This is a genomic window from uncultured Psychrobacter sp. (assembly GCF_947488565.1).
GTDB classification, from domain to species: domain Bacteria; phylum Pseudomonadota; class Gammaproteobacteria; order Pseudomonadales; family Moraxellaceae; genus Psychrobacter; species Psychrobacter saeujeotis.
Genome location: NZ_CANKZC010000006.1, coordinates 56,492 through 142,468 on the forward strand (window position 1 = coordinate 56,492; position 85,977 = coordinate 142,468).

Below are 85,977 nucleotides of genomic sequence, written 5' to 3' on the forward strand. Positions count from 1 at the left end.
GTCTTACCTTTAACATTCAAAGTGTTCACTTTAGTAACTTCAACACCTTCAAACATCAACTCAACTGCTTTTTTGACTTCAAGCTTAGTAGCATTAGAGTCAACTTTAAATACCTGTACACCAAGTGAGTCACCAAGCATTTGAGATTTTTCTGAGAAGACAGGCCCTCTTAAGACCTGATAAAGTCTTGCGTTATTCATGCTAGTGCTTCCTCAAATTGTTTCGCAGCTTCAACTGACATGATCACTTTATCAAAAGCAATCAAACTCACTGGATCCACTTCAGATGTACCAAGTACATTGACATGTGGGATATTGCGAGCAGCTAAGTATAAGTTTTCGTCAACTTCTTTAGTAACGATAAGTGCACGAGGTGCATTTAAATCACTTAACTTTGCGATCAGCTCTTTGGTCTTAGGTGCAGACAAAGTCAACTCTTCAACCAAAATCAGACGCTCTTGACGTACCAATTCGGCTAGGATGCACTGCATAGCCCCGCGATACATTTTGCGGTTGACTTTCTGTGACCAGTCTTGTGGTTTTGCCGCGAATGCACGACCACCAGAACGCCAGATTGGGCTACGAATAGAACCTGCACGAGCGCGACCAGTACCTTTTTGGCGCCATGGCTTAATACCACCGCCAGAAACTTCGGCACGGGTCTTTTGCGCACGTGTACCTTGACGAGCACCTGCAAGATATGCAGTGACGACTTGATGCACTAATGCTTCGTTGAATTCACGACCAAAAGCCGTATCAGAAAGCTCAACCGCCGCACCTGTAACTGTTTTTAAATCCACGTTAATCCCCTTGCTTAGGCTTTGATTGACGGACGTACGATAACGTCGCCACCGGTGGCACCTGGGATAGCACCCTTGATGACAAGTAACCCTTTTTCGGCATCAACCGAAACCACTTCTAGGCCTTGAACGGTGACACGTTTATTACCCATCTGACCTGGCATCTTTTTGCCTTTGAATACTTTACCTGGTGACTGGTTCTGACCAGTTGAACCAAGGGCACGATGAGATACTGAGTTACCATGAGTGGCATCTTGCATGCTAAAGTTGTGACGCTTTACGCCGCCTTGAAAGCCTTTACCTTTACTCTGTCCTGTGACATCAACCATCTGACCTTGTTCGAACAAGTCAGCTAGGATCTCACCACCAATCTCACGACCTTCAAGATCGCTATCATTGGCACGAAATTCCCAAACACCACGACCAGCTTTTACGCCAGCTTTTGCGAAGTGACCTTTCTGTGCGGCTGTTACGCGGCTGTCACGACGAGTACCTGTGGTGATTTGAATGGCTTGATAGCCATCTACATCAGTATTTTTTAATTGAGTAATGCGGTTTGCACTAACCTCAATCACTGTTACAGGGATAGAGGCACCTGTTTCAGTGAAGATACGGGTCATGCCGCATTTTTTACCGACTAAACCGATCGCCATTTTAGACCTCTTTATATCTTATATTAATGAGTTGGGCGTTTAATATGCATTAACCCAAAGCAATTTGAACGTCAACGCCCGCCGCTAAGTCTAACTTCATTAACGCGTCCACAGTTTTGTCAGTAGGCTGAACAATGTCAACCATACGCTTATGAGTACGGATTTCGTACTGATCACGTGCGTCTTTATTGACGTGTGGCGAAGTTAGAACGTTGAAGCGCTCAATGCGAGTCGGCAACGGTACAGGACCACAAACTTGCGCACCGGTGCGCTTTGCAGTATCAACGATCTCTTGTGCAGATTGATCAATCAAACGATGATCAAAAGACTTAAGACGGATACGGATTCTCTGGTTAGCCATGCCAGCAAGCTCCTAATATGTGCTCTTGTCATTCTTGCTTTGCAAGTAAATGAGCAAAAGCCGTTTGGTTAAATATTCACTTAAAGCGGCCTTCTGTTCTTAACCAGAATGAGTTCTTTAGCGGAACTTATAGCGTGCTAAAAGTAAAATAGTTTAAAGCCCCGCCAACCCTCCTATTCATATAGAGGTCAGCAAAGGCATAATGAAATAGTGCTAGAAACGATGCTCTAGCTGTCATAGCGCTGGCTGTTTTATTAGCTGCGCGTATATAATTCAGTGGTGTGTATTATACAGAGTATTTATCTGATTGCAAGTCTCTTGTAAAAAGGCCTCTTAAGAAAGCATCGTTTTCAAATTATGGGAAAATGAAGTCTTACTTTAAACCATATTCAATCTAAAACAATATCATATTGTTCTTGGGTATATAGGTTTTCTACTTCAAATGTAATCACTCGTCCTAGCAAATACTCAAGATCTGCAACGGTATCTGCTTCTGAGGTTAGTAATAAATCAATAACTGCAGCATGAGCCACGACGGTAAACTTCTTTGGTGAATTATAAGTACGAGCACAGCGCATCATTTCACGAAATATCTCAAAACAAACCGTTTCAGCTGTTTTGACAAACCCACGACCTTGACAAGTTGAACAAGGCTCACACAGTTGCTGGCCTAAAGACTCACGCGTACGCTTACGTGTCATCTCAACCAACCCAAGCTCACTCACTTGAGTGATATTGGTTTTAGCATAGTCTTGTGCCAGTTGTTCTTGCAGACTTGTTAATACATCATTTTTATGTTCTTGTTCTAACATATCAATGAAGTCTAGTATGATAATACCACCTAAATTACGCAGACGCAGTTGGCGAGCAATGGCATGCGTGGCTTCAAGGTTAGTCTTGTAGACAGTATCTTCTAGTGAGCGCCCGCCAACGAAAGAGCCGGTGTTGACATCGATGGTGGTCATTGCCTCTGTCTGATCAATGATAAGATAACCACCAGATTTTAGATCGACACGGCGTTTTAAGGCATCGCGTAGGTCGTCCTCGACACGGTGCACGTCGAACAACGCTGGCTCGGCGGTATAATGTACAATTCGCTCATAGACAAAAGGCACAAACTCTTTGGCAAAATATCGTACTTGCTCATAAACTTGCGCATTATCGATAATAACTTTTTCAGTATCAGCATGAACCAAGTCACGTATCGAGCGCAGTGGTAACGATAACTCTTGATAAATAAGCTCAGAGCTTTGATGGTGATTTATCTCTTGACGACGCGCACAAATGGTTCGCCACAGCTGGACAAGGTAATAAATATCTTCTTCAAGTTTGTTCACAGGTACGCGCTCAGCAGCGGTACGAGCGATCAAACCACCTTTTAAGCTGACTGTCTGCATCAAACTTGTCAGCTCAGTCTTTAAGCGAGTACGCTCATCTTCACTATCAATACGTTGAGAGATGCCAACATGATCGCTTGATGGCAAATACACAAGATACCGTGATGGTAATGAGATATTGGTAGTCAAGCGTGCGCCTTTACTCCCTAGCTGATCTTTGGTTACTTGTACAAGGATACGTTGACCTTCGTGCAGACGATGCTGGATAAGTGTTTTAGTGACAGGAATCACCTCTGTACTGCGCGTTCTGACTACAGGTGGCGTGACGGCCAGGCCTTCCATAGTATTTACAACTGGACTAGCCCCCGTAGCGGCAGTTTGTTTATGGTTATCATCGTCAACTATGGTATTTTTATTTTCGACGACTGGGCGCGGCTCACGTTGCATATCATTAACATGTAAAAATGCGGTTCGTGATTGACCGATATCAACAAACGCCGCCTGCATACCAGGCAACACGCGGACAACCGTTCCCAGATAAATATTACCAACCAATCCCAATTTATGATGGCGCTCTATATAAATCTCACCGAGCACGCCATTATCTAGAACAGCCACGCGGCATTCCATTGGACTGACATTCATTAGCAGCTCTTCAGACATATTTTTTCTCTTATTTATTACTTATGGTACTTATTAATATTGAAATCACAGTCTAACAAATGTCCCATCATGCTGCCCACTACCCTGCCGTGTCATTATGTGACTGCTTACTTTCACATCTACTTTATAAACAGTCTTTATGTTTGTTTATTCTTAGATTTTTGGACCTTAGCTGCTTCATCGATTAATGCTAACGTTTGCGCCAATGGTAAGCCCACGACATTGGTATAACTGCCATTGATACGCGTCACCCAAGCAGCCGCTAAACCTTGAATAGCATACCCCCCTGCCTTGTCAGCGGGCTCGCCACTGTCCCAATAATTACGCATCATATTTTGTGTTAAAGGAACAAAGGTGACATCTGTCGATTCAATAATTTGTTTTTGCCAGACAGCTTTTAATGGTCTGTCGTTTAGCTCTTTTACTTCGTCAGTGAATGATACTAAGGTTGCTTGTACGGCAGTCCATACTTGATGAGAGCTATCAGACATTTGCTGCCACATGCGGTAGGCATAAGCGCGATCTGCGGGCTTGACAAGAACTGTGTGACCATCAGGTAATACACCGATAGTATCAGCTGTTAGAACAATAAATGATGTGGCAAGTTTGCATGATTTGAAAGAGTCATGATGATAATTTGTCTTTAGTTGCATGATAGCTGCGTCAGCCTTGGCCGCAATCATGCGTTGAATATACTCTTTTGGAGACTCATTGTCGTTGGGAGTCTCATCAATATCAACGCTCATGACATCAAGCTCGAGCTTGGCATTGCTCAGAAGCTTACGACGACGGGGCGAACCAGACGCCAATATAATAGTCATTAATACCCTCTTATTATTGTCAGGACTTATTATTCTTAAATTAAATGCTGTGCAAAAACTGACGTATGAATCATCTAACGCGTAAATCCACGCAATATTAACAGTATGAGAGGCCAGCTTAAGATGCTCATCAACAAAGACAATCCTGACTGTGCAATGAATAAACTTTGGGTCATCAATTGTAATATCCATAGAGTAAGCTGAAAAACAATCAACCCAATAGCTGCTAAAAACCAGGCGCTAAATGTATTTAACTGCTTGACTTGAAGACTGCAAACCCTAAGTGCCAATACCATGACGACTGCTGCAAATGCTTGCTGTCCAAGATGAGTATCCATCAACAAGTCAGCAATAATACCAACCATAAAAGCGGTAAAGACTCCAACATATCGCGGCTGAAACAACAACCAAAATATCAATACCATCATTAAGATCATGGGACGTAAAGCTGCCATGCTTGGGCTTAGTGGATAGACACTAGGTGATGAGGCAACCACAAAACTCAATATGATTGCGATAAGCATCTTACTAGATGAATGCTCAGAGTTTGAAAGTGCCATGAATGCTTGCCTTAACGATTTATTAACGACTGGCAGGTAGTGGTAATTCGGTGTCAGTATACGTCACCTTATCTTGTAAGATAAGCACATAAGCATTATCAACAAAGTTGGCAGCAGGTGATACCTCAATCGTTCTAAAATTGTCGGCTTGAGTGTCTGTGATGCGGGTAATACGGCCGACACGATAGCCCGCTGGAATACGGCCGCCTAAACCGGAAGATACTAGCTCGTCGCCAATACGTACATCCGAGGTTTTGAATACGTAATTAAGGCTCAATGAGGTTGGAATACCTGCACCTGTGACAATGGCACGTTGACCAGTACGCTTGATGGTTACGGCAACTGATTGCTGCTCGTCTGTGATGAGTAACAAGCGGCTGGTATTGGGATAGACATTGATAATTTGCCCCAAAATACCGTTTTCATCAATCACCGTTTGGCCAACTTGAACACCGTCTTTGGCGCCTTTATTAAGCACTACGATCTGTTTGAGTAAATTGGTATCGGTGCCAATCACTTGTGCTAAATTTAAATCAAACAAATCAGGCTTGGTCGTTGATAAGATACCTTGTAAGCGGGCATTTTGCGCCAAGATATAATCTTGCTGCTGAAGCTTTGCTTTTGCATGAATCAGTTGTGATTTTAATTGTACGTTTTGGCGGCGTAAAGCTTCTTTTGATTGTATGCTACCGCGTGCCCAGTGTTCAGCATAGCTTGGTAATAAAGAAAATTCATAGATAGGCTGCATGGCAGCATGACTAATACTACGGACAGGTTTAAACAACTCCGGATTTTTGCTATCAAACCACATGATAATTAACGCCACTATTAATACAATAGCAGTCCTACGAAGTGCGAGTGGCTGACGAGCAAAAATACTTGGGATCATAGGGCATCTAATTTGATCGGTACCCAGCGCGGGGTATAAAGCTATTATGCGCGAACATAACGGCGTATGCTAGTTGTTGATACAACAAAGGCAGCCATATTGACCGCCTTTGTTCAGTTATTCATTTTAGCCTAGGTTTATTATCTACAAGTGACCAGAATCACTATTGCAAGTAACCAAAGCGCTTATAAAAGCTTTATACAAAAATCATATTTAAGCTTTTGTTATTAATAAAATCAAGCGCAATACCGCCACCACGACTGACACAAGTAAGTGGGTCTTCTGCAACAGTAACTGGTAGACCAGTCTCTTTTGAAATAAGCTTATCCAAATCACGTAATAATGCACCACCCCCAGTTAGGACAATACCGCGCTCGGCGATATCTGATGACAACTCAGGCGGGGTTTGTTCAAGTGCAGCTTTTACTGCACTGACGATACCACTTAGCGGATCGCTTAATGCTTTTTGGATTTCTTCTGAATTGATGATAAACGTCTTAGGTACGCCTTCTGCCATACTACGGCCACGGACTTCTACCTCTAAGTTGCTCTCTTCGTTAAGCGCCGAGCCCACTTCTTGTTTGATACGTTCGGCGGTTGTCTCACCAATCACACAACCATGGGTACGGCGTACATGAGTAATAATCGCGTCATCAAACATATCACCACCAATACGAATCGATTCGGCATACACACAGCCAGACAGTGCGATAACAGCAATCTCAGTGGTACCACCACCGATATCGACGACCATTGAACCACTGGCCTCATGAACCGGCATTCCTGCACCGATAGCTGCGGCCATCGGCTCTTCTAATAGCAGTACTTTGTTAGCGCCCGCTGATGACACTGCTTCACGAATAGCCTTTCGCTCAACCAGAGTCGACTTACAAGGTACGCAAACCACGACATTGGGCTGTGCCATAAAACGTTTGGCTTTTACTTTGGCAATAAAATGCTTTAGCATCTTTTGGGTGACTTCAAAGTCAGCGATGACCCCGTCTTTTAATGGACGAATGGCAGTAATATTGGCAGGAGTACGTCCAAGCATTTGCTTGGCATCAAGACCAACAGCAGCGACGGTCGGGTTTTGCGTACGGTTGCTACGTAAGGCGACCACCGTAGGCTCATCGAGCACTACCCCTTTATTAGGAATAAAAATTAAGGTGTTCGCGGTACCAAGGTCGATAGCGATATTATTCGATAAAAATCCAAACGGGTTCATTAATATATCCAGCGGCTTACAAATGAGATGACTGAGGCGATGCTTATTAGTATCAAGTAGAGAGCGGTTAAAGACTCAAACAAACAAAAACGTATCTTTGCGATAGGTTTGAATCATGCAATACTGACTAGAAACTAAAAGTGAGATAAATTATACCGATTTAGTCTCAAAAAAACATCGTTATTTACACTGTAAAGTAAGTATTATTTAATCAAAAAATAGACCTTAATAAATCGATTAAGTGATTTTTCAATAGCGTTTATCGCTATATCGTACTTTCGCCAAACAATGTGCGGCTACTTTACCGTATTTAGCAAGTTAATTGTTAGGCAATTGAAAATAAATCAATAACTGTATCGTCACAGTACCAGTTGTTTGTGATTATGCAGCAATCTAACACAGCGCTCTGTAAACTTAGGCCAGATGCTTTATAATAAACTCACTCTATATACGATATTATTTTAGTAGTCATATACCTACTCTAACAAAAACTGTCTTTAACTGGAGAAATTATGTCACAGCAACCTGCAACGTCCGACAGCAATGTTAGTCGTGAAGAAATTTTAGAAGTTGCCAATTTGGCCCGTTTAGGTGTCGATGCAAGTACGGCGAGCAGTTACGCTGACGATATCAGTAAGGTGCTAACCCTTATGCAAACCCTTGGAAACGTCGATACAGATGGTGTCAAACCTCTATCAAATATTCATGAGGCTTGCCAAGAGTTGCGCACTGACGTGGCAAAACACGATATCAATCGTGCACGTAATCAGTCAGTTGCGCCCGCTGTAGAAGATGGACTATATCTGGTACCGCAGGTCATTGAATAGTCCGCTGTACTGATATTTACGTTTATTTTCTTACATTTTATGCTATTAACATTTTGACGGACGACACCTTATGTCTGAACTTCATCTATTGAGTACCCAGCAGCTTGTCACAGGCTTACAAGACAAACAATTTAGCAGCCTTGAGCTGACTGACCATTATATCAAGCGCATTGACGCGCTAGATGGCAAGATTAATAGTTTTATCACACGAACCTCTGAGACGGCACGCGCCCAAGCACAGGCAGCTGATGAGATGCGAGCACAAGGCGATAAAAGACGTCTGCTCGGGGTGCCAATGGCGCATAAAGACATCTTTTGTACCCAAGGCGTACTGACCACTTGTGGTTCTAAAATGCTTCATAACTTTGTCTCACCTTATAACGCCACTATCGTCTCCAATATCGACAAAGCGGGCATGATTAGCTTAGGTAAGCTCAATATGGACGAGTTTGCCATGGGCTCAGACAACAGTAGCTCATACTATGGGACCGTACAAAATCCCTGGAACCTAGAGCGTGTCCCTGGCGGCTCATCTGGTGGTAGTGCTGCCGCTGTCGCCGCAGGTTTTGTGCCAGTGGCAACAGGTAGTGATACTGGAGGCTCTATTCGTCAGCCTGCATCGTTTTGCGGCTTGACAGGTATCAAGCCCACTTATGGCCGTGTATCGCGCTTCGGTATGATCGCCTATGCCTCAAGTCTTGACCAAGCCGGTAGCATGGGTCGTAGCGCCAAAGACTGCGCGTATCTACTACAGCCGATGATCGGTCATGATCCGCGTGATGCAACCTCTATCAAATATGATATGCCTGATTACGTACAAGACCTTAATGATGCAGAGGCAGCCGCCGGTGACAAGCCCTTTGATGGTCTACGTATCGGTGTCGCAAAAGAATACTTCAGTGAAGGGCTTGATAGCGAGGTCGAACAAGCGGTTCGTGCGGCTCTCAAACAGTATGAAGATCTGGGCGCAACCATTGTAGAGGTGAACATTACTGATCCTGAGATCACCCTTGCCACCTACTACATGCTAGCGCCTGCTGAAGCATCATCTAACCTCTCGCGCTTCGATGGCGTACGCTTTGGCTATCGCTGTGAAAACCCAACTGATCTAGTCGATCTATATACACGCTCACGCTCTGAAGGTTTTGGTCCTGAAGTACAACGTCGTATCTTGACAGGTACCTATGCATTGTCTGCAGGTTATTTTGATGCTTATTATACAAAAGCTCAAAGAATACGCCGCTTAATCGTACAAGATTTCGATGAAGCATTTGCCGATTGTGATGTGATTGCCAGCCCAACTTCCCCAACGGCAGCTTACAAACTTAGTGAAGACCTTGATCCTGCAACGATGTACTTAGGTGATGTCTACACCATCGCGGTTAACTTGGCCGGTCTACCTGCACTCAGTCAGCCAGTTGGTTTGACCTCAGAAGGCTTGCCTATTGGCTTGCAATTGATTGGTCAATATTGGCAAGAAAGTAAGCTGTTGGCCACCGCTCATTTATTTCAGCAGCATACAGATCACCATTTGCAATCTTCTGCTATCGCCGAGAAGGCGGTTTAATACTCCGTTATAGTCAAATAACTTACCGTATAATATGCGCAAAAATTTGACTCCATTTTTAGCTTCACTGGAGATATACAATGAGTTTTCTTAACATGATGAAGCAAGACTATCACTTAGATGATAATCAAGCTCTAACTTTAAAGACAGATCTTAAAAACTTAGAAACCTTTTTTGATGAAAACTTTGAGGACACGCCAAGTTTTTTTCAGACGTTTTACGATAAGTTTGAAAAGATTATTGCCCCTTATGGCTTTATTGAGGGGGATGCTAAACAAGCTGAACCTTTGGTAAGTAGCTTGTACAGTCAAGGTAAGTTTAGAATTTTGATGAGCTATGTTATTTCTGCTTTTTATCAAAGTGGCGGGAGTAGTGAGATATTTGCAGATACCTATACGCAGATGCAAAACCATCACTAAAGCTTGCTATTTAAGCAGTTACAGTCTGGTTTTCGCACACTATTATAGCCATCATAAAAAAGACGGAAATGCTGGTGAGAACTGTAAAGTGTTCCCTACGCTTCCTAAAGATGAATGGCTTGATTTACGAGCGCTAATTATTGGCACTAGAAAATAGTGAAGTCTGCCATGACAAGATCGTTTAGCCTCGATTGAGGAAAAGCGAAGCATTGTTTTGTTCGAGCTTAAGGGGTTTTGTATTATCGTAAATTTCGTAGCAAAGAGTAGCGAAAAGCAGGATAAACTACGAAAAATTTATTGCAGATAATGATAGTAAGTCACGACTATAACTTTATAGCTTAACGATTATTTATTTTAATTTTTGATAGGATTTTATAATGGAAATGACAGAATTTGCAGTTCGCAAAGAATTGCTCGTCGATGGTTACGAGGTGGTGATCGGGATTGAGATTCATTGTCAGCTAAATACCGAAAGCAAGTTATTCTCGAGCGCACCGACCGACTTCGGTCATGAGCCAAATAGCCAGGCCAGCATCGTCGATTTGGGTCTGCCTGGTGTTTTGCCAGTTTTAAATGCTGGTGTGGTCGATCGTGCCCTAAAATTTGGCATTGGTGTCAATGCTGAGCTGGGGTTATTCAACACTTTTGATCGCAAAAACTATTTTTACCCTGATTTACCTAAAGGCTACCAGATTACCCAGATGGTCCACCCTATCGTTGGCAAAGGTTATATCGATGTAGTGGTGAATGAAGGCGAGAAAAACGAGTACCCAAAACGCATGGATATCACACGCGCGCATTTAGAAGAAGACGCTGGTAAATCCGTACATGATGCTGTCGATGGCATGACGGGCGTCGATCTGAACCGTGCAGGTACGCCGCTGGTCGAAATTGTCTCTGAGCCAGACATGCGTTCTGCTCACGAAGCACTTGCTTATATAAAAGCCATTCATCAGCTGGTTACGTGGCTTGGCATCTCAGATGCGGTCATGGCAGAAGGCTCATTTCGCTGTGACTGTAACGTCTCTGTACGTAAACCAGGCGGCGAGCTTGGCACACGAACTGAGCTGAAAAACCTAAACTCGTTCCGCTTTATCGAGCGCGCCATCAATCGCGAAATCGAGCGTCAAATCGACATCATCGAAGATGGCGGTCAAGTCGTGCAAGCAACGATGCTCTATGATCCAGAGCGTGATGAAACGCGTACCATGCGTACCAAAGAGGACGCCAACGACTATCGCTACTTCCCTGACCCTGACTTACTGCCAGTACGTATTGAGCAGCATACGATTGATGAGATTAAAGCGGCAATGCCTGAGCTACCTGTTGCTCGACGTGCGCGCTTTGAAGAGGCGCTCGGTCTGTCAGAGTACGATGCTCGTATCCTAACTGGTAGCCGTCAGCTTGCCGATTATTTCGAAGATGTAGTCGCAGAGATCGGACAGTCAGATGCGAAAATGGCTGGCAACTGGGTCATGGGCGAGCTGCTGGGTGCATTGAATAAAGACGATAAAGACATCGTTGACTCCCCTATCAGCGCTAAGCAATTGGCTGGTATGCTGGAGCGTATCAAAGACGATACTCTATCTGGCAAATTGGCTAAGAAAGTTTTTAGTGCCTTATATGAACGCGAAGGTGGCAACGATGATGACGCAGCAGATAAAATCATCAAAGAAAAAGGACTCAAGCAAGAAACCGATACGGGCGCCATTAAGGCCATGGTTGAAGACGTCATTGCAAACAATCAAACGATGGTAGATGAGTATAAAGGCGGTAAGCAAAAAGCCTTTAATGGTCTGGTCGGCCAAGTCATGAAAGCCAGTCGCGGTAGTGCCAACCCACAGCAAGTCAATCAGATTTTAAAGGAGCTGCTGGATTAAGACGAATGGCAAATCTGTCATACTAACTATAGTACGTAGAAATGTGTTGTAAATTTTAAGCAAAACAAATAGCTCTTGCAATATGCCTAATTTTGCGTAAAATAGTCAGGCATTCGGGGCGTAGCGCAGTCTGGTAGCGCACCACACTGGGGGTGTGGTGGTCGCAGGTTCAAATCCTGCCGTTCCGACCAAACACAATATTAGGGCATACCGTCATAGACCGTATGCCCTTTATTTTGGGCGTTTTTTGGGTTTTCACTGTCTTATAGGTGTATGGCGTTCCATATAGAATGTTGGTATTATTGTTGGTATCGAGCAATACCAACATGGATAATACCAACAAAGGATAGACCCATGCCCCTAACCCATACCAGTATCAACAAGCTAGCCCCTAGCCCCACCTCTATTGATACAAAGCGACCTGATAAACATAGTGATGGTAACGGGCTTCAATTATGGGTTCGTTATACGGGCGTGAAGTCATGGATTAGTGCCTACCGCTGGCAGGGTAAGCAGCAGACCCTCACTATTGGCACTTATCCAGTCATGAGCCTTCAAGATGCACGTAAGCGCAATATTGAGATCAAAAGACTCATAGCTGATGGTATCAACCCAAAAGACGATAAGAAAAAGACACAAGCCGACAATGACGGATCAAGGACGTTCGATACCATAGCCCAGCGTTGGCACGATGACCGCAAAGCACACATAGCCCCTACCACCTATAGCCGTGATTATTCACAGTACCAGCGCGATATTAAGCCCGTCATTGGTCACATGAACATAGAGGACATAACCGCGCCTGATGTTTTGGCTATCGGTAAAGCTATCGAAGCGAGGGGCGCAGCTGATATGGCAAGGCGTGCAATGCGCCAAACGGGGCAGATATTCAAACAAGCCATACGTGAGGGCTTAACCAATCTCAACCCAGCCACCGACCTAACCGAAGCACTAAAACCGCATAAGGTAAAGCACCATAGCCGTGTGACCAGCCAGCAACTACCTAAACTACTTCAAGACATTAACGCCTACGAGGGTGATCTACTGGTGAAGCTAGGTTTATGGTTTATGTGCTATACGTTTGTAAGAACGCAAGAATTACGCTTTATGGAATGGAGCGAGATAGACTACAAAGCTAAGGTATGGCGCATACCAGCCGACAAAATGAAAATGGATAGACCGCACCTAGTACCACTTGCACCGCAAACAATGGCAATCTTAGAACAAATCAAGGCGCTGGGGTTTTCGGATCAGTACGTTTTCTTTAATACCTCAACCCGTAAGCCATACAGTACCAATGCTTTTATTACTGCCCTATGGCGCATGGGTTATAAAGGACGTATGACGGGGCACGGCTTCCGTGGACTTGCCAGCACTACCCTACACGAACAGGAATACATGCACGAAGCGATAGAGCTACAGCTGGCACATGAGAAAGAAAACAAGATCAGCAAGGCATACAACGGAGCGCAGCATTTACCATATAGAACCAAGATGATGAATGAGTGGGCAAACTTCATTGATAATGCTTATGCTGGCAAGATAGATAACGTGATCCGTGCAGACTTCAAACAACAAACACAAAAGCATGGCTAATATCATGCTGTAACGACTATGCAAGGCTAGGACTAATTACCCGAACGACAGCTATTTACACACCCTTATGCTGTCACTGCCTTGCACCTACTTTGATTTAAGGGTGTAGGGGTGTAAGTGTGAGTAATAACGATTTCTTTGGCACTATTGCAGATGAGTTTATGAATGGTTTATCTGATGCAGATTTATATAAACTTATGGATGTTATAAGCGTTGAGGATGCAGCTGCATTGATTGCTGGTGTAAGTCCAAACAAGGTTTATCACGATTACTATGCTGATGACGAATATGTGTCAATAAACACTAAACAAGGTGATCCACACAACGCAGTAGATGTTTTTTCAATCAGTTTAAAAACGCTAGGGCACGCTATTAAATCAGGCAGGTTAAATGCTCACATAGTTGTTACTCCAAAAACTGACAGCCTTATTCAAAATGACTTGAACAAAGATTGGATAGCTATATCAGATATTAATACAGCTAAAACGACAATAGATAGAAATGATCTAAAAGAATGGTTATCAGATAGAGGCGTTTATCCTCATTTACTATTCCCAAACGGTAAGAAAGATGACTATATGAACCAAAAACATATAAATTATTCTGCTAAGTTAGCTTTATGTGTTAGAGCATGGGAAGTAGCTCAAACGGCTAATCTTGATGGTAAAAGAGTAAAAGGCTTTATTGAGGATTGGATGAAAGATAACGCCAAAGCCTTTGGTGTGACTAATACAGGTGACAAATTTTTCAATGATCTTGCTGCTATTCCAAATTGGGATATTACAGGGGGTAGAGCAAAAGCCAAACCTACCCCCCTAAAAGCAAGTAAAAAAGTAGATAAACAAATAGCTAGTGAAGTACAAAAAAAACTTACTGTTAATTTACCTGAAAAACTACCTAAAACAGATGACCCTTTTGATATACCTTTTTAATACCCCTATATTTTCAACCCTTTATTTTATTGACCTAAACAACAAAAACGCTTATTTTTTATGATAAAAATTAAGTTTTAGGGGGGTAGCAATAGCATTACCTTTCCGTCTATTCTACCCCCCTTGATACCCCCTAAACTATCCATATCGCAGAACAACGCAGCGATACAAATCATACGATATGGAGCAGTTAAGATGACACACCCCACTCAAAACACCCCAGTAATTCCTTTTACTGATAACACCTCTCACGATACCGAACCAACCACCGCAAACACTCCAGCTATTCAACTGCCTACTACAGGCATGGGCAGGGCTAAAGATATCCTGCCCTTCCTACCCTTTAGCAAAACCACCTTGTTTGAATGGTCAAAAGATGGGCGCTTCCCAGCTGGCAGAAAGCTAAGTCCTACCATGACAGCATGGAGCTATGCAGACGTTCACGAATGGCTGAATTCTCACACCTCAATCACTAGCGAGGTGTAGATCATGCTTACTATTTTACACAACACCATACACATGATAGATGGCTTGTACTCTCTCAACGACCTACATAGGGTCAGTGGCAGCAATAAAAAGCATAAGCCTACAAACTTCATGCGATTAGAAAATACCAAGGACTTAATAGCAGAAATAGAGCGATGCTCAGATGTGAGCATCGAAGCAAAATCAAATGCTTACAAAGTCATTAAAGGGGGCGACTCACAGCAAGGCACATTTGTATGCCGTGAGCTAGTGTATAGCTACGCAATGTGGATCAGTCCACGTTTTCAATTATTAGTGATACGCGCTTTCGACTCAATGACGAGCCAGCAAAATGCACTTAGTCACCAACTCGATGAGTTATGCAGAGAGTACAATACAGTAAATAACAACCTGAGTTGTGCAGGACGCTTCCTAAGCATTGGTGGTAAACAGATTAAGCCAAAAATAAAGCAAGACATTGATAGCACGTTAAAACAGATGCAACCTAGCCTTGAACTTGTAGGAGGTGCGGACAGTGAAAAATGATAGTGAAGTTCTAGAACCGCGCCTAGTGGCAGTGGATAGCTACCACCTATCTTTTATTAATGACATGGTGCAAACGCTATCAAGCAATAGCGAGCGCCTATCAATGGCGCTTAATACAATCATTGCAGACAATGACGCTAGCAAAGGCGTTATAACTGCAATACAAGGTGCTTTATTCCACGATAGCCAATCAGCTAGCGATATTAGCGAGATGCTAGATCAGCTTATTGTGATGCCACCATTGGAGGTAACAAGCTATGAGTAGTAATGACACCAAAACCAATCCAAAAGCCGACCACGGGCAGCACAACGACAAGCAGACAGACGAGCGCAGCTTACTACTAAGTTTGCTTATCTTTATATCATGGGTAATGATTATCGGTTTATTACTGTCACTGGTAGCTTACACACAAGCAAGCCCTAAACAGATTGCAACTGATGATAGCAGCGGTTACTATATAGACCTCTCAAGAAAACACGCAAGCGGTAAGCCAGACCGTTATTCATTGGCTTTTTTTGTGCCTGATAATAGCGCAGCCTCTCAAGCTGTCCCTATCCATTCAAGCATAGCCCCACAAGCGCACACATGCGCCACAAGGGGGCAAACCATCATATCTATAGCAAATCACTTGCTAACCGACTATGACGGGTTGACGCTGCAAAATAAAACAGCCGAAAGGCGAATATGCGGGGCGGTTGCTTGCGTGACCGAGAGTAAGACCCGTCACCCTATACTTTTACCGTATAGCGTGGCACATACTCAAAAAACAACGCAAGGAGGGCATCATAATGCCTAATTCAATCCGTACGACCTCAAACACCCAAACCACTACCAACAGCACACCAGCGCATCAAGCCATTAAAGGCTCGCATGATGACGACTTGTCTATTGTCCTAAACAAACAATGCAAGGTCATCGACTTAACCAGTCCTAATGATGACGAAGTAATATTGATACCGTCACGCATACTATCGGATATTGCTTGTGACATTAACGGGGCTGCTACTGCCTTGTATGATATTGGTCAATTACTGGCACTCATTCACTATGACAAGATAGAAGCGCATACAGTGCCAGCACTGGCACGCCTCGCACATGATGCCACCGACACATGGGCAAGCCTACTATATGAGCAATTAGAGAGTATTAATAACACCCTAGCAATGACAGGTTACGGCAAGGAGGGCAGCCAATGAAACGCTACCCACCAAAGCAAAGCCGTAAGCACGCTAAGCGCAAAAGCTACTACAAAAAGTATAGAGAGCAGCGTAAGCCGAACCACACGCAGGCAAGGGGGAACAGATGACCACCACACTACAAACAAACACCCATGAAAAAGCCCGCGCATTGAGCGCAGGCTTAGACATGATAGGTCGTTTTAATGCAGCCACACGGCAAGGGCTGGCAGATGACAATATATTGCTTAATCTTTATAACCTATGTGAGCAGTTAGGCATACAAGACAGGCTATTGCACCTTGATAGCGATATTACCATAACCACGGGCTTCGATACAGGTAAGAGAGAGCTGACAGAGAACACGATAGGGCTAGTATTAAACAACAATCAAGATCAACCCGTCACGCTTGCCAGTGTCACACCTAACAGCACTCAAAAGCCGATTATCATTGACCGTATGCAGCCGTCAGCTTTCATCATTGGTACGTTAGACAGTAGCAAAGAGATTATAGCGATTGATAACTTAAATGATGCTGTCACGCTTGCTTATTATCTTATGGCGGATAATGTCACGCTACTGATGAGCCTTGATAAGCTGCTATTTAATGGCATGGTCAGCCATTTTGCCGAAGCCTACCCCGTGACTATCTTTACTACCTTAGATCAAAAAGACACAGTTTGTAAGCCGTTCAAAGGTGCAAACGTCAAAGGGGTTATTACTGGCGCTAGAACTCTCTTAGAGCATTTAGAATATGGCGAGCTTAGCTATAGAGAGATATTAACCCTTGATGATACAACCATACTCGATCTACAAGCTGAGATATGGGGCGAACCTGAACCATTAGCCAATAATCCAAACACGCCCACGCCCTACCCTATAGATGCGTTCACAGGCTTACTACAGCACGTTGTTAAGGCAGTAGCACACTACACGCAAGCACCGACTGCAATCGCAGGACAATGCGTTTTAGGAGCATTGGCACACATGGGGCAGCGGTTTATTGATGCACCAATGGGACACGGTCACATGCCAACCAGTCTAATATTAATCACTGAGGGCGAAAGCGGATCAGGTAAAAGCCAAGCTATGGGTTTAACTCATTTCAAAATACGTGAGTATGAGAAGCAGCTATATGCTGATTATCTTATTGAGCTGTCATCATGGGAGAATGACAAGGCAAGTCTAAAAGGTAAAGAGCTAGCCGACTTCTTAGAGTCTAACCCAAAGCCTCAAAATCCTAAGACCATGTTTAAAGAAGCGACCATCGAGCCTATACTCGATAAATTTATTGATGGTAGTATCAGTAATGCGTCATGGACAACAGACGAAGCAGCCCAATTCTTTAATGGTCATACCATGAAAGGTGATACCGCAGGCAATGCCCTATCATCATTGACGACCCTTTATAGTGATGGTGAGGTGTCCCGTTTACGCTCGCAAAAGTCTGCCTATGCTACACCACATACAGACGCTTACAACGTGCGTATGACGCTATTACTACAAGGACAGCGCGTTATATTAGAGCCAGCACTAGCCGACCCCGTGATGAATGGACAGGGGTTTTTAGCCCGTGCCTTGATTGCTTGCCCTGAGGACTTACGCGGTCAAAGAGTATGGAACGATGAGCAGCGCAATAACGACAGCCCGTATGATAACCCTTACTTAATAGACTACTGGTCACGCTGTCAGAGCTTACTTGATCCATTACCAGCCAGCCTACCCAATGACAGCACAGGCACACCGAAGCGCATTAAGATGCAATGGGCAGACAAGCAGACTAGGCAAGTCTTTACTGACTTCAAACAGGCAATAGAGAACAGACAAGCGCAGGGGCAGCCGTTGGAGTATCTAAAAGCGTATGCGTCACGTATGGCAGAAAATGCGAGCCGTATAGCATCATTAATGGCGTTCTTTGATGGACGTAAGGCAATCACCACTGATGATATTAAACGGGCGTTTATGCTTGTGGAATACTCTACCAGTGAACGCTTGCGCTACCTTGATGCAACGCCTACAGGTGAACAGAACGACAGTGAGAAGCTAAGCAGCTGGCTAGGGGATAAAGCGAGGGGTAAAAATCCGCCTATCTTGAATAAGTCGTTTGTGTCACAGAACGCACCTAACACCCTAAGAGGTAAGAAACTTAATAGCTTACTTGATGATCTTGAAAGTATGGGGCACGTTCGGTTAGAAAGTGAGGGGCGCAGGCGTTTAGTGTGTATTAATCCAAAGCTAATTAATGAATAGCTAACCTTAGCTATAACTTAGCTACCCCTAAAAAGCTGCTAAACTTGCTAAACTTTATCTAGCCCTTGCCAGTCAAGGGCTTAACTTTAGGTAGTGCGCTGCTAAGCATTGCTAAACTTGCTAAACTTTAGCTAAGAATGGCTAACTTTAGCGGAACTTTAGCAACTTTAGCAGGACGTTAGCAGCTGCTAACTAAGCTACAGGCTATAGCTGATAAGGCTTACGGGAACTTTAGCAACTTTAGCGACTTTTTCTAGGTATAAAACTATATTGGCAGGCGTTTAGCGTCTGCCTTTTTTCATGGGCTGCAAAAACCTAAGGGAAACCTAAGGGTAGGCGCTCAATACTCACTTGAAAATCACGGGTAGCATGTTGTCATTTGTTTACATTCAAACCAGTTTGCCGACTGCCAGCATGTTAATAAATGTTAAGGTTTAAAAGCAGGATTACCTTTACTTAGCGATACGGATTGCATAACCCCCAATGGGGTAAGTTAAGCCTAAAGCATGACCATCATTAGCCTACAGCGTGGCAGCCTCACTAAAACAACATAGAGCCGTCAAAGTAAAGTAGATGCGCTCAAATCTGAGCCTATCACTTAATGAAGTGCGACTTTTCGGACATGTTAGGCGATCACTGCCAAACCCTTTTTATAGTGTAAAGAAACTAAGGTTTTCGGACACGTTAGAACCTAATAAAACTTAACATTCAAAACCGATTAATACAGCCGCCGACTTGTCAAAACTTGTTATTCAAAATCAATTTGCACGCAAGGCAAGCACCAACTATAGGAGTTTTTGAGCAATATAAAAAGGAGTTTTTGGAGTCCATAAAAGGGGTAGTTTTTCGGACTGTTTTAAAAGGACTGGGGTAGTTTTTGGAGTCCATAAAAAGGGACTTTATGCACAGGTATTGTAAGGGACTTTTCGGACATCTTAAGCAGGGGCTAAAAATGTATTGTTGGACACGTTAGAGGGTAGTTTATGGAACAGTACGCGCATGGGGCATATTCTGCCCGTGATTGGTAGTTTCAAGACAAGTAACACGAGGCAGCATAAGCGACTTTTCGGACAGGTAAACGCCTTTTTATAATGCGTAAAAACCTATTGAGCATATAACCACCACTGGTGGTAATTAGCAAACGCACAGAAACGCATTAAAAACGCACGCATTTAAGTGCTATTACCGAGCGTGTGCAGTCATTAGCAATTCAACCCCATGCAAACAAAAAGCAACCCATAAACTTTTAATTTCGCGGTCGTAAAAATGTTACTTAACAGGCTATGTCCACTCACACAGCCATGAACAATTACACCGCCCTACCGTGTCGAGAAATGTTGAAACGGCAAACAGTGAAAATAATTACAAAATAATATTGAGTGAAGCAGCAAACAGCCAAAAAAGGGCGTTATTAAAAACGATTGTTGGTATTATTGTTGGTATCGTTGATACAAAAAATAATCAAACCTATATAAAACAAGGCATACAGACTATACTTTACTTCCTGCCGTTCCGACCAAACATAGTAATAGAGAAAAGCCAATCATTGTGTTCAATGGTTGGCTTTTTTTATGCTAAATTTGGCTATGGATTGTATGATGTAGTTAAGGAATAACAAATAAAAATCTGGGCAAGGCATGACAGTAATCAAAAGCCAACCGTTCACACGCCTTTAGGCTGGCACTACCTTGTACCTATTTTGATTAAAGGGTGTAGGGGTGTGAATTGTGGGATTATTAGATAAAGCGAAAGAAGAAACGAATAAATATATTTCGCCTGAAGATTTCTTATGTTTTCTATCTTATAGATTAGATGAACCACTTAAAGATGTAGTTTCTTTTCTACTGTACAATCGTTTTGATGAATTAGTTTGTGAGTACTACATAGATGACCATTATCGTATCTATGATTACAAAAATATTGGTCGTAAATATAAGACTAGCATGCTATTCAATGAGATTGCTAAAGATGGCTTTCTTGATTATATGTTGTTTTACCATCGATTTTATGATGAAGACCTAGGCAATGATGAACTAGACCTAGACTATTACGAACCTATAAGGATGGACTTCTACTATAGCTTAGAACAATTACAGAAGCTGGTGTTTATAAAAGAACTTAATCTGCCTTTAGAAGAAAGCAATACGCTAGATTATACTATAGATGACGATCATGACAATGTGATAGCGAAAGAGTCCAAAGATAATATAAGATCCATTGTATTCATAGACAATTCTATAAGTGAAGCTGAAAGAGCGAAACTAGAACAGGACGTAATAAATAAATATGGCGAGAGCTCACAAGCTCATAACTTTCATAAGCTTATTACAATGGCATCAAGAGGAGAGCTTCCACAGCAAAAAACAGGATTTAAGAGTGACAAACAAATTATTAATGAACTTCAAGAGCAAGTAGCGCAGCTTACTACTTATCATAACAAAGCACAGGACAAAGTAGCCGAACTTGAAAACCAACTAGCACAATCTAAAGCTGAATTAGCAGACAACTCAGTTGATGACGAGCCAACACACCATAAAAGCGTAGGTTCTATGCAAGCGTTAGTGACCACACTTATTAAAATGGCAGAATATGACAAAGAAGACCTAGCCGATCCTTATGGAGAGCTTAATAAACTTATTCAAGCAAAAGCCGAAGTATTAGGATTATCGGTTAAAAAAGACTTTATTGCAAAATGGTTAAAAAAAGCTAATGACGTTCTATAGAACTTTGACGTTTTCTATATAGAACTATCGAACGACCTTACTTCATAAAATAGCAACCATAAGCCGTAGCATTCAAGTCGCGGTAAATATGGAGCTATCACATGGCACACTTAAAAACATCTAAAGTCTCAACCAGCACAAAATCACCAACTCAAAAACCATTCAACAAACTATCTAAATGGTCATTCGCTATTCTAAAATTTCTAATCATTATCCTAGTACCTTTATTATCAAATGCACCAGATATTCAGCTTAACTTTTATATGATTAACATCATGTTCTAAGCATAGAAGACGCAACAAAAAAGCCAGCCTCTTAAATCCAAGCGCTGGCTTTCTTTATACTAACTACTGTCGATTCATTACTAAAAAGACGCTTTCGTAATTTTACTCAGCGCTTCATTAATTTTGAAAGTTTTCGATTTGATGTCAGTGAAGCCAAACGACTCTAAACGCTCAGTATGTTTAGCAAGGTATCGATTGGCATCATCTAAATTATCAAACACATAAATACCGCCCGCTTCTTGCGTCTCTTCGTTTTCTGTCCATAGCTTATAGACCAGCCCGTTCTCGTCTGCGATGTCTTTAGCAAGCTCTTGCATAGATTCAAAAAACTTATCGCCAAAAGGGCCACTATAAGGGAAGTCGATTTGCAAAAGATATTTCATAGTTTAATCCTCATTATTATTTGATCTTTCATTTCATGATCGACGAATCTATGCTGCCAGATACGTTCAATCTTAACATAGTACGATTGACTATAGACTTTTCCCAAGCGAGCAGTTAGGGTAAATGCTCTACAACTTACTTCGGTTTATTCTATGTCCGAGCCTATTGCTCATTCATTGTCCATACTTACAAATCACGCGCCTTGGGAAGCGTACCAGCGACCTTATGTGCGTGATTTGGCTTATGTGCTGGCATGCCCCAATGTATTGACAGGATGGCTGGATTTTGCACCCTATCAAAACACACATACGGTATCGGTACACAGTGCCAGCTTTTGGCAACAGCAGTTTGACGCATATCAGCAGCGTTTAGAAGAGCTTGATACCACCAATGCTTACCAGGAGTTGACGCGCTATCTACTGACACGACCCAGTCCCAATCGTTTGGGTTTTCACTTTGAGGGGTTATTGTCTTTTTGGTTAGCAGATGGTTTTGCACGCCAGTTGCATCCATATGAGACACTCGCTAGTAATGTACAGCTATTTAATGGCAAGCAAACCTCTGGCGAGCTTGACTTGATTTTATACAACCATAAAGAGTCAGTCACTGAACATTGGGAGCTGGCCATTAAGTTTTTTATGGGATCAGCGCCTTTTGCGCCTGAAAACTGGGTTGGGATTAACTCAAACGACAATCTACAGCGCAAAATGACCCATATGCAGACCAAACAATTCCGTACTATATGGGTAGATACTAAGGATCATGGGCAAGTCAAAATTGATAAGCGTTATGGTGTTATAAAAGGACGGTTCTTTTTACCCATCAATACGACTGATTTTATTTATCCCGCTTGGCTTTCACCAAGCTTTCCTATGCATGAATGGTGCGACAAATGGGATAAATATAATCTAACGACAATTGATATGACGAGCCTTCGACGCGCAAATTATATCGAATGGTTTACGAAACGCAGCTTTTATGACAGCTACGGTGGACATAAAACACAGATAGTTTGGCCGGACGATACGCTACCCAGAACAGGGCTATACTTTGAAGGTGATAAGCCGATAGTCATTTATCCTAAGCGGCGTGATCCTAAAATAGATAACACTTAATCGTTATTAACATATTAATGCAAGCTTTACCTTTTAACTATCAACTATCAATCATCTAGCTTAATGATAGCCTACCATGAGTAACGTCCATATAAGCTAACCTCACTGCGCTGGGCTTTTTCTGAGTCAAGACTGTCCGTGAGTAGCTTGATGCCGCCATACTGACTGTCTACCGCAAGCCCCAATGCTTGTGTTTGTGGCTCTATCAAGCCAGTGATAGTGAGTGGATAGTAATCTTCATTGGTTTGATAGCCTGCTGACAACTGATATAAGTCTTGGATATCATTCACTTGACCATGGACACCGAGCTGCCATTGAGGGTTCAGCTGATGTATCAGACTGCCTTCAACGCGCCATGGTAATGTTTGCGTAATGTTATCAGTATCGAGTTGACCTTCGGTCATATCAACAGGTCGTCTATTGGCATCATAATCTAATACATATTGCGTACTGGGCGTGTCTTTCCAATGCATACGTCCCAGAAGATCGTAACCACGTATAGATAACTGCGTACGATCGGTTAATGCGCCTGTCAAATTTATATCTAACGAATAACCATATCCCGTTGGCTTTTTAGGATACCAATTGAGGTTCTCTTCTCCAAGTGCTGGCTCATCGTAATAGTAATCTACATAAGTCTTTGTGCTGCTGAGACGATCTATATTTCTAACTGTTTCGCCATCAAGATATGCTTGCGATGTAATACTGCCCCTAGCTTCACCATCAAGCAGATGTAATCCCTTCCAAATGTTGGCATAAGTCGTTAGCTGCCAATTGGACGTTAATTGCTGAGCAAACCCTACGTTTGCGCCGATACGTTCATTATGCTGAGCGTCTAACTCTACAGCATAAGTCTGATTTTGATTGGGGAGTTGCTTGTTTTGATACTGCCAATACAAGTCTGCAGTTTCTTGATTAAAGGTCATTATATAATCATAACGCCACGCCAGACCATAGCTTATCAGACTGTCAGCTGGACGCACATTAAGTGACGCGCGCCCCTGTGCGTAGGCATGGGTGCCAGACTCTAATGGCGCATCCCAATCTTTGATAAAAGCTGCAATAGGCTGCGCTGGACTATGAGCACTCGCCATCACTGTCCAATCAATTTGTGTGTCTGGCTTCTTAGAAGCTATCAATGGCGTAGACACTAAAGATGGCATTAGGTTTTTCTCTAAAATAAAGTCATCACCAGTAAGTTGATAAGTCACTGACGGCTCTTGCGCGATAGCAGAGATTGAAACACCTATACTTATAATAACCAATATATTGCGTATGATAGTGACCATTTGATCGTGTACCTGAGAAGACTTGATAGATTGAGGTGAAAGAAAGCTTTGTATAAATGGCATATGAATGAATGGGCGCAAAAAAAGCACAATCTTCTTCCATAAATTAAAAGGCACAAAAAAGAGACAGGGCTAGCTGTCTCTTTTTTTCCATGATCAATATCTCAAATACATATCATCACTGACCTAGAGGAATAAAGCTGTTGTCTTTAAATTTGGCGCTTACTGTACCGTTGTTCTGTAATAGCTCACCAAAGACTTTACCATTGACCTTGATATCAGCAAATTTACCCGTTTTGGGGTCTTGTATGATGAATTTATTATCGACATCGAATTTTAGCTTAATGGCGGCATTATTTTGGGTAATATCAAGTTGTGTACACTTGCAACTGATATTATATTGAGTGTCCAAGATGGTTTTACCTGTCACGTACAGACTTTTACCGTCTACGCTTGCTTTTAAACCTTGCAGTTCTACCACATCACGCGCTGTACGTTTTAGGTTCGCTTGAATATCTAAAGGTATAATCGCAGTCGAAGTCGCAGTCTCTTTTGTCACGTTACCCTTAAGAGACATAACAATCTCTACTCCAACGAACTTACCAGCAGCCTCTTCAATATTACCTTCTTGGGTTACTTTGATAACGTTTTTGATATCGGTTTCATTAGCAACCGCGTTTAGCGAAATGGCGACATCTGTTGCAGGCTTTTCTTTGAGTAATTCACCCGTCAGCTTAATAGCGGTTGGCAAAGTTCTGACCACCAAGGTGCCATCAGCAAGCTTGCGACTCATATCTAAAAACCCTAGCTCAACGTCACGGGCTTCAATGATACTATCGTTGGCTTTAAGTTTTACATTATCCAGTTTTATGACCGCTTTTTCTAAAGTAATGCCGGCTCTATTGACGTCATTTATATCAAACTCATCATTAACCAAGACTTTATCACTAAATTGCGCATTAACCGTTGCGCCTTGTGAAGTTGAGCTCAAAACGACCGCGTCCGCTTTTGAACCGATGTCAAGACGATTGAAACCATAACGGCCTGTAAAATTATCAGTACTGCTATTAGAAGCCAATGAGTTTTCAAATTTATCGTAGGTTATCTTAAAAGAATCTTTGGTGACTGTTGTATCTGTAACATTGGTTAGCGGATTATAGTTATGTTCCAAACGTTCACTATTCACAAGCGTAGTGCCAGACAGTTTGAATTTACCATTGGTATCAAGCGTTGCAAGAAAATCATCGCTTGGCTGTAGCTTATCGTTATAGAATCTGTCCCAATAAAAATCGCTGTCCAATCCTTTATCTATTACTTCTTGCAGATCACCCTGATCTCTTAATAAAGCGACATCTGCTGCATCCAGTTTTGCTATTGAATTCTCTTTCATGTATCCATGTAAACCTTCAGCAATCTCAAAGGTTAGGTTGACTCGGGCTTGCTGCTGTTCGGTCAAAATCTCACTAGCGTCTTCATAAGCATCTTCGATTGCTTTGTTATCTAAAATAAACTGCTTCGCAGTATTGATGATGCTTTTAGCTTGCTCAAGCTCAGACAGTGTATTGTTTACAGGAGGCTTAGAAGGTACAGCTGAGCCATTATTGTTAGAGGCCGTAGTGCTAGTATTGTCACTATCGCTACCGCACCCTGCTAATGCTAAAGTGCTGGCGAATGCTAGCGCAGTCAGTTTGAAAAACTTCATAAAACAATCCTTTATTGGTAAGACCTAGTTGAGGTAATGACAGTAAATGTGATTTGAATAGATGATTGTCTGACCTAACACTAACAAAACTTTTGTCAAAACTTATGTTCACTAATCAATAATGGAATAGTATAATCATTTACTGCCTAAGTCCATACAATAATCCGTTATATTGTAAAAGATATTCAAACGTTGGCACAGAAGTCTATGGGTTTCATCATAAAAAGAAGCTAGATACAAGCAGTACCTGACTTTGATGAACTGACAGTCGCTGAATGAGCAATAGTATTACGCTTCATAAGTTTCAATAACCTGCATCAGCTCGTATCTCAGTATATCGACACTTGGTATGCGCTCAGCATGAAACCTGACAATCGGGATCCCTGCACTTGCTAGCGCTTTGTCCTTTTTGTCATCAGCCTTTTGTCTTGATTTACTAGTGTGCGTCCAGTCGTCAAGCTCGATGGCAACCAATGTCGTCTGCGCATCGATATCAGTAATAACATAATCGACACTTTGACGGCAGATACGGTTGAACCAAAAGCTACGCTCAGAGGCTTCTTCACTATCAGCATTGATGATACGAGAAAGTTGCACTTGTACAAATATATGATATTCAGGCAAGGCGTTTTTGAGTTTTTGAAAAAATATGACTTCAGTATCTGTCATGATAGGCATCGGTGCAAACGGCCAAATAGCCAAATCATCACCGCGTACAGGGGCTGGATTAGGTTCAATATTTTTATGAGCTTGATATCTTGATAATAATTTCGGTAAGACAACGAACCCCAAAAAACTTAAGGCTAATACTAAAAACACAATGCCAAATGACATAATCATACCTTATAAAGTTTTAAAACGATTAACTTTAGAGTTTTCTAAATAGTCAATCGCAACGTAGTAACCATTATTGGCTAACACGTTCTACAGAGAAAAGTAAATGAGCCATAAATAGGGCTTATATTATCTAAGCAATACTATCTGAGCTAATAATTAGCTACAATTTATAAATTAAAAAACACGACATCAGGTGTCGTGTTTTGGATGTTATGCAAGTAAAAGTATTATCAAAATCTAGTATATTAACCAGCTTTTATATTCAATAAAATCTATCGACCATTTAACGCCAATACAGTACCCACGCTCCTGAGGTATCAACTTGAGAGTCTGTATTAATCTTGTCCTTTAGTGCCAGTGCCGCAACTTTTCCGCGCTCAGGACCGACGATGACGCGTACACCGCGACTAGTAACACTGGTTTTGACTTGATAGCCGGCAGCTTTAAACTTTTTGGCTACTTCATCAGCTGAAGACTGATTGCTTGCCAAAGCGACTTGTACCCCGAAGCTGCCTTTCGCATCAGTTTCTCGAACTTCTTTACGCGCTTCGCGTAGCTTTTGTTGAGCTTCTCGTTTGGCATCAGCGGACTTTTTGGCGGCAGCTGCTTCACGCTCTAAGCGCTCAACCTGCTTACGTGATGGAATAGTGAGCTCTTGTCCGACTTGTAATGAAGTAGATGAGGATATATCGTTGGCTTGAGCCAGAGCTTCAACTGGCACATTATACTGGCGTGCTAGTTTGATTAAACCATCGCCTCTTTTGACAGTATAATCTGTAGGGGCTGTCGGTGCAGCTGTTTTGCTGGCTTGCTCTTCAGCCTGCTTCTGCTGTTTGGCTGCTGCTTGTGCTTCTGCCTTTTTCTTAGCATCAGCTTTTTTCTTAGCTTCTGCTTCTGCTTCTGCTTCTTTTTTAGCCTGAGCTTCAGCTTGCTCTTTTGCGTCAGCTCGCTTTTTGTTATCTGCTAATTTTTTTGCTTCGGCCTGTTGAGCAGCTTTTTTGGCTTCTTCTTTCTCAGCCGCTTGAGCTTTTTGTTTTTCGTCATTGGTTGTGTTTGTTGTGGCATCAGTACGCGCTTGCACAGTTGGTGTTGTAACTGTTGAGCTATTTTCTACTTTCGTATCTTCATCCTTTGCTGGCATAGCGTTGGCAACATACTGCTGGTTTTCTGCGCGAGATTTTGCCAGTGCCTTTGCTTCTGCACTCTCCTGCTCTGCCAAAAACTGCTGAGCGCGCTTCTCTTGTTCTGCAACACGAGCCGCACGTTCTTTTTGCTTTTGTGCCAAGATACGTTTTTCAGTTTCGATATCTGTGGTTAATGGTTCTACAGTTGTTTGTTCAGTTGATGATTTTTCGACGATAGCAGCGGGCGTTGCTGGCTTATCATTAGTACCGATTTGTTGCACCATGGCGTATAGCATGACGCTACCGCCTATAATCATCCCGATGCCCAATAAGGCTTGTCTCGAAAAATTCATCCGTTTACGTCTCTTAGTTGGTTGATAAGGTTGATGGCTAGGCATGACCAGTCTATATCGTCATCTTACTTTACTGCAGAAATTACTGCAAAAATTGTGTCATGTTTATAAAACGCTTTGATTATAAAACATATTTTTCATGCTGTCTGCTATCAGGCATCTGTTAATGCAATTTTTGGACGTCAATCAGCTCTAGGAGATTATAATTATTCGTTTACATCGAGGGTAGTAAGCGCTTCACCGATGGTATGAAAAGAGCCACATACTACAATTAAGTCTTGCGCTCCACTGTCTTCGATTACCGCTTGCGTGGCCTGTTGTAAATCAGTATAAACATGTATAGCAGTATCTTCTACGTATGCAGCCAATGCCGTTTGCAGCTCCTCCATACTCGCTGCACGAGGATGATCAATCTCTGCAATATACCAATCCGTAATGGGTAATTTGGCTTGCGTTAAATGCTCGACCACCATCTCAATATCTTTATCTGCAAGCATAGAAAACAGCAGCTTAATAGAAGCCATTTGTCCATCATTTAAGACCGCTAGATGCTGTTGCCATAATGGCTTAAGCTGATTTAATAAAAACGTCACGCCCTGCTCATTGTGCGCCACATCAAATAGCCACTGGCGATCAACCATTTGACGATAATCAAAGCGTCCGGCAAGCTTGACTGTCTGTAGTGCGGTTTTAATAGCGTCAATACCGATATCAAGTGGACTTGCCAGCACCGCGGATAGCGCATTGGCAGTATTTACCAATGATAGCTTGGGTCGTGGCAGCTGCAAAGTTATAGCAGCATTGCTATATTGCCACGTGGCAGCGCTAGTGATTATATTCGTTTCTATATCTGGCACGCGATAGCTAAAATCGCGTCCCGCTTGGTAACAGACAACATTATGATCATCGATTTTTTGTTGCACGCTGGCAGGCATGTCAGTTGCACCAAAAATTAATGGAATACCATCACGTAGAATGCCCGCCTTTTCAAAGCCTATAGCATCAACATTATCGCCAAGCCAATCTACATGATCGATGCCGATATTGGTAATCACGGCTAAATCTGCATCAATGATGTTGGTTACATCCAAGCGGCCACCTAATCCCACTTCTAACACCCACACATCACAATCAGCTTCAGCAAAAATCAAAAGCGCTGCCAAAGTCGTTATCTCAAAAAACGATAACGTTAAACCACAAGCAAGCCGTGCCTGCTCAACCTTCTCGAAAGCAGCAATCAAGGTCTGATCGCTTGCCATCTGACCATCGATACGCACGCGCTCATTAAAATCAACCAGATGCGGCGATTGATATAACGCGGTTTTGTAACCAGCTGCGCGGCACATATCGCTGATAACGGCAGTCGTTGAGCCTTTACCATTGGTGCCTGCGACAGTGAAGACAAAGGCATCGTCTTTTGCTGATTGCACCACACCCAAATAATTAGCCACTGGCAATACACGTGATAATCCCATATCAATAGCAGAAACATGAATCTGCTGCATATAATCCAGCCATGTAGTCAAGCTTGATTGCGCCGTTGGACTGGTCACGGTAGTAGCGTGATTCGATGAGGACATAAGAACACCTTAAAGTAAAAAGCAGCCAAGATATACAGCTGCCAAAAGCGTCATTATACAATGCTTATAACCATATAATGAGTTCAGTATAAAAATGATACGGCAGGACTGATATCTAATGTATTCGCCTTATTTGAAATCGACCATATTCAAACCCCAAAAATTAAAAATAGCATTTATCATCAATGACGATAAATGCTATTTAAAGGGTAAGCCAATCATGCAACATGCAACATGCAAAAACTTAAGCACTCACACAATTTAGGCGTCTACATTATCCGTATGCGTAAGCTTAGCTAGCAGACGATAAATAGTATCAATCATCTGATGACGATGTACCACTTCATCAACCACGCCATGCTCTAACAAAAACTCAGCACGCTGAAACGGCTCTTCTAACGTCTCGCGCACCGTTTGCTCGATCACGCGCTTACCTGCAAAGCCAATCATCGCTTTTGGCTCTGCCAGATGAACATCACCAAGCATAGCAAGAGAAGCGGTCACCCCGCCATAAACTGGATTGGTCAGTACTACGATATATGGAATACCAGCGATTCTCAGACGCTCAACAGCAGCTGCGGTACGTGCCATCTGCATTAAGGACAGTAATCCCTCTTGCATACGCGCGCCACCTGAAGCTGCAAAACATACCAAAGGCTTTTTGTCTTTGAGCGCTTTTTCAGCAGCTTGTACAAACCGATCGCCAACGACCGAGCCCATAGAACCACCCATAAAGCGAAAATCAAAGGCGCAAGCAACCACATCAAGGTTACGTAGCTTACCGTGCAAAACAATTAGAGCTTCTGTCTCGCCAGTCTTAGTCTTAGCCTCAGTCATACGCTGGGGGTACGGTTTGCTATCAATGAACCCCAGAGGATCTTTGGCACTAAATTCTTGTCCAAGTTCTCCATCTACTTGGTCCAAAAACCATTGTAGACGTTCACGAGCGGTCATTGGTAGATGATGATCACAGTGCGGGCAGACATAACAGTTAAAGATCAGTGCCGTATTGGTAATCATTGAATGACAATTGGTACATTCTGTAGACGGCTCGGTTTCAACTGCAGTCAGCGTAGCAGTTAGTTGCTGCTTGATACCCGGTACTGGGCGATTAAACCATGATTGACCAGCTTGAGAGTTATCTGTAGCAGGGCTAGCATCATCACTTTGAGTTTCGAGTTTTTTTATAGTATCAGTCATATTATTCGCCATTGTTGAAGGCTTATCGGCAAGCTTGCTCATTTACTTGTCCTTAAGAGTTTAATTGTTGTCTATTCTAAGAAGCAAATACAGTCATAACATGAGCAGTTATGACTAACACGGTAGCTTATTCGCATTACTATTATCTATGTCATGATAAACAATAAGCTGAATAAATCGAGTAATTGTAACAAATTATACATCATGTTAGTTTACACACGTAAACTAAATATAGCAAAGTGATTTACTGCTATTATCATCATTACTTAGGCACTCAAACTGTCTAATGCACCGCGTAGCTCATCCATTTTTGCCATGATTTTTTGCTGAGCTGTCGCCACAGAGGTGGCATCATTGGCATCGATATCAGCAAAGTTCTGTACCAATGCACTACCGACGATGACGCCATCTGCATGAGTACCGATCGCTTTTGCAGATGCACCATCACGGATACCAAAACCGACGCATACTGGCAAATCGGTCTCTGCTTTAATCGCTTGAACTTGAGTCGCTACATCGTCAGTATCTAGTGTGGCTGAGCCCGTCACGCCTTTTAGTGATACATAATAAATATAGCCGCCACAATGAGTCAAGACTTGCTCACGGCGCTCAGGCAAAGTGGTTGGCGATAGCAAGAAAATCTCATTCATCGCATGCTCAGTCAAATGCTGAGTGAAGCTGCCCGCCTCTGCTGGTGGCAAATCTACCATCAATAAGCCATCAACGCCTGACTGCTCGCATAGCGCCACAAAGTTGTCATAGCCGATGATTTCAACAGGGTTAAGATAGCCCATCAGTATAACTGGTGTCTGCGTATCTGTTTGACGGAACTCTGCAACCATTTTTAATGCATCACGCGTACTCGTCCCAGCTGCTAACGCGCGCTCGCCCGCCAATGCCACGGTTGGACCATCTGCCATAGGGTCAGAAAATGGTAAGCCAACTTCGATCATATCAGCGCCGTGCTTGACTAAGTCATGTAGTAAGCCGACAAAGCTATCAGGTGTTGGATCGCCTGCCATTACATAAGGAATCAGGGCTTTTTTATTCTGTGATTTTAAGTTTTTAAAAGTACTTTCAATTCTGGTCATAATGGTCTCTTAATTATTATAAACTGGCTTACTTAACCCTTTATCTAACAATCTATATTAATCAAAGGGTACTAAGCAATTTTCTTACGAGGGAGAGTTTTGCAATTTATAAAATTGATAATTTGCAAAGATACTCGTTACTACATCTCGATCCCTTCTGCCTTCATCACTGAATGCAAATCTTTGTCACCGCGACCTGACATATTGACGATAATCGTTTGATCAGGGGACATGGTTTTGGCCAGTTTCAATGCATAAGCAACGGCATGGGCAGTCTCAAGCGCAGGAATGATACCTTCTTTACGCGTGGTTTCATGGAAGCCTTCTAGCGCTTCTTTATCGGTACAGCCAACATACTCAACGCGCTTCATGTCTTTTAGGAAGCTATGCTCTGGACCGACGCCAGGATAATCAAGACCCGCTGAGATAGAATGCGTCTCTTGAATCTGACCATCATCATCGGCCATCAGGTAAGTACGGTTACCATGTAATACGCCGATACGACCGGCAGCCAATGGCGCTGAATGACGACCTGACTCGATGCCATCGCCTGTTGCCTCGACGCCATACATTTTGACGTCAGTGTCGTTCAAGAAGTCAAAGAATAAACCAATAGCGTTTGAGCCACCACCGACACAGGCAACCAACGCATCCGGTAATTTGCCTGTTTTTTCCAAATGCTGAATACGCGCTTCTTTACCAATAATTGCCTGAAAATCACGCACCAATAGCGGATAAGGATGTGGGCCTGCAACCGTACCAATGATGTAATACGTGCTATCGACATTGGTCACCCAGTCGCGCATCGCTTCATTCATCGCGTCTTTGAGCGTACGTGAGCCAGAAGTGACTGGCACAACTGTTGTGCCAAGCAGGCGCATACGGTAAACATTCATCTTTTGACGCTCGACATCGTCAGCCCCCATATAGACGATACACTCTAGCCCCAAGCGTGCGGCAATCGTCGCCGTTGCCACGCCGTGCTGTCCTGCACCAGTCTCAGCGATGATACGTTTTTTGCCACACATTTTGGCAAGCAGCGCCTGACCAATGGTGTTATTCACTTTATGCGCGCCTGTATGGTTTAGATCTTCACGTTTGAAGTAAATTTGCGCACCGCCAATCTCGTCACTCAAACGCTTAGCATGATACAGCGGCGTTGGACGACCGACATAATTCACCAAATCATTGTGATACTCTTCCCAGAACGCTGGATCTGCTTTGACTTTGGTATAAAGCGTTTCTAGCTCTTCTAATGCAGCCATTAGCGTCTCAGAGACAAAACGCCCTCCATGTACACCGAAATGACCGCGTGCATCAGGATACTGGTTAAAATCCTGCACGTTTTCAGGATTGGTAAATGTATTGACAGATTGTGCACTAGCAGATAAATCTTTGTTCGCGACATGACTCATGATAATTCCTACTGTAATAAGTGGTATTTTTTAGTTGACTATAGAGAAATAATAAAAAGGATAACAATCTACTAAGATGTAAGCAGATAAACCGGAATAACGATCAACTAAGCAGAGTATGTATGGCAAATAACTTGATACAAACGCACTTAGATGGCGCCAGTGACCGTAGCGTTTTGCCATCGATCGCGCTTGACCGCTTTCATAAAGGCACGCATTTTGGCAGCGTCTTTTTTACCTTTATCGATCTCGATACCACCACTCACATCGACGCCATAAATCGGCAAACCTAATGTAGCGGCAACATTATCGGCATCGAGTCCACCGGCCAACACAATCGGCAGTGCACTGTCATGCGGAATGAGACTCCAGTCAAAACGTGCGCCTGTACCGCCATACTTACGCTGATGGTAGGCATCTAATAAGATGCTACTCGCCCCTGCACTAGCAAACTGTGCGATCTGAGCACGAACACTATCAAGGGTGTCTGTTTCTGCATTGATACGTAGCGCCTTGATCCAGCGCTTATTGACGGCACTTGCCAGCTGCTCGCACTGTTCAGGCGTTTCATCACCATGGAACTGGATAATATCAAAAGAGACGTCATTTGCTAAATTGATCAGCTTATCTTTGGACATATTGACTACCAATGCCACCACGCTGATAAAAGCAGGTACAGCAGCGCTCAGAATTTGCGCTTGCTCTATCGTGACCGCACGGGGACTTGGTGGATAAAACACCAAACCTACTGCATCTGCACTTAGTTGTGCCGCAGTCTGTATATCACTAAGCTGAGTAAACCCGCAAAACTTAACGTGCATTTTGTGACCTTGCGTTTCATAGTACTAAATATGACACCGATTATAGCGGTATCAGACAGGTTCAGGCTAAAGTTAAATCGTTAGATGTGATGAGGTTTTGTTAACCAAACGGCAAAGCCATTGCATCCAAAAACTTATCCTAGCATACTTTTATCCTTAGTTTCGTTTATGATTGCGATTGATTAATATAGGGATACCTTGATGTCTAAGACTGCACAGACAGTGGCGAATAATACTGATACTGATACTGATACTGACGACAATGCTACTAGCAAAAATCCACTGCATTACTTGATGTGGTTTCGTCGTGACCTTCGTATCCATGACAATACTGCTCTAGCAGCGCTGTGTGAACGTGCAAAGGAAAAAAACGCCTCGGTGTCTGCCGTATTCTTTTTGACGCCTGGACAGTGGCAAGAACATGATACGTCCCTTGTGCAAGTCGACCATATTGCCCGCACGCTACCTATTCTAACAAAGGACTTGCAGTCGCAACTGAACATTACTTTAACCGTGCAAATCTGTCCAAGCTTTACTGACTGTATAGAAGCGCTCACAACCTTATGTAAAGACAATGAAATCAGCTGCATCATGGCCAATTACGAGTACGAAGGCAATGAGATTGATCGTGACGAGCAATTGAGTAAACAACTTACAAAAGACGATATCGAGTTCGTCCGCTGGCATGACCAGTGCATCTTTCCACCGCAAAGTATCACGACTAACGATGGCGATAGTATGTATAAAGTCTTTACGCCATTTTATAAGAAATGGCGACATACGTTAGACGTTAGTACCATTCAAATGCATGAAGCACCCGCAGTGGATAGCGACTATAAAATCAAACTACAATCATCGCAAGCGTTTGCCAATACAGTCGATGATATCGAAGCACTAAGTAAAGAAATGCTCAGTGACTACCAGCAAACACTAGAAAAGAACAAGTCATTACAACATATTGATATGACAGCCCAAATTGACCAAGCAAGAGACGCTTATCCTGCTGGTGAAGATGCTGCTTGTCAGCGTTTAAAAGAGTTTATCGCTGATGATATAAATAACTATGATGTCAGCCGTGATGTCCCCCATTTACATGCAACCAGTCAGCTATCGGCTTATCTTACTATAGGGTCTATCAGTCCTAGATTTTGCTATCTACAAGCAAGTAAAGCACAAGAAAAGCTACACGGTAATGATGGCGATAACGAAGACATCAATCGCTGGATAAGCGAGCTTGCATGGCGAGATTTTTATCGTCATGTACTAGTGGACAAACCAGCACTTATCCGTCACAAGGCTTATAAAGAAGAAACAGATAACAAGATCAATTGGTCATACGATAGCGATGATTTTGAGACATGGTGCACTGGTAAAACAGGCATACCATTAGTCGATGCAGCGATGCGCTGCTTAAATGCGACGGGGTTTATGCACAATCGACTGCGCATGGTCACCGCCATGTTTTTGACCAAAGACTTGCTGATTGATTGGCGCTTGGGTGAGCGCTACTTTATGCAGCAGCTCATTGACGGAGATTTTGCGTCCAATAACGGCGGCTGGCAGTGGAGCGCGTCGACAGGCACCGACTCAGCGCCCTACTTTCGTATTATGAACCCCTTTAGCCAAGCCAATACGCATGACTCTAAAGCTCTGTTTATTAAAACTTGGCTACCAGAGTTAAAAGATATTCCCACTAGCATCTTGCATAGCGAAGACAAGATGCGTAAAGAATTGGCAAAAGGTGGCAAGTTTGCCGATGTTGACTACCCTGCGCCGATGGTCGAGCATAAATCGGCACGCAAGCTGGCTATTGCCGAATTCAAAAAAGAATAAATATTAGCTTAGCTATTGGTAGTGACTGGCAATCGGCAAGCCCCTGCTCCTTGTGTGTTCACAGACACCACTGCGCCAGTCATCGCAAACAATTGCTGCAGCTGCGTTTGGGCATTTTTTAGCGCCATATTCATCACATCACCTCGGCACGCCCGCTCCAGCACTTCTTTTTTTGCCATTGTCTGTGCTTGCGCGAGTATCTTAGGATCAACCTGCATCAAACCAAAAGCACCTGTTTGCCAGTCATAGATCTCCAAGTCGTCTAGATACACTGAAAATATCTCTGATGGCGGTAAGGTAATATTGATCTGCGGCATCATCGCGGTATTATTGTCGCTCGCCGTCTTTGCTTTATCTTCACCTACGTTAGACTCTTCAAGCTGTACGACTTGTACCATCTCAGGCGTCAACGCGCTCAAATCTATGCCCGCATCTACTCGACCACGAGCAATAAACAAGCCTTTTTGCTCATCTTGCCAAAGTTTCATCCAGCTGCCCTGTCGCTCACTGGTAATCACTGTATCCACGCTAAAAGCCACGGTCTGCAACCGATTCAATTGTTGAATCTGCGTCACCACACCTTCACGAGTGACGGTTTCAATCGGTTCCTCTACCGTCCGATCATTTATAGTATAAACAGCAAAAGCTAAGGCCGTAAAACTAATAATTAACAATATCCATGTCGCTATTCCAGTAGGTTGTTTTGGTTTAGGGCGCTTACTAATATTGTCGCGAGCATTGTTAGGTGTACGATTATCAGAAGTTGTCATATGCGCTACCTTTTATATTGTTAACGGCACTTAAAAGACGTTATTTACAAATGCTAAATTATGCACAGCTCTATAGCATAAATAACGTTTTTTAAAATGACTTCAAGTATTGGCTACTAATCTTCTACACAATTGCTTAGTCCAAAATTTTACAAACTCAAGCGCTTTTAGACTTACTACAACTCTTACCGTCGACGAATACTAAAACTATCAGATATTTGCTTCATTTTTTGTCCTATACTGAAGTTTGTATAGCGTTCTATTGTAAAAGACAAAAAGTCATTGCGTATGAGGCAAACTTTACCTAACATAGTCTGATTGCATCGATGAAATGTCAACGTATATAGACTAACTGACATTAGCCTACTTTTAGATAGGTTTTGAACAAAAATCTTGATTATAAATTGCTAATTTATACACTGTCACGTCGATCAAATCATTAGTTATATCAGGTTATATATTAAAGGCAAGCTTGTAGCAGCTATCCAACGCTCAGCGCCTTATTTATTATTTATTTTATCGTTGATAAGGTTCCGCTTTATTTATGAAAGCCAGTCAATTCTTGTTCGCCACTCTAAAAGAGACCCCAAGTGACGCCGATATCGCTTCAAGCCAATTGATGGTGCGTGCCGGCCTTATTCGTAAAATTGCTTCTGGATTATATATCTGGCTGCCTATGGGGCTACGCATTTTACAAAAAGTTGAGCGTATCGTCCGTGAAGAGATGCAAAATATTGGGGCTCAAGAGGTTCTTATGCCCATGACCCAGCCAGCTGAGTTATGGGAAACTACGGGTCGCTTCGACGACTATGGACCAGAGCTATTACGTTTTAAAGACCGTCATGATCGCGACTTTGTATTGGGTCCTACTCACGAAGAGGTCATCACCAACCTTGCACAAGGTGAACTGCGTAGTTACAAACAGCTGCCGATCACCTTTTTTCAGATTCAAGGCAAGTTCCGTGATGAGATTCGTCCCCGTTTTGGCGTAATGCGCGCGCGTGAATTTACAATGAAAGATGCGTATTCATTTCATGTCGACCAAGCATCACTCGCCAAAACCTATCATGATATGTTCCATGCTTATACGCGTATCTTTACTCGCTTGGGTTTAGACTTTCGTGCGGTACAAGCAGATACTGGCTCTATCGGTGGTTTTGCTTCACACGAGTTTCATGTATTAGCTGATAGTGGTGAAGATGATATTGCATTTTCAGACTCCTCTGATTATGCAGCTAATATAGAACTGGCAGAATCTGTCAATACCGCTGAGCGTCAACCCCCTAAAATGCAGCGTGAGGACGTGCTAACAGAGGGGATGACCACTTGTAAAATGGTGGCTGAGCACTTGGACATTCCTTTAGCTACCACGGTTAAAACCTTGATTGTACATGGTCATACAGAAGACGATGAGCCTCAGTTAATCGCAATTGTATTACGCGGTGATCATCAGCTAAATACCATTAAAGCTGAAAAAATAGAAGAAGCTAACGTGCCGTTAACGATGGCTTCTGATGAAGAGCTAAAAGCTGCTGGCCTACATAAAGGCTATATCGGTGTTGATTTAGATATGCCTGTGTTCGTCGATCGTTCGGCTGCATCGTTATCAGATTTTGTGACTGGCGCTAATGAGGTGAACAAACATGCCATCGGTATGAACTGGGCACGCGATGCTCGTATCACCCGCATCGTCGATATACGCAACGTACAAGAGGGTGACCCTTCTCCAGACGGTAAAGGCACGCTAAAAATTAAGCGCGGCATCGAAGTCGGTCATATTTTCCAGTTGGGTGACAAATACTCCCAAGCGATGAATGCCACCGTATCTGGTGAAGATGGTAAGCCTGTTACCTTAATGATGGGTTGCTATGGTATTGGCGTCAGTCGTATCATCGCCGCTGCTATCGAGCAAAACAATGACGAATATGGCATTATGTGGCCAAAGACACCAGCGGTTGATGACTCGATTGCACCTTTTGAAGTGGCCATCATTCCGATGAAGTCGAAAGAAGAAACCGTCATGCAAACGGCAACAGCTTTGTATGACGAATTAAAAGCACAAGGTATTAATGTACTACTGGATGATCGTAACGAGCGCCCTGGGGTCAAATTTGCTGATCTTGAGCTAATTGGTATCCCGCATCGTATCGTGGTCTCGGACCGTAACTTGGCCGAAGGTAAGTTTGAGTACGTCAATCGCCGCGAGACAGAAAAGCAAATGCTAAGCCGCGAAGAAGTCATGGCAAAAGTAAGTAGCAAGTAGCTTTTCTGATAAAAAATGTACTAAAAAAAAGCGCCTATTTCATCAAGTGAAATAGGCGCTTTTTTATTTTATAGTAGGTCGGCTATATAATCTAAATTATACCAAACAAACCCTATCAATTACTGACGAATCAAACGGCTTGGTTTAGGTAATAAACCTATGTCACTGACGCGGCAAGGATTGATATCGACACCACCGCGGCGCGTATACCAAGCACGAACCATGAGCGCACTTGGCTTATAATACTCGCTCAAATTAGCGAATATCTGTTCAACACATTGCTCATGGAAACCATTGTGCTGACGGAAGCTCAATATATAACGCAGCATATTCGCATTATTAAAAATTTTGTCAGTCGTAATCGTTACAGACAGAGTCCCCCAATCTGGTTGATTGGTCACCGGACAATTACTACGCAGTAGATTGGAATAAAAGGTATACGGCTGAGTACCATCACTTGCCACACTTTCACCGCTCGCTTCTACTTCGTTTTCACTCAGCAATGACGCATCAGGATGTTCAGCCAATGCAACTTTGTCCGTGTTGCCTGCTAATGCCTCATCAATACAGACGCCCTCAGGCCGAGAAATCAACAAACCTGTCGTTTTATCATCCAAATCATCCTTTAAACCAAACAACTCAACCTGCACCTTAGCTTGCACGCAGGCTGATAAATCTTTAGCAATCAACGCTTGTACGTCGTTCCAGCTGGCAAACTCGGTAAAGTTAATGCTGTTTAGGTACAATTTAAGTGATTTTGATTCGACAATGAATGGTGAGCTGGCAGGAATACCAAAGCGGGCGATGGCAACTTGAGAGATACCTTGCAGGTTTAACCAAGACATCTCAAAAGCATGCCACCAATCCACACCGACTGCCAACTTATCATCATGCCAGCCAATCGCATCACGTCCCGCACGACGAGCAATGGGATATAGCGTCTCTGGACTATACTCAGTTGGGTAGTCGGTGGTTTGTTCACCTAAAATACCGTGGATACTCATTTAACTTCCTGATATTAAACCGTTAAAAATTTATGTCCAAGATGACAAAGCACCTTTTTAGATAATAAGGATTACAAGCGCACGCGCGATCCATTACTGAGTAAGCGATAGGCAATGGTATAAAATATCGCGCAGAATACAAAAATTGCTGCCATCGAATACCAAACATTGACATCAGAATATCCTAAGATACCGTAACGGAACGAGTTAACCATATAAACGATGGGATTTAATAACGAAACGTTTTGCCAAAATGGAGACAAATTCTCCATCGAATAAAACACACCGCCAAGATAAGTAAGCGGAGTCAATACAAAGCTTGGAATGATAGAGATATCATCAAACGAGCGCGCGAATACAGCGTTGATAAAACCACCAAGTGAGAACAAAATGGATGTACCCAATACCGTAAATATTGTCACGAATAAATGCTCAATACCAAGGTCTGTAAAAAAGAGCGCCACTATCGAGACAATAATACCGATTGCCAGTCCACGAAAGATACCACCGCTAATATAGCCCATCAAAATAGAGTGCTTAGAGACGGGTGAAACGAGTAGCTCCTCGATACTGGCCGTAAATTTGGCACTAAAAAAGCTTGAGACGACATTAGAATAGCTATTAGTAATGATCGACATCATAATCAGGCCAGGGACGATGAATTGCATGTAAGGCACACCGCCCATCTCCCCCACACGCGAGCCAATCATTTTACCAAAAATGACAAAATATAGACTCATCGTAATAACTGGCGGCAGCAGTGTTTGGGGCCAAATCCGTAAAATTCGGCGTACCTCTTTTAACCATATGGTACGAAAAGAAATCCACTTTTTGCTCCATGACATTGTTTTATTATGATCTAAGGCTTCTTGACTCATAACCCTGCCTCCTTCATGCTGTCTGCACTTTGAATATTTTTGTCAACTAAGCGCATAAACAACTCTTCTAAGCGATTGGCTTTAGTACGCATACTAGCGACAGTGATGCCTTGATCGGACAATTGACTAAAGACGTTGTTTAATGACTCACCTTCAGTGAGCGTAACTTCAATTGTCTGATCATCTGGTTGTGTTATACCCGTTACATCTATTAATTTTAATTCACGAGTAAGCGGCGTATCCAAATCGAGTACAAAGGTTTCAACCGACAACTGCGCCAATAGGTTTTTCATTTCTGTGTTAATGCGGATTTCACCATGATCTAAAATTGCAATACGCTTACACAACTGCTCAGCTTCTTCAAGATAATGTGTGGTCAAAATAATAGTCGTATTTTCTTCAATATTAATCTGCTGCATAAACTCCCACATAGAGCGGCGCAGCTCAATATCTACCCCAGCAGTCGGCTCATCAAGAATCAACAGTTTTGGTTTATGAATGAGTGCTCGTGCAATCATCAAACGGCGTTTCATACCGCCTGATAGCTCCCGCGACTTATTGTCACGCTTGTCCCATAAGCCAAGCGCCGTCAACAGTCGTTTCGCCCGTGGTCGTGCTTCCTTAGCTGGGATACCAAAGTAACCGGCCTGAGTAATCAAAATATCTTGTACTTTTTCAAACTGGTTAAAATTGAATTCTTGTGGTACCACACCAAGATACTGTTTTGCAACGGAGGGGTCGGTTAAAAGGTCAGTACCAAAGATATTGACGCTACCAGTTGTTGGTTTAAATAGTGAGCTAATGATGCCAATCATTGTTGACTTGCCAGCACCATTTGGGCCAAGCAAAGCAAAAAAACCACCTTGTGGCACCGTTAGGCTGACATCTTTTAGCGCCGAAAACCCGTTATCATAGGTTTTGGATAGATTTTGGATAGAAAGCGCTGGTACCTCAGACATGAATACCTCTTTATAAATTTATAAAATAAATGTTGTAATGCCTTAATGTGAGGTTGCTATAAGTAGATTTCAACTACAGCAATATATAACGACATTATTGATCTCATCAATCGTCAATCACAAAAAAACGTCTATCTCAATCAGCGAAATAGACGTTTTACAATCTTATATAAGACATATCAAGGCAGTAATTACAAAACCACTTTTTGTCGCGTATATCTACGCAGACTAGCTGGCTTCCCCTACCATATAATCCACAGCATTTTGGACTTCTTCATCAGGAATATCGGCCCCACCTTTCGCTGGCATAGCATTAAAGCCGTTAATAGCATGTGTATATAAAGTATCTGTACCTTTTGCTATACGTGGCCCCCAAGCACCTGCATCACCTAATATAGGTGAACCAAGCAGTCCTGATGCATGGCAAGTCTGACATACTGCGTTATATACCGCTTTACCATCACGAGGGCCATCGCCAGCTGCTGGACCAGAGGAACGGGCTGTCACATCACAAACCTCATCGTCTTCAAAACAGACTTTAGCAACTGGTTGAATACGGGCTATCAGATTGGGATATAAAGCAATGAGCTTTTGCACTTGCGGTGTATCCTCAGGAATCGGCTCTTCATTAGCCGCAGGAGCTGCTTGCGCTGTTTCTTCTGTTGCTGCGCCCTCTTCAGTCGTAGCATCTGCAGGTAGAGCACCATCAACAGGAGCAGTGTCGCTTGTAGTATTAGCGGCAGCTTGTGGCTCTTCACCTAGCTGTTGAGGCGCATCTTCAACCACTTCTTGCGCTTCTGCTACATCAGATACCGTTACAGATGTATCTGCAACGTCTTCAGCTTGGCTCACTGCGATACTAGCGATTCCTAGAATGGCAGCTGCCGATAACATAACTACTTTTCTCATTCGTCACGTTCTCTTATTTACGTATACAAGTGCTGGCACGACTTGGACATTCTGTCTATCTTCCTTTGACAGTATCTAGTTATCAATGGCAAACAACCATTCCAAAGGCAAGCGTACTTGTAATCGGTGATTATGAATATGAATTTTCCCTAACATTATAAGGGAAAAGGTATACCAATTGCCATGCCTGTTTACTGACTATCTTATTATTTATCAAATAATCTTCAGAGCTCGTTTCATTTATTGGCTTTACTACTTTTATTTGTTAGACTAAGCGGTCTTTATTTTTCGACGACTTATACTGCAAGTTTACTTTATGCATGCAGTTTTATACATGCAGTGATTTGACTCGTTCTACATAGCAGTTAATTCATCACATGCGCTCGTAGCTCAGTTGGATAGAGTATCGGTTTCCGAAGCCGAGGGTCGTGGGTTCGATTCCCGCCGAGCGCACCAATCATTGTAACCAATCTATTATTTTAAAGTATATCCCACTGAGCCAACTTGTCTATTTTGGTTTAGCGGTAATGCTGTGTCTGACATTTCCAAAATTTTCTTATCAAATACCTGTCTATTCAAATACCCGTTTACTCTAAACCTACCCTTCTCTTTTATCACTCCTAAACCTTTCTTTTGAGCAAGCTACTTTATGGCAAAAATACGCCTTTTTGCTTTCTTTGCTTAATCTTTACAAAAAAACTACTTTTATTAGAAATAATACTTACATTTTAAAAGCAACATAAGTATTATTGCTTATTAGGTATTTATGTAACTATATGTAATTAAATGAATATATAGTAATATTCTAGTAACCAAATATAGATGCAAGTACAGAATATTTTTGGCTCGTTAATTGCATGTTTAAGATAGGTTTAAACGAGCCAGCGGTTTATAAATTTTAATATAGTATGAGTTAAGTCTAGGAGACGTAATGAGTGTATTTTATATGGCAGCATTATCAGTAGGGTCTGTATTCTGGGGAATGGTTGTTGTTTGGCTGATGGCAACGCGATAAGTAGCTGGCTTGTTGAGCTCAACATATTTCTTGCAAGTCAGTACCAAGCTGGGCTCGATTCGGTACTCGATGATAATTGATAATAGGCACCTCTCCTAAGCGGCGCTCACCAGCTGCGATACTATTATCTATGGTAATCATTGCAATCTTTTTATTCTCTTTGGTAATTAGCAAATGCTTGGCTCTTCTGCTGGTACTATAATTAGGAAAGTGTTTTTTAATTAAAACAGCTGTCTTTTGTAAGCTATCATTTGTTAATGGCTTCTTACCCGTTGATGCGTGTGCTCCACTTTTGGGATCAACTTTATTACTACGTAAATGTGCTATCAGCCATAGTACTGTAATGACTGCTAGCAATATGACAAGCCACCAAATTCCGTCTATCATAGAAAAGTATATCCATTATTAGCAAGGGTTAAGTCATGGTAGCAGAATTATCGCCAAAACTAATAGCAGAAGTACATCGGGCTGCTAAATTGCTAGCGGTTCGACCACAGATCTGTATTCTAACTGGTGCAGGCATATCAGCAGAAAGTGGCATTCCAACTTTTCGTGATAAGCAAACTGGTCTCTGGGAACATTATCGAGCAGAGGATTTGGCAAGCCCCACTGCCTTTGCTCGCGACCCACATTTGGTATGGTCGTGGTATCAATGGCGCAGACAACTGGTGCATGACAAAAAACCCAATCCTGCTCACTATGCGCTTGCCCAGTGGCAACAAGACGCCAAAAACCACAAACAGCACTTTACGTTGGTCACACAAAACGTCGATGATTTGCATGAACAAGCTGGTAGTGAGGCCATTCATTTACATGGTCATCTGTGGCGTAATCGCTGTCACGACTGTGGTACACTTTATCAAAATGAATCAGCAGCTTTAGATAGTAGTAAAAAAGCCATCAGTTTCGATGATAGAGTGATAACATGCCAACAGTGTGATGGTTATATCAGACCTGATATCGTCTGGTTTGGTGAGGCGCTACCTATAGGAGCATGGCAAACGGCTGAAGAGGCTGCCGCTAATTGCGATGTATTCATCAGTATTGGTACATCAAGCTTGGTATACCCTGCTGCGGGTCTGGCACAATTAGCTCAGCAAAATGGTGCAACAGTCATTGAGATAAACCCAAATCCAACGCCTAATACCATCGTGGATATCACATTGGCTGCAAACGCCGGCGTGACAATGCCTTTACTAATGCAAAAAGTGACTGCTCTCGCATAATCGCTGTACAAAATTCAAAGCATCTATTTACTGACAAAATACGTACGGTATCAATAATAGCCAAATGCTTTATAGTACTTTATATAAATGATTAAGTTTTGAGCTGCCCCTGAACAATTAAACAATTACTGCAATACATGATCCACTTTAGCCAAGTAAGCTTGTTTTAGGTCATCATCTATGAAAGATGATCTAAAAGAGTTTTTTACCAATGTGACAATGTCGTTTTCTGTTAATGGTAAGTTGTCACACAAGTTGATAAAATTTTGGTTAATATAACCTTTAAAATAGGCTGGGTCATCTGAATTGACGCTCACATTTAGACCATAATCTAAAAGCTCTTTGATATTGTGCGCTTTGTAGTCTTCAAACACTTTCAATTCAATATTTGAGTTTGGGCAAACCGTAAGCGGTATTTGCTCTTCTTTTAGCCGCTGCATAAGCGTATCACTATGAATCGACTGCACGCCGTGGTCTATTCTATCGATACCCAATAAATCTAAAGCCTCATAAATATAAGAAAAGTCACCTTCTTCGCCTGCATGGGCGACTAATTTAAACCCTGCCTCTTTTGCCTTTTCAAATACCTCTGTGAATTTTGATGGCGGGTTACCAAGCTCTGAAGAATCAAGACCAACACCAATGATATCCTCCTTAAATGCCATCGCCTCCTCTAACGTATCAAAAGCATCTTGCTGTGATAAATGACGTAAAAAACACATGATAATACCAGAAGTAATACCGTATCTTTCTTTGGCATCAGCCAGCGCTTCTTTTATACCAGTGATTACAGTTTCAAAAGCGATGCCTCTTGCCGTATGCGTCTGAGGGTCAAAGAATATCTCAGTATGAATAACATTGTCTTCAACACATTTTAAGATATATTCCCAAGTCAAATCATAAAAATCGTCTTTTGTGATAAGTACGTTGGCACCAGCGTAATAAATGTCTAAAAAAGTCTGTAGATTGGTGAAATTATAAGCATTACGTACGTCCTCTATGTCTTTATAAGGAATATCTATGTTGTTTTTTTTAGCCAGCCTAAACATAAGCTCAGGCTCTAATGAACCTTCGATATGTAGATGCAATTCAGCCTTTGGTAGTTTTTTTATGAGATCAATCATAGTATTTCCTTATCTTTAATTGCCTATCTATAATTTTGTGGAAGCTACTTTAAAAAGACTACCGTATCAGACAGCTCATTACCTGCTGGGTCATGCTCTAAGTGGTAATACTGACGCAATAGCTGTCCTATCTCATCTAGTAGATCAGTCAAGCTTTCTTCTGACTTTTTGTTGGCAATGCCCGTCACTGCTTTGTCACACATCGCACGCCATACTGTAGGACTGACATGAGCGCTAATACCACGATCTGCGACAATCTCCAGCTTATGCTCACAGATATTGACATAAACCAAGACCCCCGTGTTTTCTTCAGTATCCCATACACGGTATTCGCTAAACAAATCGATAGCACGCTCACGGCAGTTGGTGCTATAAGCTTCTTGAATGGGTAGATGGTTTTCTATAACCAAAAAAACTTCGCCACGATGACCTTGCTCTGCTTCTGTCACTTTCGCTGTTAAACGGGCCTTAACCTCTGCTGTTAACCATTTGCTGTTCAGCATCGGAACAAACAAGACTTGACGCCACCAGCGAGCAAAACTTGCCTCTGATGAAGGTAAGTTGTTTTGTGCCATAATGTTTCCTCAAGTAGGCGATTGCTCATTGTCGTCTAATACATTATCAAACAAATTATAAAAGCAATGTTCTTAATATTTAATGCTACAAATCGATTGTTATGATGATGGTTGGCTTACCACGATCCACCAGCACCGCCACCACCAAAGCCGCCACCGCCGCCGCCGAAGCCGCCGCCGCCGAAGCCACCGCCGCCGCCACCAAGTCCAGGTAAGAAAATTAAACCGCCGCCGCCGCGTCCACCACGACCACCGCCGCCTGAACCTCTAGCAATTAAGAACATCCAGATAAAGATGGCCATAATGACAGTCATAAAGAATCCGCCACCCAATGCTAAAGAACCAGCAAAGAAACCACCAGCCGTTAAGATAGAGCCAAATACTCGTCCAAAAATACTAGTAATAAACTTACCAAAAATCATCGCCATGATGAACAAAAAAACAGGCGTTGATGGTTCATCCGAACCTTGCTGAGCGTTACGTTCTGCGGCTTGAGCATCGGCACGAGCCAGCACGTCAGTATCAGCAGTGAGTCGAGCTTCAAGTGCACCAACACCTGCCAATAACCCAGATCCATAGTTGTTTTGCTTGAATAGTGGCGTAATATCCTCACGGATAATACGATTGACCGCCGCATCCGGCAACACGCCTTCCAACCCATAACCCGTTAAGATATACATGTCACGATCATTGACTGCTACCACAATCAGTAAGCCGTCATCAATGTCCTCCTCCCCAAGCTCCCACTTATTAGCAACCTGTAAAGCATAGTCAAATATCGGTAAGCCATTTGTGCTAGGTACGATGACGATTGCTGCTTGAGCTAGACCTTGCTGGTAGATATTCCTAAGCTGGGTCTCTAAACGCTGTTTCTCTTGCGGATTTAGTATATTTGCTTGATCAACGACTGGTTGATTTAATATGAGCTTATCAGCATCAACATTAGCCGCATCAGATTGCACAGGTGGCTGTACAGTGGCCTGAGACTCTGCTATGGCTTCATCATTGGCAGCATTTGGATTGATAGCCTCATTACCAAGTATGGTGCCTCCAATAGCGTCGTTACCAAGTACCGCATCATTAATGGCTTCATTCGCCTCGCCAGCTTTAGCGATCGCTACTAAGTCCTCAACGCTACGGGTCTGCATTTGCGCATCGGTCGCACTCTCAGCTGTCGCAACATTAGCATCATCCGGCGCAGCATGCAGCAGCGTTGTATTGCCCGCGCTGAGTGTTAATAATAATGCCGAGACGATTGCTTTTGAATTCTTCATCTAATCTATACCACCTTTAGTGACACGCTTGCTGAACGAAATTATGACTTATTATAAATAGGAGTCTTTTTTGCACCTTTGTGAATAGCGACTAATCATAGATAGCGAGTAAAGCTACTACTAAACGCCGCTTTTTGACCCAAAACGCTGACTTTATTGTGCAGTAGCTTCATCATCTCCAAAATCAACTGTAGGTGCGGTCGAGATCTCTTCTTCATTAGCAACTGTAAAGTTCGGCTTAGTATCCATACCGAACACTTTGGCTGTGATATTAGTTGGGAACTGACGTACCGTTGTATTGTAGCCCTGCACTTCTTGAATATAACGATTACGAGCTACTGTAATACGATTTTCAGTTCCTTCTAACTGTGCCTGCAAGTCTTGAAACAAAGCGTCAGATTTGAGCTCAGGGTAACGTTCGGACACTGCCATCAGACGTGACAATGCTCCCCCCATCTGAGCTTGGGCTTCAGCATAACGTTCCATCGCTTGTGGGTCATTGAGTACTTCTGGCGTTATATTGATGCTACCTGCACGCGAACGCGCTTCTGCCACCTGAGTGAACACCTCTTGCTCTTGGTCTGCATATTGTTGCACAACTTTTACCAAGTTTGGCACCAGATCCGAACGGCGCTGATATTGGTTGACCACTTCTGACCAAGCTGCTGTGACTTGCTCATCTTGTGATTGCAAATTGTTATAACCACAGCCTGACAAACCTACGGTTGAGGTTGCCAATACTGCTGATAACAACATAGGTTTTATAATAGATTTACGCGTCATCTCTGTTTCTCCTAATAATAATTAACTGCTTAGCCATTTATACCAAATAATAACTTGTAATGTCACAGACAAACGATTGTCTTTAATTGTGCTGCTAATAATGGCGACATAGCCGCTTTTTTACAATTCATCGTTACTAAAACACAACCGCAAAATAGGACTGCTGACTTTTTTATTGTGCGTCAATTTACTATTCTACCTTTATTTTTATTATGACCTAATCAATTTCTACAATATCGATAACAGTATGCAAGCAGTTGATAAAAGGTCCTCAAATCCTAGTACGACACTATCTAACAATACATTTAATAGTCCTATATCGATTTAACAAATCAATTATTGAAAATTACATACACGGATAATTCAAAAAAAAATCTAGTAATTATAAAGAAATTGTGGCAAATTGCAGTTACTTAACCGTATGGTTTGCATACATTCGGTAGTGGAGTTGTTATTTATTTGATATTAGCGCAGTATAAAACGAAAAATCGTTTTTGTTTTGGTGACAAATATTATAGCTAGTGAACGGTTTTCTTACTGTTATCATTTAGCATTTACTAAAATGTCTAACGATAATCTAAGGTTCATGTTCGTGTACTATAAGTTTGTAAGCTGTTAGCAAACAAGAATAACGTAAATGGTTGAATGCCATCAGATTATTGATTGATGCGTATTTGATTATAATAATTATTTGTTTTATCCGCTGGTCTATTTTTTACCTACCTATTCTTACTGCGTTATACGTCATAATATTGTGACAACCAGAAAGGCAAAAGGACTTGCGACCGCAGCTAGGATCTATTAACACTGTTTGTGTTACTTGATAAGCCAAGCGGATAAATACAGACATTTACAATCCATCCTAAGCGGTTAAAAAGATATTAAGCCTGAGTTTAGTACGATGTTTAATATCCTTTATCGCTATTTTAAGGACGTTTGAGGAAGACATAATATGGAAAGTTTAGTCAGTTTAGTAAACGGAATTATTTGGAGCCCGGCTCTGATCTACCTGTGTTTGGGCGCAGGTCTGTTTTATTCTATTATGACGCGCTTTGTACAAGTGCGTTTGTTCAGTGAAATGGTAAAACTACTGTTTACGGGTAAATCTAGTGAACAGGGTATCTCATCTTTTCAGGCGTTAGCTGTCTCACTCGCAGGACGCGTGGGTATGGGTAACATTGCAGGTGTTGCTGCTGCCATTGGCTTCGGTGGTCCTGGTGCCGTATTTTGGATGTGGATTGTAGCGTTCTTAGGAGCATCTACTGCTTACGTTGAATCGACACTGGCACAGATCTATAAAGAAAAAGATGTGGTGACTGGCGAATATCGCGGTGGCCCGGCATATTACTTTGAGCGCGCACTTGGCCAAAAATGGTATGGGATCCTTTTTGCAGTCTCCTCTATCTTAGCTTGCGGTATGTTCTTACCGGGTGTACAAGCAAACGGTGTTATCAGTGCATTTGCACAGGTAATGGGTGAAGGCACTATGATGAGCGTCGGGAGCTTAGAAGTTGGCTCTATGCGTCTGGTTGCGTTAGTAATCATCTTAGTCGTGTTAGGGATTATCATTTTTGGTGGTATTAAGCGTATTGCAACCTTTACTGAGTTTGCAGTTCCTTTTATGGCACTAGGCTATATTGTTTTAGCCTTGATTATCATGTTTACAAACTTCGATATGATCCCTCAAGTTTTTGGTCTGATCGTTGGTGACGCCTTTACTGCTCAAGCAGGTTTTGGTGCGGCAATCGGTTGGGGGGTTAAACGTGGTATTTACTCAAACGAAGCAGGTCAAGGTACCGGTCCTCATGCAGCAGCGGCAGCTGAAGTTCAGCATCCATCACAGCAAGGTTTGGTACAGGCATTCTCAGTCTATGTCGATACTATCTTAGTATGTTCTGCTACGGCCTTTATGATTCTCACGATGGGTACTTATAATATTCAAGGTACGCTACCTGATGGTCAGTTCATCGTTCAAAACGTAGCAGCGACTACTGAAATTAACGCGCCTGCCTTTACACAAATGGCGATGGAATCAGTATACGGCTCATTCGGTGATACTTTCATTGCTGTCGCAGTATTCTTCTTTGCCTTTACCACTATTCTGGCTTACTACTATATCGCTGAAGTAAACGTGGCTTATTTGACTCGCTTTTTGGGTCGTAACGCAAACAAGACGGGTTTATTCTTAGTTAAAATTCTCATCATGGCAATGGTTGCTTATGGTGGTCTAAACTCAGCTGGTTATATTTGGGCTATCGGTGATATCGGTGTTGGTCTGATGGCATGGCTTAATATCGTTGGTATTCTTGTTATCTTTATCGTTGCACGTCCAACACTTACCATGCTCAAAGACTATGAAGCACAGCGTAAAGCGGGTGTTAAGCGCTATAGCTTTGATCCTGCAAAATACGGTATTAAGAATGCGCCATATTGGGAAGCACGCCATTTAAAAGAGCAACAAAGAATGGCTGAAAGTCCTCTACATAAAGAGCCTAAATAAGACTCTTTAAAGCAGCTATCGTGTACTAATATAATATAAAAAGCCTGAGGCAATGGTCTCAGGCTTTTTTATGCGCTTCATTATGCCCTATCTATTACTGGCAATTACTATCGTTGATAATATGCACAGACAGTCTTTAACCCAATAAAAAACCCAGCACGCTTGGCTGAGTTTTAGTCTTAGCATTGACGGGGGTTCGAATCATACTATCTTTAATAACAACCTATTATTTAGGCATTAATACGGTATCGATCACATGAACAACCCCATTGGTTGCCATTACATCTGGTTGAGTAATATTGGACGTGTTGCCGCTAGCATCTGTGATAATATTGGCTTCGCTAATAGAAAACGCTTGGCCATTTACTGTCTCAATATCTGTACCGTAAGGGATATCGGCGGATTTTACTATCATACTTGGGATAACATGATATGACAGTACATTGGTCAACATGTCTTTATCAGCCAATAGCTCTTCTTTGGTGACATCAAGCTTCGTCAATGCATCAGCAAATGCAGCGTCTGTAGGCGCAAATACAGTGAACTCACTGCCTGAATCCATTAGAGTTTGATCCAGACCAGAAGCTTCAAGCGCCGCTGTTAAAATGGTTAAATCATTGTTGTCAGAAGCAAGTTCAACGATATTTTGCGTGGCGGTACTTTCTTCAGTCGTTACTTCAGGATCCGCGATAACTTCAGGCTCTTCCATTGGCTCAGTTTCAACCATTGGTTCAGGTTCAACCATCGGTTCAGTTGTCATTTCGGCCTCAGTAGGTTCTGCAACTGTCTCTGCATCATTACAAGCTACCAAAGATACGGCCGATGCGGCGATTGCGAGAGATAATAAAGTCTTTTTTAACATGGGTCTATCCTTATAAAAATTAAGCAGATGGTTTCTTATTCATTGCTATATGCATTGTATTTAAAGCATAGAATAAAGTTTTAGAGCAGGGAATAAAAAAACGACTACGTGTCTCATTTACTGCGGTAACAGTACTTTATCAATAACATGTACGACACCATTGCTGGCTGCGATGTCTGTTTGTAAGATATTAGCAGTACGACCACTCTCATCCATCAGTTTGCCTTCAGGTGTAATCATCAGTGTGTCTTTGCTGAGCATCATAACGTTACCTGGCTGCACATCTTTGGCATATACAGGTGCTGGACCATTGATTACGTGGTAGCCCAAAATCTTAGTTAAAGCTGGCTTGTTTGCAAAAAGCTGCTCTTTAGTCATACCAGTTTCTTGCAAAGCTTCAGCAAACGCTGCATTGGTTGGTGCAAGGATGGTAAGGTTTGCATCAGGATTAGATAACGGACCAGCTATACCAGCAGCTTGTACCGCTTCAACCAAGGTCGAAAATTCAGGACTGCTTTGAGCCACTTGTACCACATTCATTGCAGCTACCGCTTCACTTTGAGTAGTTGCTTGCTGAGCTTGTTGTGCCTGTTTTGCTGGCATCGTTGCTTCTTTAGCTGGCATCATATTGTTACAAGCGCTTAAGCCAGCAATTGATACAGCCAGTGTGCCGATAGTAGCAAGTTTAGTAAGTTTCATATTCATATCCTTGATATTGAAGTCTATCCTGATTGCGAATTTAAAAATTATGAATGGTGCTTTTTAAAGGTAAGGTTTTGGTAAATCAACTTATACATAGTGACTTACTATCTACACAGTCTAACCATCTATTTAACTAAATCTCAAGAATCACGCTATACAGTCATGTATTAATACACGTATATAGGCGTCTGAATGTTAGAAATAATATGTACACCGCTTAGTATAATAGTTCACCATTATCATCCGAGAGCTTATAAGCTATACTTACGGGCAACCAAACCTTACGAAGCCAAAGTTAGCATGACATACAACTTTAACTATCTGCATTTACGCTATTTTTTGTCATCCCCTTGTAAGTTTTGTCAGTTTTCTTACATGGCTTATTTTTTAATTTAGTGATGGAATACTTTACAGATTCAATAGACAGTAAAGCTGCCTTGTATTCACACAAAAGGATATAGGATGACCTTTAAGCATGACTTTGGCGTGATAAGCATTCTTAGATTTAGCTGATAAAACCCTCATTTTTATTGTTGGATATCAATAAAAACATACTGATAAGCGCTATATTTTTCATGCTAGAATATTGCAGATTTGTGCTTTCTTATTTCCTATAATTTATGAATTTTTCTTTTTCTCTTTTTTTATGATAATTACGATACAAGCAGTGTACCTATGACTCAACAGACAGCCTCACAAACTTCTTTGCCAACCAACCACCTACAAGCAGCGGACGACTTTGTCCTAGCGCCGCCTGCTAGCTTTCCTTTTAAAGAACAGCAGCTAACCGCTCGCGTGCGTATCACTGAGCAAATGAAGTCGCGTATTTTGATGTTAGATGGCGCGATGGGGACACAGATTCAGACCTATAAGCTTGAGGAGGCGGACTATCGCGGTGAGCGCTTCGCTGATATCGAGCAAGACGTACGCGGTAATAATGATCTGCTGGTGCTCACGCAGCCGCAGATGATACGTGACATTCATCGCGATCATCTTGCAGCGGGCGCTGATATTATCGAGACCAATAGTTTTAACGGCACGCGTTTGTCGATGTCTGACTACGATATGGAATATTTGGTGCCAGAGCTAAACAAGACCGCTGCCAAAATTGCTCGTGAAGCTGCTGATGAATTTACCGCTAAAACCCCTGATAAGCCGCGCTTTGTCGCAGGGGTCATCGGGCCCACCTCTCGCACCTGCTCGCTGTCCCCTGATGTTAACGACCCTGCTTTTCGTAACATTACCTTTGATGAGCTAGTGCTCAATTACCGTGAGGCGACGCTGGCGTTAATAGAAGGCGGCGTCGATATCATTTTAATTGAGACCATCTTTGATACGCTAAATGCTAAAGCGGCGATATTTGCCATCACAGGCGTGTTTGACGATATTGGTTTTGAATTACCAATTATGATATCGGGGACGATCACCGACGCCTCAGGCCGTACCCTATCTGGTCAAACGGCTGAGGCGTTTTATAACTCTATCCGTCACGCCAAACCGCTATCTGTTGGCTTTAACTGTGCGCTTGGTGCTGATGCGCTGCGCCCGCATATTCAGACGCTATCGAACATCGCTGACACTTATGTCTCAGCGCATCCAAATGCTGGGCTGCCCAATGAGTTTGGTGAATACGATGAAACTGCTAAAGAAACCGCTACTCTGCTAGAAGGCTTTGCCAAAGCGGGCATCTTAAACATCGTCGGCGGCTGCTGCGGTACCACACCTGAGCATATTCGCCACATTGCGGATATGGTGGCAAACTACTCACCGCGCAAGATACCAGAGATTGCACCTGCCTGCCGTCTGTCTGGACTTGAGCCATTTAACATCACTGCAGATAGTCTGTTTGTCAACGTCGGTGAGCGTACTAACGTCACTGGCTCCAAGAAATTTTTGCGTCTGATCAAAACCGAAGCTTACACTGAAGCTTTGGACGTAGCCCGCGATCAGGTCGAAGGCGGCGCGCAAATCGTCGATATTAATATGGATGAGGGCATGCTCGACTCCAAGCAGGCGATGATTCATTTTGTCAATTTGGTCTCAGGTGAGCCAGATATCAGCCGTGTGCCGCTCATGATGGACTCCTCTAAATGGGACATCATCGAAGAAGGGCTTAAACGTATTCAGGGCAAATCGGTCGTCAACTCCATCTCCTTAAAAGAAGGCTATGACGAGTTTGTCCGTCATGCCAAGCTCTGTATGCGCTATGGCGCCGCTGTCATCGTCATGGCCTTTGATGAAGATGGGCAAGCAGATACTTATGAGCGCAAAATCCAGATCTGTCAGCGCAGCTATGACGTACTCGTTGATGAGGTCGGCTTCCCGTCTGAGGACATTATCTTTGACCCTAATATTTTTGCGGTCGCAACTGGTATTACCGAGCACAATAATTACGGCGCGGACTTTATTAACGCGACTAAATGGATCACGGACAACCTGCCCAATGCTATGGTGTCAGGCGGCGTCTCCAACGTCTCATTTAGCTTCCGTGGTAACCCGATTCGTGAAGCGATTAACTCAGTATTTCTTTATCATGCGATCAAAAACGGCTTGACCATGGGTATCGTCAACCCGTCGATGCTTGAAGTCTATGACGACATCCCTGTTGAGGCGCGCGAGGCGATTGAGGATGTCATGCTTAATCGCAATCAAGGCGAGACAGGTCAGGATGCCACCGAACGCCTGATGACTATCGCTGAGAGCTATCAAGATGGCGGCAAGAAAAAAGACAGCACCGTCGATATGAGCTGGCGTGAGGGCACGGTAGAAGAGCGCATCGCCCATGCACTGGTCAAAGGCATCACCACCTTTATCGAAGCTGATACCAAAGAAGCATGGGAGAAATATCCCAAACCGCTCGATGTTATCGAAGGGCCACTGATGGATGGCATGAACATCGTCGGTGACTTATTTGGCTCGGGTAAAATGTTTTTACCGCAAGTGGTCAAGTCGGCACGCGTCATGAAACAATCGGTCGCTTGGCTCAACCCGTATATCGAAGCAGAAAAGGTCGAGGGCGAAGTCAAAGGTAAGATCCTGATGGCAACCGTCAAGGGGGATGTACATGACATCGGCAAAAACATCGTCGGCGTGGTGCTCGGCTGTAATGGCTATGACATCCTTGATCTTGGCGTGATGGTGCCGTGCGAAAAAATCCTCGATACCGCTATTAGCGAGAAAGTCGATATTATCGGCTTATCAGGATTGATTACCCCTAGCCTCGATGAGATGGTCTATGTCGCCAAACAAATGCAAGAGCGCGGCATAACCCTGCCCCTAATGATCGGCGGCGCCACCACCTCCAAGGCGCACACGGCGGTAAAAGTCGAACCGCAGTATCAAAACAATGCGGTCATCTATGTCTCGGACGCCTCACGCTCGGTCGGCGTGGTCACCAAACTGCTCTCTAAGGAAAATCGTCAAGGTCTTATTGATGAGACCCGCGAAGAGTATATCAAGGTGCGCGAGCGTCTGGCCAAGCGTCAGCCCAAAGCGGCCAAGATATCTTATGCGGATGCTATCAAGCTTGGCTTTGACTATGATTGGGACAACTATGTGCCACCTGCGCCCAATAAACTTGGCCAAGTGATACTTGATGATTATCCGATCGCAACCTTGCTGCCTTATATCGACTGGACGCCGTTCTTTATCTCGTGGGGACTGACAGGCAAATACCCTAAAATATTGCAAGATGAGGTCGTCGGTGAAGCCGCGCGCGATTTGTTTGACAATGCGCAAGACCTACTACAAAAGATGATCGAGGAAAAGTTAGTCGTCGCTAAAGGGGTGTTTAAAATTATGCCAGCTAAGCGCACTGGCGCAGATACCGTCACTGTTTATGACAGAGTGCCTGAAGATGGAGGACAGCCAACGCATACCTTTGAGCATCTGCGCCAGCAAAGCGATAAAGCCAGCGGTAAGCCAAACCTTAGCTTGGCGGACTTTATCTCACCGTCGAACACGCATACTGATCATATCGGTGGCTTTACCGTCTCTATCGTCGGAACAGAAGCACTCGCTGAAAAGTATAAAGCGGCGGGCGATGATTATAATGCCATCATGGTACAAGCATTATCTGATCGCTTAGCCGAAGCATTCGCTGAGCATCTACATGAGCGGATTCGCAAAGAATATTGGGGCTATCAGGCTGATGAGACTCTGACCAATGATGAGCTAATTAAAGAAAAATATGTCGGCATCCGCCCAGCTCCCGGCTATCCTGCCTGTCCTGAGCATACCGAAAAAGGCAAATTGTTTGAGTGGCTGGGCACAGTGGAGGCTATCGGCACAACACTAACCGAAAGCTACGCGATGTGGCCAGCGTCATCTGTCAGCGGCTTTTATTACTCGCATCCGGATAGCGAATACTTTAATGTCGGTAAAATCAGCCGTGATCAGGTAGAGAGCTATGCGGCGCGCAAAGATTGGGATATGGCGACAGCTGAGAAGTGGTTGAATCCGAATTTGTCTTAGGGATTTTCGTTTAAGTTTTCTAGAACGTTTTTTGATGCGGGATTGGCTGTTGTAGCTAATCCTGCTATCGGAATTAGAGGTGGCATAGCACACTAGAACGAATTTAGCGTTATTTACGTTCCGATTTTTTAAATTCAGTGAGTTGCACTTTCGTTATTCTATGAATACTCTACAAAAAGATAAGACCAATTTAAAATGGGCTTTTTATAAAAACTAACACTTATGCATAATCAATATATTTACAATTTTGCATTTCTAATAACTCAGACTCTATTTCGTCAGGGCTCACGACCCTGTAACTACCATTTATAAAATTCTGACCATCATAATCCAAATATGCAAAACGATTTGAATCGTTACCATTAGTCAAAAATAAGTCAAAAAGAAACCTTGTAGGGGCTCCTTTACACATAGAGTCCCATTCAAATTTAATATCATTTAACAATGAAAAAAGATTAATATAGTCCTCTCCTGAACAAATGACTATTTCGTTATCTTGTTTTGTTTTGTAAAACGCCAATTTAAACATGTTTTAACTATAAATATCCTCAATAAGCTCGTAGACTTTATTGCAAATATTTATTGCTCCTTCAAGTGTAGATATAGTTGATGTTGACTCTGTAAAATATTCAACATGAAAAAGAGAGTGTCTCCTCTGGTAATAATACGAGTAAGCATTAAGAACCTCATTCAACTTATTACCCGAATATGAGGTCTTATAGCTTTCTCCTAATCCAATTGCCTTTTTAGTTCTACTTAGCTCAAATACTTCTCCTACGTTTCTAGGAGGTTGTGAAATTCCATTATCTATAAGGTGTCTTTTGATTACACCTTCTAAAGATCTTAATTCAGCATAAGTCAGTAATGAATACTCAGGTAAATTTGGAGAGGCAGATTTAATGCAGTTACTTGAAATCAATAACTTCTGTATAAGCTCTGGCAATTGATCAAATGCCTTGGGCAAATTACGTTTAACCAATTCTACAGCCATTTCAGGTCTGATAATATTATGGTCATCTTCATCTTTCTTGTAAAGTATTTTACTTAGAGTTTCTGTGTCAAGCTGTGCAGTCAATGCATAAGCTACTTCATTGTAGCAAGATAAAGGCCTTCCCTGAATTTGTAATCTTTTAGTGTTTTTGTAATAAGAAAGTATTAACTTATCTTGATAAGTTCCTGATTCTAAGGTTAATTGTATGCCTCCATTTATATCTATTTCTTTAATTACTATGTTATTTGACTCTCTGACTTCTTCTATTCGCTCTCTTATAAGTTCAATCAGGGCTTCGTCTATTCCAGCTATACTCATATTCAAATTAGATATTTCTAGATCGCAAAGCTGTCTAAGTATGTGTTCAGCAACCTGCAAGCTGAGTTCGGGATTTTTACCTTGAGAGTGCTGAAGTGTAGTGGTGCCTTTTTTTGTGAGGTAAACCGTTAACTTAGCGGGCTCTTGACCTGGTCTCAAAATCTCATAATCTTTTTTAGATTTATTTTGGCTTTTTAATTCATATCTTATATTTTGTTCTTTACAATATTCTTCTATACAGCTATCTAATTCAGATAATCTTAGATTAAGATTTTTAAAACTCATAGACTTTTCCATCTAAATATAAGTTCTCTAGCTACGTTGCTAGTAGAATGTAAGTTCGGCATAGACTAAAATAGGATTATTCAAAAGACTTGCTGCTTTCTAAACTCTTTCATCTATAATTTTATTAACTAAACTATTCTATCAGAGTTAAGAAATTTAAATGCATAATAGCTCTGAATTAATTCAGGTTATTTCTTAAGTTCAGTATTAAGAAACTCTAGTTTGCATCCATGTTTGAATTCTGAGTTATTATTTCATAGTTGCCTTGGAGTGCAGTTTAGCCCTGATTGCAGCGGTTATCCTGCTTGGCTGGGCGAGTTGCAATGGCTTGGTTTGGAGTGGCGCGCAGAGCAAGCGACGCACCAAACCTTAGCCAATGCCTCGCCTAGACCAGCAGATATGAGCGAAAAGCAGGATTGGCTGCTTACTACTCTTTAGGTTTTGAATAAGAGATATAGCAGTCTTGATTTCAGCTCAAGTTACGTAGAGTTTTTAACAACGGTGGGTTACGCCTCGTCTGCATTCTCTACGAGAATTTGACAAGTCTAACACCACCCTACTTCAATTATGAACTCAAGTCGCGCGGCGTCGCCTCGCCCCAATAGTAATAACCGACGATATTGACACCCTGAGTAAATCCTTGCTGACCCGAGACCTCAAACCCCGCTTGCGCTATCAGCTGCTCGATATCTCTATCCAAATGACAGCCACCTGCTATCGGCTTCCATGCTGGAGTGATGATCTGTTGGATTTTGCGCGCCCACTTGGGCTGCGGCGCTAAGCCGTGCTCGGCATAATATAGGGTACCAGTCGGTTTTAGCACGCGTCTTATCTCATGTAACGCGTGCATAGGATTAGGGATAGAGCATAGAGTGAACGTCATGACGACACTGTCAAGGCTATTATCCTCAAGGGGCAGAGTCTCAGCAGACAGCGGCTGCGAGATAAAGTCAATGCCAGCATTAGCAAAGCGCTGTACTGCCAATGGATGCAGGTGCGGGTCAACGCCTATCACTTGTTTGACCGTTTGCAGGTTATAAAATCTTGCATTGTGTCCGCTACCAACACCGACTTCTAGCACGATGCCATAAGCTTTTGGGACGATAAGCGCTCTTTGCTCGCTCACAACGTCTAGTGCACAGGCTTTGTCGATTAATACAGGCAGGACTTTATTATTATAGACGTTTTTGAGACTGCTGAGCTTCGAGGTCGGCTTCGAGGTCATGATGATTCCTTTATAATTAAAGTAAGAACATCTTTGTATTCTACTCGCCCTTTTTACTCCGCCGGCACCGCTCAGAACAATAAACCACATTGTCCCAGTCTTTCTCCCATTTTTTACGCCAAGTAAAAGGACGCTGGCAGACAGGGCAGGTTTTTTGCGGTAGATTAACTTTTTTGTGTGCCATAGTCCTTTTCCCAAAGTTAATGATGGATGATTATTGACCCCAAATAGGTGAGCGTACAATCCCGCCAGCCTTACTGCTAATGGCGTAGCTTGTCTGACCCGCTAGCGAATGTATGACTATGCTGCCACCGCTTTGTCCGTCCACTCGTGAGGTGCGCGTAGGATAAACACTATACTGTCCAGAGGGTGAAAAACGTGCTGGCTCATCTAGACCCGTCTCTGCAAGTTTAACAATCTCTCCAGTTGCTAGCGTCAAAATCGCCGCTTGACGGTCGTTTAGATAGGCTAGGCGCTGACCGTCAAAGCTGAGCTGCGGACTGGCAGCATAATCTTTCATCGTTATTTGGGTGGCGTTACGAGTTGCAAAGTCATAGCGATATATTCTTGGTCGTCCAGCGTTTTTCTTATCACTGGTGTAAACGAAGCTTTGCCCATCACTAGCATAGCTTGGCTGCACCTCGGTGCTAGGTAGTGTGGTCAGCTGTTTGGTTTTACCACTATCTAGATGCATCTCATAAATGTCTGCGTCACCGCCAACGGTTGAGCTATAGAGCAGCTTTTGGCCATCTGGTGAGAATGACGGTGATAGGTTGCTGCCCTCAGTACCCACCACCAGATTGTGCGTTTGGCGACCCACATCATATATATAGATTTTCGGGTTTTGTCGCGGGGTTTGCTTACTATAAGCCAATAGCTGCCCGTCAGCTGACCATGCTGGTGCATATATGTAGCCGCTTAGCTCATCTATGAGCTGTCTATCGCTACCGTCAGGATAAATGCTGTACAGACTAGAGACTTTTGTAGACCCTGCGCCTTGTTCTTCCACGTAAGCAATACGACCTGTACGATCTACCGCTGGCATTTTCGCTGTCAGTGGACTTGTCATCGTACTGCTAGTAAGCGTGTGCGCGCCTTTGTCTATCGGCAACGTGCTACAAGCCGTTAAAAAAACGCTGAGTACAATACCCGCCGTAATATTGCAAGTGATATTCGTCTGAGTTATAGAAAGGTATTTTGTGTGTAGAAGTTGAGGGATACTAGAGGTAGGCATAAAGAGGTACTCAGTTAGGTTCTGGCTAGAAGCAATAAATTAAAAGACGAAAAACGCGTTTGAGTAGCTAAGCGTGTCATGTATCTGCTATGAAAAATACCCGTTGATGAAATAATAAGACAATAGGTAAAATAATTAGGACACATAATTAGGTCACAGAAAAACGCCTCACTACATTATATAGTGAGGCGCGCTATGATTAACAATTATTCGTCTTTTTTTTATAGTAATAACAATAATTTATACAAACCATATCAAACTGTTTTAGATACTTATTTATTACCTATTTAGCAATGGCTTTAAAGTGAGCCACCTGGTTTGCATTGCGAATGGTTAAGATAGGTACATTGTTCGCGTTATTGTTGATGCTGTACTTGCCTTGTACTGTTGCAAGTGTCGCTGTATCAAAGCTTGCTTGTGGCTCAGGGCATGCCATCATAGTAGATAAGACATTACCTAGGACAACGTTACCATCTACCACACTATAGTCAGAACCCATGTTGTTACAAGTGTTGACAAAAGTGACACGGTCATTACCCTCGTTTTCAAAAAACTTTAAGGTCAAAGGTTTAGACGGATCAAAGAATAGCTGAGTGACTTTTTCACCATTGCTACGTTTGGCATCAACGAGTTGCCAATCATGTGCTTGTAGCGCATTAGTAGTAATTGGTTGAGTGACTGGTGCAGTGACGCTAGGGGTTGTCTGGCAACCAGCAGCAAGTGTACCTACTGTAAGCGTTGCCGCCATCATTACTTTTGTCATACTGTTCATAGAAACTCCTATAATAGATAAATTTAAACCTTTGTATAATCAATATATTTTTATTGGTTATTTGAGGCTAGCACTTTTGTAATAGCTCTTATTTAATTTGCTAGATAGATGCGCTAAACATCAATACTATTATGCACGACGAGCAGATTATTGTCATGAAAGATTACGTACACCCTTACCTTTATATTTGTTTCACTGTATAGCTATTTTGCTAATACACCTTGTCAAAATATACACTACCTGCTAACTGCTGATTTAGTCTTAATTATTCTAAATCAGTACTCGCTTGGCATTTTATATAAAGCTGTCAAGTATTTACCAGTGAAAGACCGTGACCGCTAGCGTCTATGGTAAGGCCGTTAACCATGTATTTATGCTATAATGTCCCTACTTTCATTCTATAACTATAAGTACGACAATGATGACTAAAAAATCCCTTATCCAGTCCCCTGAAGCCATAGAAAAAATGCGTGTCGCCGGTAAGCTTGCCAGCGACGTACTTGTAATGCTTGATGAGCACGTGAGAGTCGGTATCAGTACCGAAGCGCTCAATCAAATAGCTCATGACTACATTGTTAACGAGCAGCAAGCTATCCCAGCACCGCTTAACTATAATGGCTTCCCAAAATCAATCTGTACTTCAGTGAATCATGTGGTGTGCCACGGTATCCCAACCGAAAACAAACTGCTCAAGGACGGCGACATTATTAATATCGATGTGACTGTCATTAAAGATGGCTACTATGGCGATACCTCAAAAATGTGGATCGTCGGTAATGGCTCCATCATGGCGCAGCGTATCTGTAAAGTGGCGCAAGACGCGCTTTATGCAGGCATGAGTGTCGTCAAAGATGGCGCGCGCTTGGGTGATGTTGGTGCCGCTATTCAAGAAGTGGTCGAGCCTGAACGCTTTAGTATCGTGCGTGAGTTCTGTGGTCACGGTATCAGTAATGAGTTTCACCATGAGCCACAAGTCATGCATTATGGCAAAAAAGGCACAGGCTTTGAGCTTAAAACTGGCATGACCTTTACTATCGAACCCATGATCAACCAAGGCACGTGGCAGACCAAGATCCTACCGGATGAGTGGACGGCGATTACTAAAGATCGTAAGCTGTCTGCGCAGTGGGAGCATACCATGGTCGTGACTGATAATGGCTGTGAAGTCTTTACCACGCGTCCTGAAGAAGATTTGAGCTTTTTGACCCAATAATATAAATCAAGATCGCTTAGGCGGTCTTTTTTTTGCGCTATTATTATTGGCTTTAGGCTATTATTATGAGTCGGTAGATACGCGTTAAGTATTATGTTGACTGCTTTTAGCTTTATACGTTTAATTGCTTTGTGCTTTTAACAATCTCTATTTTTAAATTATTGTTTGGATAACGTTCATGTTCTCATTCGATGCTGCCTCTATCAACCTAACTCCGCTGCCGCCCTTCCCTGCATCAGACAGTATGTCGTTGGCGTCATCTGATACAGAGAAGTCTCTACTTGGTATACCCAAATGGTTAACGCAGATCAATAACGATATCAGCCGCGCTCTTGAACGTGGAGCGAATATTCGTCAACTAGTTGGCGCTCGTAGCGATGCCATTGATGATTTGCTGATTGTATTGTTTACATGGTTTGAGTTAGACAAGACAGATTTGGCATTATTTGCAACTGGCGGCTATGGACGCGGCGAGCTGTCTTTGTATTCAGATATCGATATTTTATTGCTAGCACCTGATAAGTTACAGACTGATGTTAGCAGTAAAATTGATAGACTGGTGGCGATGTTATGGGATATTGGTCTTGAGCCTGCGCTATCGGTACGTAGTGTCGATGACTGCTTGGAAGCGGCCACGGATCATACGGTTGCCAGTACGTTACTAGAGGCTCGATTGTTAATCGGTAATGAAGCGCTACAGAGCATTCCTGTCGATGTTGTGAACAAATTATGGTCACAAAAAGATTTTTATGAAGTAAAAATCAGTGAGGCTAAGGCGCGTTATATTCGGCATAACGCCACCGAGTATAATCTTGAGCCTAATATCAAAACCGCGCCTGGCGGACTACGCGATATTCATATCGTCGGCTGGGTGACCAAGCGCTACTTTCGAGTCAGCAAACTCTATGATTTGGTACAACAAGGCTTTGTGACCGAAAAAGAGTTCGATGAGCTAAGCTTTGCTGAAAGTTACTTATGGCAGATACGGCATTATTTACATGAGCTGACAGGTCGTAACGAAAACAAGCTGCTGTTTGACTATCAGCGCGATATCGCGCAGCGGATGGGTTATGAGTCGCAGCCAGATGATCAGCCTAACGCCGCGGTTGAACGCTTTATGCGCGACTACTATCGCTGTGCAATGCAAATATCAACGCTGTCTGAGATGCTTATCAATCATTACTATGAGACCATCATAGAGCCGCATCTGCCGGATGAAGAGCAGCCGACTAAGCGTCCATTGAACGCGCTGTTTAATCAGGTTGGCGAGCAGATTGCCGTCTCCCATCATCGTGTGTTTTCTCAGCATCCTGAAGCGATTTTAGAGATGTTTTTACTTATGGGACAATACGGGATAAAGAGCATCCGAACCCGAACTCTGCGCGCACTAAAAATTGCCGCGCGCGGTATCGACCAGACTTACCGTGACAATCCTGAACATCAAGCGTTGTTTTTAGAAAATATCAAAGAGCAAAATTATTTGTTCCATCGGTTGCGTGCGATGAATCGCTATGGGGTACTGGGTAACTATATTCCTGCCTTTGCGCAAGTGACCGGTCTTATGCAGTATGACTTATTTCATCGTTATACAGTCGATGCGCACACGCTATTTTTGATTCGAATTTTACACCGCTTTACCGACGCGCGTTTTTATGAAGACTTTCCGTTGGTTAGTGCTATCTTTCAGCGCATTGAGCGTAAAGAGATTTTGGTATTGGCAGCGATGTTCCATGATATTGCCAAAGGTCGCGGCGGCAATCACAGTCAACTTGGAGAGACTGAGTCGATTGAGTTTTGTTTGGCACATGGTATGAGTAAAGCCGATGCTCATCTGGTAGGTTGGCTCACACGCTATCATTTATTGATGTCTATGACTGCACAAAAAAAGGACATATCAGACCCGGAAGTGGTGACTATCTTTGCTGATTTGGTCGGTAATGTCACTCATCTTAATCATTTGTATGTATTGACAGTGGCAGATATGAACGCTACCAATCCGCAGCTTTGGAACAGCTGGCGGGCGACTTTGATGAAACAACTATACTCACAGACGCGGCGCATCTTACGTGCTGATATCGACGCACCCACCAACCGTCAAGATATGATTCGTGCAACGCGTAAGCAAGCGCTAACGATGCTTGATAATGCCAACAATCAGCATATGAATCGTGATGAGGTGCTTAGGTTATGGGATGAGTTGGGTGATGAATACTTTTTACGTGAGATTGCAGAAGACATCTTATGGCATACTGAAGCCATCTTAAACCATCCCCCTATCGGCTATGCGTCTAATGCTGATAGTATGCCACTAGTTGTATTACGTGAGCATCGAGAGTTGGCGCTAGATGCTGTACAAGTCTTTGTATATACCCAAGATCAGGCCAACTTATTTGCGGTCACCATGGCAGTATTTGATCAGATGAGCCTTGATGTACTGGACGCACGAATCATTACCGCGACCCGTGACTTTGCTTTAGACTCTTATGTGCTACTTGATCGTAGCGGTACATTACTAAAAGATGAGGACAGTCAACAAGAGCTAAAGCAGCGTTTAGTAGATGCTTTTAAAAACCCTACAACACCCAAACTTGCGCAAAAACGTATCCCGCGCCAGCTTAGACATTTCGATGTACCGACTATTATTGATTTTGAGTTTAATGAGGCTTCAGGTCAACATGTCATGAGCTTACAGACACTTGATCAGCCAGGGTTACTGGCACGAGTGGGACAGGTATTTTTGCAGCAAGGAATTGAAGTACATGCGGCTCGTATTACGACCTTAGGTGAGCGCGCAGAAGACATGTTTTATCTCAGTGATCAAAACGATGCGCCATTATCTATAGACAAACTTGATACGTTAAAAGCGGCTTTGATTGCTAGTATTAGCGTCCTACCAGATAGCAGTCACGTTTAGCCTAGCGTGACTGCTATTAACCGATTTAAATGCTAAGGTTCTAATTAAATAGCATGGTTCTAAGACATATCAATCAGGCTTTTATAAATCATTTTGTCAGCATAAGGAGATAGTGCTTCGTCGGCAAGCTCTGGTGGCAATACTTCTGCTTCTATCTGATATTGTCCCAATATCAAACGTCCAGCTTCGACTTCTTTTTGTAGCAGACGTTGCAAGCTAGCCAGTTTTAGATGGGACTTGTAACGCTCATGAATCGTTTGTAAGGAGATAGGCGCACTAGCATGAATAGCAGGTAAAATAATATCTGATGCCAGTATATACATCTCATTTAACGCCTGTTCTCGTACAAGGTCTACACTATCAATTCGATTTTGCAAACGATTTGCCAAACGTCCTTTAGAGGATAATATAATGGCAAATAAGGCTGTCTGCACACCAAATACCGTCATATATGTCCATAAGTATAGCTCTACGTTTAGTAGATTACTAAGTAGCATAAGAATAACAGCTACAATGAAGTAACTGACCAGTTGCCATAAAAGCCACATAATCAGACTATTATCTCCAAACCAAAACATCCAGCGCTCTTTTAGGGCGACAAGGCTTTGACGTGCCTCCCACCACTGCTGCTCACATTGTTTTAACTGTTCACAAAAACTGGTTTTTTGTAAGCTGACATCATCGCCAATGTTTTTAACATCGTTGATATTGTCATTGAGAGTGTCGTCATCAAGATGGTTAGCTCTGGAAGCTTTAAGCATATCAATCATCCTAACAGTGACTTACCATAAGCTACGATAAGCACTGTATCTATTGTTATTATTTATAAGCTATGAGTGATAAAACCAACAGCTAAGTCATTGAACGCCTTCACAAATATATGCTCAGACAATGACAGTAAATGTAAGGTAAGAAGGAAAAGACAAAAAATAAGAGAAGTGCTACACTGTTTGAATGTAATTTTTCTTTATAATTTTATTATCAATGGCCTATTATAGTTACCTAACATATGAATAACAACTTAATGCGTTTACATCCATATCCGTTTGCCAAAATGGCAACCCTTCTAAATAACAGCACTCCAGCCACTGCCTATACAGAGATTAAGCTTGGCATTGGTGAGCCAAAACACAAGCCACCGACATTTGTACTGGACGTACTACAAGAAAACTTAGACAAACTATGTCGATATCCAACCACTAGCGGCAGCTTTGAGCTGCGTCAGACCATTGCTCATTGGCTTGAGAAGCGGTTTTTTTTGCATCATGTTGACGCCAATACCGAAGTACTGCCGGTCATGGGCACACGTGAAGCGATTTTTAGTTTTGTACAAGCGGTAGTGAATCATAATGACAATACTACTCATCAAGCTATAGACAATGCAGATGACAAGCCCTGTGATCCTATCGTCGTCATGCCCAACCCTTTTTATCAAATTTATGAAGGCGCTGCGATAATCGCTCAAGCAACGCCATACTTTGTACCTTGCGTATTAGGCAATGACTTTAAAGGCAATTACCGCGCCGTACCGAAAGCTGTTTGGCAACAAACGCAGCTGTTATTTATCTGTAGTCCAAATAATCCGACTGGATCAGTGATGACCATGGAGGACTGGGAGTTTCTCATCCGCCTATCAGATCAATATAACTTTATTATTGCCAGCGACGAATGCTATAGCGAATTATATTTTGATAAAGCCCCTATTGGTCTGCTGCAAGCCTGCGCCGAACTTGGTCGCAATGATTTTAAAAACTGCGTCGTATTTCATTCATTATCGAAGCGCTCAAACCTCCCCGGTCTGCGCTCAGGGTTTATCGCAGGCGATGAGACTATTTTAAAACCTTATTTACAATATCGCACCTATCAAGGCTGTGCGATGCCTATACCGCATCAGTTGGCATCGATTGCCGCTTGGCAAGATGAGAAGCATGTGGCGCACAATCGGGCGCTATATCAAGAAAAGTTTGCCCTATGGATGACAGAGTTAGGCGAGCTACTAGACTTACGCATGCCTGAGGCTGGATTTTATTTTTGGATAAAAGTTCCTGAGCTGTTTGATGGTGATGATGAAGTCTTTGTCAAAGCACTGTACGAACAAGCCCATATTCACGCACTGGCTGGGCGATACTTGTCACGTGAAGTTGATGGTGAAAACCCTGGTCAAGGCTATGTCCGTATCGCTCTGGTGGCTAGTGTTGACGAGAGCCGCGAGGCCATTGAGCGTATTCGCAAGTTGTTAACGGCGCAAGCCAAACTGGTGAGTTAACGGTTGATGCGCTAAGTATAAAAAGGTGAAACGCTAAAATTTTAAGCTATATATCCTTATTAACAACAATGTTATGAATGGCAAGATAGTGCTATAGTAAGACAATATCGTTTTACTATAGTCGCCTACGCAGAGTGGCATTTTTTATGGCTTTGACTTAAGCATTGAATTTGCAATGAGAAACTGCTTTTGTTGGCGACGCTATCAAGGATGATGCCATGCCCCATCTTGATTTTACCCAGCCTCCATTTGATGTATTGCGTTCAACTGAACGTCAAAGCCTCAAAAAAAACACCCAAGTCCGCTATCTTGGCGCAAATGAATCTTTAACTAGTAACGACTTGTATAACTTTTTTGTGGTATTAAAAGGACAAGTTGATCAAACGCTCGCTGGCGAATTTGTCGCTTCTTATTTTGGTAGTAATCACTCCGACCAACTAAACAGCAACGACTGGTTCGATAGTCGCCGCACGCCCGAATCGCAAGGCCGTATTGTCAAAGTACAAAACGATGGCAGTACTGAGCCTTATCAATATACGGCTCACGAAGATACTTTATTGCTGCAAATTGATGGTGCTGCTATCGATAAAATCAGCGCACAAAATCATCTAGTCCGCCAACTACTATCAGACAAATTGCCTGAGCGGCTAAAGGCACTACAACAAAGGCGTAGTACGCAAGGTCAAGCATTAGGATTGCATGCGGACAGTTATACAGCGCAGCAAGAAGTGCAGCAAATCATGCTACAACCAGTCACTGATGTAACCCTATTGCCCGTACATATTGTTGATGCCGATAATAGCCTACATGAGGCGGCACGTATCATGACCGAAGCTGGATTAAAGCATGTGCTAGTACGCCCAATGAACCATTTATTAGAGCAACCTATAGATACGCTTAGCGATACTGAAAATAACTCTAAGCCTGAAACTGACTATAGCATTACCCGCCGTTCAGATCATGAGCTAGGTATCTTGACTGATACTGATATCTGCCGTGCGGTCAGCGAACAGCAAGACCCTGCTACCACTCCCTGCCAGCATTTTACCAGCTTCAACCTACGCACTATCGATGCTGACAATGAGATTGGCGATGCGCTAATGACCATGACTCGCTACCGTATCCACCGCTTACCCGTTATTGATAATAAAGGTCAGGTCATCGGTGTACTGGGGCAAAGCGATGTCTTGGCTTATCTCGGTCACCACTCACAGCTTATTAGTGTTCAAATTGAGCAAGCAAAAGACTTAAACAGCCTAGGTACAGCGGTCGAGCTCATTGGTCGCTATATTCGCTCGCAGCACCAAAACGGTGTCAAAATTGGCGTCGTTAGCCGCATGGTGCAAACGCTAAACGCGCAAGTCTTTACTAAGCTTTGGAAGCTCATCGTTCCTGATGAAGTCGTAGCAAATACCTGCGTTATCGTAATGGGCTCAGAAGGTCGCGGTGAGCAAATCATGCGTACCGACCAAGACAATGCATTAATCATTCGTGATGGCTTTACTCATCCTAAGTTGGCGCAGTTTGCTGATATCTTTAACAATCATTTAGCAGATCTTGGTTATCCGCTATGTGATGGCAATATCATGATGAATAACTCAATGTGGCGGCAGCCACTAAAACCGTTTAAAGCCCAGATCAGTTTATGGTTTAAAAATACCGATCCGATGCACAGTATTTACTTATCCGCCATACTTGATGGTGAGTACGTCTGCGGCGATGAGTCCCTGCTAAACGATATACGTGACCATTTAAAAACGGCGCATCGTCAATCAGATCGGATGTTCGTACGGCAGTTTGTACGGGCAGCGCTCCAGTTCGGTGATGTCAATCAATGGTGGCAAAAGTTTGTACCGTTATTAAGCGGTAAACCCAGCTCACATGATATTGATCTTAAAAAAGCCGGTATCTTTCCACTGGTGCACGGCATCCGCACCTTAGCATTAGAAAATGATATTTTAGAAGTGCCTAGCACTAAAGGTCGCCTTAAAGGCTTAGTACAAGCTGGCGCTTTAAACCAAGAGCGGGCTGACACCTTATCGGAAGCCTTAGAGTTTTTTATGGCGCAGCGTCTGTCCGTCGCACTCTCCACAGATGATAAGTATGCCCGGCACGTCGACCCGACTACCTTATCAGCGCTTGAGCGTGACTTATTAAAAGAGTGTCTGGCCGTGGTCAAAAGCTTTAAAACACAGCTTCGGCAGCACTATCAATTAGAGGCATCATAAATGGATGTTAGACTGATATGAGTTGGTTAAAGCAGTTATCTTCTACGTGGCAAAAGTCGCAATTGCAGCGTCCTGAGCTGGCATCGATGTTTGACAAGCCTATAGCTGAGCAATGGGTCGCGATAGACTGTGAGATGACGGGGCTCAATCCAAAAAGGCATCACCTATTATCGGTAGCAGCCATTCATATCAACGGTAATATTATCGATACAGGCAATGGTATGCATCTGGTTTGCAGGCCACCTGTAATGCCTGATCGTGATACCATTGTCATTCATGGTCTACGTACTGCTGACGTTGAAAACGGGATGAGCTACGATGAGATGCTCGAGTTACTATTACCGTTTATTGATAATCGGCCGATAGTTGGATTCTGCCCAAAGATGGATACTGGCTTCTTAAACCCTTTGGTAAAGCGCTATATGGGTACTACTTTACCCAATGACGTCATTGATGTGCGGCATTTATATAGTCGGCGTATGAGCGGTCAAACCCAAGGTCTCTCTGGTCAATCACAGCATCTAACCAGTATCTTAGCGCATTATGATATTCCTGAGCTCGGCACTCACGATGCTTATAACGATGCCATCATGACGGCAATGGCATTTTTACATGTACGCTAAGACTTGCCACCGATTCATGTTACTATAGGCGGTTTTTGCCACCTGATGGTAGACCATTCATGCAACTCATCTCCAAACTTTGCACCCCTCCTACAACGACTGCCAAACTGAAGCTTCTTTGCACTTATCTGCGCCCGTCTAATCAATCTAGCAAACGCTTATCAACGCTTGCACTATTAATGACGGCTATTGCATCGCCATTTTACGCACAGGCAGCACTACCAGACGCTATCCAAGCAGCACTATCGCGAGCAGAGTTAACAGCGGCTGACATCAGTATTATTATCACCCCAGTGGGTGACAAAAACGCCAGCCGACTACCTCCTCCGATACAGGTTGTTGACAGCAATATTGATACTCAGACTCAGCTTGCAAGCACCACTTCTGAGGCTAATAGCACCAGTCAGAAAACGGCGCAAACCAATAACCATAATGGCAAAAATAATACTGATAACCATGCTACAAACTATGTTAAAAACGATGCTAGTCAGCAGATCACCTTGACTACTATTGAGAAGCGCACGATTAAAAAGCATGAGCAAAAACTGCACGCTTATACGGATGACCCCTATACTTATCAAAGCCTAGAAAGCATTCCAACAGTACTCTCAGATGGTGTAAACTCAACGTCTATTAAAAATGCTAATAGCGATGAAGATGCCCATGTAAGTGCTAATGTAAGTACTGATAAAGACAGTAGTGCTAACGCTGCTACGCCCGCGATCAAAATCTCATTTTCACCTTTATTAAGTCATCAACCAGATATCGCGCGCACGCCAGCCAGCACGATGAAACTGGTGCCCAGCTTTATTGCTTTAGATACACTAGGCGCTAACTTTGTCTGGCAGACACGCGTCTATCATACCGGTATTATTATCGGTGATCGTCTACTCGGTGACTTGGTTATTCAAGGAAGTGGCGATCCCAAAATGACTCATGAGCGTTTGCAGCAGCTACTTTATAAAGTGCAAGCAGCAGGTATTCGTCATATCAGCGGTGATATTATTATCGATAGCGGGGTTTTTAAAAATGTTAGCAAAGATCCTGCGGCCTTTGATAACGCACCATTGCGACCTTATAATGCCAGTCCTGATGGTTTTTTGGTAAACTTTAGCACTATCGGCATCAAAAGCTATCCCTTAAATGAGGGACAAGCGCAGCTGACTTATAAACCGCAACTGGCAAATTATCAACTACCCAACACGATAAATACGCGCTCAGCTTATTGTGGTCAAGCCCGTTATAGCTTAGCGCCGCAGTGGCAATCCCAACAGCTAATCTTAAATACTACTCTGCCAACTAGCTGTAAAGAGCACGTTTTTTATGTCGCGTATCCTGATGCTAAAGATTTTGCAGCACGCGTCATTGCTGCCAAATGGCAAGAGCTGGGCAATACGCTAAGCGGGAACGTCATTACTCAAGAAACCCCTTTTGATGCGGCAAAAAATACAAAACCAACACATGGTCTAGCAGCGCTGCCCATATCACCGCTCCCTCTTGTTAGTTATCCATCGTTAAATTTAACTCAGCAAATTTATGATATCAATCACTTCTCTAATAATGTTATGACTGAGCAAGTGGCACTATCAATAGGGGCTTATAATGAGACAGCTAATAATAAAATAATAAACAGTCAAACAAGCAGCTTATACCAGTTTGGTAAGCCTACTGCTACAGACTATTCTGCTGTCTTACAAACCATGAGCCAGTGGTGGCAAACTCATCTAAGTACGCCGCCGCCATACTTGACCAATGGCTCAGGACTCTGCCGCGACTGTACAATCACTGCCGCCAACTTAAGCGAGCTGTTAACATACGCTTATAGTCACCCAAGCTTTGACGCCTATGTCAACTCTCTAGGTATCGCGGGTGTCAGCGGTACTATTGCTGCTCATGGCAAGCGCTTACCTGAGTCGGCAGCGATTGGTCGTGCATGGATAAAAACGGGCACTTTAAATAATGTCACCTCGATGGCAGGTTATGTCAAAGGAGAGTCCGGACAAGATTATGTCGTCGTCGGTCTTATCAATACCGAGCAGGCACTAAACGCTTATAATGCTAGAACGGTGTTGGACACCATGCTCGACTGGACCGCACAGCACTGATTTTTTATCAAAAAAGTAGCTCTATAGGATCTATTTAAGAGCGCTGGTTCTGCTTTTATCGACTACTTACTACATTTATATCCATTGTACGTTTTTATTTTTATAAAGGTCAGCTTATGTCACGCAAGACAACCAATCTTAGCAAGTCTACTGCCCAGACAGGTCGCAATGATCAACTGCCAAACTCTCAATCAGACTCACCTAAGCTGGCTCAATATATCGGTTTTTTCGCGATTGGTTATATTCTTATCAGTACGGTATTTATGATGATCCAAACTCAAGTTACTCTCAACTCGCACTTGGTCACTGTGCTCTCTATCATCATCGGTGCTTATATTGCGGTATATAAATTTATCAAGCATCATAAGCGGGCGCTAGGTAGAGATGAGATCAATCGTTTAGTGTTTGGTGGAGTGACTGTCGTTTGGCTGCTGACTGCCGTTTATTTTTTGGGCATATGGTCCTTCCTGTTTGATGCAGTAAGCCGTGAAGTATTATTTGAGATGACCATGCAGCAGCCCCTGCCTCTACTCTCTGCGTTAATCATGATATTGGTGCTCACCTTCATCAGTGCGCGAATCAGTATCTTGCTCTTAAATCGTCTACTGGATCCAAAACGAAAACCATCTTAAAGATTGATAATCTATCTATAACGTACTACAAATTTTCTGCATTATTTATACTCAAATTCCGTTACGCTGGATTAAACTGCCTTTATTAATCTAAGAATTTGAAACACTTTGTATGATAGATAGGAGTAAATACGATGGACATGCTCTTTTTTGACAGTATAGACAAGCTTGGACGTATTGTTTTAACCACAGTCATGGTTTATATACTGGTTGTGATAACCACCAAAGTCTCAGGCAAACGCTCTACCTCACAGCTAAATAACTTTGATTGGATCGTCACCGTGATGATCGGCTCGCTGGGTGCGAGTACTATCTTACTCAAAGAGATTCCGCTTATCGAAGGCTTTAGCTCAATCTTGGTACTTTACGTACTACAGTTTTTGGTGACCAAATATGCAGCGATTTCACCGCAATTTAGTAACGTTATTTTGTCCGAACCGCGTATTGTTTTTTATCAAGGACAATACTTACCAGAGGCTATGCGTACTGAACGCTTAACCCGTCAAGAGCTTGAATGTGCCATGCGCTCTGAAGGTGTGAGGAGCTTGGATGATGTTGAAGCGATTGTCTTTGAATCTGATGCCAAGCTGACTGTCATCACTAAAGACAGTAATAATCAAGATACAGATAGTATCTCTGAGACACTGTCTCCGTTGACTGATTAACACGAGACGATTGAATAAATTATATTTAGTCGTTATAAAATAAATCAAAAAACTAAGGAACAAGCGGCAATGAAAGCAAGGCTCTTAACCGTTGGTAATAAAATGCCCAAGTGGGTACAAAGCGGCTTTAATGAATATTATAAACGTATCCAGCCTATGCTCAGCACCGAAATTGTTGAGCTGGCCGCAGCCAAACGGGCCAAGAACCCTTCTGATGCCAATTTGGCGCAGTATCGCGAGCAAGAAGGACAGACAATCTTGGCAGCTCACACAACTGCTGCCCGTGAACAGCTTTGGGTACTGGATGTTAAAGGCAAAATGCTATCGACGGAAGGTCTGGCAGAAAAACTCGCGGATGCTATGCAGCAAGGCGATGATATTGCGTTCGTAATCGGCGGAGCAGATGGCGTCTCGCAAGACGTGTTGGCGCAGGCAGATGTAAAATGGTCATTGTCAGCGTTGACGTTACCGCACCCTTTGGTACGAGTGGTATTGATGGAGCAGTTATATCGAGCGATGAGCATCAACCACAACCATCCTTATCACCGTGGTAATTAAAGTGGCTGATACAAATGTTGTAAACTAAGCCTGTCATAAAATTAAGCGCAATAAAATATGAATGGCTTAATAGATTGAAAAACCCATACGTGCCCTAATAAACGGTACATGAGCTATTCGAAATTTGCGAAACCTACGCCATTTAACCATCTTTATGATCATGCTAAAGCGATTGAGCCCATCAGTGGGGCTATTGCTTGGGCAGATGCACCTGCAGGACTCCATAATGCAGCAAGACTGCCAGCGTTATTTATATCTCATGGTGCACCGACGCTTGCTATCGAGCAGTCTGCGACCACGAACGCCCTTGCGCGAATAGGACAGAACTTACCCAAACCTCGTGCTATCGTTATTATGTCTGCGCATTGGCTGTCTGCCAAGCTTGAGATTAGCAGCAATCCCAAACCTAAGACCTGGCATGATTTTTCTGGATTTGATCCTAAATTGCACGAATTACAGTATCCTGCTCAAGGTCATGCTGAGCTAGCTGAGTCTTTAGCGCAGCAGCTGACAGCACGCGGCATCATTTGTAGTGCCAATCCAATGCGAGTCTGTGATCATGGTGTCTGGGCGCCGCTTAAACATCTATATCCAGAAGCAGATGTCCCTATCGTACAGATATCTCTACCGCAGCACTATGATAGTGTGTCTCTTTATCAGCTGGGTGCACAGTTTGCGCATCTGCGCGAACAACAAATACTTATCATCGGCTCAGGTAATATCACTCATAATTTGCAAGCGCTACGCTGGCAGGCTGATAGCATTGACCCTGCCGCCAAAGACTTTAAGCTATGGTTGTTACAACAGCTCAAAACAGACATTCCATCGGCATTAGATTGGCAACGGTATCCTGATTATAAAAACATCCATCCAAGCGATGAGCACCTGTTACCGCTATTTTTTGCGTTAGGCGCAGCACAGCGCGTGTCTGTCGTGCATGAAAGCATGGCGCATCATAGCCTTGGGATGGATATCTATCGCTTTGACTAAATCAATTCTACAACCCTATTACTTGGTATAGTTACTTCTCAAAAGCCGCCTTAGTAAATAACCCTGCGCGCTCTATCTCTCCTGCCAAACTTAGTAGCGTGGTCTCATCATTCATACGACCGATCAATTGCATGCCAATTGGCAGACCCTTTTTACTCATTCCAAGTGGCAGTGACATGGCAGGTAAGCCTGTGACGTTACCGAGCAAAGTAAACGCCATTTTGCTCAGTACAGGATGGCTAAGCTTCTCAATCATTCCTGAGCTAAAGGTATATTTACCCATATTAATACCTTTATTTAATAGACCTGAGGTGCTCATTAATATCTCGTCTACTCGGCTTGGTGGCAACACCCCATGCTTCACCGCTGTCGTTGGTACCGTGGGACATAAGATCATATCGTATTGCTCAAGTAGCTTACCCGTCTGGTATTGGCTATCATGCCAGCCGTGTTTTGCATGTACTAAATCGACAGCAGACAATGAGCGGCCAAGCATCGCCATATTGTAAGTTTGTGGCTCTAGGTTTTGCACATGCTGTTTGCCATGGCAGCGCTCAATATCGTCAATAGTAAAAGCCGTATGGGCACACACCACTACGATAAAATCATGCCAAAATTTCTCGATATTAATGTTTGGTTCAGCTGGCACAACGCGGTGCCCCATGGCCTCCAATTGCTTAGCGGTTTGTTCTAGAGTAGCCAACACCTCTTTATCCACTACAGTATCGGCAATGAGTGGCCGCTGATGTAAAGCAATCGTCAGCGGACGAGGTGCACGCATTGCTGCTTGCAAAAATGTGCCATTGGGCGGAGCAATCACATAAGGTGCACCCACCTCAGCGCCACTCGTCGCATCAAGCATCGCTGCACTATCACGCACCGTGCGCGTGATGACATGATCGGCGATCGCGCCATCCCAGCCTTCACCAAATGCAGGACCAATTGGATTGCGGCCGCGACTAGGTTTAAGGCCAAATGCACCGCACCATGCTGCAGGAAAGCGTATCGAGCCGCCACCATCTCCTGCGCCTGCCATCGGTACAATACCGCTGGCGACTGCCGCTGCACTACCGCCCGATGAGCCACCAGAGCTATAGCCTTTTTTGAATGGGTTGTGGGTAGCGCCATGCGCTTTGGGCTCAGTAGTAATGATTAAACCAAACTCGGGAGTATTGGTCTTGCCAAAGGTATTAACGCCACTGGCTTTCATACGTTTGACAATTTCGCTGTCGTAATCGGTCATGATATTGACACTGCGACTGCCCATGGTTAATGGCTCATCAGCGAAATAGAAAGATAAGTCTTTGAGAAGATAAGGGACACCAGTAAATGCACCTTTCGGTAATCCTGCTTGCGCGGCATCATAGGCACGCTCATCAAAGCGATGAATAATGGCATTAAGCTTTGGATTGAGTTTGTTGGCTTGATTGACGGCAGCATCTAACAACTCTTTGGCGCTGACTTGTCCTGAATTGACCAATTCTGCTAATCCTAGCGCGTCGTACTGAGTATATTCTTTAAACATTTTTGCATCCTTGCTTAGAAATAATTTTACTTATGATCATCAAGCCTATTGAGTATATCGGTTTAGATAGCAGACGAATAGACACCTATCAGTACTACTCTGTTCATTACTCTATTTACTAAAACGAAAAAGCGAGCCACTATTGCGACTCGCTTTTTCTTAATACAATCAAATCTAACCTTTACATCAATAACTCACGCTTACCACTTTTACCCATGGAGCTGACCAGTCCAGCCTCCTCCATAGAGTCGACGATGCGCGCCGCGCGGTTATAACCGATACTAAATTTGCGTTGAATGCTAGAAGCAGATACTTTACGAGTCTCCATAATAAAGGCGACTGCATCATTATAAAGATCATCGTCTTCACCAGATGCACTACCAGCACCACCACCGCCAGGGCTCGACAATTCAAAATTGCCCGCCATGTTGTCGATATAGTCTGGTGCACCGCGTTCACGCCATGCATCGCACACACGGTTGACCTCTTCGTCACTGACATAAGCACCGTGGACGCGATCTGGCTCAATCTGTCCTGGTCCTAAAAACAACATATCACCGTTGCCAAGCATGTCTTCTGCCCCGCCACTATCCAAAATCGTCCGTGAATCGACTTTTGAGTTAACCCGTAGCGCGGCTCTTACTGGGATATTGGCTTTAATCAGACCAGTAATAACATCTACCGATGGTCGCTGAGTGGCAAGCATCAGATGGATACCTGCCGCCCGCGATTTTTGTGCCAAGCGGGTGATAAGCTCTTCTGCTTGCTTACCGACCTGCATAATCATATCGGCAAACTCATCTGCAACAATGACAATCATCGGCAAGGTTTTAAGCTTCGGTGCTTGGTCAATGCTTACACTATCGTTAGGTCGCCATAATGGATCAAGCATCGGCTTGCCAGCTTTTTCAGCAGCTATTACCTTTTTGTTAAACTCATTCAGCTTACGTACCTTTAGCAAGCTCATTAATTGATAACGGCGCTCCATTTCAGCCACGCACCAAGATAAGCTACTAGCTGCTTCTGTCATATCCGTGACGACAGGCGTTAATAGATGTGGAATGTCGTTATAGTTGGCAAGCTCCAGCTGCTTTGGATCAATGAGAATCAGGCGCAAATCATTTGGCGTATATTTAAGTAGCATCGAGAGCAGCATTGAGTTTACCAATACTGACTTACCAGAACCTGTCGTACCTGCAACCAACATATGCGGTGCGCGAGCAAGATCAGTAATAATAGGATTGCCACCGATATCTTTACCCATTGCCATGCTGATTTGCGCTTTAGGGTCTTTGTATTTTTCGGTATTTAAAAGCTCAATCAGACGCACCATTTCGCGTTTTTTATTTGGCACTTCGATACCAATATAAGGCTTACCTGGAATAACTTCGACCACACGTAATGACGCCATAGACAATGAGCGCGCCAAATCACGTGAAATACCCGTAACCTTGCTGGCTTTTACCCCAGCGGCCAAATCTACTTCAAAGCGTGTGACGACTGGTCCTGGAATCGCATTTACGACCGAGGCTTTGACATTAAATTCTTGTAGTTTAATCTCCAATAGCTCTGATAACTGCTCAAGCTCTTGAATGGTATAGCTTGGCTTACGATCAGGATCTGGTTTATCCAAGATAGACAGCTCTGGAATGGGGGTCAGCTGCGCACGATATTGAGCGGTTTGCATTGAGCGCGACTTTTGACTAAACGCTGCATCATCACTGATATCAGGCATGACTGGCGCATCTGTATCGCCCAAACGACTATCGTCTTCTGGCATCATATCGGTAATATGATTACTACTATCACCCTCGGGGACGGCAAAGCTCATCGTTGGTTTGGACGCTGCTATCGGCTCAACACTTACGCTTTCGCTTTGATTAGCGCTTTCTACCGCCGGCTCAGCTTTTGGCGCCGTCTTTGGGTTGGCAGGTGGCGTATTGGTCGGGGTCATATCTTTCGATATCACTGGCTCTTGTACGTTTAACTTTCGTTTAACCTCAACGTTGTCAGTTTCCGCCGCTCTCTCTTCTATTCTAGGCTCTTCAGCTACAAACTCTTTAGATATAGATTTTTTCTCTACCGCTTCTTTAGCGATAGACTCTGCAACTATAGGCTGATCTTCAATGACTGGTGAAGCTTGATGTTCAGTTAAATTTTTAGCTTCGCGTATTGGATTTTGATGGTCGGTAACGACGTTATCAGCAGAGGTCGTATGCTCAAACGAAGATACTGTATCTGCCTTTGCAGGCTCGTTCTCAGCTAGCCAAGTATCTGCCAACGCATCTAGATTGGGGGTTTGTTCAATAGCAGCAGTCGTATCTCTTTGTTCAGATTTGACTGCATCAGATTGGTTATTTTCAAACGCTGTATCGTCATATTCTACTGCTTGCTCAAAATCTACATGAGTAGTTTCTACAGGTGCAGATGTAACAGAATCTGTAGCAGGCATCGGCGTTGATACGTATTGATCTTTTTTAGCTTCAGTGGCCAATAAATCATCGACCGTACCAGCATCATTCCATGCAAAACTAGGTTCAACCTTACGAGTAGGCATAGTGGGTGCTACTACTTGTGTCCTATTATTAGCGTTTTCAGTATGGTTATTCGATATAGAAGCTGATGCTTGTGAACTGTCATACATAGTAGCCTGATTTGCAGCAGATTCAGCCGCAACAGTTGCCTTGACGCTAGCGCCAAGTCCTGACTTAGCCAAAAAATCCGTTAGCGCGTGACTAAAGCGACTATTATTGTCTGGCGTATGGCTTACGCCAGCGGTTTGTAGCTCGAGGGGTAGTTGCTCGTAGTCATCGGCACTTTGTTTCGCTTTACGTTCAGTGCTTATATGGTTGTTAGTACTGGCAGCTAAATTATGAACTGCGCTGTTTTCTTCATCGTTAGATGCTGTATTATCAGAGCCTTGCTGACTGTAAATATGCTGAACACTATTATCTTTGACACCTGAGCCAAGCCACGACAAATCGATAAGCTTGCCATATAACTTATGCCAATGAATATTGAACGCAAACGTCGCAGTGATACCGACAAACCCTGCCAAAAACAACACACTTCCCCACTGCGATAATAGCTGCGTCAGGCGTGCTTGCAACTCAAGCCCGATGATGCCGCCTGCAACGCCTTCAAGGCCTGATGCAATAGGGTCTGTAACTTGCTGTACTAGAGCAACAATTTGCGCAAACAAGGCACTACTACTCAGTATCAAAAAGACATAAGCCACCAAACGTAGCAACCAAAACGTCGGCTTATTGTCCCACCAAATCAAGATAGATTCATAGATTAAAAAAGCCAGTAGCCACCAAGCGCCAAAGCCAAAAAAGCTATAGAACAGATCAGACAACCATGCGCCTGTTGAGCCGCCCATATTGTTAATCGTCGTCATATCACTGCTAATATGCGACCAGCTAGGATCATTGCCAGTATAGGTCGATAAAATAACGAACAAATAAACGGCCAAAATTATCCCAAGAAAGGTAAATATCCCTTTTTTTAAATACTCAATAAGCGGTGCTGATATCACGTAAAATCTGCCTTGTTATCCATACTAAATAGTCGTCAGTCCATGATTAAGCTGAATCATGCTGACATAAAGTGCTGACATAGATTGACGTAGCCAAATACTTATAAACAGTCTTTATAAACGGGGTCTATAAAAAGCATCTATAATAAAACAGCTATTATAAGGTATCTTATTGCTATACATGACGTAAAAGTCGTCGTTTAACATTTAAAATAGGTACTTAGTACTCTATGTTGGTAATATGCTTGCCTATCGTTAGCCGATGTTACTCACACTCTAGGCGTTTAGCATAACTTCTTATAATAACAAATACATAGCTCAATTGGGGACGATGTTATGAATAAAACGTGCAAGAAAACACACCGATAACGCATTTATAAGTAAGTAGAGACCTCAACAAAATAGCGAAGGCAATCTTATTGAAAAATATAGCTATAAACACTATTGATTAACTATAATTAACCTTCACCAAAAGAAGTAAAAAATTACAACGCTCTACTCAGATAAATCTTGTAAAAAATTGAACTGCACAAACACAGCGAGCATACTTTAATTGTAATAATATCCATATTAATTTTAGCAAACTTGCACTTCTTAGTAACGGCCCTTATGTTAGTATCACATATCATTAAAATCACTCAATCATTTCTAGTTTTTTATAAACATCGTTTATCAAATTTAGCAAGGAAAAAGTATGTCAACTGAAAACAACACTGCTACTCAAGAAGCGCGTCACGAAAAACTCATCATTTTAGGCTCAGGTCCAGCAGGATATGCTGCCGCTGTTTATGCTGCACGTGCCAACCTAAAGCCAGTAATGGTCACTGGTATGGAAGTAGGCGGACAATTAACCACCACCACTGAAGTCGATAATTGGCCAGGTGATGCTTATGATTTGACAGGCCCTGTACTGATGGATCGTATGAAGGCACACGCTGAGCGCTTCGGCACCGAACTGGTCTACGATCATATCAATGCTGTTGATCTAAGTGCGCGTCCTTTTAAATTGACTGGCGACAACGGCAGCTATAGCTGCGATGCTCTTATTATCTCAACAGGTGCATCAGCGCAGTATTTAGGTTTAGAATCAGAACAAAAATTTAAAGGTTTGGGCGTGTCCGCTTGTGCAACCTGCGATGGGTTCTTTTATAAAGACCAAAAAGTTGCGGTGATTGGTGGTGGTAACACCGCTGTTGAAGAAGCGTTATATCTATCAAATATCGCCTCTGAAGTCACATTAGTGCATCGCCGTGATAGCTTACGTTCTGAAAAAATTCTACAAGACAAACTGTTTGAAAAAGCCAAAAATGGTAATGTGAAAATCGAATGGAACCATACTGTCAAAGAAGTAGTTGGTGATGATATGGGTGTCAATGGCGTCATCATCGAATCTATGATTGACGGTAGCACTAAACAGCTAGATAGCCATGGCATGTTTGTAGCAATTGGCCATAAACCTAACACTGATTTATTCAAAAATCAGTTAGACATGAAAGATGGCTATCTTATCGTCAATAGCGGTTTAAACGGTAATGCTACGCAAACCAGTATTGAAGGGGTCTTTGCAGCAGGTGACGTCGCCGATCATGTTTATCGTCAAGCCATTACTTCTGCTGGTACTGGTTGTATGGCAGCGCTCGATGCCGAAAAGTATTTGGATGCTATGGGTGAAGTTACGGCAACTGACCATACGTATGCATCGACCCTGACTGCCGATAAAGAAGCCTAAATGGGCAACTTCTCCCAACAGAATGATAGTCATATCACGCCTGAGACTTTAAAAAGTCTTGGGCGTTATGACTTTCCTAACCCTATTTCTATCGATCCAGATGGTATCGGTATCGTGGCGATAGGTGGCGATCTAGCACCTCAAACGCTAATTTCCGCCTACGCGCAGGGATTATTCCCTTGGTTTAACGAAGATGAACCTATCGCTTGGTGGTGTCCTGAGCCGCGTTGCGTTATAGTGCCGACCGATTATAAACCAAGCAAATCGCTACGCAAGCAAGCAGACCGTACTCGTTGGCAGCTGACGCTCAATCAAGCGTTTGATGATGTGATTCATGCCTGTAGTTTACCGCGCAGTGATGGTTTGTCTGAAGGTGAGCATACTTGGATACATGAGGAAATGATCGAGGCTTACACAGCGCTTCATGCTCATGGATTTGCCCATAGTATTGAAGTTTGGGATGAGAAAGGCGCGCTCATTGGTGGACTTTATGGGTTAAAAATAGGCCGTATTTATTTTGGTGAGTCGATGTTTCACCGTGCCTCTAATGCCTCAAAAATTGCATTCTGGGGCTTGATGCGTTTGTGCGAACAAAGCAATGTCGCACTTGTAGACTGTCAGTTGCCAAATGATCATCTAATAAGCTTAGGCGCAACGACTTTACCACGTCCTCACTTTTTAGCGCAGCTAGATACGCTGATTGGCAGTGGTTCAACCACATGGCGAAAAGATTCTCACAAATCCTTATCCGTATCGCTAATTGATACAATAGAGCCATGGCAACTTAAGTGAGAACAAATGCTATTGTAATAACAAACCTTTTTATAATTACCGGTCAACGAGGTTAGTATGGCACCTGATACATCGTTTTTACTAATTGGAAAATTGGCAACACAGGCCAATACGACCAAGGACACCATACGCCATTATGATCAATTGGGGCTGCTAAAATCACGTAAGCGCCAAGCGGGTTCGCGGCTCTATACTGAGTTTCATTCAGAGTGTATTGAACGTATCGAGCTGATCAAGAGCGCTCAAGCTATTGGCTTTACGCTCACTGAAATCAAAGACAGCCTTAATGACTATTATGATGGGCACCTCAACCTTGATGATCAACTGATGCTGACGCAGCAAAAGCTTACGCAAGTGAAAAAGCAACAGGCAAATATAAATCGTATGGTCGAGTTACTCACTGAGCGTATTGAAGTACTTGAACGTATGAAAGCAGACAGTACTTATAATATTGATGGCGCAGACTGTAAAATACCTAACGCTGCCCCTCCGCTATAACCTTTTCAAAAAATGCGAAACTCACAACACTAAATCACAATATTAAATCACAGAGCTATAGCAAACGTTGCATGATGAGCGCATCAATTGCTGGCTGTTTCGGTATACGATAATAACCCTGACGCTTATGAATCATTGAAAACCCTTGCTGTTCATACAAAGCTATCGCAGGAGCGTTGTCCGCCCGTACTTCTAACAGTAGCGTCGCTACATTTTTATTTATCAGTTCAGTATTTAATTTATCAAAAATCTGCGAGGCGATACCTTGGCGCTGATACTCAGGACGAGTACCGATACGTAAGATTTCTGCTTGTTCAAACATAACTTGGTACAAACAATACCCAACTACCTTTTTATAATCAGTCTTTTTTTCTTGTAGCTCATCATAAACGACAATCATATCAATACTGTCTTGCTCAAATAGCTCAACCAATGTCTTACACGCCCATGCATCTTGCGATTGGACCTGAGTTTCGATAGTAGCTATAGCCTGAATGACTTGCTCAATAAAGGCTTGGCTATCTGATAGCTTTTGTATAGTAAACACGGCTTAACCTTTCATGTTATTGCTTTAATTATGTCTATAATATATTAACAACTAGGTAGTAAGGTCTAAAATAACCCTCAAAATAATGATATATTCTAAATGAATTAAATTCTATCTTAACGTCAATACCAGCGTTTATGTACTGCTTCTACATACATGGTGCTTTTATTTATTCCACAAAAAAGCCACCCTATAAAGGATGGCTTTTCACTAATCAATACTCGGTGTCAGCTTGCGCTGAGATCAGTAGCGCTTAGTTTTTAACGTTAGCTACCACACCAGCACCTACAGTAC

At 42.9% G+C, this 85,977-nt stretch carries 74 protein-coding genes and 2 tRNA genes (1 of these 76 running past the window's edge); 35 read left to right on the forward strand and 41 right to left on the reverse strand.

Translation table 11 applies throughout. The features are described from left to right. The 9 genes from rplW to Q0890_RS12520 form a co-directional block, all read right to left on the reverse strand. Positions 1–200 carry the 5' portion of a 50S ribosomal protein L23 gene (gene rplW / locus Q0890_RS12480; protein ID WP_299221470.1) on the reverse strand. 151 nt of this gene lie to the left of the window's left edge, so 200 of the gene's 351 nt are visible here — the first part of the coding sequence; it begins with the start codon at positions 198–200; its stop codon lies beyond the left edge, outside the window. After that, a complete protein-coding gene (gene rplD / locus Q0890_RS12485) occupies positions 197–799 on the reverse strand; it encodes a 50S ribosomal protein L4 (RefSeq protein WP_299221473.1) in 603 nt (200 codons plus the stop codon). Before rplD ends, rplW begins: the two co-directional genes overlap by 4 nt. A gap of 14 nt (positions 800–813) precedes the next feature. Then, on the reverse strand, positions 814–1,452 hold the full coding sequence (gene rplC / locus Q0890_RS12490) for a 50S ribosomal protein L3 (protein ID WP_058368261.1): 639 nt from the start codon (positions 1,450–1,452) through the stop codon (positions 814–816). A gap of 49 nt (positions 1,453–1,501) precedes the next feature. After that, positions 1,502–1,813, reverse strand: a complete 312-nt coding sequence (gene rpsJ / locus Q0890_RS12495) for a 30S ribosomal protein S10 (RefSeq protein ID WP_010196670.1) — start codon at positions 1,811–1,813, stop codon at positions 1,502–1,504. 389 nt (positions 1,814–2,202) lie between these two features. After that, positions 2,203–3,813: an Rne/Rng family ribonuclease gene (locus tag Q0890_RS12500; protein WP_299221475.1), complete on the reverse strand. Its 1,611-nt coding sequence runs from the start codon at positions 3,811–3,813 to the stop codon at positions 2,203–2,205. Positions 3,814–3,950: 137 nt separating this feature from the next. Then, positions 3,951–4,634 (reverse strand): nucleoside triphosphate pyrophosphatase, encoded by a 684-nt coding sequence (locus Q0890_RS12505; protein ID WP_299221478.1) that lies wholly within the window; start codon positions 4,632–4,634, stop codon positions 3,951–3,953. Positions 4,635–4,708: 74 nt separating this feature from the next. Next, entirely contained in the window at positions 4,709–5,194 is a 486-nt protein-coding gene (gene mreD / locus Q0890_RS12510; RefSeq protein ID WP_299221481.1) for a rod shape-determining protein MreD, read from the reverse strand. A 22-nt stretch (positions 5,195–5,216) separates the two neighbouring features. Beyond that, positions 5,217–6,083, reverse strand: coding sequence for a rod shape-determining protein MreC (mreC, locus tag Q0890_RS12515; protein WP_299221484.1), 867 nt, complete (start codon positions 6,081–6,083; stop codon positions 5,217–5,219). 196 nt (positions 6,084–6,279) lie between these two features. Then, positions 6,280–7,308: a rod shape-determining protein gene (locus Q0890_RS12520; RefSeq protein ID WP_299221487.1), complete on the reverse strand. Its 1,029-nt coding sequence runs from the start codon at positions 7,306–7,308 to the stop codon at positions 6,280–6,282. Between the two features lie 512 nt (positions 7,309–7,820). Here Q0890_RS12520 and gatC point away from each other — a divergent pair. The 14 genes from gatC to Q0890_RS12590 all read left to right on the forward strand — a co-directional run bounded on the left by gatC (position 7,821) and on the right by Q0890_RS12590 (position 21,690). Next, complete coding sequence (gene gatC / locus Q0890_RS12525; protein WP_299221490.1) at positions 7,821–8,135, forward strand: Asp-tRNA(Asn)/Glu-tRNA(Gln) amidotransferase subunit GatC; 315 nt, start codon at positions 7,821–7,823, stop codon at positions 8,133–8,135. Positions 8,136–8,205: 70 nt separating this feature from the next. Continuing rightward, positions 8,206–9,702 (forward strand): Asp-tRNA(Asn)/Glu-tRNA(Gln) amidotransferase subunit GatA, encoded by a 1,497-nt coding sequence (gatA, locus tag Q0890_RS12530; protein ID WP_299221493.1) that lies wholly within the window; start codon positions 8,206–8,208, stop codon positions 9,700–9,702. 80 nt (positions 9,703–9,782) lie between these two features. Further along, on the forward strand, positions 9,783–10,121 hold the full coding sequence (locus Q0890_RS12535; protein ID WP_299221496.1) for a hypothetical protein: 339 nt from the start codon (positions 9,783–9,785) through the stop codon (positions 10,119–10,121). A gap of 377 nt (positions 10,122–10,498) precedes the next feature. Next, positions 10,499–12,001, forward strand: a complete 1,503-nt coding sequence (gene gatB / locus Q0890_RS12540; protein ID WP_299221499.1) for an Asp-tRNA(Asn)/Glu-tRNA(Gln) amidotransferase subunit GatB — start codon at positions 10,499–10,501, stop codon at positions 11,999–12,001. Between the two features lie 114 nt (positions 12,002–12,115). Next, positions 12,116–12,192, forward strand: a tRNA-Pro gene (locus tag Q0890_RS12545). 163 nt (positions 12,193–12,355) lie between these two features. Further along, positions 12,356–13,597 (forward strand): integrase arm-type DNA-binding domain-containing protein, encoded by a 1,242-nt coding sequence (locus tag Q0890_RS12550; protein ID WP_299221502.1) that lies wholly within the window; start codon positions 12,356–12,358, stop codon positions 13,595–13,597. Between the two features lie 119 nt (positions 13,598–13,716). Then, on the forward strand, positions 13,717–14,529 hold the full coding sequence (locus Q0890_RS12555; protein ID WP_299221504.1) for a hypothetical protein: 813 nt from the start codon (positions 13,717–13,719) through the stop codon (positions 14,527–14,529). 195 nt (positions 14,530–14,724) lie between these two features. After that, positions 14,725–15,015 carry an AlpA family transcriptional regulator gene (locus Q0890_RS12560; protein ID WP_299221507.1) on the forward strand — a complete coding sequence of 97 codons (291 nt, stop codon included), beginning with the start codon at positions 14,725–14,727 and terminating at the stop codon, positions 15,013–15,015. Positions 15,016–15,018: 3 nt separating this feature from the next. Continuing rightward, entirely contained in the window at positions 15,019–15,540 is a 522-nt protein-coding gene (locus Q0890_RS12565) for a KilA-N domain-containing protein (protein WP_299221509.1), read from the forward strand. Continuing rightward, positions 15,530–15,805 carry a hypothetical protein gene (locus tag Q0890_RS12570; RefSeq protein WP_299221512.1) on the forward strand — a complete coding sequence of 92 codons (276 nt, stop codon included), beginning with the start codon at positions 15,530–15,532 and terminating at the stop codon, positions 15,803–15,805. The genes Q0890_RS12565 and Q0890_RS12570 overlap by 11 nt, the downstream gene beginning before the upstream one ends. Next, positions 15,798–16,337 carry a hypothetical protein gene (locus Q0890_RS12575; RefSeq protein WP_299221514.1) on the forward strand — a complete coding sequence of 180 codons (540 nt, stop codon included), beginning with the start codon at positions 15,798–15,800 and terminating at the stop codon, positions 16,335–16,337. The genes Q0890_RS12570 and Q0890_RS12575 overlap by 8 nt, the downstream gene beginning before the upstream one ends. Further along, the gene (locus Q0890_RS12580) at positions 16,330–16,737 is read left to right on the forward strand and encodes a hypothetical protein (RefSeq protein ID WP_299221516.1); all 408 of its coding nucleotides are present in this window, start codon (positions 16,330–16,332) and stop codon (positions 16,735–16,737) included. The genes Q0890_RS12575 and Q0890_RS12580 overlap by 8 nt, the downstream gene beginning before the upstream one ends. A gap of 106 nt (positions 16,738–16,843) precedes the next feature. Beyond that, entirely contained in the window at positions 16,844–18,967 is a 2,124-nt protein-coding gene (locus Q0890_RS12585) for a DUF3987 domain-containing protein (protein ID WP_299221519.1), read from the forward strand. A gap of 1,727 nt (positions 18,968–20,694) precedes the next feature. Beyond that, positions 20,695–21,690 carry a hypothetical protein gene (locus Q0890_RS12590; RefSeq protein WP_299221522.1) on the forward strand — a complete coding sequence of 332 codons (996 nt, stop codon included), beginning with the start codon at positions 20,695–20,697 and terminating at the stop codon, positions 21,688–21,690. A gap of 364 nt (positions 21,691–22,054) precedes the next feature. Here the strand turns inward: Q0890_RS12590 and Q0890_RS12595 are convergent, their stop codons facing one another. Beyond that, positions 22,055–22,357: a monooxygenase gene (locus Q0890_RS12595; RefSeq protein WP_299221524.1), complete on the reverse strand. Its 303-nt coding sequence runs from the start codon at positions 22,355–22,357 to the stop codon at positions 22,055–22,057. Between the two features lie 153 nt (positions 22,358–22,510). Between Q0890_RS12595 and Q0890_RS12600 the strand changes: the two genes are divergently transcribed. Then, positions 22,511–23,473, forward strand: coding sequence for a DUF1853 family protein (locus Q0890_RS12600; protein ID WP_299221527.1), 963 nt, complete (start codon positions 22,511–22,513; stop codon positions 23,471–23,473). A 71-nt stretch (positions 23,474–23,544) separates the two neighbouring features. On the opposite strand, the gene Q0890_RS12605 is transcribed toward Q0890_RS12600, so the two are convergent. The 9 genes from Q0890_RS12605 to Q0890_RS12645 form a co-directional block, all read right to left on the reverse strand. Next, a complete protein-coding gene (locus tag Q0890_RS12605) occupies positions 23,545–24,762 on the reverse strand; it encodes a hypothetical protein (RefSeq protein ID WP_299221530.1) in 1,218 nt (405 codons plus the stop codon). 178 nt (positions 24,763–24,940) lie between these two features. Next, on the reverse strand, positions 24,941–26,464 hold the full coding sequence (locus Q0890_RS12610) for a hypothetical protein (RefSeq protein ID WP_299221532.1): 1,524 nt from the start codon (positions 26,462–26,464) through the stop codon (positions 24,941–24,943). Between the two features lie 288 nt (positions 26,465–26,752). Beyond that, entirely contained in the window at positions 26,753–27,298 is a 546-nt protein-coding gene (locus tag Q0890_RS12615; protein ID WP_299221535.1) for a DUF2726 domain-containing protein, read from the reverse strand. Between the two features lie 286 nt (positions 27,299–27,584). Beyond that, the gene (locus tag Q0890_RS12620; RefSeq protein WP_299221538.1) at positions 27,585–28,778 is read right to left on the reverse strand and encodes a LysM peptidoglycan-binding domain-containing protein; all 1,194 of its coding nucleotides are present in this window, start codon (positions 28,776–28,778) and stop codon (positions 27,585–27,587) included. Positions 28,779–28,984: 206 nt separating this feature from the next. Beyond that, complete coding sequence (folC, locus tag Q0890_RS12625) at positions 28,985–30,358, reverse strand: bifunctional tetrahydrofolate synthase/dihydrofolate synthase (RefSeq protein WP_299221540.1); 1,374 nt, start codon at positions 30,356–30,358, stop codon at positions 28,985–28,987. Positions 30,359–30,619: 261 nt separating this feature from the next. Next, a complete protein-coding gene (gene accD, locus Q0890_RS12630; RefSeq protein ID WP_299221676.1) occupies positions 30,620–31,570 on the reverse strand; it encodes an acetyl-CoA carboxylase, carboxyltransferase subunit beta in 951 nt (316 codons plus the stop codon). 254 nt (positions 31,571–31,824) lie between these two features. After that, the gene (trpA, locus tag Q0890_RS12635) at positions 31,825–32,649 is read right to left on the reverse strand and encodes a tryptophan synthase subunit alpha (RefSeq protein ID WP_299221542.1); all 825 of its coding nucleotides are present in this window, start codon (positions 32,647–32,649) and stop codon (positions 31,825–31,827) included. A 140-nt stretch (positions 32,650–32,789) separates the two neighbouring features. Then, on the reverse strand, positions 32,790–34,064 hold the full coding sequence (gene trpB, locus Q0890_RS12640) for a tryptophan synthase subunit beta (protein ID WP_299221544.1): 1,275 nt from the start codon (positions 34,062–34,064) through the stop codon (positions 32,790–32,792). A 149-nt stretch (positions 34,065–34,213) separates the two neighbouring features. Next, on the reverse strand, positions 34,214–34,885 hold the full coding sequence (locus Q0890_RS12645; protein WP_299221546.1) for a phosphoribosylanthranilate isomerase: 672 nt from the start codon (positions 34,883–34,885) through the stop codon (positions 34,214–34,216). Positions 34,886–35,086: 201 nt separating this feature from the next. Here Q0890_RS12645 and Q0890_RS12650 point away from each other — a divergent pair, with 201 nt between their 5' ends. Continuing rightward, positions 35,087–36,718: a deoxyribodipyrimidine photo-lyase gene (locus Q0890_RS12650; protein WP_299221549.1), complete on the forward strand. Its 1,632-nt coding sequence runs from the start codon at positions 35,087–35,089 to the stop codon at positions 36,716–36,718. A gap of 8 nt (positions 36,719–36,726) precedes the next feature. Here the strand turns inward: Q0890_RS12650 and Q0890_RS12655 are convergent, their stop codons facing one another. Then, the gene (locus tag Q0890_RS12655) at positions 36,727–37,488 is read right to left on the reverse strand and encodes a DUF4230 domain-containing protein (RefSeq protein ID WP_299221551.1); all 762 of its coding nucleotides are present in this window, start codon (positions 37,486–37,488) and stop codon (positions 36,727–36,729) included. Between the two features lie 544 nt (positions 37,489–38,032). Between Q0890_RS12655 and Q0890_RS12660 the strand changes: the two genes are divergently transcribed. Then, on the forward strand, positions 38,033–39,751 hold the full coding sequence (locus tag Q0890_RS12660) for a proline--tRNA ligase (protein ID WP_299221554.1): 1,719 nt from the start codon (positions 38,033–38,035) through the stop codon (positions 39,749–39,751). A 119-nt stretch (positions 39,752–39,870) separates the two neighbouring features. Here Q0890_RS12660 and queF read toward each other — a convergent pair whose 3' ends face one another. From queF to Q0890_RS12680, 4 genes are all read right to left on the reverse strand, one after another. Further along, positions 39,871–40,755, reverse strand: a complete 885-nt coding sequence (queF, locus tag Q0890_RS12665) for an NADPH-dependent 7-cyano-7-deazaguanine reductase QueF (RefSeq protein ID WP_299221557.1) — start codon at positions 40,753–40,755, stop codon at positions 39,871–39,873. A gap of 71 nt (positions 40,756–40,826) precedes the next feature. After that, a complete protein-coding gene (locus tag Q0890_RS12670) occupies positions 40,827–41,600 on the reverse strand; it encodes an ABC transporter permease (RefSeq protein ID WP_299221679.1) in 774 nt (257 codons plus the stop codon). A gap of 29 nt (positions 41,601–41,629) precedes the next feature. Beyond that, on the reverse strand, positions 41,630–42,592 hold the full coding sequence (locus Q0890_RS12675; protein WP_299221560.1) for an ABC transporter ATP-binding protein: 963 nt from the start codon (positions 42,590–42,592) through the stop codon (positions 41,630–41,632). A gap of 228 nt (positions 42,593–42,820) precedes the next feature. Beyond that, positions 42,821–43,501 (reverse strand): c-type cytochrome, encoded by a 681-nt coding sequence (locus Q0890_RS12680; protein ID WP_299221563.1) that lies wholly within the window; start codon positions 43,499–43,501, stop codon positions 42,821–42,823. A gap of 379 nt (positions 43,502–43,880) precedes the next feature. On the opposite strand from Q0890_RS12680, the gene Q0890_RS12685 reads away from it, so the two are divergent. Then, positions 43,881–43,957, forward strand: a tRNA-Arg gene (locus tag Q0890_RS12685). 577 nt (positions 43,958–44,534) lie between these two features. Here the strand turns inward: Q0890_RS12685 and Q0890_RS12690 are convergent. Continuing rightward, on the reverse strand, positions 44,535–44,903 hold the full coding sequence (locus Q0890_RS12690; protein WP_299221566.1) for a hypothetical protein: 369 nt from the start codon (positions 44,901–44,903) through the stop codon (positions 44,535–44,537). A 35-nt stretch (positions 44,904–44,938) separates the two neighbouring features. Here Q0890_RS12690 and Q0890_RS12695 point away from each other — a divergent pair, with 35 nt between their 5' ends. Then, positions 44,939–45,742 (forward strand): NAD-dependent deacylase, encoded by an 804-nt coding sequence (locus Q0890_RS12695; protein ID WP_299221569.1) that lies wholly within the window; start codon positions 44,939–44,941, stop codon positions 45,740–45,742. Positions 45,743–45,867: 125 nt separating this feature from the next. Here the strand turns inward: Q0890_RS12695 and Q0890_RS12700 are convergent, their stop codons facing one another. The 4 genes from Q0890_RS12700 to Q0890_RS12715 all read right to left on the reverse strand — a co-directional run bounded on the left by Q0890_RS12700 (position 45,868) and on the right by Q0890_RS12715 (position 49,498). Continuing rightward, positions 45,868–46,866 carry an adenosine deaminase gene (locus tag Q0890_RS12700; RefSeq protein WP_299221571.1) on the reverse strand — a complete coding sequence of 333 codons (999 nt, stop codon included), beginning with the start codon at positions 46,864–46,866 and terminating at the stop codon, positions 45,868–45,870. 44 nt (positions 46,867–46,910) lie between these two features. Then, a complete protein-coding gene (locus Q0890_RS12705; protein ID WP_299221574.1) occupies positions 46,911–47,441 on the reverse strand; it encodes a TPM domain-containing protein in 531 nt (176 codons plus the stop codon). Positions 47,442–47,557: 116 nt separating this feature from the next. Then, positions 47,558–48,715 (reverse strand): TPM domain-containing protein, encoded by a 1,158-nt coding sequence (locus Q0890_RS12710; protein ID WP_299221577.1) that lies wholly within the window; start codon positions 48,713–48,715, stop codon positions 47,558–47,560. Between the two features lie 153 nt (positions 48,716–48,868). Then, positions 48,869–49,498 carry a LemA family protein gene (locus Q0890_RS12715; protein ID WP_299221580.1) on the reverse strand — a complete coding sequence of 210 codons (630 nt, stop codon included), beginning with the start codon at positions 49,496–49,498 and terminating at the stop codon, positions 48,869–48,871. Positions 49,499–50,450: 952 nt separating this feature from the next. Between Q0890_RS12715 and Q0890_RS12720 the strand changes: the two genes are divergently transcribed. Then, positions 50,451–51,998: a sodium:alanine symporter family protein gene (locus Q0890_RS12720; protein WP_299221582.1), complete on the forward strand. Its 1,548-nt coding sequence runs from the start codon at positions 50,451–50,453 to the stop codon at positions 51,996–51,998. 226 nt (positions 51,999–52,224) lie between these two features. On the opposite strand, the gene Q0890_RS12725 is transcribed toward Q0890_RS12720, so the two are convergent. Together Q0890_RS12725 and Q0890_RS12730 are read right to left on the reverse strand one after the other, a co-directional pair. Continuing rightward, complete coding sequence (locus tag Q0890_RS12725) at positions 52,225–52,860, reverse strand: fasciclin domain-containing protein (RefSeq protein ID WP_299221584.1); 636 nt, start codon at positions 52,858–52,860, stop codon at positions 52,225–52,227. Between the two features lie 117 nt (positions 52,861–52,977). Beyond that, a complete protein-coding gene (locus tag Q0890_RS12730; RefSeq protein WP_299221586.1) occupies positions 52,978–53,559 on the reverse strand; it encodes a fasciclin domain-containing protein in 582 nt (193 codons plus the stop codon). 678 nt (positions 53,560–54,237) lie between these two features. Between Q0890_RS12730 and metH the strand changes: the two genes are divergently transcribed. After that, positions 54,238–58,035, forward strand: a complete 3,798-nt coding sequence (gene metH, locus Q0890_RS12735) for a methionine synthase (protein ID WP_299221589.1) — start codon at positions 54,238–54,240, stop codon at positions 58,033–58,035. Between the two features lie 220 nt (positions 58,036–58,255). Here metH and Q0890_RS13715 read toward each other — a convergent pair whose 3' ends face one another. Both Q0890_RS13715 and Q0890_RS12740 read right to left on the reverse strand, forming a co-directional pair. Beyond that, entirely contained in the window at positions 58,256–58,564 is a 309-nt protein-coding gene (locus tag Q0890_RS13715) for a type II toxin-antitoxin system RnlB family antitoxin (protein WP_367276852.1), read from the reverse strand. 3 nt (positions 58,565–58,567) lie between these two features. Next, complete coding sequence (locus tag Q0890_RS12740) at positions 58,568–59,629, reverse strand: type II toxin-antitoxin system RnlA family toxin (RefSeq protein WP_299221593.1); 1,062 nt, start codon at positions 59,627–59,629, stop codon at positions 58,568–58,570. A 270-nt stretch (positions 59,630–59,899) separates the two neighbouring features. Between Q0890_RS12740 and Q0890_RS12745 the strand changes: the two genes are divergently transcribed. Further along, a complete protein-coding gene (locus tag Q0890_RS12745; RefSeq protein ID WP_299221596.1) occupies positions 59,900–60,067 on the forward strand; it encodes a hypothetical protein in 168 nt (55 codons plus the stop codon). 127 nt (positions 60,068–60,194) lie between these two features. Here Q0890_RS12745 and Q0890_RS12750 read toward each other — a convergent pair whose 3' ends face one another. From Q0890_RS12750 to Q0890_RS12765, 4 genes are all read right to left on the reverse strand, one after another. Next, positions 60,195–60,854, reverse strand: a complete 660-nt coding sequence (locus Q0890_RS12750) for a class I SAM-dependent methyltransferase (protein ID WP_299221599.1) — start codon at positions 60,852–60,854, stop codon at positions 60,195–60,197. Positions 60,855–60,894: 40 nt separating this feature from the next. After that, positions 60,895–61,038, reverse strand: a complete 144-nt coding sequence (locus Q0890_RS12755) for a DUF2256 domain-containing protein (protein WP_299221602.1) — start codon at positions 61,036–61,038, stop codon at positions 60,895–60,897. Between the two features lie 30 nt (positions 61,039–61,068). Continuing rightward, entirely contained in the window at positions 61,069–62,088 is a 1,020-nt protein-coding gene (locus Q0890_RS12760) for a Xaa-Pro aminopeptidase (protein ID WP_299221605.1), read from the reverse strand. 283 nt (positions 62,089–62,371) lie between these two features. Beyond that, the gene (locus Q0890_RS12765; RefSeq protein ID WP_299221607.1) at positions 62,372–62,860 is read right to left on the reverse strand and encodes an META domain-containing protein; all 489 of its coding nucleotides are present in this window, start codon (positions 62,858–62,860) and stop codon (positions 62,372–62,374) included. Between the two features lie 418 nt (positions 62,861–63,278). Here Q0890_RS12765 and map point away from each other — a divergent pair, with 418 nt between their 5' ends. Together map and glnD are read left to right on the forward strand one after the other, a co-directional pair. Further along, positions 63,279–64,073, forward strand: coding sequence for a type I methionyl aminopeptidase (gene map, locus Q0890_RS12770; RefSeq protein WP_082785616.1), 795 nt, complete (start codon positions 63,279–63,281; stop codon positions 64,071–64,073). Positions 64,074–64,251: 178 nt separating this feature from the next. Next, on the forward strand, positions 64,252–66,987 hold the full coding sequence (gene glnD / locus Q0890_RS12775) for a [protein-PII] uridylyltransferase (protein ID WP_299221618.1): 2,736 nt from the start codon (positions 64,252–64,254) through the stop codon (positions 66,985–66,987). A 59-nt stretch (positions 66,988–67,046) separates the two neighbouring features. Here the strand turns inward: glnD and Q0890_RS12780 are convergent, their stop codons facing one another. Beyond that, positions 67,047–67,748 (reverse strand): hypothetical protein, encoded by a 702-nt coding sequence (locus Q0890_RS12780; RefSeq protein ID WP_299221620.1) that lies wholly within the window; start codon positions 67,746–67,748, stop codon positions 67,047–67,049. A 248-nt stretch (positions 67,749–67,996) separates the two neighbouring features. Between Q0890_RS12780 and dapC the strand changes: the two genes are divergently transcribed. From dapC to Q0890_RS12820, 8 genes are all read left to right on the forward strand, one after another. Next, positions 67,997–69,253: a succinyldiaminopimelate transaminase gene (gene dapC / locus Q0890_RS12785; protein WP_299221623.1), complete on the forward strand. Its 1,257-nt coding sequence runs from the start codon at positions 67,997–67,999 to the stop codon at positions 69,251–69,253. 218 nt (positions 69,254–69,471) lie between these two features. Beyond that, positions 69,472–71,481: a DUF294 nucleotidyltransferase-like domain-containing protein gene (locus tag Q0890_RS12790; protein WP_299221625.1), complete on the forward strand. Its 2,010-nt coding sequence runs from the start codon at positions 69,472–69,474 to the stop codon at positions 71,479–71,481. 17 nt (positions 71,482–71,498) lie between these two features. Beyond that, positions 71,499–72,104 carry a 3'-5' exonuclease gene (locus tag Q0890_RS12795; RefSeq protein WP_299221628.1) on the forward strand — a complete coding sequence of 202 codons (606 nt, stop codon included), beginning with the start codon at positions 71,499–71,501 and terminating at the stop codon, positions 72,102–72,104. Positions 72,105–72,163: 59 nt separating this feature from the next. Further along, positions 72,164–74,209 carry a D-alanyl-D-alanine carboxypeptidase/D-alanyl-D-alanine-endopeptidase gene (gene dacB / locus Q0890_RS12800; protein WP_299221631.1) on the forward strand — a complete coding sequence of 682 codons (2,046 nt, stop codon included), beginning with the start codon at positions 72,164–72,166 and terminating at the stop codon, positions 74,207–74,209. 116 nt (positions 74,210–74,325) lie between these two features. Further along, positions 74,326–74,841 (forward strand): ABZJ_00895 family protein, encoded by a 516-nt coding sequence (locus Q0890_RS12805; RefSeq protein WP_299221634.1) that lies wholly within the window; start codon positions 74,326–74,328, stop codon positions 74,839–74,841. Positions 74,842–74,975: 134 nt separating this feature from the next. Further along, positions 74,976–75,506, forward strand: coding sequence for a DUF421 domain-containing protein (locus tag Q0890_RS12810; RefSeq protein WP_299221637.1), 531 nt, complete (start codon positions 74,976–74,978; stop codon positions 75,504–75,506). Positions 75,507–75,575: 69 nt separating this feature from the next. Continuing rightward, positions 75,576–76,064 (forward strand): 23S rRNA (pseudouridine(1915)-N(3))-methyltransferase RlmH, encoded by a 489-nt coding sequence (gene rlmH, locus Q0890_RS12815; RefSeq protein ID WP_299221639.1) that lies wholly within the window; start codon positions 75,576–75,578, stop codon positions 76,062–76,064. 108 nt (positions 76,065–76,172) lie between these two features. Continuing rightward, positions 76,173–77,054 (forward strand): class III extradiol ring-cleavage dioxygenase, encoded by an 882-nt coding sequence (locus Q0890_RS12820; RefSeq protein WP_299221642.1) that lies wholly within the window; start codon positions 76,173–76,175, stop codon positions 77,052–77,054. A gap of 31 nt (positions 77,055–77,085) precedes the next feature. Here Q0890_RS12820 and Q0890_RS12825 read toward each other — a convergent pair whose 3' ends face one another. Both Q0890_RS12825 and Q0890_RS12830 read right to left on the reverse strand, forming a co-directional pair. Further along, positions 77,086–78,579 (reverse strand): amidase, encoded by a 1,494-nt coding sequence (locus Q0890_RS12825; protein ID WP_299221644.1) that lies wholly within the window; start codon positions 78,577–78,579, stop codon positions 77,086–77,088. 181 nt (positions 78,580–78,760) lie between these two features. After that, the gene (locus Q0890_RS12830) at positions 78,761–82,117 is read right to left on the reverse strand and encodes a DNA translocase FtsK (protein ID WP_299221647.1); all 3,357 of its coding nucleotides are present in this window, start codon (positions 82,115–82,117) and stop codon (positions 78,761–78,763) included. Positions 82,118–82,811: 694 nt separating this feature from the next. Between Q0890_RS12830 and trxB the strand changes: the two genes are divergently transcribed. Genes trxB through Q0890_RS12845 form a run of 3 tightly spaced genes read left to right on the forward strand, consistent with a single transcriptional unit; the run spans position 82,812 to position 85,136 of the window. Continuing rightward, positions 82,812–83,846 carry a thioredoxin-disulfide reductase gene (trxB, locus tag Q0890_RS12835; protein ID WP_299221650.1) on the forward strand — a complete coding sequence of 345 codons (1,035 nt, stop codon included), beginning with the start codon at positions 82,812–82,814 and terminating at the stop codon, positions 83,844–83,846. After that, positions 83,847–84,638, forward strand: coding sequence for a leucyl/phenylalanyl-tRNA--protein transferase (gene aat, locus Q0890_RS12840; RefSeq protein WP_299221653.1), 792 nt, complete (start codon positions 83,847–83,849; stop codon positions 84,636–84,638). Between the two features lie 57 nt (positions 84,639–84,695). Further along, positions 84,696–85,136, forward strand: a complete 441-nt coding sequence (locus Q0890_RS12845; RefSeq protein WP_299221656.1) for a MerR family transcriptional regulator — start codon at positions 84,696–84,698, stop codon at positions 85,134–85,136. Positions 85,137–85,191: 55 nt separating this feature from the next. Here Q0890_RS12845 and rimI read toward each other — a convergent pair whose 3' ends face one another. Then, complete coding sequence (gene rimI, locus Q0890_RS12850; RefSeq protein WP_299221658.1) at positions 85,192–85,683, reverse strand: ribosomal protein S18-alanine N-acetyltransferase; 492 nt, start codon at positions 85,681–85,683, stop codon at positions 85,192–85,194. Positions 85,684–85,977: the final 294 nt, after the last annotated feature.

Excerpts from the sequence above, each read along its gene's own strand:
- rplC (WP_058368261.1), bottom strand. The coding sequence starts at position 1,452 with ATGGCGATCGGTTTAGTCGGTAAAAAATGCGGCATGACCCGTATCTTC.
- rpsJ (WP_010196670.1), bottom strand. The coding sequence starts at position 1,813 with ATGGCTAACCAGAGAATCCGTATCCGTCTTAAGTCTTTTGATCATCGT.
- Q0890_RS12500 (WP_299221475.1), bottom strand. The coding sequence starts at position 3,813 with ATGTCTGAAGAGCTGCTAATGAATGTCAGTCCAATGGAATGCCGCGTG.
- Q0890_RS12505 (WP_299221478.1), bottom strand. The coding sequence starts at position 4,634 with ATGACTATTATATTGGCGTCTGGTTCGCCCCGTCGTCGTAAGCTTCTG.
- mreD (WP_299221481.1), bottom strand. The coding sequence starts at position 5,194 with ATGGCACTTTCAAACTCTGAGCATTCATCTAGTAAGATGCTTATCGCA.
- mreC (WP_299221484.1), bottom strand. The coding sequence starts at position 6,083 with ATGATCCCAAGTATTTTTGCTCGTCAGCCACTCGCACTTCGTAGGACT.
- Q0890_RS12520 (WP_299221487.1), bottom strand. The coding sequence starts at position 7,308 with ATGAACCCGTTTGGATTTTTATCGAATAATATCGCTATCGACCTTGGT.
- gatC (WP_299221490.1), top strand. The coding sequence starts at position 7,821 with ATGTCACAGCAACCTGCAACGTCCGACAGCAATGTTAGTCGTGAAGAA.
- gatA (WP_299221493.1), top strand. The coding sequence starts at position 8,206 with ATGTCTGAACTTCATCTATTGAGTACCCAGCAGCTTGTCACAGGCTTA.
- Q0890_RS12535 (WP_299221496.1), top strand. The coding sequence starts at position 9,783 with ATGAGTTTTCTTAACATGATGAAGCAAGACTATCACTTAGATGATAAT.
- gatB (WP_299221499.1), top strand. The coding sequence starts at position 10,499 with ATGGAAATGACAGAATTTGCAGTTCGCAAAGAATTGCTCGTCGATGGT.
- Q0890_RS12550 (WP_299221502.1), top strand. The coding sequence starts at position 12,356 with ATGCCCCTAACCCATACCAGTATCAACAAGCTAGCCCCTAGCCCCACC.
- Q0890_RS12560 (WP_299221507.1), top strand. The coding sequence starts at position 14,725 with ATGACACACCCCACTCAAAACACCCCAGTAATTCCTTTTACTGATAAC.
- Q0890_RS12565 (WP_299221509.1), top strand. The coding sequence starts at position 15,019 with ATGCTTACTATTTTACACAACACCATACACATGATAGATGGCTTGTAC.
- Q0890_RS12575 (WP_299221514.1), top strand. The coding sequence starts at position 15,798 with ATGAGTAGTAATGACACCAAAACCAATCCAAAAGCCGACCACGGGCAG.
- Q0890_RS12580 (WP_299221516.1), top strand. The coding sequence starts at position 16,330 with ATGCCTAATTCAATCCGTACGACCTCAAACACCCAAACCACTACCAAC.
- Q0890_RS12585 (WP_299221519.1), top strand. The coding sequence starts at position 16,844 with ATGACCACCACACTACAAACAAACACCCATGAAAAAGCCCGCGCATTG.
- Q0890_RS12595 (WP_299221524.1), bottom strand. The coding sequence starts at position 22,357 with ATGAAATATCTTTTGCAAATCGACTTCCCTTATAGTGGCCCTTTTGGC.
- Q0890_RS12600 (WP_299221527.1), top strand. The coding sequence starts at position 22,511 with ATGTCCGAGCCTATTGCTCATTCATTGTCCATACTTACAAATCACGCG.
- Q0890_RS12605 (WP_299221530.1), bottom strand. The coding sequence starts at position 24,762 with ATGGTCACTATCATACGCAATATATTGGTTATTATAAGTATAGGTGTT.
- Q0890_RS12610 (WP_299221532.1), bottom strand. The coding sequence starts at position 26,464 with ATGAAGTTTTTCAAACTGACTGCGCTAGCATTCGCCAGCACTTTAGCA.
- Q0890_RS12615 (WP_299221535.1), bottom strand. The coding sequence starts at position 27,298 with ATGTCATTTGGCATTGTGTTTTTAGTATTAGCCTTAAGTTTTTTGGGG.
- Q0890_RS12620 (WP_299221538.1), bottom strand. The coding sequence starts at position 28,778 with ATGAATTTTTCGAGACAAGCCTTATTGGGCATCGGGATGATTATAGGC.
- folC (WP_299221540.1), bottom strand. The coding sequence starts at position 30,358 with ATGTCCTCATCGAATCACGCTACTACCGTGACCAGTCCAACGGCGCAA.
- accD (WP_299221676.1), bottom strand. The coding sequence starts at position 31,570 with ATGGCGAATAATATGACTGATACTATAAAAAAACTCGAAACTCAAAGT.
- trpA (WP_299221542.1), bottom strand. The coding sequence starts at position 32,649 with ATGACCAGAATTGAAAGTACTTTTAAAAACTTAAAATCACAGAATAAA.
- trpB (WP_299221544.1), bottom strand. The coding sequence starts at position 34,064 with ATGAGTCATGTCGCGAACAAAGATTTATCTGCTAGTGCACAATCTGTC.
- Q0890_RS12645 (WP_299221546.1), bottom strand. The coding sequence starts at position 34,885 with ATGCACGTTAAGTTTTGCGGGTTTACTCAGCTTAGTGATATACAGACT.
- Q0890_RS12650 (WP_299221549.1), top strand. The coding sequence starts at position 35,087 with ATGTCTAAGACTGCACAGACAGTGGCGAATAATACTGATACTGATACT.
- Q0890_RS12655 (WP_299221551.1), bottom strand. The coding sequence starts at position 37,488 with ATGACAACTTCTGATAATCGTACACCTAACAATGCTCGCGACAATATT.
- Q0890_RS12660 (WP_299221554.1), top strand. The coding sequence starts at position 38,033 with ATGAAAGCCAGTCAATTCTTGTTCGCCACTCTAAAAGAGACCCCAAGT.
- queF (WP_299221557.1), bottom strand. The coding sequence starts at position 40,755 with ATGAGTATCCACGGTATTTTAGGTGAACAAACCACCGACTACCCAACT.
- Q0890_RS12670 (WP_299221679.1), bottom strand. The coding sequence starts at position 41,600 with ATGTCATGGAGCAAAAAGTGGATTTCTTTTCGTACCATATGGTTAAAA.
- Q0890_RS12675 (WP_299221560.1), bottom strand. The coding sequence starts at position 42,592 with ATGTCTGAGGTACCAGCGCTTTCTATCCAAAATCTATCCAAAACCTAT.
- Q0890_RS12680 (WP_299221563.1), bottom strand. The coding sequence starts at position 43,501 with ATGAGAAAAGTAGTTATGTTATCGGCAGCTGCCATTCTAGGAATCGCT.
- Q0890_RS12690 (WP_299221566.1), bottom strand. The coding sequence starts at position 44,903 with ATGATAGACGGAATTTGGTGGCTTGTCATATTGCTAGCAGTCATTACA.
- Q0890_RS12695 (WP_299221569.1), top strand. The coding sequence starts at position 44,939 with ATGGTAGCAGAATTATCGCCAAAACTAATAGCAGAAGTACATCGGGCT.
- Q0890_RS12700 (WP_299221571.1), bottom strand. The coding sequence starts at position 46,866 with ATGATTGATCTCATAAAAAAACTACCAAAGGCTGAATTGCATCTACAT.
- Q0890_RS12705 (WP_299221574.1), bottom strand. The coding sequence starts at position 47,441 with ATGGCACAAAACAACTTACCTTCATCAGAGGCAAGTTTTGCTCGCTGG.
- Q0890_RS12710 (WP_299221577.1), bottom strand. The coding sequence starts at position 48,715 with ATGAAGAATTCAAAAGCAATCGTCTCGGCATTATTATTAACACTCAGC.
- Q0890_RS12715 (WP_299221580.1), bottom strand. The coding sequence starts at position 49,498 with ATGACGCGTAAATCTATTATAAAACCTATGTTGTTATCAGCAGTATTG.
- Q0890_RS12720 (WP_299221582.1), top strand. The coding sequence starts at position 50,451 with ATGGAAAGTTTAGTCAGTTTAGTAAACGGAATTATTTGGAGCCCGGCT.
- Q0890_RS12725 (WP_299221584.1), bottom strand. The coding sequence starts at position 52,860 with ATGTTAAAAAAGACTTTATTATCTCTCGCAATCGCCGCATCGGCCGTA.
- Q0890_RS12730 (WP_299221586.1), bottom strand. The coding sequence starts at position 53,559 with ATGAAACTTACTAAACTTGCTACTATCGGCACACTGGCTGTATCAATT.
- metH (WP_299221589.1), top strand. The coding sequence starts at position 54,238 with ATGACTCAACAGACAGCCTCACAAACTTCTTTGCCAACCAACCACCTA.
- Q0890_RS13715 (WP_367276852.1), bottom strand. The coding sequence starts at position 58,564 with ATGTTTAAATTGGCGTTTTACAAAACAAAACAAGATAACGAAATAGTC.
- Q0890_RS12740 (WP_299221593.1), bottom strand. The coding sequence starts at position 59,629 with ATGAGTTTTAAAAATCTTAATCTAAGATTATCTGAATTAGATAGCTGT.
- Q0890_RS12750 (WP_299221599.1), bottom strand. The coding sequence starts at position 60,854 with ATGACCTCGAAGCCGACCTCGAAGCTCAGCAGTCTCAAAAACGTCTAT.
- Q0890_RS12755 (WP_299221602.1), bottom strand. The coding sequence starts at position 61,038 with ATGGCACACAAAAAAGTTAATCTACCGCAAAAAACCTGCCCTGTCTGC.
- Q0890_RS12760 (WP_299221605.1), bottom strand. The coding sequence starts at position 62,088 with ATGCCTACCTCTAGTATCCCTCAACTTCTACACACAAAATACCTTTCT.
- Q0890_RS12765 (WP_299221607.1), bottom strand. The coding sequence starts at position 62,860 with ATGAACAGTATGACAAAAGTAATGATGGCGGCAACGCTTACAGTAGGT.
- map (WP_082785616.1), top strand. The coding sequence starts at position 63,279 with ATGATGACTAAAAAATCCCTTATCCAGTCCCCTGAAGCCATAGAAAAA.
- glnD (WP_299221618.1), top strand. The coding sequence starts at position 64,252 with ATGTTCTCATTCGATGCTGCCTCTATCAACCTAACTCCGCTGCCGCCC.
- Q0890_RS12780 (WP_299221620.1), bottom strand. The coding sequence starts at position 67,748 with ATGCTTAAAGCTTCCAGAGCTAACCATCTTGATGACGACACTCTCAAT.
- dapC (WP_299221623.1), top strand. The coding sequence starts at position 67,997 with ATGAATAACAACTTAATGCGTTTACATCCATATCCGTTTGCCAAAATG.
- Q0890_RS12790 (WP_299221625.1), top strand. The coding sequence starts at position 69,472 with ATGCCCCATCTTGATTTTACCCAGCCTCCATTTGATGTATTGCGTTCA.
- Q0890_RS12795 (WP_299221628.1), top strand. The coding sequence starts at position 71,499 with ATGAGTTGGTTAAAGCAGTTATCTTCTACGTGGCAAAAGTCGCAATTG.
- dacB (WP_299221631.1), top strand. The coding sequence starts at position 72,164 with ATGCAACTCATCTCCAAACTTTGCACCCCTCCTACAACGACTGCCAAA.
- Q0890_RS12805 (WP_299221634.1), top strand. The coding sequence starts at position 74,326 with ATGTCACGCAAGACAACCAATCTTAGCAAGTCTACTGCCCAGACAGGT.
- Q0890_RS12810 (WP_299221637.1), top strand. The coding sequence starts at position 74,976 with ATGGACATGCTCTTTTTTGACAGTATAGACAAGCTTGGACGTATTGTT.
- rlmH (WP_299221639.1), top strand. The coding sequence starts at position 75,576 with ATGAAAGCAAGGCTCTTAACCGTTGGTAATAAAATGCCCAAGTGGGTA.
- Q0890_RS12820 (WP_299221642.1), top strand. The coding sequence starts at position 76,173 with ATGAGCTATTCGAAATTTGCGAAACCTACGCCATTTAACCATCTTTAT.
- Q0890_RS12825 (WP_299221644.1), bottom strand. The coding sequence starts at position 78,579 with ATGTTTAAAGAATATACTCAGTACGACGCGCTAGGATTAGCAGAATTG.
- trxB (WP_299221650.1), top strand. The coding sequence starts at position 82,812 with ATGTCAACTGAAAACAACACTGCTACTCAAGAAGCGCGTCACGAAAAA.
- aat (WP_299221653.1), top strand. The coding sequence starts at position 83,847 with ATGGGCAACTTCTCCCAACAGAATGATAGTCATATCACGCCTGAGACT.
- Q0890_RS12845 (WP_299221656.1), top strand. The coding sequence starts at position 84,696 with ATGGCACCTGATACATCGTTTTTACTAATTGGAAAATTGGCAACACAG.